Genomic DNA, 98,149 nt, shown 5'->3' with positions numbered 1-98,149 from the left:
ACGGCAACGGGCAAGATCCACGTCGAGGTCGTCGCCCGCCAGCTCTCGCGGCCGTGGGGCATTGCGTTCCTTCCCGACGGGACCACGCTGGTGACCGAGCGCGACGGGCGCCTGCGAGCGATCCGCGACGGCAAGCTCGATCCCGTGGCGGTCGCCGGCCTGCCGCCGCTCAATCCCTCGGGCATCGGCGGGCTCTACGACATCGTCCTCGACCCGAATTTCGCCGCCAACCACTTCCTCTACATGAGCTACGTCAAGCCCTCAGACGAGGACCACGACCAGACCACGCTGGCAGTCATGCGCGCCACCTGGGACGGGTCCGCGACGCTGAAGGACGTGAAGGACATCTTTGTGGCCGACGCATGGTACGGCGCGCAGCCCTGGCCGACGCGCTGCTGCGGGCAGGGCCCGGCGACCGGCAGCTGGGGCGGGCGTATCCTGTTCGGGCGCGACGGCAAGCTCTACATCACCAGCGGCGACCGCAACTACGGCGAGATGGTGCAGAAGCCCGGCAACGATTTCGGCAAGATCATGCGGATCAATCCGGACGGCTCGATCCCCAGGGACAACCCCTTCGTCGGCAAGGCGGGCTGGAAGCCGGAAATCTGGTCCACCGGCCACCGCAATCCGCTGGGCCTGACCATCAACCTGGTCGACGGAACGATGTGGGAAACCGAGTTCGGACCACGCGGCGGCGACGAGTTGAACCTGATCGAGAAGGGCAAGAACTACGGCTGGATCGATGTCACGCAAGGCTTCCACTACAATGGGGAGGAAGCGAAGGGCATCAAGAACGTGCCCGGCATGACCGACCCGGTGCTCGCCTTCGGCCCGCCCTCGCTCAACCCCGGCAACCCGGCGTTCTATTCGGGCGCGATGTTCCCCGCGTGGCAGGGCAACCTGCTGTTGCCGAGCTTCACCAAGGGCGTGCTGCGCTTCGCGATGAAGGACGGCAAGCCGTCGGGCGAACCCGAATACCTGCTCGAAGACCTCAAGCAGCGCCTCCGCGATGCCCATGTCGCGCCCGACGGATCGGTCTACATCCTGACCGACGAGACCGCCGGCGCGGTGCTGCGGATCACCGCGGGCGGATAGCGGCTACTCGGCCCAGACCTGCTCGTCGATACGGCGCTGGGCCAGCGACAGGGTCTGCGCCGCCGGGATGTTGGACTGCGTGCCGTAAAGCGTGCGCAGGAAGATCCGGTCGCTCTCCGTAAGTTCCTTCGGCGCCGCACCGGTCCCGTCGAACAGCGAGAGGATGGTGCCGCCGGGCATGGCGACGTCCATCGCGCCGTCGCCCGCCAGCGCCCGCATCGTCGCGTAGTCGGCGAGCTGGATGATATCGACCTGGGGCACCGCCGCCTTGTCGACGAGCACGGTGCCGGAGATGATGTCGCGCCGGGTCGCGGTGTAAATCTTCGAATGGGCCATCGCCATCGTCGTCTGCGGCGGGACCTCGAGGCTCTCGGCGCGATCGACGACCAGGCCGTCGCGTGTCCGCGTGACCACCCGCACAAAGCTGCGCACCGGACCCTCCTGTTCGAACAGGCGCTGCTTCTGCTCGCGGTCGAGGTTCTCGAACAGGTAGCCACGGCGCTCGCGCAATTCGTTGATGTACCTGCGTCCGTCGCTGAACACCGCGACCAGCAGGTTGGCCCGGCAGGTTTCCGGATCGGCCAGAGGAATATCCAGCGCCTCGGCGTTTTCGCGGATGCGGCCCACGACCATTTCGGCCTGGTCGCGCTGTAGACCGGAGACGCCGGGACACAAGCGGTCCTCGAAGCGCGGCAAAGGCTCGTCGCGCGCAGCGCCGCCATAGACTTCGGCGGCAGCCGGCAGTGCGGCAAGGCAGGCCGCAGCAGCGGCAAGGGTGGCGAGAATGCGGTTCGACACGTTCCTTCTCCCCATGAGAGTCGGCCCCAGAGACAGTATCTGCCTCCAGCGCGGGCGAGACAAGCCCCCCGCCCCGCGGCGTTGACGCGCACGGCCTGTGGCCTATGTCGGGCGGCGCATGAGCGACGCACCGGAACTTCCCCCGCCGCCCACGCTCGAGGCGCTGCTGGCCACCGGGCCGCACGCGCTGTTCCTCGATTTCGACGGGACGCTTGTCGACATAGCGCCGACGCCAGATGGGATCTTGGTGCCCGACCGCCTCGGCGAACGGCTCGTCGCGCTGTCCGAGAAGCTCGATGGGCGGCTGGCCGTGGTCAGCGGGCGAGCGCTCGACAACCTTGAGAAGCACTGCGGCCCGCTCTCCGTCGCCTGCGCCGGATCGCACGGCGCGGCAAGGAGGGCGGCGGACGGCACGATGCTGGGCGAGGCCGCCCTGCCCTTGCCCGCTGAAGCGATCGCCGAGGTCGCGGGCTTCGCCGCCGCAACCGGCGTGCGCCACGAAACCAAGGCCCATGGCACGGCGTTGCATTCGCGCGAGACGCCCGAACGCGAGGAGGCCTGCGCGATGTTCATGGACGAAGTGGCCGAGCGCCACGGCCTTGCAGTCAAGCGCGGCAAGCGCGTTTCCGAGCTCGTCCGGCCCGGCGCCGACAAGGGCGGCGCCGTCCGCGCGTTGATGGCCGAGGCGCCGTTTGCGGGTGCCGTGCCGGTGTTCGTCGGCGACGACGTGACCGACGAGGACGGCTTCGCGGCCTGCGTCGCGCTGGGCGGATTCGCCATCGCGGTCGGCCCGCGCCCGACAAAAAATGCCCGCTTTGGGGTTGCCGATCCTGCTGCAGTGCAGCATTGGTTGGAGCTGTGAAGGGCACAAGGCAATCCAGCCTCGAGCTTTGGCCGATAGGAAATTGCCAGGTTTCCGGCCTGATCGACGAGGCGGCGGGGCTCGTGTGGGGCTGCGTCCCCCGGGTCGACGGCGACCCGGTGTTCTGCGCGCTTCTGAAAGGCGATCGGCAGGACCGGGGCGTCTGGCGCTTCGAGCTCGAAGGGCAGGTTTCCGCCACCCAGCATTACGAGCGCAATACGCCGATCCTCGTCACCCGGCTCGAGGCGAACGACGGCAGCGCGGTCGAGATCAGCGACTTCTGCCCGCGCTTCGAGCGCTCGGGCCGGATGTACCGCCCGGTCGCCTACGTCCGCATCGTGCGGCCCGTGGCAGGATCGCCGCGGCTCAAGGTTACGCTCCAGCCGATGCGCGGTTACGGCGCAGAAGTGGCCCAGACCACCAACGGCACCAATCACATCCGCTACCTCGTCGGCGACCAGGCGATGCGCCTCTCGACCGACGCGCCGGTCGGCTACGTGCTCGAAAGCCGCACCTACCGGGTCGAGAGCGACCAGCACTTCTTCCTCGGGCCGGACGAGCCCTTCAGCGGCAACATCCGCTCCGAACTGCGGCGCATGGAAGCCAATACCCGCAAGTACTGGAAGCTCTGGGTGCGCAGCCTCGCCACGCCGTTCGAATGGCAGGACGAGGTCATGCGCTGCGCCATCACGCTCAAGCTGTGCCAGCACGAGGAGACCGGCGCGATCGTCGCCGCGCTGACCACCTCGATCCCCGAAGCCCCCGGCAGCGAGCGCAACTGGGACTACCGCTACTGCTGGATCCGCGATTCCTACTATACCGTGCAGGCCCTGAACCGGCTCGGCGCGCTCGACGTGCTGGAGAAGTACCTCGCCTACCTGCGCAACATTGTCGATGATGCGGCGGGCGGCCAGATCCAGCCGCTCTATTCGGTGATGGGCGAAGGCGAGCTCAACGAGACCACCGCCGCCCACCTCGCCGGCTATCGCGGCATGGGTCCGGTGCGCGTGGGCAATGCCGCCTACATGCAGGTCCAGCACGACTGCTACGGCCAGATCGTGCTGCCGACGGTGCAGGGCTTTCTCGACCGGCGCCTGCTGCGCATGGCCGACGAAAGGGACTTCGCCAGCCTCGAACAGGTCGGCGAAATGGCCTGGGCGATGCACGACCAGCCCGACGCCGGGCTGTGGGAGTTCCGCACCCGGCAGGAAGTGCACACCTATTCGGCCGTGATGAGCTGGGCCGCCTGCGACCGCCTCGCCACCGTCGCCCGGCACCTCGGCCGGGAAGACCGCGCCGAAGAATGGGCCGAACGCGCCGACGCGATCCGCGCGAAGATCGATACCGAGGCCTGGGTCGAAAACGGGGAAGGCGGCCATTACGGCGCCAGCTTCGAAAGCGACTATCTGGACGCCAGCCTGCTGCAGATGGTCGAACTGCGCTACCTCGCGCCGGACGATCCGCGCTTTCTGTCCACCTTCGGGCAAGTTGAACGGGCTCTGCGCCGCGGCGAACACATGCTGCGCTATGCCCAGGAGGACGACTTCGGCGCGCCGGAAACGGCATTCAACATCTGCACCTTCTGGCTGATCGACGCCCTCGCCCGCAGCGCCCGCCCGGACGAGGCGCGCGAACTGTTCGAGACCATGCTCGACCACTGCACCGCCTCGGGCCTGCTATCGGAGGACATGGACTTCGAGACCGGTGAGCTGTGGGGGAACTTCCCCCAGACCTATTCGCTGGTTGGAGTGATCAACTGCGCCGGGCTGCTGTCCCGGAGCTGGAGCACGATCCGTTGAATCAATTGTGAGCCGTCTCGTCGTCATCTCCAATCGCGTGGCCGTGCCCAAGGCGCGGGGCGCGGCGGGTGCGCAGGGCGGGCTGGCAGGGGCGCTCAATTCTGCGCTCAAGGAAACCGGCGGCCTATGGTTCGGCTGGTCGGGCGAGGAAGCGGAAGTGCCATCCCCCGAACCGACCGTGGCGGAATACGACGGGGTGACGATGGCGACCATCGACCTCGAGCCGCAGGACGTGGACGAATACTACAACGGCTACGCCAACTCGACGCTCTGGCCGCTGTTCCACTACCGCCTCGACCTGACCGAATACGAACGCGAGACCGGGCGTGGCTACGAACGCGTCAACGAGCTGTTCGCCGACAGTGCCGCCCCGCTGATCAGGCCCGACGACCTGGTCTGGGTGCACGACTATCACCTGATGCCGCTCGGCGACGGGCTTCGGCGTCGCGGCGTGAGGAACCGCATGGGCTTCTTCCTGCACATTCCCTGGCCGCCGACCCGGCTGTTCGTCTCGCTGCCCTATCACGAGCGGCTGGTGATGACGCTGCTGGCCTACGACCTGATCGGGTTCCAGTGCGACGAGTGGCTCGAGAGCTTCCTGCACTACTGCCGCAAGGAACTCGGCGCCGAGGTCGACGAGGCGAGCGGGCGGATCGACTTCGAAGGCAAGACAACGGTTGCGCGGGCCTATCCCATCGGCATCGACTTCGACCACTTCAGCGCCGAGGGCCAGACTGGAGAGGCGCGCCAGACCGAGCAACGGGTCAATTCAAGCACCCGCCACCGCACCACCATGATCGGCGTCGACCGGCTCGACTATTCGAAAGGCCTGCCCGAGCGGCTCGACGGCATCGGCCGCTTCTTCGACCGCTATCCCGAGCGGGTGAACGACCTCGTCTTCATCCAGATCGCCCCGCCCAGCCGCGAGGACATTCGCTCGTACCGGAAGATTCGCGCCGAGCTGGAACAGAAGACAGGACAGATCAACGGCGCGCGCAGCCGCATCGATCTGGTACCGATCCGCTACGTCAACCAGGGGCATTCGATGGCCGAGCTCTACGGCGCCTATCGCGCCAGCAAGATCGGTCTTGTCACCCCCTTGCGCGACGGAATGAATTTGGTGGCCAAGGAATACGTCGCCGCGCAGGATCCCAAGGACCCGGGCGTGCTGATCCTCAGCCGATTTGCCGGCGCCGCGCAGCAGCTCGGGGGAGGAGACGCGAGCGAGGGAGCAATTCTGGTCAACCCCCATAGCCCCGACGACATCGCTGCCGGCATCCGCGACGCGCTCGACATGCCGCTCGACGAGCGCAAGGCTCGTTGGCAGCCAATGTTCGAATGCGTACGCGACGAAAGCGTCCAGCGCTGGACCGCAGACTTCACCCGCGACCTGGCGGGCTAGGCCTCACTTCTTCGCAATACCCTCGCTGAGCAGCCGGCTGGCCGCGGCGGCGATATCCTCGGGCTTGTCGCCATCGCTCCAGACGGCGAAGCGCAGGCCGAGGAAGACGTTCATTCCCATGATCGCCCAGGCTTCGGCTTCGCCGAGGTCGTCGCGCAGTTCGCCCGACGCGCTGCCCTGCCTGAGGCGGGCGAGGATGCGGCTGGCGGTGGTTTCGTAATGCTGGCGGAAGCCCTTCGGATCGACGAATTCGGATTCGTCGATGATGCGGTAGATCTCCTGGTGTTCCTGCGCGAAGTGCAGAAAGGCGGCCAGCGCCGCGCGTTCCTTCTCCAGCGCCGCGGTCTCGCCAGCCAGCGCCACGGCGGCACGTGCGCCGACCTGTGCACTGAGGTCGCCGACCAGCGCGCGGAAGATCTCGTCCTTCGAATCGAAGTAGGTATAGAAGGTCCCGAGCGCGGTCCCGGCGCGGCGGGTGATCGAGCTGATCGAGCCGTCGTGAAAGCCCTTCTCGCCGAACTCGGCGGCCGCCGCGTCGAGCAGCTTGCGCATTGTCTTGCGGCCCCGTTCGGTGCGGGGCTGCTTGCCCCCTGCGGTGCTAGCGATCGGCTCAAAATTCCCTGCCATCGCACCCAGCTAACCCGGCTGACGCGCCGTGGCAAAAGATAAAAGTTGAAAGGTGGTTCAGTTTTCAATACTGAGCCCGGCAATAAGACAACCAAGTCGGGAGACGCCTGAATGAACTTCGCCGCGCTGCGGTATTCCACCGCACTCGCCCCCATCGCCGCTGTCATGGTTGCCGCGCTCGCCACCGCGCCGGCCGCCGCACAGGACGATTCGACCGCCGTCACCGAGCAGGCCGACGCCGGCAGCGAGGTGAGCGAGGGTTCGATCACGGTCACCGCCCGCCGGCGCGAAGAGCGCCTGGTCGACGTGCCGATCGCGGTTTCCAGCTTCGGCGAAGCGCAGCTCGCCGAGCGCGGCGCGCAGGACATCACCGATATCGCGCAGATGGCGCCCAACACTACGCTGGAAGCCTCGCGCGGCACCAACTCGACCCTGTCGGCCTTCATTCGCGGCATCGGCCAGCAGGACCCGGTCTCCGGCTTCGAGCAGGGCGTCGGCATCTACCTCGACGACGTCTACCTCAACCGCCCGCAGGGCGCGGTGCTCGACATCTATGACGTCGAGCGCGTCGAAGTGCTGCGTGGCCCGCAGGGCACTCTTTACGGCCGCAACACCATCGGCGGCGCGGTCAAGTACGTGACCCGCGAACTTCCCGATGAGGTCTCGGTCAAGCTCAAGGGCACGCTGGGCACCTACGACCAGGCCGACGGGGTGATCACCGCCTCGGCCCCGATCGGCGGCGACGTGCGCGTCGGCGCCTCGGTCGCGCGTCTCTCGCGCGACGGGTTCGGCAAGAACCTGACCACCGGCGACGAGAACTACAACAAGGACGTCTGGGCCGCGCGCGGCACGATCGAGGTTGGCGGCCACGGCGCTCCCTACTCGGTCCGCCTGTCGGGCGACTACACCAAGGACGATTCGAACCCGCGCGGCGGCCACCGCCTGATCCCGGGGCTGCTCTCGGGCACGCCGATGCTCAAGAACGTCTACGATTCGCAGGGCGGTCTCGACGATCCCAAGCAGAGCGTCGAAGGCTACGGCTTCGGCCTCAACGCCTCGGTCGAAGTGGCCTCGGGCATTACGCTCAAGTCGATCACCGGCTGGCGCAAGGACGACACCGAGACGCCGATCGACTTCGACGCCCTGCCGGCCGCCGACCTCGACGTACCCGGCGCCTACTACAACGAGCAGTTCAGCCAGGAATTCCAGGTCCTGTTCGACAACGGCGGACCGCTGACCGGCCTCGTCGGCGCCTACTACCTGGACGCCAAGGCCGACACGCTGTTCGACGTGCGCCTCGACACCACCTTCGCCGGCTTCACCGCCTTCACCGAAGCCGACGTCGACACCGAGACCTACGCGGTCTTCGCCGACTTCTCGTACGACCTGACCGACCAGGTCAGCCTGTCGGCCGGCGGCCGCTACACCTGGGACAAGCGGTCGGCTTCGATCCTGCGCCAGAACTACCTCGGCGGCGGTTCGCCGGTGTTCGGCGGCGCGGGCATCCCCTTCGGCACCGCGAGCACCGACTTCGACGGTTCGGCGAACTTCGACAAGTTCACCCCGCGCGTCTCGCTCAGCTACCAGCCGACGCCCGACCACAACGTCTACGCGAGCTACTCCAAGGGCTTCAAGGGCGGCGGCTTCGACCCGCGCGGCGTGGGCGTGAATGCTCCCGACCTCGACGGCGATGGCATCCGCAGCGATGCCGAGATCGCCGAGTTCCTGAGCTTCGATCCGGAGACGGTCGACAGCTACGAAGTGGGCTACAAGGGCGACCTGCTCAACGGCGCGCTCTATGTCGCTCTGGCCGGCTTCTATGCTGACTACACCGACGTGCAGATCCCCGGTTCCGAAGCCTGCAACGTTGGCGGCATCGCCACCTTCTGCGGTGTCGTCACCAACGCGGGCAAGGCCCGGTTCAAGGGCTTCGAGTTCGAGACCAACGCGCGCCTGGCGCGCGATATCGGCACCGACGGCGACCGCCTGAACTTTGCCGGTTCGCTCGGCTACATCGATGCCGACTTCAAGGAATACATCACCAATATCGCCAGCACGCCGACCGACGTCGCCGACTACCGCAAGGTGCAGAACACGCCGAAGTGGTCCGCCAGCGGAACGCTCAGCTACACCACCCCGGCCGGCGACGGCGACCTCTATGTCGGCTCGACGCTCTCGTACAAGTCGAAGACCAACCAGTTCGAGGTTCCCAACCCCTACCTCGACCAGAAGGGCTATGCCCTGGTGGACGCCAGCGTGGTCTACACCGCGCCGGGTTCGCGCTGGAGCCTCGGCCTCTACGGCAAGAACCTGACCGACAAGCAGTACAAGACCTCGGGCTACAACTTCATGGCTGCCGACCCGACGACGGGCGCGCTGATCTACGGTGCGAACGGCTACCCGCTGCCCGCGCTGGGCAAGGAAGGCGTGCTCACGGCCTATTACGGCAACCCGCGCCAGGTCTTCGTCACCGGCACCTTCCGGTTCTGACCGGGGACCGGCCGAAAGGCTACGGTGCATGACGTACAGTGACCACCGTTACCCGTCCGCCGACGGGAGGCTGCAGCTCTTCGCCCGCGATTACGGGGGCGAAGGGCCGCCGCTGCTGCTGATGCACGGATTGACCCGCAACAGTGCCGACTTCGAGCCGCTCGCGGCTCACCTCGCCCCGCGTTACCGGCTGGTCGTTCCCGACCAGCGCGGGCGCGGGTTGTCGGACAGCGATCCCGAGCCGGCGAACTATCGCCCCGACCTCTACGCACAGGACATGTTCGCCTTGCTCGGCAGCCTCGGGATCGATCGCTGCGGACTGATCGGCACGTCGATGGGCGGGCTGATGGCGATGATCATGGCCGCGATGCAGCCGGCGCGGGTGAGTGCCGTGGTGCTCAACGACATCGGCCCCGAACTCGACCCGAAGGGGCTGGCGCGCATCGCCGGCTATGTCGGCGGCAGCGACGGGTTCGCCGACTGGGACGCGGCGGCAAAGGCCTGCGCTTCCGTCAACAAGTCGGCGTTCCGCAATTTCGGCCACGACGACTGGCTGGCCTTCGCCCGGCGCACCTGCCGGGAAGGCGCCGACGGCCGGATCGAGTTTGCCTACGACCCGGCGATCTCGAAGGGCTTCGAAGGCGAAGGCGAGATCGCTCCGCCGGACCTCTGGCCGCTGTGGGACGCGCTTGGCCTGATACCGGTGCTGGCGATTCGCGGAGCGGTGTCGGACCTGCTTTCGCCTGCTACACTCAGCGCCATGGCCCTGCGACACGACGGACCCTTCGCCAGCGTGGAAGTGCTCGAACGCGGGCACGCGCCCCTGCTCGACGAGCCCGAGGCGCTGGCGTCGATCGAACACTTCCTCGGCAAGTACTGGCCGGCATGAGCGCTGCAAGCAAATCGCGCCCGGGCGTGGTGCTGGCCATGCTCATGCTGGTCTACGTCTTCAATTTCATCGACCGGCAGATCCTCTCGATCCTCGCCGCGCCGATCCAGGCCGACCTCGGCCTGACCGACGGACAGATGGGCCTGCTCGGCGGGCTCTCGTTCGCGCTGCTCTATTCGACCCTCGCGGTGCCACTGGCGGTGCTCGCCGACCGGACGAGCCGGAGCTGGGTGATTACCGTCTCGCTGGTGCTGTGGAGCGGCTTCACCGCGCTGTGCGGCATGGCGCAGGGGTTCTGGCACATCTTCCTCGCCCGGCTTGGCGTTGGTATCGGCGAGGCCGGCGGCGTCGCCCCGTCCTACGCGGTGATCGGCGACTACTTCCCGAGCGAGCGGCGCGCGATGGCGCTGTCGATCTATTCGCTGGGCATTCCCTTCGGATCGGCCGCCGGGGTGCTGGCGGGCGGATACATTGCCGCAACGGTCGACTGGCGCCTGGCCTTCCTCGCCGTGGGCCTCGCCGGCATCCTCATCGCCCTGCCCTTCAAGCTGCTGGTGCGCGACAAGGCCAAGCCGGCCGAGCGCCCCGCCACCCCCTCGCTCGGCGCGACCGCGGCGGTGCTGGCGAAGAAGCCGACGTTCTGGCTGCTCGCCTTCGGGGCCTCGTTCAGCTCGATGTGCGGATACGGCATCGCCTTCTGGCTGCCGAGCCTGCTGCAGCGCAGCTTCGGGCTCGACCTCGTCGGCGCCTCGCAGTTCTTCGGGGCGCTGCTGCTGATCGGCGGCGTCGCGGGTATCCTCGCCGGCGGCTGGCTGGGCGACAGGATGGGCACGCGCGACCGCGCCGCCTTTGCCTGGCTGCCGGGAGCCGCCTTCCTGCTCGGCGGGCCGCTGTTCGCGCTCGGCATCTCGACCTCGGACGTCACCACCTCGTTCCTGCTGCTGCTGGTGCCGCAGGCACTGGCCTACGTCTGGCTCGGCCCGGTCCTCTCCGCCGTGCAGCACCTCGTCGCAGCCCCGGCGCGTTCGATGGCCTCGGCGCTGTTCCTGCTGATCAACAACCTGATCGGCCTCGGCGCGGGCATTTACGCGCTGGGCGCCCTGTCCGACGTCCTGACGCCGATCTACGGCGCGGAGGCGCTGCGCATGTCGATGCTATTCGCCCTCTCGCTCTACGCCCTCGCCGCCGTACTCATGACTTTCGCCGGCCCCAGCCTCAGGCGCGACTGGGTTGAGGGATAGGTTGATGCAATGCATCCGGCGGCAGGCTCGCCCGGACGGGCCTCCCGCCCCGCGAAGTTTACACGACGTTCACGCCAAGAACGCCGCCCACCATCGGCGTCTTGCCATCCGCCGCCGCGACCGCAGCCTCTGCCTCGCGGAGGGCCCTCCCTTTCTTGCGTATGGCCGGATCTCCTGAATCGTCGGACCCGGCACACCATAAACTTGCCAAACGGGCAGCCTAAGGAACAAGTTGAGGGCTGTAGGAACGTTGTTTCGCTGAACAAGCAAGGCGAACGGCTTGTTAACCCTAAGAAGGTATTAGGCCCTGCTTGGGCACGTAGTGACCTCTTGGATGGGACCGACGACTATGACTACGACTTGCAAAGGAAGGCCGTTCAGTGACTGGAGCAAACTGGTGTTCGGTGCGGCATTCGCCGTTGCTGTTCCTGGTAACCAGGCATTTGCGGCGACTCCGGGCACGCTGGGCGCCACTTCGACCGGCACGGTGACGATCACCGCCTCGGTGCCGAACCGCGCCCGGATCACCGGGCTGGCGGACGTGAGCTTCCTCAACCAAGATCCGAACACGGCTGCAAACAGCGCACAGAACGTCTGTGTGTGGAGCAACACGGCGACCAAGGCCTACACAATCACTGCAACCGGGAGCGGATCTGCCAACGCGTTCACGATCACGAACGGTACCGTCACTGTACCCTATTCGGTGCAATGGGCCTCGTCGACCGGGCAAACCAGCGGCACCTCTCTGAGCACCGGTACCGCCTCCAGTTCGCTGACTTCAACCGCCACGAATCAGACTTGCGCCAGCGGTCCGACCGCCTCGGCCAGCCTGATCGTAGGTATTTCGACGACCGACCTCGGCACGATGACTGCAGGAAGCAGTTACACGGGTACGCTCACACTACTCGTGACCCCGCAGTAAGTCGGCTTCAGGGGCCGCAGCAGGGCCCGTTCCTCTTCCCGCCGGATCGGAACGGGGCAAGCTGCCTGCAAACCAATTATTAACCAAGAATCTATATAACCCGTGAACCATGAAACGGGTGGCGTTCCTTAGCCTTGCCCTGATGGCACTTTTCGGTGCGGCAATCGCTCCGATGCCCGCGCTTGCCGCCGATAAGGTGCGCATCACCGGGTTTTCGGACGTACCCTTCGGGGTCGTATCGGTCACTACCGACCAGACCTTGAGCCAGAGCATCTGTGCCTACAGCTCGGCTTCGACAGGTGGCTACTGGGTCTCGGCCCAGGGAAGCGGCAGCGGCGGGGCCTTCACCCTCGACTCCGGGGCGGCGCAGCTCCCCTACGACGTTTACTGGGCGGATTCGTCCGGCCAGACGGGCGGTCGCCAGCTTACCGCCGGATCGACAGCGACTGGCTTCACCTCCGCCATTTCGCAACAGTTCTGCAATAGCGGCCCTCCCACCTCGGCGAGCCTGACCATTGTCCTGCGCGCCTCCGTGCTTACCGGCGCCATAGCGGGCAGCTACTCCGGCACGCTCGAGATTACGCTCGGGCCGGAATGAATGGCCGAGCAATGGACGTTCGCACATCCACCAGCCGGCGACACAGGCGAGCCCAGCGGCTGATGCTGGGTTGTGCCGTCCTCGGTTCGCTGTGCTACGAAACGGGAGCCGCGGCGCAGGAGCCAAACCACCTGGTGCTGCAGGTTGGCGAACCCGAAGGGTTTGACAACCTGACCGATACGCAGGTCATGCTTGTCGACGTCTACTTCGGAGGCGTCCGCCGGGGCGAAACCCAGGTCAGGGCGACACCCGGCACAGTAAACCTGATCGACGCAGCGTCGGCAGTTTCCCTTCTGCCCGGCGTTAAGGATTCCGCCGTCGTTACGGCGGCACTGGCTTCGGGAGACCTGTCAACCAACGCCCACCTCGCCTGCCGGAAGTCGAGCGATCCCGCCGCTTGCGGTCGGCTTAGTCCCGAAGTGGCAGGAGTGATCTTCGACCGCGAGCGCTTTCGGCTCGACGTATTCGTCAACCCTCGCCTGCTTGCTGTCGATGAGCAGATCGGCCACAGCTACTTGCCGGTGCCGGACGGAACCCTCGCTGTGGTGAACGCATTCGGTGGGGTCATCTCGGGCGAAACCGCCGGCGGAACCTACTACAACCTCCAGGACAGCCTCATTGCCGGGTTCGGAGACAAGCGCCTGCGGGCCGACCTGACATATGCCAACGACCTGGGCTTCGGGGCCGAACGGCTTGCACTCGAATGGGACCGGCCGGACCTGCGCTTCTCCGGCGGAGCATTGTGGGCGCCCGGCAGCGAGATCGCTGGCCGGGCAAAATTGATCGGTCTCGGAGTGGAAAGTCAGATCGACACCCAGTTGGATCGCGACCAGTTGCTCGGCAGCCCGCTGGTCGTCTTTCTCGACCGCCGGGCCCGTGTTGACCTGATCCGCGACGGCCGCGTGATGACCTCGGCGATTTACGAGGCGGGCAATCAGCAGGTGGACACCTCCGGCTTGCCCGACGGCGCCTACGAGATCGTGCTGCGGATCGACGAGCCGGGCCGGCCGGCACGTGAGGAACGCCGGTTCTTTTCCAAGAACCGGCGCGTTCCGTCGGTCGGACGAACCGACTTCTATGCCTTCGGTGGGCTGCGGATCGATGATTTCGGCAGCGGCTCGCTCGAACCTTCGCAGAATCCCTATTTTCAGGGCGGTATCTCCCGGCGGTTGAGTGAACACTGGGCCGTCGGCGGCAGCGTGGAAGCAAGCGATTTCGGCGCATCGGGCGAATTCGGCGCCACACTGGTGACTTCGTTCGCCCTGGTCCACGGTGCGGCCATCGCCGACCTCGACGGTGGCTACGGCGGCCTGCTGCAGATTGCCTCGGCCGGCTCAACCCGGCTCAACTTCAACTTCGACTTGCGTCATATCGAGGCAAATGACAGCGCGGCCCCGCTCAACGGCAGCTTCGGATCGGCATTCGCCGGAAGTTACACACAAGCGGGCGGTATCGTGTCGTACAACCTGGCCGGCCTGCGCCTGCTCGGCACCTTCCATTACCGCGACAGCGCCGGGCAAGAGGCGAGCTACAGCATCGGTCCGGCGTTCGAATGGGACGTGCTGCGCACCGGTCCGCTCACGTTCACCTTGCGCGGAGACCTCACTGCGACCGAGCGCGGCGAGGCCGGGTTCGCCGGAATCTCGCTCCGCTTGCTGGGCAAGCGCGGCTCGGTCACCGCCCTAGGCGGCGGCCGCAGCTCCAACATGCCGGACGATACGCTGGGCCAAGGCGCGGTGGGCGCACTGGCCGCGGCGTGGAGCCCGCAACTGGTGGGTGGCGAGCTCGCGCTTGGCGTGGGCTACGATCACCAGCCCGAGCAGGACACCACCGTGCTCTCGGGCGATTTCCGCCACCGGCTTGGTTCGCTGGCCGGCGACCTGTCGCGCACCGACGGCCCGGATTCCGCGGTCACGCAATATGCCGTGGGCGTGCAGACGACGCTTACCGCCGGCGGCGGCACGATCGAGGTCGCGGGCCGGACCAGCAGCGAGAGCATGGTTGTCGCACAGGTGAAGGGCGCGCGCCCGGGCGATAGCTTCGATGTCGTCGTCAACGAACAAGTCACCGGCCGGATCGAGGGTTCGAGGGTGTTCACGCTCGCCCTGCCGGCCTATCGCGCCTACGATGTGCGTATCAGGCCGACGGGGGTGCGCTTGCTTTCCTATGACAGTTCCGCCCGCAAGATCAGCCTCTACCCCGGTACCGTCGCGCGGCTCGAATGGGTCGCTTCGCCGATCGTCATCAAGTTCGGGCGGCTGGTCGATCCCCGAGGCGCGCCGCTCGGACACGTGACGATTTCCGGCAAGGGCATCTGGAGCGAGACCGACGAGGACGGCAATTTTCAGTTCGAGGCGCCCGACGACGCCGAATTGAGGGTCACCCTGCGTGACGGGAGCACATTCGACCTGCCGCTGGCGTTGACCGCGCCGCGCAACGGGATCGCGCGGCTGGGCGCGGTGGAATGCTGCACAAGAAACGAAAAAATGCTGGGTTCGCTCGATACGACGCGCCTGCCGCATAATGGAGAAGCTCGATGAACTGGAAACGACTGTCCGCCGTCGCTCTCGTCGTGGGTGCGGCAATCGGGCCGTGGGGGCCGGCCAACGCGGAGATGATCCTCAGCCAGGTCATCGTCGACCTCCTGCCGGGCAAGCCCCCGCGCGAGGACATCGAGGTGTGGAACGACAGCGAGGAGCGGATGTACGTCCAGGCCGAGCCGTTCGAAATCCGCAAGCCCGGAACGCCGGACGAGCAGCGCGTGCCCGCCGTCGACCCCGAGGTGTCGGGCATCCTCGTCTCGCCGCAGCGGCTGGTGCTCGAGCCGGGCGAGCGGCGCATCGTGCGCGTTGCGGCGGTCGGTGCTCCCTCGCCGAACGATCGCATCTACCGGGTCGCGATCCGGCCGGTTGCCGGGCCGATTTCCGCGGAAAGCAGCGCGCTCAAGGTCCTGGTCGGCTACGACGCGCTTGTGCTGGTTCGACCGCTGCTGACCGACAGCAACCTCGAAGTCTCGCGCACCGCACACACGCTGGTGCTGCACAACGCCGGCACCACTGCGGAAGAGCTGTTCGACGGGCAGCAGTGCAACCCCGACGGCAAGGACTGCCAAGCCCTGCCCGCCAAGCGGCTCTACGCCGGGGCGACCTGGGCGGTGGAACTGCCGTTCGAAGGACCCGTGACCTACAAGACGGCGATCGGCCCGACCATCCGCCAGCGCCAGTTCTAACCCGCCGCCCGCGCCGCCCGCCGGCGCAGCGCCGAGGAGCCCGGAGCCGAGGCCGAGCCGGCCACCTCCGCGACGACAGCCTGGGCCTCGCGCAGGGCCCTTCCTTTCTTGCGCATGGTCGGATCTCCTGACTGGTCCGACCCCGCCCACCGTGAGCTTGCCGAACGATCAGGCTAAGGCACAAACAGGGGGCTGTAGGAAAATGGTTTTTGGCCCAAGCGGAAGAACTTCACTTCAGCTTTGCGCACTGATCCAAGAGATAAGAGCCCGACTTCTTAGTTCCCGAAAGTGGACATTCTTCGCGGACAAGTTGGCTGGTCGTGGAGGGGCGGGGCAATTCTCCGCTACTATTCCCATGCAGTGAGGCTGTCAGTGGCGACAGGATTTCGGCGCGATTCGTGCAGCCGGCATCGCGATAGCTGCAGGCAGGAGGGTTTGGTCGCGGCATTTCGGGCTTTCGTCGCTTGGTCGCGTGGCTTCCATCGCAGGCAGCGTAAGTCCTGCGCGAAGGTGCAGGTCGTCGCATCATTGCGGCATCCTGAATACCCGAAGGACGACCTGATGCGTTTGCCGATTGCCCTTGCCGCGCCGCTAATGGCTGGTGCCTGCGCTGCCATCCAGCCGGCAGAAATGCGCGTGCCGCAACCGCTGATTGACCAATCCGTCCGTTTGCCCGTGGAGGGTATCGGCGGCTGGAATCACGGCCGCTTCCGCACCGGCGACTATGCCGGTGATTACGAGCGCTCGGAAGAACGGCTGGCCTTTCTCGATGCCGTCGTGCGCAATTCGGGCCATTCGGGCTTCGTGATCAAAGGGCCGGGCATCAGTTCGACTATCGAGGCGGACTGCCGGATGCGCGAGCGCGTGCTTGATTTCGGCGTGGTGGAATTCACCCCGCGCCGGATGTCGTATCGTTGCGAATTCACGGCTGATGGACGGGCCATCCCTGCGCGTTTCGAACTGCAGGAAGTGCGGACCGGCCTTGCCGGTGCCCTGAGCCGCCGCGAACGTCGCGGGGAGATTGCGCTGGGCGGCGAAAAGTTGGAAATCCGCTCGGTCCACAAACTTGCCGGGTCGCCGATCGAAATGGCCACTCCCATTGGTTACGTATTCGAACAGGATGGCCACCCGGTTGGCGCGGTCGAAATCAATGGCCAGCCCGTGATCTACATTAGCGACCTCAGCGACGAAGGCCTTTCGCGCACCATCACTGTCGGAGCGCTGGCACTGGCAGTTTTCCGGGATCCGGCGAACAGTGCCCTCGGAGACTGACGGCAACCTGCTGCAGCTGCTGCGCCAGGGCGAAGGCCGCTTCGCCCTCTGGCTGACGCCTGTAGTTTGGGTGCTGTCGTCCGTGCTGTTCGTGATCCCGATGTTCGTGGCTGGGCAGGAACCTTCGTTGTATTTGTTCCTGTCGATTGCAGCCATTTCGCTGGGGGGCACCGCGATTTCGTATGCCCTGTTCGTCGCGATCTGGCGAGTTTTCCAGCGCGAGATGCGAAGCAAGCTTGTGGTGGCGACGCTGGCGGTGCTCGCCGCCGCCGCGCTGCTGGCGCTGCTCGACCTGGCCGCCGCCGGATTCATCGCATCGTTCCAGCCAGGCAACACGCTATCCACGGACCCGATCTTTCGCCTGACCAACAACTTCGCCGTCTTCATCCCGCATTTCGGCTTGCTCGGCGCGATCTACGCGCTGCTGGCGCACAACCGGCTGGCGCTCGACCGTGACCGGCTGCTGGCCGAGGCCAATACGCTGGCGCAGCAGGCACGGCTTTCGGCGCTGCGCTACCAGTTGAACCCGCATTTCCTCTTCAACACTCTCAACTCGATATCTTCGCTGGTCATCACCAAGCGCAACCGGCAGGCCGAGCACATGCTCGAAGCGCTGAGCGAATTCCTGCGCTCGACCCTGGCACGCGATCCCGACGACCCGCAGACGCTCGACATCGAATTGGAGACCATTGCCGCCTATATCGCCATCGAGCGGATCCGTTTCGGTGAGCGGCTGGCGCTCGACATCGATTGCCCGCCGCACTTGCGCGACGCCGGAATCCCGCCGTTCCTGATCCAGCCGCTGATCGAAAACGCCATCAAGCACGCTGTGGCAGAGACCGATGAGACCGTGAACATCGTGCTGGCGGTACAGCAGGACGGCGAAGACCTGGTGCTAATTGTGGAGAACGATCATTGCCCCGATCCCGCGTTGAGCGAGAAGCGCAGCGGAATCGGCCTGCGCAATATCGAGGCGCGGCTGTCCTCGCTATACGGTGAGCGCGGTCGCATCGAAACGCTACGCCGGCAAGGGACATACCTTGCCATAGCGCGCATGCCGCTGGTGATCGAACAACCGCGATGACGCTGCGTATCCTGCTGGTCGATGACGAAGAGCTGGCGCTCGACCGCCTGGCCGACCTGCTAGGCTATATCGAGGGTGTCGAGATCGTCGGTACGGCGCAGAATACCACCAGGGCCGCAGAATTGATCGAAGCGAACAATCCCGATCTCGTGCTGCTGGATATCCAGATGCCCGGCGGCAGCGGCATGGCGCTGGCGGCAGACCTGCCGCTGGAAAATCGCCCGGAAATCGTTTTCGTGACTGCCTTCGAACATTTCGCGCCCGACGCCTTTGCCGTCGATGCTGCCGATTACCTGCTCAAGCCGGTCCGGTTCGACCGCTTGCGCCAGGCAATCGTCCGTGCCCAGCGACGTATCCGGCTGAACGAAGCGGCCACGCGCGGAGGCGAAACGTTGGCCGAAAGCTCGCGCTATACGCGTGAGTTCTGGGTGGCGCAGCGGGAAGGTCAGGTGCGTCTGGACGTGGACCTGATCGACTGGATCGAGGCCGCAAAGGACTATGTCCTGCTGCATACCTCGACGCGCAGCTATCTCCATCGCATCTCGATGCATGCGCTCGAGGCGCAACTCGATCCGCAGGGCCTGATGCGGGTGCATCGTTCCGCCTTCGTGCGGCCGAACCTGGTGGAAAGGCTGGAGCGTCCCGGCAAAGGCAGCCTCAACCTAGTGCTGCGCGACGGGGCGATCGTCCAGGTCGGACCTACTTACGTCAAGCACGTACTGAAGGCGCTAACCGGCAGGGAAGGTTGAGGGCGCGGCAGCGCGCTGGATCGCCCACCGCTCGCAATTCACTCCGACATGGAAAAATGCCCGCCCGGCACAAGGCCGGGCGGGTGCGCTTCCGATGGACGGGGTTTGGGGGTCGTGCGTTTGTCAGAAGCGCAGACCGGCAGTCACCATGACCTGGTGACGGCTGGTTTCGATATCGGTGGCAGAGAAGGCACCGTAATCGGAGTAACGGTATTCGATGCGGGCGAACGGCTGCCCGAAGTCGAATTCGAGGCCGCCACCGATGCGATAGCCGTCGAGGTTCTCGCCCATGCTCTCGACTTCGTCATCGAGTTCATAGGTCGCGGCGAAGCGCTGGTTGCTGTAGCCCGCCTTGGCGAACAGCAGCATGGTTTCGCTGACAGGCACACCGACACGAATGCCGGCGTAGAGATCGCGACCTGCCGACAGGGTCAGCATGTCGTCGTCCTGCAGCACGTCTGTGGCCGAAGCGCTGACCGAGCTGTCGGCCAGTTCACCCTCGACACCCAGCACCACGCCGCCAAGGTTTACGTCGTAGCCGAGCGCGATGCCGTAGGTGACACCATCTTCGGAATCGTCGGTGTCGTCGCCAGAGGTAAAGGTGTCGTAGCCAACGACCGCGCCGGCCCAGGGCCCGGTGAAGGCTTTGTCGTCCTGGGCATAGGCAGGAGCCGCACCGGAGAAGGTAAAGGCAGCCACAATCGATGCTGCCAGTGCAGTCTTCTTCATTTGAAATATTCCCTCATACGGGCGATCTTGATCGCCCGTCAGACCTGAAGCGCCGGACCATCCGGCGTTCCGTAGCTTCAAGTGGCAGGGTATTTGCGGGAGTGCGCTGCGGCGTAGCTGAACTCGATTGGCCAAGCGACCAGCATGGGGCGGCTGCGATGAAAGGCCGCCTTGCGTCGACGAACTCCGACAACAGGGCCGCCCGTCCGCCGACAGGTCGATCCACGCTCCGCCGTCAGGTCAACATCTGCGTCGGATCTCCTGACTGGTCCGACCCCGCCCACCGCGAGCTTTCCGGAAGCGTAGCTGGGGGCGAAGCCCTCAACGGTCAGGCCAAGGCACAAACAGGGGCCTGTAGGAAAATGGTTTTTTCCTTCGTCGAAGAAAAGGGGGGGGAAATTCCCGATACCCGCGTGATTGCCTCGGCCTAGAATGACCGTCGTCGCATCGTTGCCTCGGGTCAGAAGGATCATCCGCACCGCGGATGTCGATAAGGGGATATGGCTATGAGACTGCTTCTCGCGTGTGGCGCATCAGGACTCATCATCGCACTGGCAGCATTCGCCCCCGCCCAGCAGGCTGTTGTAACCGGGCCGGAACACGAAGTGCTCCCGGCGATTTCGGACGCGGACGTCCCGCAGAACCCGCTAAAGGAAGCCTATTTCGGCGAGACACACCTGCACACGGGCGTTTCCATGGACGCCTTCATCGGCGGCAATCGCCTGACGCCGGATGACGCCTATCGCTTCGCCCAGGGCGAGGAAATCATGGTCAACGGCTCGATGCACAAGATCAAGCGGCCGCTCGATTTCGTCGCGGTGACCGATCACTCCGAATTCATGGGCGAAGCCTACAGCCTGATGAACCCGGGAGCTCCCGGTTACGACGATCCGATCGCCAAGTCCTTCCGCGATGCACCGGACCTCGAAACCGCGCTGGGGCTTTACGGCAAGTATGTCCTGACCCCGCTGGCTGGCGGCGGAGACCCCCACCCATCCTTCTTCCAGGGCCAATCCGCCGTCGAAACGACCTGGCGCAGGAACTACGAGGCCACGGAACGGAACTACAAGCCCGGCAAGTTCACTACGATCCACGCCTACGAGTGGACCTCGGCACCTGGCGGCGGCAACCTCCATCGCAACATCCTGTTCCGGGACACAAACCTGCCGAAAGTCCCGTTCTCCTCGAACGAAGGTGACGATCCGGAAGAGTTGTGGGCATGGATGAAGGCACAGCGCGACGCCGGTGTGAAGGTGTTCGCGATGCCGCACAACCCGAACGAGAGCAAAGGTCTGCTGTTCACCGAGGCCACGCTCAGCGGCAAGCCGATCACACGGGAGTACGCGGCCACGCGGGCGGCCATGGAACCGCTGATCGAGATGATGCAGATCAAGGGCAACTCCGAAGTGGTGCCCGACTTCTGGCCGAACGACGAATTCGCCGATTTCGAGAACGCGCGATCGCTTCAGGACTACAACGATCGCAAGTTCATGAAGCAGAACTTCGTCCGCTACGGTCTTGGTCGCGGTCTCAAGTACAAGACCGACTTGGGCATCAACCCGTTCAAGTACGGCTTCGTCGGTGGGACGGACAGCCACAACGGCGCACCCGGCAATGTCGAAGAAGACAACTGGACCGTGGGCAGCCACGGCCTGGCCGACCAGACGGCAGAAATCCGCGCCGCAGCAATCCTCGAAGGGGAAATGAAGGTCTCCGACCTCAGCCCCGGGGCAATCACCGGGGTTTGGGCTACGTCCAACACACGCGGCGCGATCTGGGATTCCATGGCCGCCAAGGAAACCTTCGCCACCAGCGGCCCCCGCATGAAGGTGCGCGCCTTCGCCGGCCAGGGTTTTGCTTCGAGCTACGCCTCATACGCCGACATGGTTCGTGACGGCTATGCTAAGGGCGTGCCGATGGGCGGGAACTACACCGGCACAAGGGCGCCGCAACTGCTGGTCTGGGCGGTAAAGGATCCGATCGGACCCAACCTCGACCGCATCCAGATCGTCAAGGGCTGGTACGAGAACGGCGAAATCAAGGACAAGGTCTACAACGTCGTCGCTTCGGGCAATCGCCTTCGCGCCGATGGGACGGTCGAGCCGATCAACGCCCCCATCGACCTGAAGACGGGCAAGTTCAACACCACCAAGGGCAGCGCCGAACTGATGGGCGTGTGGACCGATCCGGACTACGATCCGAACCAGAACGCCTATTACTACATTCGCGTGCTGCAACTTCCGACGGCACGCTGGAACCTTTACGACGAACTCAAATTCGGCGTGAAGTTCCAGCCGGACGTCAAGAAGGAGATCGTGGAGCGCGCCTGGGGCTCGCCGATCTGGCATGAGGTGAACTGAGGACGCATGTTAGCCAGACTGGTTCGCGAACCGCTCGTCCATTTCATCGCTCTCGGGGCCCTGATTTTCGCGGCTTGGTACTGGATCAATCCGCCCAGGCCGCCGGTCGATGAGATCGTTATCGACCAGCCTCAGCTCGACCATCTGAAAGCGCTGTGGAAGGCGGAATGGAAACGCGACCCCTCACCTGACGACGTCAAGGCGATCATCGACCGGCATTTGCGGAAGGAAATCTTTTACCTCGAAGCCATGCGCATGAACCTCGACCAGAACGACGAAATCATCAAGCGCAGGCTGGCGCAGAAGATGGAGGCAGTCGCAGGCGATGTCTCGCGGCTGATGAAGCCCGTCACGGACGACGAGCTGCGCATCTACATGAAGAGGCGTCCCGACCTGTTCGCCCAGCCGCAGAGTATCGGATTTCGCCAGGTCCTTTTCCTGACTTCGGAACGGAGCGCGGCCTTAGCCACGCTCGCGGCGCTGCGCGAGGGCAATCCGGTTCCCGAAGCGCAGGAAGACAGGATGGGCGTCCCGAACGATTGGGGCGTCACGGCTGGGCCCGACATTGCCAATGCGTTCGGTGACGATTTCGCAGCGGAATTGGCAAAGGTACCCGTCGGCAAGTGGGAAGGTCCGATCGCTTCCGGCTACGGGCTTCACCTTGTCTATGTCGACAAGCGCGAAGATGCACACCAGCCGAGCTTCGAAAGCGTCAGGCCATACGTGCAGCGAGAGTACGACTACCAGGCACAGCGCGATGCCGAACAGGCGGCATACGACGCGTTGCGCAAGCGCTACACGGTACGGATCACGGCCGAGGGCGTCCCGGCAGACGTCCAGCTGGCGCTCGCCTCGCAATGATCCGCCGCGTGAGGGATCCTGGCCAGGCTTGCGGCGCGTCCATGGCCGTCATGCGGCCGGTGTGGCGCTTCCTTGCCCTGCTCGCCCTATGTTTCCTTGCCGCCGTCCCTGCAGCCCAGGCGCATGAAATCCGCCCCGCCTATCTGCAGGTGCGCGAGATCGGCCCCGACAGCTACGACGTCCTGTGGAAGGTGCCCAGAACAGACGATACGGTCCTCGATATCGCCCCGCGCTTCGGACCGGGCTTCACGCTCAAGGAGACCGACGACGGCGCGCTGATCGAAGGCTTCGTCGTCTTTCACTACCATCTCGATGGAGAGGGGCCGCTCCCCGGCAGCACGCTCACTATCGACGGGCTCGGCAATTCGGCAATCGACGTCCTTGCCGAAATCGAGCTGCGTGACGGCAGCCGCTTCAGCTACCTGCTCCAGCCAACCAAGGCGAGCGTTGAGATAGATACCGAGCCATCGTTCTGGACGGTGGTGCGAAGCTATCTCGTGCTTGGCGTGGAACACATCCTGTTGGGCTTTGACCACTTGCTGTTCGTCTTTGCGCTGATCCTCATCACCAGCGGAGCGATGCGGATCGTGAAGACCATTACTGCGTTCACCGTTGCCCACAGCATTACGCTGAGCGTGGCCGCGCTCGGCTACGTCGACGTGCCCGGCCCGCCGGTCGAAGCAACGATCGCGCTCAGCATCGCCTTCCTCGCGTTGGAACTCTTGCGAAAGGTGGAAGGAAAGCCGACGCTGACCAGCCGCAAGCCCTGGCTTGTCGCGTTCATATTCGGACTGCTGCACGGCCTCGGCTTTGCCGGAGCGCTCGCCCGGATCGGCCTGCCGCAAAGCGCGATCCCGCTGGCGCTCGCCAGCTTCAATGTCGGGGTCGAACTGGGTCAACTGGCTTTCGTGGCCGTGGTCCTCGTCGCATTGCGCCTCGTCGCACTGCGGCCCCAATGGCCAGTTCAGGCACGCAGGCTGGCTCCCTACGCGATCGGATCGATCAGCATGTTCTGGGTGTTCGAGCGGCTAGGCTCGTTCGCCTGACGCGAGTCCTTGCAGTAACTAGGACTAGTGGGCCGCGAGCGGATCGGCAGCGCGAAATGCTGCCAATCGCGCCACGGTTCCACTAAGCCGCCGCGCGCGCCTGCCGCTTGCGCTCGTGCGGGTCGAGGTAGCGCTTCCTCAGCCGGATCGACTGCGGGGTCACCTCCACCAGTTCGTCGTCCTGGATGTAGGCGATCGCCTGTTCCAGCGTCATCTTGCGCGGCGGGGTGAGGCGGATGCCTTCGTCCTTGCCGCTGGCGCGGAAGTTGGTGAGCTGCTTGGACTTGAGCGGGTTGACCTCGAGGTCCTGCGGCTTGGCGTTCTCGCCGATCACCATGCCTTCGTAGAGCTTGTCGCCGGGGCTGACGAACAGCACGCCGCGGTCTTCCAGCGCGTTGAGCGCGTAGGCCACGGCCTCGCCCTGTTCCATGAAGATCAGCACGACCGATTTACCGCAGGACATTCGGGTGCAGTGTGAAATCAACAGCGGGTGCCATCTTTTATGTTCTAAAGCTTTCAGACAATTGACAGTTACAGATGGGCGAAAGAAGGTGCGTCCATAATTTGGAGGGTCGATATGCGTTGCAAACTTGCGCTGGTCGTGGCGCTGAGTGTCTCTCTTTCGGCGTGTGGGGGCGGCGGAAGTGTAAATTCAACCCCGGCCCCGACGCCCACCCCCTCAGCCGTCAACACGACGATGGACAATCTGAAGGCAAACCAGACGTTCGCCAGCGATGCCGGCGCAAACGACCTTTCGTTCGATCTGACATCGAAAACGGTCGCAAGCGGAAGCAAGTCGCTGGGCGACCTCACCATTTCCTACGACGCGACCGACAAGAGCTATACCGTCACGCTGGGAGGCACTAGCGACAAGTTCCTCCCGGCGAACGTAAGCGGCACGACCTCGAACGACACGCAATACTCAATCGCCGTAAGCGGAGGTCATGACTATCTGACCATCGTTTCGAAACCCTACAGCGGCCTCCCGGCGACGCAGTATGTTCGCATGGCCTACCTGCAGCGAAACACCATCAGCGGTTCGGTTCAGGATACCCTGTTTTCAACCTTCACCTTCGGTCTCGACAGCGCAGCCTCCGCTGTCCCCCGGGTCGGGACCGCGGGTTATCAAATCGATGTCTTCGGCCTTGCTTCGTCGCCCGGTCACGAACCGCGAATTTTCCAGGGGTCAGGGCTCTTCTCCACCGACTTCGCGAGCGGGATTTTCACTGCACAGACCACGACCATGACCGATTACAATCTCCTCACCGGCGAGGGGACATATGGCGGCGGCATCGATATGTTCGCCTCAGGGCACCTTTCCGCATCCGACAGCACCTTTGCCGGATATGCGGTCTTCGGCGGTCGGTACGGTCAGATCCCTGGAACCCTGTCCGGCAGCTTTTACGGTCCCCAGGCGCAGGAGATCGGTGCGTCGTTTTCCGGAACCAGCACTACCGGCGCTGCGGTGACCGGATCGTTCACCGGTACGAGCGTCCCGGGGGCAGCTATGCCGAACCTGACGATGACAAATCTCGTTCGCGATCAATTGTTCACTGCGCCCAGCGCGCAGTTCTCGGTAACGCGGAAGGCCGGAGCGATTACCTATGTGCAAACGCTCCTCGGCAGCGGGCAAATCACGTGGCATTCCGACGGGTCGTTTCTGTTCGCACCGTTGTCATCGCAATTTCCGCACGGCCAGATTGACGGAACCGACATTGTCACTTCGAGCAACCCCAACTTCACGAGTTACGAGGCAACGCTCAAAGATGCGTCAGGAGGCCCCCAGGACGTCTCCCTGCAACTCTACAAGCCAGGGAGCGCAAACACTGAACTTGCTTTAACCTACACGAGTTTTGGCCATCTCACCGTTTCGCAAGTGCCGTCACATACGGACGAGGACTTCTTCGTCTATGGGCTCGAGACGCAACAATTCCTCATGCAGGCGAGGACTGGTAGCGCGCAATACCACGGGGTCGTTTACGGTGCAGGTGCAAACCAGCCAACCAGCGACGAGTATGACGTGAGCGGCACGTCGAGCTTCGACGTCAACTTTTCGACACAAGTCATGTCAGGGACTCTCGATCTTACGGGCACTGGACGCAACGGTTCACTCTCGATCGATTTTGGAACGTACGACTTCTCTGGAGCCCTATCGGGAGATTTCATCGATACAACCGTTGATCTGACAAAGGGTGGAACAGGTGCAGGTTCATTGACCACCCGCTTCTATGGTCCCGCGGGCGAAGAGATAGGTGGAAACTTCTCGATCAACGTCCCGGCCGGCAATCCCGGCGCAGGAACGCAGATCTCCGGCATCACGGTAGCCAAGCAGCAATAGAACGCTGGACTAACTAGCCCCCATTTATTGGCGCCGTTATCGGCCCGAACGAATGCGTGCGAAGCGCGCGCGGCGACTTCATGCCGCCGCCCGCGCCTGCCGCTTGCGCTCATGCGGGTCGAGGTACCGCTTGCGTAGCCGGATCGACTGCGGGGTCACCTCCACCAGTTCGTCGTCCTGGATGTAGGCGATGGCCTGTTCCAGCGTCATCTTGCGCGGCGGGGTGAGGCGGATGCCTTCGTCCTTGCCGCTGGCGCGGAAGTTGGTGAGCTGCTTGGACTTGAGCGGGTTGACCTCGAGGTCCTGCGGCTTGGCGTTCTCGCCGATCACCATGCCTTCGTAGAGCTTGTCGCCGGGGCTGACGAACAGCACGCCGCGGTCTTCCAGCGCGTTGAGCGCGTAGGCCACGGCCTCGCCCTGTTCCATCGAGATCAGGGCGCCGTTCTGGCGGCCCTCGATGCGGCCCTTGTAGGGGCCGTACTTCTCGAACAGGCGGTTCATGATGCCGGTGCCGCGGGTGTCGGAGAGGAATTCGCCGTGGTAGCCGATGAGGCCGCGGCTGGGGGCGGAGAAGGTGATGCGCGTCTTGCCCTGGGTGGACGGGCGCATGTCGGTCATCTCGGCCTTGCGCATGGCCATCTTCTCGACGACCGTGCCGGAGAATTCGTCGTCGACGTCGATGACGACGGTTTCGTAGGGCTCCTCGCGGCCGTTCGGGCCATCCTGGAACAGCACGCGCGGGCGGCTGATCGAGAGTTCGAAGCCTTCGCGGCGCATGGTCTCGATGAGCACGCCGAGCTGGAGTTCGCCGCGACCGGCAACCTCGAAGGCGTCGCGGTCGGCGCTCTCGGTAATGCGGATGGCGACGTTGCCTTCGGCCTCGCGCTCGAGCCGGTCGCGGATGACGCGGCTCTGCACCTTGTCGCCCTCGCGCCCGGCATAGGGGCTGTCGTTGACGGCGAAGGTCATGGCGAGGGTCGGCGGGTCGATCGGCTGGGCGTAGATCGGGGCGCTGACCTCGGGCGAGCACAGCGTGTTGGAGACGGTCGCCTCGGTCAGGCCGGCGATGGCGACGATGTCGCCCGCCTTGGCGTGGAGGACGGGTTCGCGATCGAGCCCGTTGTAGGCGAAGACCTTGGTGGCGCGGCCCGCCTCGACGAGGTTGCCGGCGACGTCGAGCGCCTTGATCGGCATGCCGACTTCGAGACGGCCGGATTCGATGCGGCCGGTGAGGATGCGGCCGAGGAAGCTGTCGCGATCGAGCAGGGTGGCGAGCATGGCGAAATCGCCGTCCTCGTCGAGATCGGGCGCGGGGACGTGGCTGACGATGAGCTTGAACAGCGGGGTGAGGTCGCCTTCGCGAGCCTCCGGGTCCTCGCTGGCGAAGCCGCTGCGGCCGCTGGCGTAGAGGACCGGGAAGTCGAGCTGCTCGTCGTCGGCCTCGAGCGCGACGAAGAGGTCGAACACCTCGTCGAGCACTTCGCTGGCGCGGGCGTCGTGGCGGTCGATCTTGTTGACCACGACGATCGGCTTGAGGCCGAGGCCGAGCGCCTTGCCGGTGACGAACTTGGTCTGCGGCATCGGGCCTTCGGCGGCGTCGACGAGGAGAATCACCCCGTCGACCATCGAGAGGATGCGCTCCACCTCGGCGCCGAAGTCGGCGTGGCCGGGGGTGTCGACGATGTTGATGTGGTAGGTTTCGTGCCCGCCCTCGGGAGTCCACTCGACCGACGTCGGCTTGGCCAGGATCGTGATCCCGCGCTCTTTCTCCAAGTCATTGGAATCCATGGCTCTTTCCTCCACGCGCTGGTTGTCGCGGAAGGTGCCGGACTGGCGGAACAGCTGGTCGACGAGCGTCGTCTTGCCATGATCGACGTGGGCAATAATCGCCACGTTGCGGAGCGAGGTCATTATCTGTGCTTTCGGGAGCGGTTTTACGCGGGCGCCCATAGCGCCATTGCTGCGTCGCAACAACCCTCGACCGTATACGAGATTCCGTATGTTGCCGGACCGGGGAACGGGCATTAGCTTCGGCGGGCAATGAGGGGCAGTCCAACGGGGGCGGACATGGCTGACGATGAAGGAACACCGCGAGGGACGCCCGTAACCAACGAAAGCGTGGCTGCCGCGGTCATCGCGCTTTGCGCCCTCGGCGCCGCTGCGGCGGCGATCGCATGGCTTCTTTTCCTGGCGACCACCGACCGGTTCGGGATCTTCCCCGAGGATGCCGAACCGAGCCTCTATTTCTCATGGCGCTTCTTCAACTGGATCGCTGCCGGCAGCGGCTGGATCGGAAAGAGCCTCGCTGCGGTCTTCGCGGTAATCACCTATGGCACGCAGTTCTATGCGGGCCTGTACAAGCGACTGCGCACGATCCTGGCGGTCGCCGCGCTGTGCCTGGTCGGGGTGGCGCTTTCGCTCGTTCTGATGTCCGAGATCGACAACGGCGAGGACCTCAACATCCTGCGCAGCTTCACCTCGCTCACGAACGAACAGATGAGCTTGCAGATCCATGTCCTGCTCGGCGGGGCCGTGGTATGGTTCGGCGCCTTTCTCGCGACGCTCCTCCGCATCAGCTGGAAGAAGCCGGCCGGGGCAATCGCCAAATGGCTGACGGGTGGCGGCGGAGGAGGGGGCAATGGGGAATAGGGCGATGACGGAAATATGCCGGATCACGGTGCTGCTGGCGGCGATCCTGCTGGCGGTGCCCGGCGTCGCAGCTGCCCAGGCCGAAGTCCGTGCGAAGGTCGACTGGGAATCGGAAAAGCCTCGCCGGGTGCAGTTCCAGTCGCCGCTCGGGAATTCGGACTTCACCGATCGGACCAACTATTATCTTGGGGAGGAGTCCTTTGCGGACCGCGTCTACCAAGCGCTCGACATCGTGGTTCGCTATTCCGACGGGACCAGCGTGCCGTTCCGCGTGCGCGGACAGATCGGCGCCGACCTGTTTGCGTTCACGGTGCACAAACCCAGCCCCTCGGTAGCCTGCAATCTCGGCGACGCCGGCAAACTCGAGCGCGCTGCGCAGAGCACCGACCAGACCACGCTCGTCTCGGCCGTCCAGACGGCCTACGCAATGCTTTCCAACGAGGCGAGCCCCTGCCCCGGATATCTCGTGCGGCGCGTGGCGAAGGCCAATTTCGATGCCAACTGCAACCTGGCCAAGCAGACGACCTTTTTTGACATCAGTCCCGATGCGCGCCGCCGCCTGCTCGAGGCGTACGAAGGCCACACCGCGCTTCCCGGCATCCAGCGCCAGATCGAGGCATGTGAGAAACAGGTCCGCGGGCAGGTCGTCGCGCCCGCGGCCAAGGCCATGCGCCGGGCGATCAACACCGGGGACATCGAACGATACCGGTCGCTCGACCGCGAACTTGGCCAATTGCTCGAAGAGGGCGATTGGCAGGAAGGCGCCGCGGCCGTCGACCTCTCGCCCGAACACTTCGAGCAGTTGCGCGTGGAAGCCACGGCGCTCGAGAATAGCGGCAACGACATCGCTTCAACCTCGCTCGAAGCGGCGACTGACGGCAACTAGCCTCCCAGTCGCCTGACCGCGGCGTGCTCGGGAAGTAGCGTTCGGAGATGGACAAAGCGGCATCGCCCCATCATCATCCGTCCCGATTCCGGATCAAGGGGAGAGTATCCAGATGAAGTCCCAGTTTGCCTTTCTTGCCGCTGCCGCCGCACTGTCGCTGACGGCACAGCCCGCTTCCGCCCAGCAGCGCGCCCTGAGCGATCCGGTGGTGCCGCATCCGGACCCGGAATCGCTGTTCACCAGCAAGGACCCCACGCTCAACCGCAACAAGCAAGCGGCGCTGCACATCCAGCGTAACCTGCTCAAGTGCAACGAGTGGAACCGGGCGAGCGAATGGTTGACCGACAAGTACATCCAGCACAACCCTGTCGCCGCGAGCGGGCTGGCCGGCGTCGTCTACTACTTCACCGAGGTCGCCAAGCGTAAGCCGCTCGACCCGTGCCCGGCGCTGTCGGCCAACGACCCGAACGGGGTCGTCATGGTAAGTGCGGAAGGCGACTACGTCACCATCCTGACGCGCCGCATCGTGCCCTACGGCAGCGACCCCAACGACACCTACACGACCACCTGGTTCGACACCTGGCGCTTCGTCGACGGCAAGGCCGACGAGCACTGGGATCCGGCGACCCTGCCCCCTGCCCCGCCGCAGGCCTCGAACACGGTGAAGCCGATGGCGCCCGAAGCCGCCGCGCAACGCGTGGCCGACCGCGAGGCGATCGAGAACCTGATGTGGACCTACGACCGCAGCCTGGACATGTACGACGCCAAGAAATACGCCGCCCACTTCACCGAGGACGGCGCCTTCGGCCAGACCAAGGGCCGCGCGGCGCTCGAGAAGATGATCACCGACCTCGTCAAGGGCCAGGAAGACCGCAAGGCCAAGGGCGAGCCGGCGCTTGGGACGATGCGCCACTTCACGATGAACCAGTACATCGAGTTTACCGGGCCGACGACGGCCAAGTACCACTACTACCACCAGACGGTGTTCGGCAATTTCGGCCGGGGCGACGATCCCGACCGTCCGCAGGTCGTCGCCGCCGGCAATGGGGTGGACGACCTCGTCAAGGTCGATGGCAAGTGGCTGATCAAGTATCGCAACGTCGGAGCGTCGACGGATATCTGACGCGGTGGGCGGGCGCGGTGCCGGCCGCGCCTACTCGTCCCCGCCCAACTGCCGCTTGAGCACCTGCGCCACGCGCTGGACGCTGTTCAACCCGTCGCCATACGGACTGCCCTCGTAGAGCGAGGTCAGGTAGGCGCGGTCGAAGTCGGTCAGGCCGCTCGGCGGCACCACGTCGGGATCGGTGCCGAACAGGCTGAGGATCGAGTCCGGCGCGTTCGACCCCTTGGCGTCCTTGGTCCGGGCGAAGACACGCATCACCGCATAGTCGGCCAGCTGGCGCAGGCTCTTGCCGCCGATGAAATCACTGTCGAACACGACGGTGACCGAGGTGATGTTGCGGCGGATGCCGTTGGAGATCAACGACTGACCGCCTTCCTGCGTGCCGACCGGGATCTGGGTCAGGTTCTGGCGCCGCGGAATGACCTGCCCGTTGCGCATCACGTCCTCAACCAGCGAATAGACCTTAACCGGCTCGTCCTTCTCGGTCAGCTCGCGGCGCTCGGCGGCCGAGAGGTTGTAGGACAACACCCCGGTCTTCTTGTTGAGCGCCTCGAGCCCGGCGCGCGGGTCCTTGCTGAAGGAGATGATGATGTTCGGACGGCAGGTGCCTTCGGGCGCGAGCGGGATGTCGAGCTCTTCCGCGACGAGCCGGAAACGGGCAACGACGGTCTCCGCAAAGCGCACCTGCAGCCCGGCGACGCCGGGGCAAGCGGGTTCCGCGAAGAGCGCGACGGGCTCGTGCCGCAGGTTGGTCTCGCGCGTGATCGAGCGCGCCTGCCTGGTCACCTCGCGCGCATCGACTTCGTTCGGGTTCCGCCCGGTGACGACGATCTCGGTTCCGCCCCAGGTTTCGCCGGACTTCTCGGACGCGGCCTCATCCTGCGCGGCGAGCGGCGCGCCAGCAAACAGCACGAACGGCAGGGCGAGGCGCGGAAGGACGGTTGTCATCGCGCCGGTTCTAGCCGCTCGCCGGTTCCGGGCAAGCCGCCAAGCGGCACTGCGACACTTTGACACGAACGGACGCACAAGCGTAGCTTTCCCCAACCATGGCGGGAAATGGCTGGACCAGACCCGGCCAAGTTGGGCAATGGAGAGGCCATGACACAACATCCGCTCGAAAAGCTCGCCGCCACCAATCCCGAAGCCGAGATCTGGTGGGATTCTTCGCCGCTGATCTATCCCGACTGGGAAGCCAAGACACTCGCCGCCGCTCCCGCGGACAAGCGCGCGGACTGGGAAGGCCAGCTCAACCGCTTCTACAACGCCGATACCGTCGCCAGCGAAGGCACGATGGGTTTCCGCGGCGTGACCACCAATCCGCCGCTGTCTCTGCAGGCCGTCCAGGTCGATCCGGCCGGCTGGACCAAGCGCATCAAGGATATCGCCGCGGCCGATCCCTCGCTCGACGTCGAAGGCGTCTACTGGGCGATGTACCTCGAGCTTGTGCGGCTCGGCGCCGAGGCGATCCGCCCGGTGTTCGACAAGTCGGGCGGCAAGTTCGGATTCCTTTCCGGCCAGGTCGACCCGCGTTTCGTGACCGATGGCGAGGCCATGCTCAAGCAAGGCCTGTCGATTTACGCGCAGGGCCCGAACGTCATGGTCAAGATCCCCGGCTCGAAGGAAGGCTACGAGATCATCGAGGAGCTGACGGCGCGCGGCATCAGCACCAACAACACCACCAGCTTCACCGTGCCGCAGTACCTCGTCTGCATGAACGCGGTCAGCCGCGGCCTCGAACGTGCGAAGTCGAACGGGGTCGACCTGACCAACTGGCGCAGCGTCGTCACCCACATGTCGAGCCGGCTCGGCCAGCTTTCGGACTGGCAGACCGAGGCCAAGGCGCGCGGGATCGACCTCTCGCTGATGGAAATCCGCGATGGCGAGGAAGCCGTGCTCAAGCGCGCATACTGGTGGGGCAAGGAGAACAACCACCCCTCCAAGATGCTGCAATGCTCGATGCGGGTCGAAAAGGACGACGCCGGCAACACGGTCAGCCGCCACATCGCCGACTTCGCCGGCAGCGACATGGTCTACACCTGCCCGCCGGGCTACATCGCCCAGCTGATGGAGGCCGAGGACGAACTCGCCCCGTTCGATCCCAAGGCGATCGAGCGCGAGCCCAATCCCGCCAGCATCGCCAAGCTGATGAAGCTGCCGAGCTTCCGCCAGGCCTACGAATACGACGGCATGAAGCCCGAGGAATTCGCCCACTACGGCAGCTTCCAGGCCACTGCAGGCGAATTCGCCAAGGCGACCCGGCAGACGGTCGATTTCGTGCGGATGACGATCGAGGGCTAGTCCACCCCGAACGAGCCTATCCAGGCCCGGGCCCCGTAGTGGCGGCAGCTTTCTGCCGCCACTACAGCTGCCTTTTCGAGTGCATCAGGGAAGTCCGGCCACTTGGCCAGGTAATGGCAAAACGCCCCATGGAACACGTCGCCCGCCCCCAGCGTGTCGACGGCCTCGACCTGCGGAGGAGTTATGCTTCCGCCGCCATAGCCGTCGTACCAAGAGATCGGCCCCGCGCCGCGCGTCATGGCGAAATGATAGTGATGGTGTACCTCGAAGGAGAATTCCGGCTGAAAGCGATTGGAGACCACGGCATAATCGATGAGCGGCATGAGTTCGGCCGACCAGGGTTTCACCGAACCACCGTCGAGCACCACCGGGATGCCCTGCTCCCGCGCCCCGCGACATAGCGGAATTACGAGAGCCGGCAGCCAACCGTCCGTCAGCACCAACGTCGCTTCGGCCAGCAGGGCATCGATATCGGGTTCGCACTTCAAGGCTTGCGGGGGTTGTTGGTCGACTATCGTGCGGCTGGCATTGCCCGGAACCACGATGATGCTGGAAACCGGAAGGACCTCGGTGTCGGTCGCGAAGTCCTCGAACGGCACGTCATATTGCGCCAGTTCCGTCCGCACTGCATCGGCGAAGGGCCCTGTCCCGAGCAGCGTCAGGAGCTTCACCTCGCTGCCGAGCGCCCTTGCGGTGACGGCGGCATTCAGCGCGCAGCCTCCCGCACCGGCCCAGAAGTGCGTCGCCGAATGCTTGGCGTCCTCCTCCGGATAGTTCGCGCAAACGTAGCCCAGGTCGAAGGTGCTGCGGCCGACGAACAGGATGGTCATTCGGCGGGAGACTTTATGAGCCGGACGATGTCGTCCGGTATCCGCATATAAGCGAGATAGGCATCGAGGTTGCCGGCGATACGCGGATCTTCCCGCGAGAGTTCGGCCATGGCCGCCTTCGCGCCGGCGGTATCGCCCGCCAGGTTGCTGGCCGCCGCCAACAGGAGGCGTGCGTTCGCCGTTCCGTCGCGGTAGTGCAGGCGCGCGTAGTGAAGCGCATCAGTGCCATTGCCGAGCGACAGCGAGCGCAGGGCCGGACCTGCCGAGTACCATGCCGGGTGGCCCGGACTGAGCTCCATGGCCTTGGCCGACAGCGCCATCACTTCCTCGCGATCATCGAGCAGCGCAAACAGCCAGCTGGCATTGGCGAGGATTTCCGCGTTGTTCGGGCCGAGGCGCAGGGCCCGGTCGATCGAGTCCAGAGCTACCTCCCCCTCCCCGGCATAGAACTGGGCGATGGCCAGGTACTCGTAGGCCATTGCGTTGGTGGTGTTGGCCGTCACCGACCTGTTTGCCGCATCGAGCGCGCGCTCGGTCGCTTCCCCGGCACGTTGCGGGTCGAACGAAACGCGCGCCTCGTCGCCGTAGATCCACGACAGCAGCGCCCAGGCGTTGGAGTAGTTGCCGACGTCCTTGACCGCATGTTCGAGGCAGTCGCGCACCTTGCCTAGCTGCTTGGCGGACTTCGCACGCATGTACTGGTATGCCCGGAGCTCGCAGAGATAATTTTCGAATGAAACGCCGCGATGGTTTTCCAGGTCGTTGCGCATTTCCTCGTGGATCACCCCGTAAGGCTGGCCCAATTCGGATGCGACCGACAGCGCGAGATCCGAACGCTTTTCGAGAAGGGTAAGCGTTTCGAGCGGTGCCGTCGGCGTGACCGACGACCAGATGACGACGCGGTCGCGTACCCTGATCAAGTTCGATGAAATACGAAACGTGTCGCCCGAAGTCGCGATTGCCCCGGTCAGGACGAACTCGGCGCCGTGGGCGTCATCGGCTTCCTCCGAACCGGAACCCGGCATGCTGATCACGCCGAGACTGGGCATTTGCGATAGATACGTGATGAGATCGTGGTGCAAGCCTTCACGCAGCGCTGCGGCGGTGGTGTCGTCCACGGCAACCGAATATCGCTCGACGAAGACCGTCGGGCCGTTGGGCTGGAGCAAGGCAATTTGCAGCGCCTCTTCGTGTCGTTCCTTTCCCTGTCCGACAATGAAGGCAGCAAGTGCGACCAGCGCTATGGCGATGGCCGACAGCGCAATCGCCAGCACCTTCCGCGCTGGTTTCGGCTGTGGGTCGGCTTCCGGACCTCCCTGGTCAGCTTCGGCCTCGGCATCGCGAGGCTCGACCAGCGGGCAATAGCCGCCCTTGGGGATGACAAGCCGCCAGTCCTCGTCCTTGCCGCTGCCGGCGTAATACTCGTCGAGCAGCGCCCGGAGACGGACTACCTGTACGCGGACAATCGAATCCCGCGAGGGATCGAAGTTCTCCCCACGTTCGAAGACGTCGACACCGATCGAGTAGCCTTTGATGAAGTCGCCGCGCCCCTCTTCGGCTTCCTTCACGAGATAGGCGAGCAGCTGCGCCATGCGCGGAGCGGCGGCGAACTCAGGCGATCGCAGCGCGTGCTCGAGGGCAACGTTGAGGTGGGAATGCTGCTCGGCCATGGCTCCCCTTCGCTTGGTCTAGCCAAGCCGCCGGGGTGGAGCAAACGGCGAATTCATCGCACCGCGAGCCGTCCCGAGCACTCCAGGAGGATGTCCCTAATCTTCCTTGGAGTACCCGGGACGTCGTGCATACGGCACAAATCCACGTACGGCTGCGTCGGAGCTTGGGATCCGTCGGCACATGTACGGGACGCTTGAAAGGCACCGGACCCGGGATTCGACTTGGCGACCCGAAGGCCTGGGAGCCGGCGCCCGACAGCCCATGACACCAAATTTGGTGCGGCGCACAGCGCTTAACGGTTACACACGGTTAAGTCGGGGAGCAGTTCACCGTGCTGCGGCCAGCCGGGCGTCGACAATCTCCCAATCAAGGTTGGCAAGGAAGGCATCGACATACTTCGCCGCCGCGGTGCCGTAGTCCATGTGGTAGGAATGCTCGTACATATCGAGTGCGATCAGCGGGGCGCCGGTGACCGCTGAATGCATGTGGTCCCACGCCCAGTAGTTGTGCAGCGAGCCGGTCGACTGGTTGTAGCTCAGCACGCACCATCCCGAACCGCCGGCGAGCGACATCGCGGTGCGGCGGAATTCGGCCTCCCACGCCTCGATCGAACCGAACGCCGCGGCGAGTGCCTGAGCCACGCTGCCACTCGGCTTGCCGTCGCCGCCGAGGCCGTCGAAGTACAGCTCGTGCAGTATCACCGAGCCGGTCCGGTGCAGTTCCTCGCGCTTGAGCCCGCCGTAGATCACCGCGGGGAAATCGGTGTCGGCCATGGCAGCGGCCAGCCTTTGCTCGACCATATTGAGCGCCCGCACAGAGCCCTGGTAATTGTTCTGCCAGTGCGAGGTGATGAGCTTTTCGGACAGGCCGGTGAGCCGCGCCGGATCGAAGCGCAGCGGCTTTGGCTGGTGATTGCCGGCGAAGGCCGGGACCGGTGCAGTGGCCTGGCCTGACGCGGCCGAGGGAGCTAGGGCCAGTCCTGCTGCTCCTATCGATGCCGTAGCGATCGCTTCCCTGCGACTAATTCCTGCCATGTCATCTCTCCTCCAGCGTACTGAGACGCCATGCCCGGCATCATACCCCACTCAGGCGGCAGGCCAAGGAAGTTGCATTGGCGCGCGACTAGCGGCCGAAGGTGTAGCTCAGCGCCAAGCCGCCGGAGAACTGGTCACGTGAGCCATACTGCCGGACGATCGGCGAGTCCGCCGCGTCGCCGGTGAGCCGTTCGTACTTGGCGTAGAGCGAGAGGCCCCAGCGTTGAGTGAGAGCCAGTTCACCGCTGGCTGTCGCGCCGTAGGATTCGAGCCCGCCGTTCGCCTCGTAGACCGGCAGACCTGTGGCGAGTGAGGTGGCCGGCGTTACAGAGAAATAAGCGTCGTGGAATTTGTGGTCCGCCCAGGTGACCCTCGGGCCGAGCGAAACAAGCCACTTGTCCCCGTCGCGCCAGACCACGTCGGCACCGCCGTCGACTTCCCAGCCCTCGTGCCCGGTCACGCCCCGGCGGACTTCGCTATGCAGGCGGAAATTCTCGCCGAGCCAGTAATTGGCGAAGGCGCCGACTTCGATGATCCGGTCGACATTGGGCGTCGCGGTCCCGACTTCCTTCGATTTACGCTTGCCGACCAGCGACACCGCTGGTCCAAATTCGAAACCGCCGGAGTTGACCAGGTTGAAACCGAAGCTGTCGTCGGCCGCCTCGAATTCGAAGGGTTCATCGCCGCGCGTGCGGTCGATGTCGAACATCGGCAGGACCGAAACGTCGTCGGCGCCGGGATACTGCGGTTTGACCTGCGCCCCGGCGCCGACGCGATAGCGCCACGGTTCCTTGTCTTCCGCACTGGCCGGTGCGGCGAAAAGCGCGGCGATCGCCGCGGCGACCGGCAGCTGGTAGAATTTCGAAACTATCAGAGTTCTTGCTTCCCTAGCCTTCGTCCTCAGCCCTCGCGGCAGAGTTGTATGTTCAAGGTAACATGCGGGAAGTCCTTGCGTTCCGCCGCACTGAGTTACTTCGCGACGACTGGTCGCTCGAAAACCGTGACATTCATCTGCCGCGCAATACGAAAACCGAGCCGTTCGTAGATGCGGATCGCGGCGCAATTGTCCTGCCAGGCGTGGAGGAACGGAATTTCGCCGCGCGCGAGGATTTCGCGGGCCTTGTAGGCGGACAGGCGGCTCGCCAGTCCCTCGCCGCGCGCATCGGGATGGGTGCACACGCCGCTTACTTCGCAGTAGCCCGGGATGCGCATGCGCTCGCCGGCCATGGCGACGAGCCGGCCTTCGCGGCGCAAGCCGATGAACTGGCCCACGCGGCAGGTCTCGCGGCGGAACGGGCCCGGCTGGGTCAGCTCGGCAAGTTCGAGCATGGCGTCGACATCGTCCTCGCCCAGCAACTCGAAATCGACCTCCGCCTCGAACCCAGCCTCGGACTCCTCGAGTATCATCTGCACGGCGGGCCTGCACAGGACCGTCGTAAGCCCGGGCACATCGGGAATATCCGCCACCTGGACCGCGAATACCCGTTCACCCGGCGCGAGGAGGGCGAACTGGTCGGCGACGGCCTTCGCACCGTCGTCCTCGCAGGCGATGATTGCATTCACGTCGTAGCGAAAGCGCCGGGCGCGGCCGTTGATCTCGGCGAGATGCGCCTGCGGGCCGCTGAGCGCGGCCCATGCGGGACGGGCGAGCGGATCTAGTCCGACCAATAGAGCCGCTCCGGATTGGCAACGAGCAGCTTGTGCTGCAGCTCGGCCGTCGGGGCGACGCGCGGGATCATGTCGACGATATGGCCGTCGTCGGGAATTTCGTCCTGCATGTTGGGATGCGGCCAGTCGGTGCCCCAGATGCAGCGGTCGGGATAGTCGGCCACCAGCGGCGCGACCGAACGGGCGAAATTGTCCCATGGATCGCCGAGGCCGCCCACCTTGATTGCGTCGAGGCGATCGGGGCAGGTCGCCTTGAAATCGATGTCGCTACGGCTGTCGAGCAGCGCACGGAAGGCGCGCATGTCGGGGCCGTCCGGGCCCTGCGTCATATCGGGGCGGCCCATGTGGTCGATCACCAGCGGCACCGGGATCGCATCAAGGAACGGGCGCAGTTCTTCGAGAATGTCGGCCTCGAAGTAGATCACCACGTGCCAGCCGGCGGGCAGGCGACCTGCGACTTCGAGGAACTTGTCCTTGGGCGCATTGTCGACCAGCCGCTTGAGGAAGTTGAAGCGGATGCCACGAATGCCGCCGGCGTGGAGCGCCTGAAGCTCCTCCGCGGAAATCGACGGATCGACCATCGCGACCCCGCGCGCCTTGCCGTTCGACTTCGCGATCGCGTTCAAGGTCGCCGAGTTTTCGGTGCCGTGGCAGCTCGCCTGGACCACGACGTTGCGCGAAAAGCCGAGATGGTCGCGCAGCGCGAACAGCATGTCGGGCCCGGCGTCTTCGGGAAGGTACTTGGCCCTGGCGCTGAACGGGAATTCGGCAGCCGGACCAAAGACGTGGCAATGCGCATCGACCGCACCAGGCGGCGGGACGAAGCGGGGTTTCGAGGGGTTGGCGTGCCAGCTAACGATACGGTCAGGCAAAAACGGTTCCATCCATCAATTTTCGCGCGGTGCGCAGGAGCGCGGCGGATTGCACAGCGCCGGATTCGTCGACTTCGAGCACGCAGCTCAGCTCGCCCGAGGGGTGTTCGATGCTCAGCGTCTTACGCCGCCCTTCAGGAATGACCGCCACTTCGGCGGCCGGCGAGCCGGGGACGAGGCAGGCGGTGGCAGCCGTCACCGCACCAAGCACCCCGATCGAGGCATGGGCGCGGTGCGGAATGAAGACGCGGGTGGTCACCGCACCGCCATTCCGCGGTGGCGCGACCAGGGTCATCTTGGGCACCGACTTGTTGCGCACCTTGCCGAGGTTCATCATCTCTCCGGACGCAAGGCGGATCGCCTCGATCTTCTGCCGGATCGGAGCGAAGGCATCGCTCTCCAGTTCCTCTCGGGATTCATAGCCGGTCGCGCCGACGTCCTCGGCCTTGAAGACGATGCAAGGCATGCCGTTGTCGATCAGCGTGCAGGGTACGCCATTGATGACATCGACGGCATTGCCCGTCGGCAGGAGCGCGCCGCAGGTCGAACCGGCAGTGTCGCGGAATTCGAGCGGGATCGGGGCGTGAGTGCCAGGCACCCCGTCGATCTGCGCATCACCGGCGTAGTTGACGGTGCCGCCGGGTGTCTGGACGGTGGCGACGGCTGCCTGCGCCGTGTTGACCATGAAGATGGCGACCTGCGTCTCGTCGCCGGTTGCCGCAACCAGCCCGCGCTCGATGGCGAAGGGGCCGACGCCCGCGAGCATGTTCCCGCAGTTTTGCTGGTCGGTGACGATGGCCTGGTCGACGAAGACCTGCAAGAACAGGTACTCGACATCGATCCCCTCGTGTTTGGAAGGACTGACCACCGCGACCTTGCTGGTCAGCGGGTCGGCTCCCCCCATCCCGTCGATCTGCCGCACGTCGGGCGAGCCCATAACGCGCAGCAGGAAGGCGTCGCGCTCCTCGATGCTCTCGGGCAGGTCGGATGCAAGGAAGAAGCCGCCTTTCGACGTTCCCCCGCGCATCCACATGACGGGAGCGGAATTCAGACCCACTTCAGCCCCATGTCGGTGAGCTTCTGGCGGAAGCCGTACATGTCGAGGCCGAGCACACCGGAAGCGAGCTTCTGGCGCTTCACTTCCTCGTTGGCTTCGCGCGCCTGGGCTTTCTTGAGCACCGCCTCGGCATCCTCGCGCTTGACCACGCAGACGCCGTCGTCGTCGGCCACGATCACATCGCCCGGCCGGACGTAGGCGCCGGCGCAGACGACATCGACATTAACGCTGCCGAGGCTGGCCTTGATCGTGCCCTGCGCGAAGATGCGCTTGGCCCAGACCGGGAAGTCCATTTCCTTGAGGTCGCGCACGTCGCGGATACCGGCGTCGATAATCAGCCCGCGCACGCCGCGCGCCTGCGCGCTGGTGGCGAGGAGGTCGCCGAAATAGCCGTCTTCGCAAGGGGATGTCGGCGCAATCACGAGCACGTCGCCTTCGCGGCACTGCTCGATCGCGGCGTGGACCATGTAGTTGTCGCCCGGGGGAACCGAGATGGTCACCGCCGTGGCGCCGATCCGAGCGCCGGAATATATCGGGCGCATGTAGCTTGCGAGCAGCCCGGTACGGCCCTGCGCTTCGTGCACCGTGGCCACCCCGCACTTGCCGAGCGCCGTGACGACTTCCAGGTCCGCACGTTCGATGTTCTGGACGACCACGCCTGACATAAGTTCGACTCTCCTCGGGGCAATTTTTGCTGCGGTGGACTGGCCGCCCCCGCTCCGTCAAGGGAGTCTTGGACCAGCCCGCAAACTTGTAAGTAACACATACAGTCTGTAAGGCGAACGCCAAGAGGATGCCAGACTCGAATACGCCCTTTTCGCCCCCGCGGGTGGCGCTTGTCGGCTTCGGCGAAGCCGGGTCGACCTTTGCTCGCTCTGGCGGCTGGCAGGGCCATGCCAGGGGCTGGGACGTGCTGGCCGAACGCCGCGCAGCGATGGCCGATTGCGGGGTCGACGCCGCCGCCGATCCGGCCGCTGCGCTGGCCGGTGCCGACATTGTCCTGAGCCTCGTCACCGCCGATGCCGCACTGCCTGCCGCGCAGGACTATGCCGCACTTCTGCCCGCGGGCGCGCTGTGGTGCGACCTGAACTCGGTCGCCCCACAGACCAAGCGCGCCGCTGCCGAAGCGATCGCAGCGGCGGGAGGGCGTTATGTCGATGTCGCGGTGATGGCTCCGGTCGATCCGGCGGCGCTCGACGTGCCGCTGTTGCTGGCCGGTGAACATGCCGGCGCGGCGGAAACAGCCCTCAAGGCCCTCGGCTTTGGCAAGACCCGCATCGTCGGCGAGGAAATCGGCCGGGCCAGCGCCATCAAGATGATCCGCTCGGTCATGGTCAAGGGGCTCGAAGCGCTGACCAGCGAATGCGCTGCGGCCGCCCAGGCCGCCGGCGTGTTCGACGAGGTCATGGCCTCGCTCGATGCCAGCGAGAAGGCGATCGGCTGGGCCGCGAAGACCGCCTACAACAAGGAACGCATGGACACGCATGGCTTGCGCCGCGCGGCGGAAATGGAAGAAGTGTGCAAGACCCTCGCCGCGCTCGGCATCGAGCCGGTGATGAGCGAAGGCACCGTCAAGTTACAGCGCCGCGCCGGAGAGGGCGCACGGACCCGGAAAGACCAAGCTGCATGAGCCTGATTATCGACTGCCACGGCCACTATACTGTGCTCCCCAAGGGGCATGATGCCTGGCGCGAGGAACAGAAGGCCGCCTTCAAGGCCGGCACCGAATGCCCGCCCTACCCCGAGATCTCGGACGACGAGATTCGCGAGACGATCGAGGCCAATCAGTTGCGCCTGATCAAAGAACGCGGCGCCGACTTCACTATCTTCAGCCCCCGGGCCAGCGCGATGGCGCCGCACGTCGGCGACCAGGCGGTGGCGAGCGAATGGGCGAAGCGGTGCAACGACCTGATCTATCGCGTGACGCAGCTGTTCCCCGATACCTTCATCGGCGGCTGCATGCTGCCGCAGAGCCCGAAGTCGGACATGTCGGAGAGCGTACGCGAGTTGCGCCGCTGCGTCGAGGAACTGAACTTCGTCGTCTGCAACCTCAACCCCGATCCGGGCGGCGGCCACTTCCAGCACCCGCCGCTGACCGACGAATACTGGTTCCCGATCTACGAGGCGATGTGCGAGCTGGAAGTCCCGGCGATGATCCACGTCTCGGGCAGCTGCAACCCGGCGATGCACGCCACCGGCGGATACTATCTCGCCGCCGACACCGTCGCCTTCATGCAACTGCTGCAGGGCGATCTGTTCTCCCGCTTCCCGACGCTCAAATTGATCATCCCGCACGGCGGCGGCGCTGTGCCCTATCACTGGGGCCGCTACCGGGGCCTCGCCGACATGCTCAAGCAGCCTGACCTGCAGGTGCACCTGATGAACAATGTGTTCTTCGACACCTGCGTCTATCACCAGCCGGGCATCGACCTGCTGGCCGACGTGATCGAGAACAAGAACATCCTGTTCGGCAGCGAAATGGTCGGCGCGGTGCGCGGGATCGACCCGACTACCGGCTTCTATTTCGACGATACCAAGCGCTACATCGATGCACTCGATATCTCCGCCGAAGAGAAGCACATGATTTTCGAAGGCAACGCCCGGATCGTCTATCCGCGGCTCGATGCAATCCTCAAGGAACGCGGGCTGTGAGCGCCACCGCAACCGGAATGGCCTATTGCGAGCAGCCCGAGCGCTACATCAAGCAGCTCGTCAGCCACTGGGGCCACAAGATGGCGACCAGCTACGACGACGGCGACGGCATGGGGGTGTTCCCCTTCAGCGAGCACACGAATGCCGTAATGACCGCGCACAAGGACGGGATTGGCATCACCCTGACCACTGCCGACGCGGAAGAGAACGAACGCATGCGCGGCGTGATCGAACGCCACATCGACCGCTTCGCCTTCCGCGAGGCCCCGCTGACCTATGAATGGACGGATCAATGACCGAGAAGAAGAAAGAGCGGATCAACATCCACGAGTACCTCGCGGAGTTCGACGACATCCCGGGTACCCGCGTGTTCACCGCGCAGCGGGCCCGCAAGGGCTACTGGCTCAACCAGTTCGCGATGAGCCTGATGAAGGCGGAGAACCGCGAGCGCTTCAAGGCCGACGAAAGCGCCTATCTCGACGAATGGCACCTGACCCCGGCGGCCAAACAGGCGGTGCTCGATCGCGACTACAACGCGATGATCGACGAAGGCGGGAACGTCTATTTCCTGTCGAAGCTTTTCTCGACGGACGGCAAGAGCTTCCAGTTCGCCGCCGGCTCGATGACCGGCATGACACAGGAAGAATACGCCGAAATGATGCTCAAGGGCGGCCGTTCACCCGAAGGGGTCCGCTCGATCAAGGGGAAGTACTGACATGGCACGCGTAACCACGGGGATCACCTCGAGCCACATTCCGGCGCTCGGCGCTGCGATGCAGACGGGCACCAGCGGCAACGACTATTGGGGCCCGGTGTTCAGCGGCTACCAGCCGATCCGTGACTGGATCCAGCAGCCCGGCAACATGCCCGACGTCGTCGTACTGGTGTACAACGACCACGCTTCGGCGTTCGACATGAACGTCATCCCGACCTTCGCCATCGGCTGCGCGGAAAGTTTCAAGCCGGCCGACGAAGGCTGGGGCCCGCGTCCGGTACCCGACGTGATCGGCCATCCCGATCTCGCCTGGCATATCGCGCAGAGCCTGATCCTTGACGATTTCGACATGACCATCTTCAACCAGATGGACGTCGACCACGGCTGCACCGTGCCGCTGTCGATGATCTTCGGCGAGCCGTCCGAGTGGCCGTGCAAGATCATCCCGTTCCCGGTCAACGTCGTGACCTACCCGCCGCCCTCGGGCGCGCGCTGCTTCGCGCTCGGCGACAGCATCAGGGCCGCGGTGGAGAGCTTCCCCGAAGACCTAAATGTCCACGTCTGGGGTACCGGCGGCATGAGCCACCAGTTGCAGGGCCCGCGCGCCGGCCTGATAAACAAGGAATTCGACCTCAACTTCATCGACAAGCTGATCGAGGACCCCGAGACGCTCGCGAAGATGCCGCACATCCAGTACCTGCGCGAAAGCGGGTCGGAAGGCATCGAGCTGGTGATGTGGCTGATCATGCGCGGCGCGCTGGGAGACAAGGTCAAGGACCTCTACCAGTTCTACCACATTCCCGCCTCGAACACGGCGCTCGGCGCGCTGATCCTCCAGCCGGAGGACACTGCGGGCGAAGCACTCGATCCGCGCGTGGTCCATTCGGGCCACAGCCTGGAACCCGCCGAGTAATCCAGACAGGAGAGTATTTGATGCGTATCGCACTCGCCGGAGCCGGCGCTTTCGGTGAAAAGCACCTCGACGGCCTGAAGAACATCGACGGGGTTTCGATCACCTCGATCATCTCGCGCCGGGCCGAACAGGCGGCGGAAGTCGCCGCCAAGTACGGCGCTCCGCATGCCGGCACCGACCTCGCCGAGGCGCTAGCCCGGGACGACGTCGACGCGGTGATCCTGTGCACCCCGACGCAGATGCACGCCGAACAGGCGATCGCCTGCATGGAGGCGGGCAAGCACGTGCAGGTCGAGATCCCGCTGTCCGACAGCTGGGCCGATGCCGAAGCGGTGCTGAAGAAGCAGCAGGAAACCGGCCTCGTCTGCATGGTCGGGCACACCCGGCGCTTCAATCCGAGCCACCAGTACGTGCACAACAGGATCGTGGCGGGCGACTTCAACGTCCAGCAGATGGACGTGCAGACCTACTTTTTCCGCCGCAAGAACATGAACGCCAAGGGCGAGGCGCGCAGCTGGACCGACCACCTCCTGTGGCACCACGCGGCGCACACCATCGATCTGTTCGCCTATCAGGCCGGCAAGATCGTCACTGCCAACGCCATCCAGGGGCCGAAGCACCCGGATCTCGGCATCGCCATGGACATGTCGATCCAGCTCAAGAGCCAGAGCGGCGCGATCTGCACGCTCTCGCTGTCGTTCAACAACGACGGTCCGCTCGGCACCTTCTTCCGCTACATCGGCGACACTGCGACCTACATCGCGCGTTACGACGACCTCGTGACCGGCAAGGAAGAGCCGATCGACCTCTCAGGCGTGACGGTGAGCAACAACGGAATCGAGCTGCAGGACCGCGAGTTCATCGCCGCAATTCGCGAGGGCCGCGAGCCGAATTCCTCGGTGGCCCAGGTGCTCGATTGCTACCGCGTGATCGGCGAACTCGCAAAGAGCCTTGAGGCGCAAGACGGCTGGTCGTAACCATTTCCCAACTTGATTCCGGCAAAATGGAGGAAGGGAGTCCCCATTTATGGGGTCAAGTTGGGAGAGGGGCCAATGGGCAAGCTGGATTCCACGCTGGCCGACGCCGAAACGATGTATCGCAAGATGCGATCGTTGGCCGATGCCGGCGGCACCGATAGCAAGAACGAGATCGTCAAGCTTCGCAGCCGCTATGCGATGCTGATGCTCGAAATCCTGCAGGACATGAAAACCGACGCGAGGTTGCAGGCCGATACTGCGCTCAGGGACGCGTTTTCCGAGCGCTTCTTTGCCTTGCGCCAGGCCCTGGCCGATCACCAGGCGAAATGGCGCCTGCAGGCGATCGAAGATGACATCCAGGGCTATCTGAAGTCGGCCCAGGGCTTGAACTCGGTACAGGACGACTTCTATCGGTGGGTCGGGACCAGCTTCTCGCTCCACTAACGAAGGACCAACTTGACATGCAGCGTACGATCGCCGGACGACCGCTTCACCCCGTCGGCCTCGGCTGCATGAACCTGTCCTGGGCCTATGGAACGCCCCCGGGCGAGGACGACTGCATCGCTCTGCTCAACCGTGCGCTGGATATCGGCTACAACCACCTCGATACCGCCAACATCTACGGCGGCGGCAAGAACGAGGCGCTGCTGAAGAAGGCGGTGATGCACCGCAGGGCTGAGTTCTTCCTCGCCAGCAAGGTCGGAATCGTCGTCGACGGGCCCAAACGCGGCGTAGATTGCAGTCCGGAAGCGATCACTACTTCGCTCGATGCGAGCCTTGAGCGGCTCGGCACCGATCACATCGACCTGTTCTACATGCACCGCTTCGATCCCAAGGTGCCGGTCGCCGACAGCGTCGGGGCGATGGTGCGGGCGATCGAGGCGGGCAAGATCGGCGCCTACGGGGTCAGCGAGTGGAGCGCGGCGCACTTGCGCGAGGCCCACGCCGTGCACCCCATGGCGGCGGTGCAGCCCGAGTATTCGCTGTGGACCCGCAACGTCGAGATCGGAGTGCTCGAAGCGACCAGGGAACTGGGCACCGCTCTCGTGGCCTTCAGCCCCACCGGGCGCGGCGCCTTTGGCGGGGTGCTCAAGGATCCCTCGACGCTCGAAGAGCAGGACCTGCGCACCAGGATGCCGCGCTTCAACGCCGAAAACTGGCCGCACAACCTGCGGTTGGTGGAACGGCTCGGCGAACTCGCCGCCGACCAAAATGTGACGCCGGCCCAGCTGGCGCTGCGCTGGGTCCTCGAACAAGGCGAAAACTGCCACGTCATCCCGGGCACGACGAGCCTCGCACACCTCGAAGAGAATTGGGCCTCCTCCGAGCTCGCCATCCCGGCCGAAGCGATCGCCGAGGCGGGGCGCATCATCAACCACGACACGGTGCGCGGTCATCGCTATCACGACGCGATAAGGCCGACGATCGATACCGAGGAGTTCGAGGACGCATGAAAGACGTAAGGGCGGCGATCGGATATTCCGAACGCACGGAGAGGCGCCCCTTTTTCTATGCCAACGCGCACGAGAAGGACTTCGTCCCGCTGAAGCCGGCCGAAGTGACGATCCACGACGCGCGCGAAATCGACGCCGATCTCGACCGCGAAGGCTTCATGCTGGTGGGGCACGCGAGCGCGGTCGATGACCTGACCGACCTCGAACAGGTGGCCAAGGTCCACCGCGCAGAGATTTCCGACCTGCTCAAGCGCCTGACCGGGTGCGACGAGGTGATGATGACCCCGTTCGGCATCCTGCGCTTCTCCGAGAAGAGCGGCGCGAACGAGGAGCACGACAATTCGCATCCCGCGCGTTTCGTCCACGTCGACATGGCGAAGGAAGATGCCGCCGCGATGCGAGCCAAGGGTGCTCCGGAGGGCAAGACCGTCGTTCGCAGCGCCCAGTACAACGTCTGGCGCTCGCTTGCCGGGGGGACGCAGGACGTGCCGCTTGGCCTCTGCGCCTACCCCAGCATCGCCGCGGAGGACCTGCTCGACTGCCAGGCGATTTTCGACCCGCTCGACGGGAGCCCGGAGTGGGGCTTTGCCAACTACCTTCTGGCGGCGAATCCGGCGCACCAATGGTTCTATTACTCCGACATGCGGCCCGACGAGGCGATCGTCTTCAAGACCAGCGAGAGCGACCCGGAGCGGGCGCAGCTGATGCCGCACGGGGCCTTCGACAACCCGCTTGCCGGGCCCGATGCGCCACCCCGGGTGAGCCTGGAAATGCGCGGGACCTGTTACTGGTATGGCTGAATCGCGGGGGCGAAGCATGTCGATCAAGCGCTTTATCGGGACTGTTCTGACCCTTTCGCTGGCCGGATGCGCCACAGTTCAACAGTCCGATTTTGAACGCATGCAGGCCGAGGCCGACAAGGTGCCCGATACACAGGGCACCGGCCCCTACCCCGCGCTGACGGAACTCGACCCCAACCTTGAAGGCTACGTCGTCTATCGTCCGCGCGATCTCTCGCCGTTCAGGGAGGGTACGCTTGGGGTGTTCGTTTGGGGCAATGGCGCCTGCGCGGCCGACGCGACGAGCGCGCGCCAGCAGCTCGCCGAGATCGCCAGCCACGGCTATCTCGCGATCGCGCCGGGCCAATGGCGCAGCGGCCCCAACGCCAAGTCTCCGCGCCCGGCAAGCGGTACCGGCAACGGCCCATTCGCCACCGAGACGACGGCAACCGACCTTGCCTACGCGCTCGACTGGGCGATTTCGGAGAACGGCCGCGCGGGAAGCCGCTATGTCGGCATGATCGATCCCAACGCCATCGCCCTCGGCGGCTATTCGTGCGGCGGCGTCCAGGCGCTGCGGCTGGCCGACGATCCGCGCATCGACACGCTGGTGATCCAGAACAGCGGCATCTTCATCGAGAAACCCCCGGGCGAGCCAGGAGGCGAGATGGACATGAGCAAGGACCAGCTGGCGGCGATCCACACCCCGGTGCTCTACCTGCTCGGCGGGCCGAGCGACATCGCCTACGCCAACGGCACCGACGACTTCGCCAAGATTGCCAAGGCCCCGGCGATGCTGGTCAACATCCCGACCGGCCACGGCGGAACCTACAACGATGCTAACGGCGGCAAGGGCGCGGCGATCGTCGTCGACTGGCTGCAATGGCACTTGCGCGGCGATTCGGCGGCCAAGGCGGACTTTGCCTGCCCCGACGGCAAGTGGTGCCGCGATCCCGACGTCACCATCGAACGCAAGAACGGGCTCTAAGACTTTTTTCGCCCGCGACCCGGCTCCAGCCGCGCCACACGATAGGTAACTTCATGGTAACCATGAATCGCAGGACGGTCTTAACCAGCGAGGCGTGATTCTCCACCTGTCACCGGAGGCCCGGGGCCATCAGGTCCCTCGGTTCCGGCCCCTCGGTGGCCGATCGCAGAACTCCTTATCTGGGCGGCCCGCAAGGGCCGCCCACTCCCTTTCAGGGCCGGATTCGTACGCCGGCCCGCTTCCGACGCAGGCTTGGAAAGGCAACGCAGCAGGGTCACAAGGTTCTCAGGTTTGACCCAGGCACCTTTCCACATAACTGTTGTATTTTCAGTAAGTTAGGTGGAAAAAGGTCACAGATCGACCGGGTCACACATGCCCGGCGGGAATAAATTCGTCCCGGCCGCACGTCCCCGCGTGGTCAGCGCAACGACAGGGAGCGCACGAGGAGGCAAAGCGACACGGCATCGGCAGGACACTATGCAGGCCGCCGCCGTGTATGAAAGTGTTTTTGCACTGCTGCGAGAACGAGGCGCGCTAGTCGGCGGGGTAATCGGCACCGTAGAGCGCGGCGCGGATGTCGTGGTGCAGCGTGCCGTCGAACGGCGTCTTCTGCGTCGCGAAGACCACCGCCATGTCGTTGGCTGGATCGACCCAGAACAGCATTGAGGGCAGCCCGTCCCAGAAGAACTCGCCGACCGCGCCGCGGTTTTCCTGCGGCGTCTGCGGCGGCCTGGTCCGCACGAAGAAGTCGAGCCCGAAGCCGCCGGTTCCCTTGCTGGGCAACCAGGCCCGGTCGGCCTCGGTAATCCGCGGGTCGAGCTGGTCGGTCGACATGACCCTGATCGTGGCCGGCTGGAGGATCCGCGCACCGTCGAGCTCGCCGTGTCCGAGCAGCATGCGGGCGAAGCGCATGTAGTCGTCGATCGTAGTGACGATCCCCGCGCCGCCCATGGTCATCGGCTTGCCGCGGAAGTTGGCGTCGAGCCAGGCTTCGGTCGGCATCCGGGTGAGCGAGGGCCCGTCGTAAATCGCCGCCAGGTTCGGAAGCATGGTGTCGGGGCATTTCCAGCACGAATGGGTCATGCCGAGTGGCTGGAAGATATGCTCGGCGACATATTCGTCGAACGGCTGGCCCGAGAGCACCTCGACCAGCCGCGCCTGTACGTCGACCCCGGCGCTGTAGTGCCAGTGGGTGCCCGGGTCATAGAGCAGCGGGACCTGCGCCATGAGGTCGGCGAACTGCGCCAACGTGTGGTCGGACGACAGTGGCTGCAGCTCGTTCCACACCGGATCGCTGGGATGCCCGGCGTTGCCGTAGGTGAACCCGGCGGTGTGCCGCATCACGTCGCGGATTACGATCGGGCGGCTTGGCGGGCGCAGCTTGCCGGGCGCCGCCTCGTCATAGACCTTCACATCGGCGAATTGCGGCAGGTAGCGCGAGAGCGGGTCGTCGAGCCCGAACTTGCCCTGCTCCCACAGCTGCATGAGCGCCACGCCTGTGACCGGCTTGGTCATCGAGAAAAGCTGGAACTGCGTGTCGCGCGTGAATGGCCGCTTGCCCTCGCGGTCGGCCATTCCGGCGCTGGCGTAGTGCTGCTCCTTGCCGTCCTTCCAGATGAGGATTTCGTCGCCGACGGTGCGGCCGTCGGCGACGAAACTTTCGAGCATGCGATCGATGCGCGCGGTGTCGAGCACCAGCGGCTCCTGCGCCGCCCCGGCCTGCGGCAGGGCAAGCGCGGCGGCCGCCAGCGCGGCGCAAAAGGCTTTCATGCAACCCCCGCTCAGAGGAATTTCTTGTAGGTATCCAGCATGTTGGCCCAGGCGCGCTCGGCCTCGGCCTCGTTGTAGACCGGGCTGTCGAGCACCGTCCAGCCGTGGTCCCCTCCGTAGACCTCGACCGAGACCTCGGCCTTGGCCTTGGCGCCCGCTTCCTTAAGCTTGTCCTTGTCGGTCGGCGCACGCTCGTCGTCGTTCTTGCCGATGCAGATGAGCGCCTTGGAATCGGCCGCCATGTCGTCGAGCAGGTTGACGGGCGAGGTGGGAGCATCTCCGACCAGTCCGCCGCCGTGGAAGCTGCACGCCGCCTTGGCGCGGTCCGGATTTGCTGCCGCGGTCATGATGGTCCAGCCGCCGGTCATGCAGTAGCCCTGGCTGCCGACGCCCTTGCTGGTGTCGACCGCATCCTGCGCATCGAGCCAGGCGATGATCGCCTTGGCCGATTCCATCACCGCTTCGGGCGTGTTCTTGGCCATCCACGGGCCAACCTTCTGGAAGCCGCCGTCGTTGCGGAACGCCTCGAAGTCGGCGAACTGCTGGCCGGCGACGCTGCGGTAATAGGGATTGGCGACGAGCACCGCATACCCCGAAGCGGCGAGGCGCCGGCCCATGGCCTTGGGCGCATCGCGCAGGCCGCCGATGTCGGGATAGAGGATAACGGCCGGGTGCTTTCCGGTCGCGGGGTGGACGAAATAGCCGTCCATCGTCCCGCCCGGGGCTTCGAAGGTGACGTCGCTTTCCGTGAGCGAGTCTTGCGCCTTGGCTCCGCCGGTCGGTGCACAAGCCGCCGCGGCCACGCCCGCCGCACCCATCACCGTGAATTGGCGGCGGCTGACCCCGCGCTTGGCCGGGTCCATCGCATCCAGTTGATCGAGTTCACACATCGCCAGTCTCCTCTATCCACGCTTGGCGCGAGGATACCGCAACCCCGGCAGGAGTCTAGGCCGCGCCCTAGGTCAGGTCGTCCATCTTCATGCGGATACCGGCTTCGGCCTGGCGCATGGCCTCGCGGCGCAGTTCCTCGATGCGAAGGCGGCCTTCGGGGGCATCCTCGACCGGGAGGGCGGCCATGAGCTTTTCGTGCAGTTCCTCGAAATCGGGGCCGTGCTCGGGATGGGTCAGGATCAACCCGTCCATGTTGGTCATTCCCGTGAGGATCTTCGAGCCGACGACGTAAGGGTCCATCCCTTCCTCGAACGCGGTGCCGAACTGCCTGAGTTCGCCCTCGCGCGCCTCGGCGAAGCCGGTGTCCTTGAAGCTGTCGGGGCGCTTGAGCGCGCTGGTCCAGGCGTTGGTCCGGGTCAGCGCCGGGCAGCACAGCGAACAGCCGATGCCCTGCGGCGCGAGGTTGTAGCGCAGCGATTCCGTCAGCCCGCGCACGGCGAACTTGCTGGCGGTGTAGATGCCCGCCTGCGGGCCCGGCAGGAAGGCGGCCATGCTGGCGATGTTGGTGACGTGGCGGCGGCCGTGCGCGGCCTTGATCTTGGGCAGGAAGCTGACGAGGCCGTTGACCACGCCGCCGAAATTAACCCCCATGATCCAGTCGAAATCGTCGTAGGTCGCCTCGTCGGTCGGGCCGAAGACGGACACGCCGGCGTTGTTCACCAGCACGTGGACTTCGCCGTAGCGGTCAACCACATCGTCCGCGACTTCGGCGAAGCGGGCGCGGTCCGTGACGTCGAGCTTGCAGTAGAGCGGCTGGTCGTAGCCCTTGCTGTCGAACCACGCCTCGGTCGCCGCCTTGTCGTCCTCGTTGCGATAGCTCAGCGCCAGTTTCATGCCCGCATCGGCGAAGGCCTGCGCCACGCCGAGTCCGATCCCCGTGACTGCTCCGGTGACGAAGGCGACGCGGCCTTTCCATTCCGTGGCCCAACCGCCCGGTTGCTCGCTCATCCCTGACTTTCCTCTACCCAAAATCATATCGATCGTTAGTGTTGCATACAAAGATTATTGGGAGAGTCGAGAATGAGTGACGTGGAAGCCCGCCTCGCGGAGCTGGAGCAGAAGGTCGGCGTCCTGGAGGACATCCAGGCCATCCGCCGCCTGCACTGGGCTTATGGCTACTACATCGATTTCAACCGTCCAGAGGAGGTTGCCGAGCTCTTCGCCGAAGACGGCTGCGTGGTCTTCCTCAGTGGCGAGTACGTCGGCCACGCCGGGGTCAAGCGGCTCTATGGCGACTGGATCCAGGGCCGCTTCACCGGCGGCGTGCCGGGCCCGGTCAACGGGTTGCTGCTCGACCACTTCCAGATGCAGGACATCATCACCGTCGCGCCCGACCGCAAGACCGCCAAGGGCCGCTTCCACGGCATCCTGCTCGGCGGCTGGCACGACGATTTCCAGGACACCCGCGAAGAGATGATGCCGCAGCAGTTCATGGAAGCCGGCATCTACGAAAACGACTACGTCAACGTCGACGGGATCTGGAAGATCAAGCGGCTCGACTACATGATGCAGTGGCAGGGCAACTACGAGGAAGGCTGGGCGCACACCACCGCGCACCTGCAGCCCGCCGAAAAGACCTTCCCGGAAGACCCCCTCGGTCCCGACATCCTGCTTTCCGCCGACCAGCACCGCAAGACCTGGCCCTATCGCCAGGACGTGCCGATGCACTTCGCACACCCGAAGTTCGGGGCGATGCTGGCCGGGCAGGAAAAGTGAAGCCCGCCGAAGGGGCGCTGCCTTGGGACTGGCAGTCGCCCCCCTTCGATCCGCGCGACACCTCGGGACGGGACAAGCTCACCACCCGGCAGGTGGCGGAGCGGTTCATCCAGCTGTTCTACGTCGAGGACAACCCGACCGACGCCTTCACCTGCTGGATGCACCCCGACTACATCCAGCATAATCCCAACGCCCCGACCGGGCGCGACGCAACGCTGGCGATGATGCAGGCGAGCATGGCGCGGCTGCCCGACCTCTCGCACGAAGTGAAGCGCGTGGTGTGGGGAGACGCCGACCTCGTGGCCGTACATTTCCACTTCATGCGCGAGGCCGCAACACGGGGATACGCCATCGTCGACCTGCTGCGCGTGAAGGACGGCTATATCGTCGAGCATTGGGACGTCATGCAGGAAGTGCCCGACCCGGCCACGTGCAAGAACCAAAACGGGATGTTCTGATGGTGGTTCGAGACGGGTCTTCGATACGCTCGCAACGCGAGCTACTCAGCCCCTCCTCACCATGAGCGATTCCGTATTACCCGCTCATCCTGAGGAGCGACTGAGCCCGTCGAAGGCGCGTCTCGAAGGACTTAGCAAGGAGGCAAGATGCCCAAACTCGAAGACGGCAGCGAGTTCGGCCTCAAGGGCCACTTCAAGGAAGACTTCTCGGTGCGCACCCGCGTCGGCCTCGCCCCGCGCGCCGGGCACGTCGACCGCGACGCGCCCTACAAACGCATCGCCACCGAGGAGGCCTGGACCTTCCCGGCGCTGGTCAAGGCGCAGGTCGAATACTTCGAGAGCGGCGACGCGCCGGGCGACGACTCGCTCAAGATGGCGGGCATGTTCTCGAGGATGCCTTCCTTGCAGGAGATGCTGCAGAACCTCGGCGGACTGCGCATCCAGCACATGGACGAATTCGGCATCGCCCGGCAGCTCCTGCTGCTGACCGCGCCGGGTGTGCAGGTGGTCAGGCCGGGCGACGGCACCCCGCTGGCGCGCGAGGCCAACGACATCGCCGCCGAAGCCTGCCGCAACCACCCTGACCGCTTCTCCGCGCTCGCCGCCTTCGACCCGCGCGACGTCGCCGGTTCGGTCAAAGAGATCGATCGGGCAATGGGGACCCTGGGCCTCAACGGCGCGGTGCTCAATTCGCACTGGCAGGGCCACTATATCGACGAGCAGGACTATTGGCCGATCCTCGAGGCGATCGAGGCCAACGACGGCGCGCTCTACATCCACCCGACCGCGCCGTTCAACGCGCCGCACTACGAGACACGCGGCTTCTTCGGCGCGCTCGGCGGCTTCCCGCACGACGTCTGGCTGCACACGATGGGGATCATCTTCTCGGGCGCCTTCGACCGCTTCCCCAAGCTCCGGCTGGTCATCGGCCACCTCGGCGAGTGCCTGCCGCTGCACATCTACCGCTTCGACTGGATGCAGGGGAACGCCGACAACCGCGCCGGCCTGCGCGGCGGGCAGCCGCCAGTGAAGCTCAGGCACCCGGTCAGCTATTACTTCCAGAACAACATCTGGGTCACCACCAGCGGCGTCGGCTGGGAGCCGGCGATCAGGTTCTGCCAGGAGGTGATGGGCCCCGACCGCGTGCTCTACGCGATGGATTACCCCTACCAGCAGTCCTTCGACGAGGTCGCCGCCTACGACCGCATGGCGATGAGCCCCGAGCACAAGAAGATGCTGATGGAGGACAACGCGAGGTCGGTCTTCCGCATCAGGGGTTAGCGGGTGGTGTTTCCCAGCCAGCGCACGCGTTCCGGGGCCGGTTTTGCAAACGCGCAACACTCGGCGCGTTTTCCCTAACATAAGTGATAATTAGTGTTGTCACTTTAACAGATGGTATTATCCAGCCCGCGGTTCGCGGCAGGGCAGCAGGGGCCTGCGGACCTAAATGGGAGAAATAATCATGCATCGCCAATCAGCCTTGCGCCGCGGTTTTGCCGCGGGCGCTTCTCTTGCCGTCATTGCCATGGCGCAACCGGCGTTTGCCCAGGACGACAGCGATCAGGGCACATCGGCTACCGCCTCGAGCGACACCGCTGGCGGCAGCAACGAGATCATCGTCACCGCGCAGTTCCGCGAGCAGAACCTGCAGGACACGCCGCTGGCCATCACCGCGGTCAACTCCGAGACGATGGAAGCCAAGAGCCAGACCAACCTGGTGCAAGTGGCCGACAGCGCGCCGAACGTGACGCTGAAGCCGCAGGGAGCCTCGTTCGGCCCCTCGATCTCCGCGTCGATCCGCGGCATCGGCCAGGCCGACTTCAACCCCGCCTACGAACCGGGCGTCGGCATCTATATCGACGACGTCTACTACCCGCAGCTGATCGGCGCGGTGTTCGACCTGCTCGACCTCGACCGGGTCGAGATCCTGCGCGGCCCGCAGGGCACGCTCTCCGGACGTAACTCGGAAGGCGGCTCGATCAAGATGTTCAGCAAGAGGCCGAGCGGCGACGGCAGCGGCTACGTCGAAGCCACTTACGGCACCGGCAACCGCATCGGCCTGCGCGGCGGCGTCGACTTTGCGCTGACCGACGATCTCTTCGCCCGCGTCTCGGGCGTCTTCAAGCAGCAGGAAGGCTACGTCGACCAGCTGGATTTCGGTTGCGTCTTCCCGGCCGGCGGCTCCGCCACGTTCACCGACAACGACGGCAACACCCGCCAGGTCAATCCGGCCGGCGGCATCCCGGCGCTCCAGCCCGACGGCAACTGCCGCGTCGCCAAGCTCGGCGGCGTCGGCTACCAGGCGGTCCGCGGCGCGCTGCGCTACAACCCCTCGTCCGACATCGATATCAACCTGACGGCCGAGTACACGCACGACGAGCACACCGCGACCGGCGAAGTTCTGATCGCCACCAACCTGATCAACAACGGCAACACCAACATCGGCGGCGTCCCGTACGACAACCGCTTCATGTGCGGTAAGTACTGCTCGTTCTCGAGCTATTCCTCGCCGGCGATCGAGTACATCGGTGTCGCCACGCCGGGCTTCCCGTTCTCGGGCCAGCAACTGCTCGCCACCCAGCGCAGCAACCGCAGCCTCTACAAGGGCTACAACCTCGCGGCGAACGCCCACTTTGCGCTCAACGACACGATGAGCATCGACAACATCCTCGCCTACCAGAGCTGGATTTCCGACTTCGGCGTGGACGACGACATCTCGCCGATCCCGCTGTCGGGCGGCTCCAACCACCTGACGCACTGGAACTGGAGCGAGGAACTGCGCTTCAACGCCGAGCTGACCGACACGGCCACGCTCGTCCTCGGCGGCTACTACTTCAAGCAGCGCACCGACTACTTCTCGTACCAGGACCTGCGCTACATCAACACTAGCGGCGGCACCTACACCACGCCGGGTCTCGGGGTGTTCCCGCTGCAGTTCATCCAGCCGGACGAAACGCCGGCGGAGAGCAAGGCCGGCTTCGCCAACGTCAGCTGGGAAGTCATCCCCGGCCTGACTTTCGACGGCGGCGTGCGCTACACCGACGAGAGCAAGGAGTACCACTACTTCCGGCTCAACCCGGACGGCACGGTCAATCCCTATCTCGACCCGATCGGCGCAGCCAACGGTGCGGGCACCCCGGGCGCCCTGACCGGCGCGGTGGCGACGTACAAGGGCAACCGGTGGGACTACCGCGCGGCGCTGAACTACCGCTTCAACGACGCGCTGATGGTCTACGGTTCGTACTCGACCGGCTTCAAGGGCGGCGGCACCAACCCGCGCCCGTTCTTCGCCAGCCAGGTCATCAGCTTCAATCCGGAGGTGCTGACCAACTGGGAAGCCGGCCTCAAGTCGGACCTGTGGGACCGCCGCCTGCGGTTCAACCTGACCGGCTTCTACGGCAAGCTGAAGAACGCGCAGATCGGCACCTCGATCTGTCCGGACGGGTCGACGCCGTGCGCCGCGCTGGTCAACGGCGGCAACGCCCGCGAATGGGGTGTGGAAGCCGAAACGAGCGTTCGTCCGGTCGACGGATTCTCGATCGACGGCTCGATCAGCTACATCAACTTCAAGTACACCAGCCTGATCGCGGGCTCGACCACTGCGCTGACCGACCCGCGGGCCGGCCTGCCCGAGTGGAAGTGGACCGTGGGCGCACAGTACGAGGTCCCGCTCGACGAGATCGGCTCGATCACGCCGCGCATCGACGTCAGCTACCAGGACAAGGTCTACACCGGCGCCAAGTACCTCGGCGATCCGCAGTACATCCCGGCCTACACGATCGCGAATGCCCGGATCACCTGGCGCAATGCGGACAGGGACCTCTCGGCCTCGCTCGAGGTGACCAACCTGTTCGACAAGTACTACTACCTGACTGTGTTCGACCTGCGCGCCGCCGGCGCCGGGCTCGACAAGGCCCAGCCGGGCCGTCCGCGCGAGTGGGCGTTCACCGTCAAGAAGACGTTCTGAGGAACCTCTTCGAACCCCAAACGAGAAGGGCGGCCCCGCGGGGCCGCCCTTTTTCGTTGCTCACGAGGAAATGCTCAGGCGGCGCGGCGCTTCCACTGGTCGATCACCGCCGGGTGGATCTGGCCGAAGAAGCCTATCGAGGCCCGGTGACCCTTGTGCCAGAGCACGCGGCCATTGATCTCGACGCTGCCGGCGATGGTCAGGTGGAGGAACTCGCCATCCTCGCCCCAGTCGCATTCGGCTTCGCACGAACAGCCGTCCGGCGTGATGTCGGAGATCGCTATCGGGAAGGTGCGCGCATCGACGTCGCAGAGCGCGCCGATCGGCGTCGATCGTCTGGCAGTCTTGCGTGCAGGCATCGGGCACTCCGCAGCTATCAGGCCGTCAGCATACCCAAACCTGGTTAACGGGCCGTGGGTTCCCCGTTCATCTGCGCGCCACCCCGGAACGGCACGTCGAACGTGGTCCGGGTCGCCGCGCGCCAGAGCCATTCGAGCGGGCCGTAGCGGTAGTGGCGGAACCACCAGGCGGCCAGCGCGGCCTGGGCCGCAAAGGCAACCAGCCCGATCAACACGGCCTGCGCGTGCGAAATATCGTCCCACAAGCCGAGACCGTAGCCGTAGAGCAGCGGCACCGCGACGAGCGACTGCCCGATGTACAGCGTCAGCGTCATCCGCCCCGGGGCCGCGAACACCGACAGTACTCCGCGCAAGGCGGTGTGCCACAGCTGCACGAACAGCGCGACCTGGAAGGCCATGGCGAAGAGTGACGTCCACTGTGACGCCAGCCACTCGCGGGCCTGCGCTTGCGCGGGCTGGCCGGCCATTGCGGTCAGGGCGGCGGGAAGGAACCATGTCGCCAAGGCCCAAAGGACCGCTGCGACGACCAGCAGCGTTAGCCAGCCTTTCCAGCGGAAGGAAGAAACGGCAAACCAGCTGCGCCTTTGCGCAACCATCCCGACAAGGAACAGGCCGACGATCTCCATCACTCGCCCCGTCTCGAGGTAATAGGACCATTTGCCGACGGTCCCGGGGCCAAGATTGTCCGCGGCGACCTGCAGCCACGTGCCGTTGACCAGTGTCGGCAGGCTTCCCCAGGTGAAATAGAGCGGGTCCGCGGTTGCCCAGGACTGGCCCTGGCCGGCGGCCCATAGCCGGACAAGCTGAGGCAACTGCAGGAAAGCCAGTGCGGCAATCGCGAGCAGCACGCGGTCGGATTTCACCCGGTCGAACGGGATCAGAAGCAGGCCGATCACCGCCAGCACCTGCAGGATGTCGCCGCGGTAGAAGATCGCGTGAAACGTGCCGAAGGCGAAGAGCAATACCAGCCGCCAGGTGAAGCGCATCGTAAAGTCGCCGCCGCGTGCCCGCTCGTTGCCCATGATGGTGGCAAACGAGAAACCGAATAGCAGCGCGAAGATGGCGAAGGCCTTGCTGCCGAACAGCGCGAACACGCCGTCGAACCAGGCGTCGGGCTGCGGATCGATCCAGATGACCTCGAACCGTTCGACGCAATGGACCAGGAACAGCCCGAGCAGCGCGAAACCGCGCAGTGCGTCTACCAGTTCGATCCGCTTGTTCGTCATCGGCACTCCCCTCGCGGGGCATGTGCAGGCAATTCGCCGCGGGCGCAATCGAATTGCCCCCGCGGCGATCATGCTTGTCAGGCGGTGACGTGGCTCCAGACTTCGTCGGCAACTTCCACGCACAGCCGGATCTTGTCGGCCTGCTGTTCGGTGGTGATGTCGTTGCCGTGCACGGTGCTAGCAAAGCCGCACTGCGGGCTCAGCGCGAGCTGGTCGATGTCGGCGTACTTGGCCGCCTCATCGATGCGCCGCAGGATGTCGTCGCGCGTTTCGAGGTCGCCGAGCTTGGTCGAAACGAGGCCGAGCACCACGGTCTTGCCCTTGGGCAGGAAGCGCAACGGGGCAAAGTCCCCCGAACGGGCATCGTCGTATTCGAGGAAGAAGGCGTCGATGTCGCATTCGTTGAACATGACTTCGGCGACCGGATCGTAACCGCCCTCGGCCGCCCAGCTCGACCGGAAGTTGCCGCGGCAAAGGTGCATGGCCTTGATCATGTCGGCCGGCGCATCGGCGAAGCTGGCGTTGATCAGCTTGGCGTAGTTGTGGGTGATGCTGTCCGGGTCCATCCCGCGGTTCTGGGCATCGGCGCGGTGGCCGGTGTCGCACAGGTAGGCGAGGTTGGTATCGTCGAACTGGATGTAGCGGCAGCCGGCATCGGCGAGGTCGGCGATCTCGTCGCGGTAGGCTGCGGCAACGTCATCGTAGAACATCTGCATCTCGGGATAGACGTCCTCGGGAATGCCTGCCCGGCCGGCGCGGAAGTGCAGCATGGTCGGGCTCGGGATCGCCACCTTCGGCGTCTCCGTCACATGCGCGGCGAGGAACTCGTAATCGCGGCGCTGGATCGGTTTCACGTGCTCGACCTTGCCGGTGATGATCATTTTCGGCGGGGCGAAGTGGACGTCGACGCCCTTGTCGTTCTTGAACGCCTTCTTGATCCCGCCGGTCTCTTCGACGCCGGAGAGTTGCAGCAGGAAGTCGGTGTGGAAGAACAGGCGGCGGTACTCGCCGTCGGTGATCGCCTTGAGGCCCAGCGATTCCTGCCATTTGGCAAGCTCGGCGATGGCTTCGTCCTCGATTTCGCGAAGCTCTTCATAGGAAATGTTTTCCGCCGCGCGGTGCTGGCGCGCCTCGAGGACGGACTTGGGGCGAAGGAACGAGCCAACGTGGTCGGCGCGCGAAGGCAGCTTTGTGCTCATGGGTGTCCTGTCAGACCAGAGTTTCAAGTTAGGCCAGAGTCATGGCGCGGGCTCGCGCTCGGCTGACGGTTGGGCCAGAGTCGTGGCGCGGGCTCGCGCTCTGCTGACACCGCACAAATAGGGCATTCGCGCACACTCTGGCAAGCACTCTTCGCGATCGCAGCAACGCTTGACCGGACTCGCGTCCCTTTTGTAAGCGATACTTACAATAACGGCCGTGACTAATCGGGCCGCGCGGAGAGGACATGGCTGACGTCACGCTCTATCACTGGGAGCCCAACGCGAACTCGGGCAAGCCGATGCTGGCGCTCGCCGAAAAGGGTGTCGCGTTCGACAGCCACTACATTGACATGCTGAAGTTCGACCAGCACCAGCCGGAATACCTCGCGGTCAATCCGCAGGGCACGATCCCGGCGATGACGCATAGCGGGCCTTGGGGCGAGCGGGTGCTGACCGAGAGCACCGCGATCATGGAATATGTCGACGAGGCGTTCGACGGACCCTCTCTGATGCCGGCCGACCCGCAGGACCGCTGGCGGGTGCGCTGGTGGATGAAGTTCATGGACCAGTGGCTCGGCCCGAGCTTCTCGATGATCGGCTGGTGCACGTTCGTCGGCCCCTCGCTGGCCCACAAGTCGGAGGAAGAGCGCGAGGCGATGATTGCGCGCATTCCGCTGCCCGAACGCCGCGCCGCCTGGCGCAAGGCGATGTTTGCCGAGTTCAGCGAAAGCGAGCTGGCCGAAAGCAGCCGCCGCATCGCCAAGGGCGTGGCGCTGCTCGAAGAGGAGCTCGGCAAGCGCGAATACGTCGCCAGCAACCAGTATTCGCTGGCCGACATCAACATCTTCAATTCGACCTACATGCTCCCCGTGGGCAACGCCGACCTGTGCAGCCCCGAGCTGACGCCGAACATCTGGCGCTGGCTCAAGACGGTCTATCGCCGCCCGGCGGTACAGGAGACCTGGGCGATGGGCAGCGGCCGCTTCACCGACCGCTTCAACGCGATCATGGGGGATTTCGTCTGATGAGCGGCGCAGTGCTCTACCATGGCGAGCCCAACGGGCCGTCGCTGTCGGTGCTCGCGGCGCTGGCAGAAAGCGGTCTCGATATCGAGTGCCGCCCGATCGACCTGCTTGCCGGGGAACGTCACACGATTTCCGGCAGCACCGACAGCGTCGCCATGGACTTCGCGGTCGAAGGCGAAGGTCCCGTGCTCGTTGCCAATGGCGAAGCGATGAGCGAAGCGGTGTTTCTCGCCCAGTACTTCGACGAGGCCGCGGGCGGTTGCGGGCTCCAGCCGAACGATCCTTACAAGCGTTGGCAGATGCTTATGTGGTGCCGCCAGGCGACCGAGCGGCTCTCGCCTGCCGTCGCCTATCTCGGGATTTTCGCGACTTCGCAGCGTCGGTTGGCCGAACTCGACGCCGGGACTTTCGATACCCTGCTCGCCTCCATCGCCAGCGAGGACCTCCGCGCACGCTGGCAGGACCTGCGCGACGACCGCGTCGATGCCGCCAAGGTCGCCGACAGCAAGGCCAAGGTCGCGCAGTTCGCCGAGCGGGTCGAGAACCAGCTGGCCGACGGGCGCGCGTGGCTGATGGGCGATTTCTCCATCGCCGACCTCGAAACCTTCGCCTGGCTGCGCCCGATGCGCTCGCTCGAGGCCGACGCCTTTGCCGGCAAGGGCCGATGCAGCGCGTGGATGGACCGTGTCGAGGCGCGTCCGAGCGTGCAAGCCGCGCTGGCCCGCGCTACCACCGATCACCCCGAGCGCGCGTTCGCGCCGGGACCCGAAATCAATCGCTGGGGCTGAACGGCCCCTTGGGAGAGTAAGAGCGATGAAGAACTGGAGCCTCGCCGCCGCCGCGGCGCTGTCGATGGTGCTGGCCGCCTGCAACAACGCGCCCGAGGCATCCGACGCCCCGACCGAAGGCGTCACCGACGCCATGATCGCGGCCGCCGACGGCAACGAGTGGCTGACCTACGGTCGCGACTACGGCGAGCAGCGCTTCAGCCCGCTGACCCAAATCAGCGGCGACAACGTCGGCCAGCTCGGCCTCGCCTGGTTTGCCGACCTCGACACCGCGCGCGGGCAGGAAGCCACGCCGCTGATGCACGACGGCGTGCTCTACATCACTACCGCATGGTCCAAGGTCATGGCCTTCGACGCGAAGACCGGCACGGTGAAGTGGACCTACGACCCCGAAGTTCCACGGTCCACGTTGGCTGTCGCCTGCTGCGACGCGGTCAACCGCGGCGTCGCGCTCTACGGCGACAAGGTCTACGTCGCCACGCTCGACGGCGACCTCGTCGCGCTCAACCAGTCCGACGGCAGCGTCGCGTGGCGCAAGCAGGTCGTGCCCGACAAGGACAACTACACCATCACCGGCGCACCGCGCGTCGCGCACGGCAAGGTCTTCATCGGCAGCGGCGGCGCCGAATACAAGGCGCGCGGCTTCCTCGCCGCCTACGACTGGAAGACCGGCGAGGAGGCATGGCGCTTCCACACCGTGCCCGGCAACCCGGCCGACGGTTTCGAAAACGACGCCATGAAGACCGCCGCCGACACATGGAAGGGCAACTGGTGGGAGCTCGGCGGCGGCGGCACCGTGTGGGATTCGATCACCTACGATCCGGTCAACAACCAGGTGCTGGTCGGCACCGGCAACGCCGAGCCGTGGAACCCCGGCGCCAACGGCCGCCTCGGCAGCGGGGAAGCAGCCGAGGGCAACCTCTACACCAGCTCGATCGTCGCGGTGGACGCCGATACCGGCGCTTACAAGTGGCACTTCCAGGAAACCCCGGAGGACCGCTGGGACTACGATTCCAACGCCCAGATCACGCTTGCAGACTTGACCATAGGCGGAGAGCAGAAGCACGTCGTCCTGCACGCGCCGAAGAACGGCTATTTCTACATGTTCGACGCCGCGACCGGCAAGTTCATCGACGCCAAGGCGTGGACCGACATGAACTGGTCGACCGGCATCGATCCAGCTACCGGACGGCCTGCAATCAACCCTGAGGCCCGCTACGAGCAGACGGGCAAGCCCTGGGTCAACGTTCCCGGCGCAGGCGGCTCGCACAGCTGGCAGGCGATGAGCTTCAGCCCCGCGACCGGCCTCGTGTACATCCCCGCCAACTTCGCCGGGTTCCCCTTCGTGGCGAAGAAGGACTTCAAGCCGAGCGACATCGGCTTCCAGACCGCCATCGATAGCGCGGCAACGGCGATGCCGGCCGACGAAAACGTCCGCGCGGGCGCGATGGCCGGGACCACTGGCGCGCTCGTCGCGTGGGACCCGGTGGCGCAGAAGGAGGCCTGGCGCGTGCCCTACAAGGGCCCGTGGAACGGCGGCACGCTGGCGACCGCTGGCGGCCTCGTCTTCCAGGGCACCGCCACGGAGGAATTCAACGCCTACAGCGCGGCCGACGGCAAGAAGCTGTGGTCGTTCCCGACCCAGTCCGGCGTCATCGCCGCGCCTATGACCTATGCCATCGACGGTGAACAGTACGTCGCCGTTCTGGCCGGCTGGGGCGGCGTGTGGGATATCGCCCCGGGCATTCTCAGCTCTGTCAGCGGACCGCCGCGCAACATCAGCCGCCTGCTGGTCTTCAAGATCGGCGGCACTGCCAAGCTGCCTGACGCGCCGAAGTTCCCCAAGCGCGTGCTCGATCCGCCGCCGGTGACCGGAACCGAGGCGCAGATCGCTCACGGGGCCGACGTATACGGACGCTATTGCAGCGTCTGCCACGGGGATGCCGCCGTCGCCGGGGCGCTCAACCCCGACCTGCGCTATTCGGCGACGCTCAACAGCCCCGACGCGGTCAAGGCGATCGTCATCGACGGCGCGCTGCACGACAACGGCATGGTCTCGTTCAAGGCCGCGCTTTCGGCCGACGATGCCGAGGCCGTCCGGCAGTACGTGATCAAGCGATCCAACGAGGACAAGGCGCTCGAAAAGAAGGGCGGCGGGAGCTCCTGAGAAGGCCCGTTGGCGTAGTCAAAAAGCACCAATCTTGCTAGGAATCGGCTCAAACCGGATTCGAATTACACGAGAGGACATCCAGTCATGAACGAAGTGACCACCATCGACCGCACGCAGCGGGAATATTCCGATGCCGTGAAGAAGGCGCTGGCTCGCAAGCCGCAGCTCTACATCAACGGCGAATGGGTCGACAGCTCGGGCGGAGCGACCATCGACGTCGAGGATCCGTCCTCGGGCAAGGTCATCTCCAGCTTCGTCGAAGCGACCGACAAGGACGTGGACAGGGCCATCGCCGCCGCGCGCACCGCCTTCGACGACCGCCGCTGGCGCGACATGCCGCCGGTTGCTCGCGAGAAGGTCATGCACAAGATCGCCGACCTGATCGAAGATCACGCTGACGAACTGGCGGAGCTCGAAGCCATCGACGTGGGCAAGCCCAAGGGCATGGCCTCGGTCGTCGACGTGCCCGGCGCTGCCGCGCACTTCCGCTACATGGCTGGCTGGGCCGGCAAGATTGGCGGCGAAACTCAGGCGCCCTACGCCATGCCCGGCGGCATGATGTTCGGCTACACCCTGAAGGAGCCGGTCGGCGTCTGCGCGCAGATCGTGCCGTGGAACTTTCCGCTGCTGATGGCCTGCCTCAAGCTCGCCCCGGTGCTCGCGTCGGGCTGCACCAGCGTACTCAAGCCGGCCGAGCAGACCAGCCTCACCGCGCTGCGTCTCGCCGACCTGATCCACGAAGCCGGCGTCCCGGCGGGCGTGATCAACATCATCACCGGCTATGGCCACACCGTGGGCGACCGCATGGTCAAGAGCCCCAGCGTCGACAAGGTGGCCTTCACCGGTTCGACCGAGATCGGCAAGCTGATCAACCGCAACGCCACCGACACGCTCAAGCACGTCACCCTCGAACTGGGCGGCAAGAGCCCGGTCGTGGTCATGCCCGACGTCGATGTCGCCAGCACCGCCCCGGGCGTGGCCGGCGCGATCTTCTTCAACTCGGGACAGGTCTGCGTCGCCGGTTCGCGGCTCTATGCCCACAAGTCGGTGTTCGACAAGGTCGTCGAAGGCATGGCCGAAACCGCCCCGTTCTGGGCCCCGCGCCCCTCGCTCGACCCGGAAGGCCACATGGGCCCGCTGGTCTCGAAGGAACAGCATGAGCGCGTACTCGGCTACATCGAAGCCGGCAAGCGTGACGGTGCCAGCGTGCTGATGGGCGGCGACGTCCCCAGCAACGACGGCGGCTACTACGTCAACCCGACGATCCTCACCGACGTGAACCCGCAGATGAGCGTGGTTCGCGAGGAGATCTTCGGCCCGGTCGTGGTGGCGCAGCGCTTCGAGGACCTCGACGAGGTGGTCAAGGAAGCCAACGACACGCAATACGGCCTCGCCGCGGGTGTCTGGACCAAGGACGTCAGCGCCGCCCACAAGATCGCTGCCCGCCTCCAGGCCGGTACGGTGTGGGTCAACTGCCACGCCATGATCGACCCGGCGCTGCCGTTCGGCGGCTACAAGGAGAGCGGCATCGGCCACGAACAGGGCCGCCTGGGGCTGGAAGCCTACCTGGAGACCAAGTCGGTACTGATGAAGCTGTAACAAATCGGTATGGGGTGGGCTCTTCGGCTCACCCCATCCCGTCATGCTGAACTTGTTTCAGCATCCATTCTGCCTTCCTTTCGGCGGTAGCGAGCAAGGCACGATGGACCCTGAAACTAGTTCAGGGTGACGGCCTGTCGGAACGCAAGGAATCTCTTTTGCCCATCGACCTTTCCAAGATCCGCGCCATCGACGTGCACGTCCACGCCGAAGTCTCGTGCCACGACCCGGAAGACCCGGTGATGGGCAAGTTCTTCGATGCCGCCAGTGCCTATTTCAAGGCCCCGCGCGAGCGGCCGAAGATGCCCGAGATCATCGAACTCTATCGCGAGACGCAGATCGCCTTCTGCATGTTCACGGTCGACTGCGAGAGCGGCATGGGGGCGAAGCGCGTCAGCAACTATGAAGTCGCCGAGATCGCCAACAGGAACGACGACATCTGCATCCCCTTCGCCAGCATCGACCCGCACAAGGGCAAGTACGGTGCCCGCGAGGCGCGCGACCTGGTCGAGAACCACGGGGTCAAGGGCTTCAAGTTCCACGGCATCGCGCAGAACGCGCATCCGGCGGACCGGATGGCCTATCCGATCTACGAGGTGATCAACGAGTACAAGCTGCCGGTCATCTTCCACACCGGACACTCGGGCATGGGCACCGGGATGCGCGGCGGCGGGGGCATGCGGCTGAAGTACGGCGAGCCGATGCTGATCGACGACGTCGCGGTCGATTTCCCCGACATGAAGATCATCCTCGCGCACCCGAGCTGGCCGTGGGTCGACCAGAGCCTGTCGATGGCGCTGCACAAGGACAACGTCTTCATCGACCTCAGTGGCTGGAGTCCGAAGTACTTCCCCAAGCAGGTCATCACCTACGCCAACACCCAGCTCAAGCATAAGATGCTGTTCGGCAGCGATTTCCCGCTGATCCACCCGGACAAGTGGATCAAGGCGGCGCAGGAAGTCGGCTTCCGCGAGGAAGTGATGCCCGGCATCATGAAGGACAACGCGGCGAAGGTCCTGGGCCTGGCGTAACAACCAGTCAGCCCGGTCCCGGATCAAGTCCGGGATGTTCCGGGCCGGTGCTTTTGTTCTTGGGCGTTGCGCCAGAAGGGAAGCACCGCCCCGGAACAGGTCCGGGGTGACAACAAGGGAGAGGCAAGTGACTGATTTCAACGGCATGCACATTGCCGTCACCGGGGCATCGACCGGGCTGGGGCTGGAAAGCGCCAAGCTGCTCGCCTCGCGCGGGGCGCGCGTCTCGATGATCGCCCGACGCCAGGAGGTGCTCGACGAGGAAGCCGCGAAGATCGGCGCCAACGCCGCGGGCTTCGCGGCAGACGTCGGTGACAAGGCGCAGCTCGAAGCCGCGCTGAGTGCCGCCGCCGGACATTTCGGGCCGATCGAAGGGCTGTTCGCCAACGCCGGGCTGACCGGCGGCTTCACTCCCTTCACAGCCTTCGACCCCGACGAGTTCGAGAAGACCATCAAGGTCAACCTGATCTCGGTGTTCTGGGCGATCCAGAAGGTCCTGCCGCCGATGATCGAGGCCAAGAAGGGCGTGATCCTCGTCACCGGATCGATGGCCAGCAAGCGCGGCATGGCGATGAACCCCGCCTACGTATCCTCGAAGCACGGCCTGCTCGGCCTTTCCCGCGCAGTGGCGGTCGAGATGGCGCCGCACAACATCCGCTGCAATTGCGTGATCCCCGGCTTCATCGTCACCGAGGCGATGGACCGTATTCCGGAGCACCAGAAGGGCCTGATCGCCCAGCGCGTGCCGATGAACCGCATGGGCAACCCGCACGAACTGGCCGAAGTCGCCGCCTTCCTGTTGTCCGACGCGGCGAGCCACGTCACCGGGCAGGACTGGGCGGTCGACGGCGGCGTGCTCGAAAGCTTGGAGGTCTGACGATGGCGCTGAAATACTACCACGCCGAACCCATGGCGAACTCGCTCAAGTCGATGATCCCGCTCAAGGAGAAGGGCCTCGCCTACGAGAGCGTCTACGTCGACCTGCACAAGTTCGAGCAGCATTCCGACTGGTTCACCGCGATCAATCCCGAGGGCCAGGTCCCGGTGCTCGACCACGATGGAACGATCATCACCCACACGACGGTGATCAACGAATATCTCGAGGACGTCTTCCCCGACGACCAGCCGGCCAGCGGCCCGTTGCGGCCGAAGGACCCGGTCGGCGCGGCGCGGATGCGGTACTGGAACAAGTTCGTCGACGAGCAGGTGATGAACTACGTCAGCATGCACGGCTGGCATAGGCTGATCCGCCAGATCACCAAGTCGATCGAGGAAGACCGCTTCGAGGAACTGATGAGCCACGTCCCCCTGCCCGACCAGCAGAAAAAGTGGCGCACCGCGCGCTCGGGCTTCGAGCAGAAGGATCTCGATCACGCGCTCGACAAGATCGAGTACGCGCTGAACAAGGTTGAAGCGCAGCTTGGCCAGACCGCCTATCTCGCGGGCGACAGTTACGGCCTCGCCGACATCAATTTCTACGCCCACTGCGGCCTCAGCGTGAACCGCATGTTCCCGAAGTTCGACGTGGATGCGAACTATCCCAACATCGTCCGCTGGCGCGAGGCGATCAGCGACCGGCCGGCGGTTCAGAAGGCGCTCGCCGCCGAGGATCGCACCCAGCCGGGTCTACGCACATGGAGCGGCGACGGCCGCGAGCACAGCTAAGCAGGAGAACGACTCAATGCGCGCATGGATGCTTCCCGCCGGATCGGACGGATTCGACAAGCTCTACCTGGCCGATGACCTCCCCGATCCCGTGCCCGGCCCGGGCGAAGTCCTGATCGCGCCCAAGGCATGGTCGATCAACTACCGCGACTTCGCGGTGGCGAGCGGCCGCTACTTCGGCGGCGTGCTGCAGAAGCCGACCATTCCGCTGTCCGACGGCGCAGGCGAGGTCCTCGCGGTCGGCGCGGGCGTGACGAAGTTCAAGGTAGGCGACCGCGTCGCCGGGGCCTTCTTCACCGACTGGCAGGACGGCCCGCCGAAGATGAGCATGGCGCTCGGCGACGGCATGGGCCCGGGCATGCTGGCCGAAAAGGTCGTGCTGCCCGAAACCGGCGTCGTGCACATGGCCAAGAGCCTCGACTACGCGCAGGCGGCCTGCCTGCCCTGCGCCGGGGTGACGGCGTGGAACGCGCTGTTCGGCGGGCACGAGACCAAGGCCGGCGACAAGGTGCTGGTCCTCGGCTCGGGCGGCGTTTCGATCCTCGCGCTGCAGATCGCCAAGGCCGCCGGGGCCGAGGTCATCGCCACTTCCAGTTCCGACGACAAGCTAAAGGACGTCGTCGCGCTCGGGGCCGACCACACCGTCAACTACAAGACGACGCCCGAATGGGGTCCGGTCGTGAAGCAGGAATTCGGCGGCGCCGATCACGTGGTCGAAGTCGGCGGCACCGGCACGCTCGGCCAGTCGATGGCCGCGCTCGCCCCGGGCGGCGAGATCGCGATGATCGGCGTTCTCGCCCAGGGCGATCCGCCCGATCCGCGCGGGCTGATGATGACCGGCGGCAGCTTGCGCGGCATCTTCGTCGGCAACGTTGCCATGGCCGATGCGCTCAACGCCTTCGTCGACCAGCACGGCATCAAGCCGGTGATCGGCAAGACCTTTGCCTTCGAGGAGACGGACAAGGCCTATGCCCACGCACGGGGGCCGGAGAGCTTCGCCAAGACGGTGATTGCGCTATAAGAAGCTAGCAATTCGTCATTGCGAGCGTAGCGAAGCAATCCAGAGCGATACCGTGCCACACTGGATTGCTTCGTCGCTCCGCTCCTCGCAATGACGAGGTATTGGGAGTAGGATCACTGCCATGTGGGAAGTCCGCGTAACCCCCTGCGGGGAATTCGATAACGCCCCGTTCGAGAGCAGCCATTTCGAAACCCGCCCGCTGACCAGCGCAATGGGGGCCGAGGTGGTCGGCGTGCGCCTGCCCGAACTCAGCGACGAGGGGCTCGAGGACTTCAAGCAGGCGCTCTACCACCACAAGATGCTCTACCTCAAAGGGCAGGACCTCAGCCACGCCGAGCACGAGGCCTTCGCCGCCCGGCTCGGGCCGTTCGCGGTCGACGCCTATACCCAGGGCGTGCCCGGCCACCGCGAGGTCCATCCGATCATCAAGGAAGCCGACCAGAAGGCGGCGAGCCTGTTCGGTGGCGGGTGGCACACCGACAGCCCGTTCCTCGCCGAACCGCCTGCCGTAACCTTCCTGCGCTGCGTCGAGTGCCCGCCCTATGGCGGCGATACGAGCTGGGCCAACTGCGCCCTAGCCCTGCGTCACCTCAGCGAAACCTACCGCGAGATGATCCGCCCGCTGAAGGTCTGGATGAGCGCGGTGAACAACTTCGCGACGCAGGAAAAACTCATGGGCAAGGCGATCCAGTTCGCCGATGCGGAGCGCCACGCCGAAGGCATCCGCGGCCACATCCACCCGCTATTGAAGCGGCACCCCGAGACCGGCGAGGAATCGCTCAACATCTGCGACACTTATGCCGCCGGTATCGAGGGCATGACCACGCACGAGGCCAAGCCGCTGCTCGACTTCCTCGTCCAGCACGCCACCCAGCACGCCTTCACCTGCCGCCTGCGCTGGGAGCCGGGCATGGTGGCGATGTGGGACAACCGCTGCACCATGCATCTCGGCCCCAACGACTACGACGGCTACCGCCGCGAGATGTACCGCACGACGACGGCCAGCACTTCGAGCGTGAAGGAGCGGGCGGCGGCCTGACAGACCCATGGCCGAGCGAGCGATGATCACCGACCCGCAGGACTTCTTCGACAAGGGCTGCGGACGGTGCGACCGGTTCGACACCCCCGATTGCTCGACCAGGCGCTGGCACGAAGGGCTGCTGGCGCTGCGCAAGATCTGCCTCGACGCCGGCCTCGACGAGACGGCCAAGTGGGGCCACCCTTGCTACATGCGCGGCGACCGGAATATCGCGCTCATCGCCGCCTTCCAGGGCGATTTCCGCATGACCTTCATGAACGCGGAGCTGCTCAAGGACCCCGAGGGCATTCTCGAGACCAACGGACCCAACACGCGCGTCGCCAGCATCATGCGCTTCACCGCCAACGAGCAGGTCGCAGAACTCGAACCGATGATCCGCGCCTACCTCGCGGAAGCGATCGGATACGCGGACGCGGGCGTGAAGCCGGAAAAGGAAGTCGCCGAGTTCGAACTGCCGGAGGAACTGATCGATGCCCTCGATGCCGATCCGGAGCTGGCCGAGGCGTTCGAGGACCTGACTCCCGGGCGGCAACGCAGCTACGTCATCAACCTGAACGGGGCGAAGCAGTCCGCGACCCGCATCGCCCGCATCGCCAGGTTCCGCGACAAGATCATCGCCGGCAAGGGGGCGCAGGAATATTGAGTGAGGCTCGCCATTCGCAGCGCGCTGGCCCAAGAGGCCGCGTGGCGGTCTCGCGTCAACATCCGGAAGTCCCCGAGTGCCCGATAACAGCTTCGACGTAATAGTTCTCGGCGCCGGCGCGGCGGGCCTGATGTGCGCGGCGCAGGCCGGCGCGCGCGGGCGGCGCGTGCTGGTGCTCGAGCGGGCCCAGGAACCGGGCAAGAAGATCCTCATCTCGGGCGGCGGGCGCTGCAATTTCACCAATGTCCACACCGCGCCCGACCGCTTCATTTCGGCCAATCCGCACTTCGCCAAGTCGGCACTGAGCCGTTACACGCCGCACGATTTCCTCGGCCTTGTGGTGGCACACGGGATCGCCTGGCACGAGAAGACACTGGGCCAGCTCTTCTGCGACGGCTCGGCGCGGCAGATCGTCGAGATGCTGCTCGATGAGTGCGCGAAATCGGGCGTGATGATAGCCTGCGGCGAAGACGTCGCGAATGTCGAACACCGCGGCGCAGGGTTCACCGTCACGGCTTCCGCGCGCACGGTCGAGGCCGTTTCGCTGGTCATCGCCACTGGCGGCCCCTCGATACCCAAGATGGGCGCGACTGGATTTGCCTACGAACTGGCGCGCCTGTTCGGCCTCAAGGTGGTCGAGCCACGCCCGGCATTGGTCCCGCTGACGCTCGGCGGCGAGGACGTGTTGTTCCGCGACCTGTCGGGTGTGGCCACGCCGGTCGAGGCGCGTTGCGGCAAGGCCTCGTTCCACGAAGCGGCGCTGTTCACCCATCGCGGGCTTTCGGGCCCTGCGATCCTGCAGGTCTCGTCCTACTGGCAGCGCGGCAAGGCAGTGGAGATCGACTTCCTGCCCGGCGAAAGGTTCGGTTGGCTTGTCGCCGCCAAGCAGGCCAATCCGCGAGCCACGCTGCGCAGCGTCTTGCGCAATGCAATGCCCCAGCGCCTCGCCGACGCGTTGGCCGACCGCATAGGGATCGAAGGTCCCCTGGCAAACGCGGCGGATGCAGTGCTTCACCAGGCCGAAAAGCGCCTGGCCGACTGGCAATTTCACCCCAACGGCACCGAAGGCTTCGCAAAAGCGGAAGTGACCGTGGGCGGCATCAGCACCGCGGAACTCTCTTCCAAGACGATGGAGGCCAAACGCGTCCCGGGGCTGTTCGCCGTTGGCGAGGCGGTCGATGTGACCGGCTGGCTGGGCGGCTACAACTTCCAATGGGCCTGGGCCAGCGGCTGGGCGGCGGGCCAGACCGCCTGACTCCGAATCGAGGCCAGTTGCCGTGGGGGCCGGATTTTGAAATAACTCCGACAAATTGGGAATATCGGACTCCGGCGTGCAAAGGTCGGGCTGGCGGGAGAGTATCGAATGAACAGGACCGTTTCGGCGACACTGGCTGCCAGCCTTGCAATGCTGGCGTCTTTTGCCCCGCAGCCGGCTTTCGCGCAAAGCGCGCCGCCGGCTATCGTCAATGACTTCGCGCCATCCTCAACCAATCAACCCGGCCAGGAATTTCCTCAGGTCAATTCGCAGGGCTACGTCCGCTTCAAGGTGACAGCACCGCAGGCACAGGCCGTGAGGGCGACACTCGGGCTCGGAGGACAGGGCGGCACCGTGCTTCACAAGGCGGAGGACGGTACCTGGGTCGGAACCACCAGCGGACCGCTTGACGAAGGCTTCCACTACTACCACCTCGAAATAGACGGCGGTGTGTTCAACGATCCGGGCACGCGCAACTTCTACGGTTCGACCCGCTGGGAAAGCGGCATCGAAGTCCCGGCCCACGACGCCGACTTCTACGCTCTAAAGGACGTCCCCCACGGCAACGTGCAGCAAGTCCTGTTCCCTTCGCCGAGCACCGGGACTCAGCGCCGCGCCTTCGTTTACACCCCGCCAGGGTACGATGACGGCGGAACGACGCGCTATCCGGTCCTCTACCTCCAGCACGGCTGGGGCGAGGACGAAAATGCCTGGCCCACGCAGGGGCACGCAAACCTGATCATGGACAACCTGATCGCCGAGCAGAAGACCCGTCCGTTCATCATCGTGATGACCTACGGCATGACCAACGTCATTCGTCCGGGCGAACCGGGCGGCTTGGCCCGCTTCGACATCAAGCCGTTCCAGACCGTGCTGCTCGACGAACTCATTCCCTACGTCGACAGCCATTTCCGCACGCTCGCCGACCGCGACCACCGCGCCATGGCCGGCCTTTCCATGGGCGGGATGGAGACCCAGACCATCACGACCGCCAACGTCGGCAAGTTCGGTTACATCGGCCTGTTCAGCGGCGGCACCTTCTCGCCCGACGATGTGGCGAAGACGCCCGGCTTCCGCGACAACGTGAAGCTGACTTTCGTCAGCTACGGCAGCCGCGAGCTCGAGCGCCGCAACGTCGCCCCGCCGGGAGCGCCGCAGTTCGACCCGGTGGCGAACCACGAAGCGCTGAAGGCTTCGGGCTTCAACAGCGTGTTCTACGTCTCGCCCAACACCGCGCACGAGTTCCTGTCGTGGCGGCGCAGCCTGCACGAATTTGCGCCACTGCTTTTTCGGGATTGAGGAACCGGCGTTGCGAAGGCCTCAGCGGGCCTTCGCCATTTCTTCTCGCGCCAGGTCCATCTGCGCCCTGAAGGTCGGGTTCGCCTGCAGGCGTGCGAAGGTGGCGGAGGCGGTGACCCGGCCGCCAACCGTGTCGCTCATCCAGTGTGCCCGGCATACGACCCGGCTCTGTCCGAACTCATAGCCGCGCTTGAGGAGCGCATCCTCGCGGTCCGGGGCCAGTTCGGTCAGCACCAGCGCCAGCATCCATCCGATCGCCGTGTGGCCCGAGGGATAGGAACCGTCGGACCGCAGCGCCTCCTCGTCCTTCGGCAAGCAGGTGCCGACGTTGTTCTCCACAAAGGGCCGCACGCGCTGGTAGTTGTTCTTGGCCCGGTAGGTCGACAGCCCGGCATCGGCCATCGCTCGTCGCAGCAGCATTTCGGTGTGCGGCTTGGAACCGTCGGATAGCGAGATACCGAGCACCTGCTCGAACCCGCTCACGACGTGCGGCCAGGTAAGGTCGGCGTCCGAGGCGGCGATCGCCTGCCGTTCGGGCGAGGCGGCGAGCGACTGCTGGTAGGCCTCCTGGTCGGCCGCCTTCGCAGCGCTGCCCTCGGCAGGCGGCGGGGGCAGCAACGCGAGGCTGTCCGGCATGGCGGCCGCTTCGAGATAGCCCTTGGGATAGGGAATTTCGTCGCTGATAGCGCCTACCGCCGCCACCGTGGTCGGTGGGACGGGCCCCGTGCTGGCGCAGCCTGCCATCAGCAGGACCAGCGGCGCCAGGGCGTAGCGGAGCGTCGGTGTCATATCGGCACCACACGTACTGCGGGCGCCGATGCCGGATAATCGGGTCTATTCCCGAGACGTGCCTAGTCGGCGAAGAAGTTAAGTTCGAGCAGCACGTTGTTGGGATCGGGCGTGAATATCTGCCGCAGGTTGATCGCGCTGACGAGGTTCTCCTGGTACTCGGCGCCCATCTCCTCGAGCCGTCCGAGGACTTCCTCGTAGCCTTTGCACTTCAGCGCCACGTGGTGCAGCGCGCCGGTCAGTTCGCCCGGAGTGACTTGGCGATCGTACGCGCGATAGCAGTCGAGCGAATTGATGTGGATGATCGCGCGGTCCTGCTCGTCGAACATCCACGTGGCGGTCTGCGGGGTCAGCGGCGGAGGAGCATCCTTGCGCACAAGGCCGAGCAATTTCCCGTAGAATTCGGCGGTTTCGTCGAGCCTGTCAGTGATGATGTTGACGTGGTCGAGCGCTTCGACGTTCATGGCTTTCGTCCTCTCCGGAATCGCTGCCTTTAGGCCTTGCCTACCATGCCAGATATTGTATGTGCCACATACAAAATTCGCATATATGATTCTTTCACGGATGAGAGGAAAGTTTGATGGCCGATAATCTCGAGCAAGTTCTCGCGCAGGCGAATGGCGACATTGTCGGCCAGCTGCGCAACAACCAGATCGGTGCCTACGTGTACCCGGTAGTCGCCCCGGAATTCTCCAACTGGCGTTCGGAGCAGTGGGCCTGGCAGCACGGCGCGGTCCTGTTCGACCAGTCGCACCACATGTTCGACCTCTACATCAACGGCCCCGACGCGCTCAAGCTGCTGTCGGACACGATGATCAACTCGCCGGCCGGCTTCGAGGTCAACAAGGCCAAGCAGTACGTTCCGACCACTCCCTACGGTCACGTGATCGGTGACGGCATCATCTTCCGCCTCGCCGAAGAGGAATTCGTCTACGTCGGCCGCGCCCCGGCCGCCAACTGGCTGATGTTCCACGCCGAGACCGGCGGCTACAACGTCGAGGTCATCAACGACCCGCGTTCGCCGAGCCGTCCGATGGGCAAGCCGGTGAACCGCATCTCCTGGCGCTTCCAGATCCAGGGCCCGCAGGCCTGGAACGTGATCGAGAAGCTCAACGGCGCGCCGCTCGACAAGCTCAAGTTCTTCAACATGGGCACCATGAAGATCGGCAACAAGACGATCCGCACCCTGCGTCACGGCATGGCCGGCTCGCCGGGCCTCGAAATCTGGGGTCCCTACGACGAGCAGGAATACGTCCGCGAGCACATCCTCGAGGCGGGCAAGGAATTCGGCCTGATCCCGGTTGGTTCGCGCGCCTATCCGTCGAACACGCTTGAATCGGGCTGGATCCCCTCGCCGCTGCCGGCGATCTACACCGGCGACAAGCTGGCCGACTACCGCAAGTGGCTCGGCGCCGACTCCTACGAAGCGACCGGCTCGATCGGCGGCTCGTTCGTCGGCGAGACAATCGAGGACTACTACCTCAATCCGTGGGAGCTGGGTTACGGCCCGTTCGTCAAGTTCGACCACGATTTCCACGGCGCCGACGCGCTCAAGGAAGTCGCCGAGCACAAGGACGTGCAGCGCAAGAAGGTCACCCTCGAGTGGAACGCGGATGACATGAAGACCATCACCGGTTCGCTGTTCAACCCGGGCGGCCCGAACTACAAGTTCTTCGACCTGCCGCTCGCGAACTACGCCAACTCGAACTACGACGCGGTCGTCGATGCCGATGGCAACACGGTCGGCCTGTCGATGTTCACCGGCTACTCGTTCAACGAGAAGAAGGGGCTCTCGCTGGCCACCATCGACCACGAGATCCCGCTCGGCACCGAACTCCACGTCAAGTGGGGCGAGGCTCCGAACACCGCCAAGACGACCGTCGAGCCGCACGACCAGTTCGAAGCGCGCGTCATCGTCTCGCCGGTGCCGTACAGCCAGATGGCCGGCGACACCTACCAGGCCGGCTGGCGCTCGGGCCGCAAGGCCGGCTGAGCCCGCTTGCAGTAACGGCTTGATCGGAGGCCCGCGAAGCACCACGCTTCGCGGGCCTTCTCAGTTTTGGCGGGAGAGAAAAGAATGGCGAATTTCGTGCTGGTGCATGGCGCGTGGGGCGGCAGTCACACTTACGGCGAAGTGCCCGACCGGCTTCGCGCCGCGGGTCACGAAGTTCTGGTCGCGACGCTGACGGGGCTCGGCACGCGGCAGGACGAACTGCATCCGGGTATTACACTCTCCGACCACATAGAAACGGTCGTCGAACAGATTGAACAGGCCGGATTCGAGCGCTTCATTCTCGCCGGGCATTCCTACGGCGGGATGGTCATCACCGGCGTTGCCAGCCGCCTCGGCAAGCGTATGGACGCGATCTGCTACATCGACGCCTTCCTGCCCGAGAGCGACCAGTCGCTGTGGGACATCACCGGCGAATTCGAGCACAACTGGTACATCGACAGCCAGCGGCACCGACCGGCGTGCGTGACGCCAATCGGCTTTCCCGGCGAGTTCAAAGTCATTCCCGGCGTGCTCGGCTACCACCCGCTGCTCACCCTGCTCGAAGCGATCCCCTACAGCGGCGACGAGAAGTCGATCCCGAAGAAGAGCTACATCTTCGCCACCGGATACCAGCCGACGCCCTTCCCGCGCTTTGCGGAAAAGGCGAAGGCGGCAGGTTGGGACTATCACGAAGCGGCCACCGACCACTTCGTGATGCAGAACGATCCCGACCTGACGACGAAGGTGCTGCTCGGCCTCGCGGACTAGGTCGAGGCAGGATCCCAGAAGGTCGCCAGCGCGACCGAGGCGACCATCATCGCCCGGCGCTGGCCGATCTCCGTGCCCGACGGCATGGTCAGGATCGGCTTGCCGTTGAGCTGCAGAGCGCCGATCGCCTTGCCGTCCTGCTCGAAGACGTAGCCGATCGGGTTCTCGACCGGCAGGACCGTCCCGGCCACATCGTGCACCGAACGGAAGCTTACGATATCGCCGGCCAGCGCGATTTCGCCGCGCCGTGCGTTGCGGGTGAGGTTCTCGGCCAGCCCCTTGCGCGATTCCTGCACCTCGAAGCGGGCCGGTATCGGCTGGCCCTCGGCTTCGAGGTCGCAGCGGTAGGCCATCTTGCCCGGCTTGAACTCGAGGCTGTCGAGCGTCAGCGCACGTTCGCGCACCCGGCAGTGGCCCTCGATCGTGCTGGAAATGCCCGGACCCGCAATCGTGAAGCTGGCGCGACCGCTATCCTGCTTGAACAGGTCGAACAAGCTCAGACGATCGAGCGTACGCTCGTAGCCGCCGCTGTAGGAACCGGCGAGGAACCGGCCCTTGTTCCAGACCGACATGTTCTCGAACGAGATGCGTTCGCCGCCCGCGTCGGCAAGGTTCGAGGGCATCTTCATTTCGGCGGTCGTGCAGGCCGCCAACAGCCCCATCGGGGCCAACAGAGCAATGCGAATCATTCTTGGTGAACTTTCGAAGTGGGTCACAGCGTTCATAATTGCGAGCGATTCGATGAACGGAGACTAAATGCACTTCCGCTAATAGTCTGGAGACGGATTCATCGGCCGACATAGGCCGAAACCCCTGGCGCAGCGCCGAGCCGGCTCAGGTGTCCATCGTCAGGCCCGCGACAACCCGGCAGGAACATCGGTTACCGGATAGGGACCGTCCTCGAACACCTCGTCGTGATAGCCCTTGGCGCCGACCGTCTGCGCCAGCTCGCTGCGGAAGTCTTCGCCGCGGGAAACGCAATCGAGCACGAAACGGAAATCGCGGACTGGCTCCCAGCCGAGCGCCTGTTGCGCCGCGCGGTTTACGTAGACCCGGTCGATCGTCTGCGGGAGGCGCCAGCCCGCCGCTGCGAACAGCTCCGCAGCCTCGGGATGGTGCCGGGCGATGACTGCCGGGGCATCGCTCGTCAGCCAGGGAAGGTCGCCTTCCACGAACGGCGATGTGGCCGAGACGATGTAGGTGCCGAAACCGATTTCACTCGCTCGTTCGATCGCGGCGAGATGCGCGGTCGCCATGTCCTCGATGTCAGCGCGGCGGCCGAGCAGCTCGATCGCCTGCAGGTTCTCGGTCGAATACTCCGCCCGGCGCACGCGGTTGTCGTCGTCCTCCGGAAAGAACCGCGAGGTACGGAGGACAACCACCGGTAGGCCGAAATTGCGCGCCACGACCTGGCACAGGTGCTCGGCTGCGAGCTTGGTCGCGCCGTAGATGTTCTTGGGCTGCGGGCGGACATCTTCGGTTATCCACGATGCCGGCTCGCCCTGCAGCGGGGTCAGGGCATCGCCGAAGGCGCTGGTGGTGCTGGTCTGGATGAACGCACGCACTCCGCGCGCCGCCGCGGCGTCGAGCAGCAACTGCGTGCCAAGCACATTGGTCTCGATGAACTGCTGCGGCGTGTGCGTGACGACGTGCGGCTTATGCAGGGTAGCGGTGTGCAGGACCGCGTCGACGCCCTCCATAGCCTGCCCGACCATGTCGCGATCGGCGATCGAGCCGACCAGATCGGTGAAAGCCGACGCCTTGATATCGATCCCGCGCGCTTCCCTTCCCTGCCCGCGCAGCAGGCGCATCAGGGCTTCCCCCAGATGCCCTGCGCTGCCGGTAACAAGGACGGTCATGACATCAGCGGCGCGACAACGCCTCCTCGCTCTCGGCCAGAAGCTGGGCGATGATCTGCGCCACCGGTTCCTCTTCCTTGACCATGCCCACCGACTGCCCGGCCATCAGGCTGCCGTTCTCCACATCGCCATCGATCACTGCGCGGCGCAGCGCACCGGCCCAGAAATGCTCGATGCGCAGCTGCGCCTCGGCCATGTCGACGCTGCCCTGGTCGAGCAGGAGGCCGACCTCGCGCTGCTTGGCTGTGAACTCCTCGGTGCCCTTGTTCTTGAGGGCGCGCACCGGGATGACCGGAAGGCGCGGGTCGAGCTGGACGCTGGCGACGGCATCGCGCGCACCGGCGCGGAAGAAGGCCTTCTTGAAGTCGGGATGGGCGATGCTCTCAGTGGCGCAAGCGAAACGGGTGCCGAGCTGCACGCCGACCGCACCCATTTCGAGATACCCGGCGATCGCCTCGCCGCGGCCGATCCCGCCGGCGACGAAGACGAGATGTTCGTCCTTGAGCGCGGGAAGGAATTCCTGCGCAAGCACGCTGGTCGCCACCGGACCGATGTGGCCGCCGGCCTCCATCCCCTCGATCACCAGCGCGTCGCCGCCGCTGCGCAGCAGCTTCTTGGCCAGCGCCAGCGTCGGAGCGAAGACGATGACTTTGGCGCCGTGTCCCTTGATCGCTTCGACGCTACCCTTGGGCGGGATGCCGCCGGCGAGCACGACGTGACCGACGCCATGCTTTCCGCACACCTCGATCAGCTCCATCAGCTGCGGGTGCATGGTGATGAGGTTTACCCCGAACGGCTTGTCGGTCATCGCCCGCGTCGCGGCGATTTCGGTGTCGAGCAGCTCGGGCGTCATCGCCCCGCAAGCGATCACGCCGAAGCCCCCGGCGTTGCTGATCGCCGAGACGAGGTTGCGTTCGGAAACCCAGCTCATCGCGCCGCACAGGATCGCGTATTCGGTGCCGAGGAAATCGCAGCCGCGGGACATTAGCCGCAGCGTCTTTGGAAAGTCGCTCATGTGAGCGCGATTAGAGGGGCGGGGTTAACCCTGCAAGCGGGCGTAAAACCTTCTTCAACGCCCCTGAGCTATGCGGGCACCGTAAAGGATGAAGCCATCGTCCGCCTCGTCGCGCCCCGGGCGCTCGTGGTGGCGCGCCCTTGCGGGTGTCGCCCTGTTCACGCTCGCCTACGCGTTGGCGAACCGCTTCCAGCTCGTCAACGGCGTGCTCTACCGCTGGGCGGCCAACGATTCGGAAACGGCAATCCGCAATTTCCTGCTGCTGGCCGGACAAGCGCTGGCCCTGCTCGGTGCGCTTTGGCTGCTTCCCCGACGCTGGGCGGGGGTCGCGCTCGGCCTCGCCTTCGCCTCGATCCTCGTCAACCTCGGCTACGGGCAGACCGTCGGCGACGCGCTCAGCACCGGCACACTGGCGTGGATCGGCGAGGAAGCGCGCCAGGCCGGAGAGGCGGCGGGTGAATTAACCGGGCCGCTCGCCTTGGCAGTGGCGCAGGCGCTGATTGCGACGGGCTTGCTCGTCTGGGCGAGAGTATTGCTGCGGCGTGCACTCGGCAGTCCAATCAGCGCCGCAACGACCGTCGTGGGACTCGTCTTGCTCGCCCTGCCCAATCTCGCGCTGCTGAGCGGCTGGCCGACAGCGTTTGCTGCCGAGCGCAACTTCTACACTTTCGGATATTCGGTGCTCGCCGCCGATCCGCCGCCACCCCGCGCCGCGGTCGAGCTGGCGCCCGTCACGGCGGGCACGCCCGACCACATCGTCTGGCTCATCGACGAGAGCGTCGCCTACACGCCGTTCACGCAGATCGTGTTGCCGGAAGCGCAGAAGTTCGAGCCGGTCGACTTCGGCGCCGCAGTGAGCCTCGGCAACTGCAGTGCCCCATCCAACGTCGCGCTGCGCTCGGGCGTCGACGTGCGTCATGCCGCCCCGGGTATGTACCTGCGCACTACCCCCTCAATCTGGGGCTATGCCCGCAAGGCCGGCTATCGGACCATGCTTGTCGACGGACAGACGACCGGCGTTCCGCAGAACGTTTTGCTCGCCCCGGAACGCGCGCTGATCGACGAGGTCGTCTCGATGGCCGACGGGATCGACACAGACCGCACCATCGCCGCGCACCTCAACGCCCAGCTCAAGGGGCCAGAGCGAACCTTCACCTACGTCGTGTTGCGCGGGGTGCATTTCCAGTACCGCGATCACTATCCGCTCGACACTCTGCCCGACGACGCGCCCGGAATCGAACAGTACCGCGCCGCGCTGACCTATTCGAAGCGCGGGTTCTTCACGGCGCTGTTCGACGGCGTGGATCGCGAGAAGGCTGCGGTGATCTACACCTCCGACCACGGGCAGAACCTCATCCCCGGCAAGCTGCCGCACTGCAGCCGCGAGCGGGTTCCGGCGGAATACGACATCCCGCTGCTCGCCTTCTTGCCGCAGGGTCTGGCGTCGAACTATGCCGTGCCGGTCACCGCGCGTCATTCGGCAAGCCAGATCCTGCCGACGACGCTCGAATGGATGGGCTACGATCCAGAGACCGTGCAGACGGCCTACGACATCGACCTCTCAGGCCCGCCCGCCGCCTACGTCCGGTTCGGGCGCACTGTGGTCCCGGTCAGCAAGGGCGACCGCGTCGATGTCGAGGTGAGCACTACCCCGCCTCAGTAACCGAGGATCGCTTTTACCTCGAGGAACTCCTCGATCGCGAAGCGGCCGTATTCGCGGCCGTTGCCCGATTGGCGATAGCCGCCGAACGGGGCGAAGGCGGACCACGCCGGGAAGTTGATGTGCACCTGCCCTGCGCGGATTCGTCTGGCGACACGGCGAGCGGCTTCGTGGTCGGCGGACTGGACGTGGCTCGAGAGCCCGTAGAGCGTGGTGTTGGCGATGCGGATCGCGTCTTCCTCGTCCTCGTAGGGCTGGATGACCAGCACCGGACCGAAGATCTCCTCCTGCGCGATGCGCATCTCGGGCGTGACTTCGGAGAACACTGTGGGCCGCGCGAAGAAACCGTGGTTGAGGCCTGCGGGCAGGCCGGTGCCGCCGGCGATCAGCTTAGCGCCTTCGTCTATGCCGGCCTGGATCAGCGCCTGGACCTTCTCGAACTGCGGCCGGTTGGCGAGCGGGCCGATGAAGCAGCCCTCGTCGTTCGGATCGCCGACCACAATGCCCTCCGCCGCTTCCTTCGCCAGTGCCTCGACTTCGGAAAGCCGGGAGCGCGGCACGACCATGCGGGTCGGCGCGGCGCACGACTGGCCGACGTTGCGCATCGCCCCGAGCACGCCCTTGGGCACCGCCCCGGCGAAATCGGCATCGGGCAGGAAGACGTTGGGCGATTTGCCGCCCAGTTCCTGCACCACGCGCTTGATCGTCGGCGCGGCGTTCTGCGCCACCAGGACGCCCGCACGGGTCGATCCGGTGAAGCTGACCATGTCGACGCCCGGGTGGCCCGACATGGCGTTGCCGACTACTTCGCCGGTGCCGTTGACGAGGTTGAACACGCCGGGAGGAGCGCCTGCATCGTGCATGACCTGTGCGAACAGCAGCGCAGAGAACGGCGACATCTCGCTTGGCTTGAGCACCACGGTGCAGCCCGCGGCGAAGGCCGGGACGAGCTTGGCAGTGATCTGGTAAAGCGGCCAGTTCCACGGGGTGATCGCCGCGACCACCCCGATGGGTTCGCGCTCGATATGGATGCCATCGACCGTTTCGGTGAACTCGAAGTCCCTGAGCACTTCGATCGCTGCGTTGATGTGGGCCACGCCGAACACGACCTGTCCGCCACGCGAGAAGGTGATCGCCGCGCCCATCTCCGCGGTGATCGCCTGGGCAAACGCCTCGCTACGTTCCTCGATCAGGTCGCGCACCCGTTCGAGCAGCGCCAGCCGGTCGGCGACCGACCACTGCGAGAAGGTCTCGAATGCGCGCTGCGCCGCGGCGACCGCGAGATCGACGTCTTCCGCCGTTCCCGCGGCGACATGGCCGATGGTCTCTTCGGTCCATGGGTTGGTCACGGGGATCTTCGCCGCGTTTGGGCGGTCGACCCACTGGCCATCGATGTAGAAGCGCATGTCGTCGGTCATTGGTGCAAGGTACTTTCCTGGATTCGAAGTGAGCCGGCGGTCAGTCGGCGGCGTTCACATTCCCTGCCGTGGCCTCGAGCGCAAGGGGCCCGACCAGCGAGGCGACGATTCCGGGCCGGTCGGGTGCATCGTCGCGGCGGGCGTCCATCCGTAGCTCGTTCATGCCGATGTGCGCGGCGAGGTTGCGAACGAAAGGTACCTTGCTGCCCTCGCCCCAGTCCTGGTGCTGGATGTCGAAGCGCACGATGTCGCCGTCGAATGCAAAGTTGTCGAGCACACCCATGGTGTAGGGATTGTCGCACGGGCCGCATGCCATGCCGAACAGCTCGTCGCCGTCGTTGCGGATGAAGAAGTACTGCTTGGGTTCGCCGTACCCGAAGCCGAGCCAGACCCCGAGCAGGTCCTTCGGCGAGAGTTGCTGCTTCCACGGAGCCGCCTGGACGTAGGGTGCGGGCGGTGGAGGCGCGGCTCCGCCCCTCCGCTCAAGCACCTTCACCGGCGGCGAGCCGGGGGGCAGGATGATCTGCGGGATGGTTGCCGGGGCAGGACCACGCGGGTCCTTGATGGTGACTAAGTCGATCGTCGCGCCATCGGCACCGCGCGTCCCAGTCACCCGGAGCTTCCTGCCCTCAAGCTTGCCCGTCAGCCGGTCCTGCGAGACGAGATTGCCTGCGAGGTCGAGGTGCCGGACGGTGAAGGCGATCCCATCGTCCTCGACAAAGGACCCCTCGATCCGCGCCAGTGTCGTCCCGTCCGAGCAGTAGGTGCAGTATACGCCGTGGACCTGCGCGCCGACGATGACGAACTCGAACACCTGCGGCGGTCCATCCGCCGCGCGCCAACCGCCGCGATAGTAGTCGGCGTCTTCAGCCCAAGCCGCCGGCGCGACCAGCAGCGCGGCCAGAGTCGCGATCCAGCGAACCATGCGGAGTGGCAACAAGCCGCTTATCCGAAATCGACCGGATAGGGCTTGAGCTCGCCCGAGGCGTAGCGCTTCTCCAGCCCCGGCGTGCCGTTCTCCAGGACCATGAGCATCGAGCGCTTGGGGGCGAAGCCCTGGTGGCGGATGTCGGCCGGCATGGCGCAGACGTCGCCCGCCTTCATCACCACCCGCCCGCGCGGTGCACCGGTGTTCTTGTCGGCGATGTTCCAGTGGATCTCGTCGGTCAGCTGGATGAACCACTCGTTGCGGTCGTTGCCGTGGATCACCGGGAGCATGTGCTCCTCGCTGGTTACGCAGCAGATGTTGCCGCGGGTGACGGCGCTGATCGACGGGTTCCAGGTGATGTCGGAGCGGGCGATGTGGTCGAACAGGTTGATCGCGTGGAGCTGGCCCTCGAAGCCCGGCTCGCACTCGATCTCGGGCTGGTCGAAGTCCATGTCGGCGAAGGCGCGATTGATCGAGAAGCCGTCGGCCTCGGTGCGCACGACCTTGTCGCCCGGCAGGCCGAGCATGCGGTCGGCGGCGATGAAGCTGCGCAGCAGTTCGCCTTCCTTCTCCTTGCCCTTGGGCCCGATCGGAGTGCCGGTTTCGAGCGGGGCGTTGAGCGGGTCGTAGCCTTCGGAGATCCAGTTCTTGCTGATGGTGGTGAAGGCTTCGGCGACAACCTCGGCCGGGAAGGTTTCGAGGTGGTCGATACCCTGCGCCTTGTAGCCAGCGTCGTACGAGCCGGCGAAAATGTCGACCGTGCCGTAGTGGTTGGTGGTCCCGAAGATGTCGTCGAAGAAGATCCAGCCGTAGAAGAAGCCCCAGCCGATATCGCGCACCATGGCGCGCAGGAAGCGGTCGATCTCGATGATGTGGCTGCCCTTGGGCCAGCCGATGTGGGCGAAATATTCGTCGCGGGCGAAGGTGAAGCCGCCGAGGCGGAAGCTGTCGTAGCCGGTCGACTCGTCGGTGCCGGTGGCGACGATTTTCTGTGCGGGTGCGTCCATCGGTGCCTCTCCTTCAGTTCGTTTCGCAGATTTCGGTCCAGCGCTTGACCGTCACCGGCCCGTCGACCGTCTGGACCAGCGCGACCGCGGGGCTGGCGGCGCTGAGCTGGTAGGCCGCGCCGTGCGGCAGCAGGACCTGGTGGCCCTTGCGCGCGACGACCTTGCCCATGCGCGGACCGTTGGGCTCGCCTCCGAGCTGCACCGCGCCGCCCTCATGGCCCGGCACCTGGTCGTCGGCCAGCTTGATGAAGCGGAAGGTCACCTCGCCGTCCATGACGATGGCGAACTCGTCGTGAGGCGCGGCGTACCACGGTCCGTCACCCTCGACGCGCACCGCCTCGGCGACGTATTCGAGGTTCTGCACCACCGCCACACGCTCGAACGGCGCGCTCTTTCCGGCCACCTCGTAGATGTTCGAGAAGGCGTATTTCCTGAGATCGTCGTTCAGCTCGATCACGCCCTTTTCGTAGGACTCGAGCGAGCCGGTCTTGGTCTTGTAGGCCATAATTGCACTCTCCCCGCCAGCGACTCCTGCCGTCCGGCCTTGGCGCGATGGTAACATCGCGTTTGATAGAGGCAAATTGGAAGTTGTGCGGGCCTAATCCGCCGCAGCGATCCGTACCCGGGCGTCGCGGGCGTAGGGGTCGTCGAGGAAGACGAGGTTGTCGCCCTTCGGCTGGACCGTCAGGTAGGTGATGTAGATCGGCACCGGCTCGGGCAGCGGCACGACCTGTTCGGGCGGCGCGTTTTTTGCCGCCGCCGGGATCGGCGTGCCCATCAGCCAGCGGTACATTGTCGCGGCATCCTCAAGCCGGACGCAGCCGTGGCTGAGCTGTCGGTCGGTCTTCTTGAGCAGGTCCTTGGCCGGGGTATCGTGGAGGTAGATGCCCTGCGGATTGGGGAACTCGAACTTCACCCGGCCCATGAAATTGGAGCCGCCCGGTAGCTGGCGCATGTGCACCGAGACAGTCCCGTCGCGAACGCCCTGCCAGTCGACCGTCTTTGGATCGAGGACCTCTGCGTCCGGTTCCCAGCTATCGAGCACCTCATAGCGGCGATCTGCGACCCAGCCGGGACCGTATTCGAGGATATAGTCGGCGAACTCGTTCTGGACGATGTCGTCGGGCACCAGCCAGTAGGGGTTCTCGACCGCCTGGCTGAGGAAGCCGGCCATGATCGGCGTCTGCCCGGCATCGTTGCCGACCACCACACGCATGTCGTCGACCGGTTCGCCGCCCTCGTACATCCACAGGTGTGCCGAGGCAGTGTCGACCAGCACGTAGCGACCCATCGGCATCGCCGGGATGGCGCGCAGCCGCGCCATGTTCATCCAGATCTGGCGCCGCTGCGTCTCGCTGTAAGCCGGATCCTGCATCGCCTTGCGTAGCGGTGCGTAGAGCGGATGCATCCACTCCATCCCGTCGACGTAGCTTTCGAGCGATGGCGCCTGTGCGGCCGTCTCCAGCACCGAACGAGGGGCCGGTATCACCGGTTCGAGCGCCGGGCTGCCGTAGATCATTGGCAGACGCGGGCCATCGCGCATTGCCCGCACATATTCGGCGAAGGTATCCGACAGCGCCACTTCGAAGCGGGCGACGTCCTTGATTTCCCCACGTTGCGCCCGTTCGGCCAGGTCGACCAGCTTGTCGATGCCGAGCTTGTCCGGATCGACCCCGTCGAACTGCGCGGTTTGCATCCGGTAAAGCAGCAGCGTCGCCGCACCCGAGGGCCGTGCGTACTTGTTGAGCCACATGGGTGCATTGTCGCGCGCGGTGTAGAAGCCGCGAACCGTCTTGCCTGCGCGCTCCCCAATTTCCTCGCGCAACTCGGCGCGAACGTGTTTGCCCGGTTCCCCGCGCCAGCTGGCCTGCGCCGCCGCCTGCGGCAGCGGCACGACCAGCGCCGCTGCCAGCAGGGCGGCGATGACCGGGAATCGCATCATCGGCGAGTTATGCGGTCAGCCGCGCTCGCCGGTGTAGGACACCGGCGCCGTCTGGATCACCGGCGCGCCCGAGTAATACAGGCCTTCGCGCACATAGCCGTCGATGCAGCCGTCGTTGTTGGCATCGGCCCAGGTCGCTCCGGCGAGGCCCGGAACCGATCCGCCGACCGAGGCCGCGCCGCTCCATGTGCCGCCGATCGGCGGGCACGGCGCAGTCGTAACCGGGGTGGGCAGCGGTTCCTGGTACGGGGGCGGTGGCGGAACCGACTCGGTGTAGTAATCGTCTTGCGAGCTGGTGCACGCTGCCAGCGGAAGCGCCGCTGCGAGGACGAAAAGGAAACCCTTGTTCATCGAAAACCTCCTTGCCGTTGCTCCCCTCGAACGCACTCTGATAGCGCGCCAGACTCTGGTTAACGAGAGTTAAGGCAGCAAGTTCCGACTTGGCGGTGCCCGGTAGCGGGACGGTTCGGCGCGCCCCAAGGCCCGGTCAGGCGGCGACGTCGGGGGCGTCGAGACCATAAGCGGTGTGCAGGACGCGAACAGCGAGCTCGGTTTCGTCCTCGTCGATCAGCACGCTGACCTTGATCTCGCTGGTCGAAATCGCCTGCACGTTGATGCCGCGCTCGGCCAGCGCCCGGAACATCGTCGCCGCAACACCGGCATGGCTCTTCATGCCGACGCCGACGACGCTGATCTTGGCGACCTTGCTGTCGGTGATCACGCGGTTGAAGCCTATCTCGTCGCGCTTCGCCTCTAGCAGCGCCTGGGTCCGGGCAAGGTCGGCCTGCGGGACGGTGAAGGTCACGTCGGTCTCGCCCTTCTCTCGGCCGACGTTCTGGATGATCATGTCGACATTGATCGAGGCGTCGGCCAGCGGCGTGAAGATGTGCGCCACCGCGCCGGGCTTGTCAGGCACCCGGGTGAGGATCACCTTCGCCTCGTTCTTGTCGTGGGCGATGCCGGTGACGAGTTGCCGTTCCATTTCCAAACCTTCCATTTCCTCGTCCGAGACGATCATCGTGCCGGGCAGGTTGTCCGCCGGCGGGGCATCGTCGTCGATGAAGCTTGAGAGAACCTGCACGCGCACGCCTTCCTTCATGGCGAGCGAAACCGAGCGGGTCTGAAGAACCTTCGCCCCGACCGAGGCGAGTTCGAGCATTTCCTCGTAGGTGACGTATTTCTGCTTGCGCGCGCGGGCGACGATGCGCGGGTCGGTGGTGTAGACCCCGTCGACGTCGGTGTAGATGTCACAGCGGTCGGCGTGGATTGCCGCAGCCACCGCAACCGCCGACGTATCCGACCCGCCGCGCCCGAGCGTGGTCACGCGGCCATCGTCCGACAGGCCCTGGAAGCCCGGGATGACCGCGATCTTGCCCTCGGCCATCGAGGCCAGCAGTGCGTTTGATTCGATATCGCGCACCCGCGCCTTGGCGTGGGCGCCCTCGGTGTGGACCGGCAGCTGCCAGCCGAGCCACGAGCGCGCCTTGCAGCCCATGGCCTGCAGGGTGAGCGCCAGCAGGCCGCTGGTGACCTGCTCACCGCTGGCGACGACGACGTCGTATTCCGCCGGGTCGTAGAGCGGGTTGGCCTCGCGGCAGAAGGTCACCAGCCGGTCGGTCTCGCCGGCCATGGCTGAAACGACCACCGCGACCTCGTGCCCCGCAGCCTGCTGCTTGCGCACGATGTTGGCCACGCGCCGGATGCGCTCGGTCCCGGCCATCGATGTGCCGCCGAATTTCATCACTATGCGGGCCACGCGGTATTCTTCCCCTGCTGGCGGTGAACTGTGCGCGCTGTTAGGAGCGGGGAATGTCCGATGCAACTGTAACGCGTGCAACCAAACCCGGGGCAACCATCCGGCCGCACGAAGCCGCCCATTTCGGCAAGCTGGCGCGCGACTGGTGGGACCCCAAGGGCTCCTCGGCGATGCTGCACAAGCTCAACCCGGTGCGGCTGGGCTTCATCCGCGAGGCCGTGGACCGGCATTGGGACATCGATTCCGACGCGTTGCGCCCCCTCAATGGCAAGCGCGCGCTCGACGTCGGCTGCGGCGCCGGGCTGCTATGCGAACCGCTCACACGGCTCGGCGCTGATGTGACTGGGGTCGATGCCGCCGCGGAAAACATCGCCGCCGCCAAGGCGCATGCCGACGGCGTTGGCCTTGCGATCACGTATCAAGCTGGCGAGCTCGGCACTCTGGGCCTCGGCCAGTTCGACCTCGTCACCGCGATGGAAGTGATCGAGCATGTCGCCGACAAGCCTGCGTTCCTCGCCGAACTGGCGCGCCACCTCGCGCCGGGCGGGCTGATGGTGCTCTCGACGCCGAATCGCACGGCGCAGTCTCGACTGCTGCTGGTCGCCGCCGCCGAGGCCGTCGGCATGGTGCCCAGGGGCACGCATGACTGGAACGATTTCGTCACCCCGGACGAACTTCGCAACCTGCTCGCGGAGGCAGGCCTTGCGATGGACGAACCGCGCGGCATAGCCTTTTCGCCGATGAAGGGCCTCCACCTCTCGGGCGAGCTCGCTCTCAACTACATCGTCACGGCGCGCGCGGCATGAGCGCCGAGCAGGCCCGGGCGCGGCTGCGCGCCGATCTCAAGGATGCCATGCGTGCGGGCCGCAAGGACGAGGTGAGCCTGTTGCGTTCGCTCGCCGCGGCGATCGACAATGCCGAAGCGGTCCCGGTCGAAGGCTTGAACGACAATATCAGCCCGCTGCGCGCCAGCGCCGGCATGGGCGAGGTCGCGCGGCTCGACCTGTGCGACGAGGACATTGCCGCGATCTTCTCGCGCGAGCAGGCCGAACGCATCGCCGCCGCGGCCATGCTCGAGAAAGCCGGGCAGGCGGGCCCTGCCGAACGCCTGCGCGGCGAAGCCGGACTGATTGGCCGCTACCTGTGACGTCAGAGGTCGATTACATCGTCGTCGGAGCCGGCAGCGCCGGGTGCGTGGTGGCCGCGCGGCTCAGCGAGGACGACAAGGTACAGGTCGCGCTGCTCGAAGCAGGCGGCGATGTCGATTCGGCGATGATCCGCATGCCGCTGGCGTGGATGCCGGTCAGCGCCGACCCCCGCTACGGCTGGAACCTGATGAGCGAGCCCGATCCGCACATGGGCGGCCGTGCACAACCGATCCCCCGCGGCAAGCTTCTTGGCGGGTCGAGCGCGATCAACGGCACGATGTATATCCGCGGCCACAAGGCAGACTACGACGGCTGGGCGGCGATGGGCCTTCCGGGATGGGGCTACGACGACGTCCTGCCCTACTTCCGCAAGTCCGAGACCAACTGGCGCGGGGCGAGCGAGATCCACGGCGGCGACGGGCCTCTCTCGGTCACGCCGATGCTGCCGCATTCCGAACTGACCCCGGTGATGTACGCTGCGGGAGCGGAGCTGGGATATCGCGAGGAGCCCGACTTCGCCGTGCCCGAGCCCGAAGGTTTCGGCATGCCCGACTGCACGATTCGCAACGGCCATCGCGACAGCACCGCGCGGGCCTATCTCGATCCCGCCCGCCAGCGCCGCAACCTGACGATCGTCACCGAGGCCGCCGCGACGCGCGTGCTGGTCGAAGATGGTCGCGCGGTCGGGGTCGAATACCGGCAGGGCGGCGATACGAAGACCCTGCGCGCGCGACGCGAGGTCATCGTCTGCGGCGGAGCGCTGCATTCGCCGCACCTGCTGATGCTTTCGGGCATAGGCCCGGCGGCGCACCTCAGGGAGCATGGCATCGAGGTGCTGCACGACCTGCCGGGGGTCGGGCAGAACCTGCAGGACCACCCCATCGCGGTGACCGTATGGGCCGCCGCGAAGCCCAACACCTTCGACCGCGAGCTGCGGCTCGACCGGCTGGCACTCAACGTCATCCGCTGGACGCTGACCGGCAAGGGCACACCGGCGCAAAGCCCGATGACCGCGCAGGGCTTCATCCGCTCGGGCCCGGAGCAGGAGCGGCCCGACCTGCAGTTCCAGGTCAGTCACACCAGCTACATGGCGCGGGTCTGGTTCCCCGGTTGGCGAGCAGGCGCGGGCCACCAGCTGACCGCCGGCTGCGTGCTGCTCAACCCCGAGAGCAGAGGCGCGGTGACGCTAGGCAGTGCCGACCCCGCCGCCCTGCCAAAGGTCCTGCTCAATTTCCTCGCCGAGCCGGGCGACCGGCTGCGGCTGCGTGCGGCCATGCGGCTGATGCGCGAGTTTTTCGCCACCCCCGCCGCCGCCGCGACGGTCGCCGCCGAGATCGCTCCGGGTGCAGCGGCGGATGACGATGAAGCGCTTGATGCCTGGCTTGAACAGACGATTATCAGCGGCGGACACCCGACGAGCACCTGCGCGATGGGCACCGGGCCTGAAGCTGTGCTCGATGGCGAGTTGCGCGTTCGCGGAATCCGGGCCTTGCGCGTTGCCGATGCCAGCTCGATGCCGCAGCTGATCCGCGGCAACACCAACGCCCCGACGATCATGGTCGCCGAAAAGGCCGCCGACCTCGTTCACCTCGCAAACAGGTAACATTTGCAAACGTTCTCTCACGCCCTAGGGTGCGCGCCGGGGTTATCATGAGAGGGACCAAGTATGGCTGAACCTGCCGCGGGATCGATGATCCTTTCCGAAAACAAGATCCTGCGCATCTTCAGCTTCTTCCTTTTCTACCTGGGTCAAGGCCTCCCCCTCGGCGTTTCACAGGTCGCCCTGCCCGCCTGGCTGGTGATGAACGGGGCCGAGGAATCGGCAGTGGCGGCGATCATCGCCACCGCTTTCCTTCCCTGGAGCTTCAAGTTCATCCCCGCCGCGCTCATGGATCGCTACGCCTATCTGGCGATGGGTCGCCGTCGGTTGTGGCTCATCTGCGCGCAAATGCTGATGGTGATCGGCTTCGCGATTGCCGCCATCGTGGCCCCCGGGCCCGACAACCTCGAGGTCATCCTCTCGATCGTGATTCTGATCGGCACCGGCTCGGCGATCCAGGATGTTGCTGTGGACGGCATGGCGGTCGACATCCTCAGCGACGAAGAGCAAGGCACGGCGAGCGCCTTCATGTTCGGCGGCCAGACCGTCGGCCGCGCGCTATCCGGCGCCATCGCCGGTTTCAGCCTGCAACATTACGGCAGTGCGACGACCTTCTGGATCTTCCTCCCGATCATCCTCCTCATCACTCTTTACGTGGTGGTTATTCGCGAACGGCCGGGCGAGAAGCGTTTCCCGTGGAGCGAGGGCGCCGCTTCGCCGGTCAACCTCGAACGGCACGTCGGCGCCTGGTGGCCGATGGCACGCGCCGCGTTCAAGTCGCTGATCAAGTTCGACAGCCTGAAGCTGGTGACGGGTTCGGTCGCCGCCCGGATGGGCAGCGGCATGTTCTCGCCGATGTGGCCGATCATCGGCGGCATCGGGTTCGTCGGCTTCACCACGGCAGGATATTCCAGCATGGTCTCGTCGGTCGACCTGGTCATGGCGGTGGTCTCGATCGGGGTCGGCAGCTTCCTGACGCTGCGGCTCGGCGCGCGCGTTGCCTCGTCGCTGGTCTATTCGACCTACTTCCTGTTGGCCATATTCGTGCTTTACGGCCAGGCCTACTGGAGCGCGATGACGCCGTTCATCATCATGTCCTGCGTGTGGTCGATGCACGATACGCTGACCAGCATCTGCACCAACCCGCTGCGCATGCAGCTCTCTGACCCGACGGTCGCTGCAACGCAGTTCACCATCTACAATTCGCTCAGCAACTTGCCGGTGACTTTCGGCGCCACGCTGTTCGCCGTTCTCGGCGGCACAAAGGAACTGGGCACGGTCATGTGGACGTCCGGCGGCCTGATGCTCCTGGGCGCGCTGATCTTTTCGACCCTGAAAGCCGGCTCGCGCCACGAAGCGGCCGAGCCCGTGCCGGAGTTCAACTAGGCTCTCAGCACAAGGCCGCGTCCCACTGGTCGGTGTCGAAGCCGACCAGCAGGCCGTTGTCGTAGATCACCACGGGGCGCTTGATGAGGCTCGGGTGCGCGGCCATCAACGCCACGGCCTTGGCCTTGTCGATCCCCTCCCTGTCCGCTTCGGGCAGCCCGCGAAACGTCGTGCCACGGCGGTTGAGCAGCGCCTCCCAGCCGACCGCACCGGCCCAGTGGCGGAGCATATTCGGATCGGCGCCTTCCTTCTTGTAGTCGTGGAAGTCGTAGGCGACGCCCTGCTCCTCGAGCCACTTGCGCGCCTTCTTCACGGTGTCGCAGTTGGGAATGCCGTAGAACTGGATGCTCATGCCTCGTCCTTGCGAGTGAAGCGGTGGATGCGCGGGTCGGCGCAGGCGAACAGGGTATAGTCCTCGTAGTAATCAGCGCGGCCGCGCTGCTGGACGACGCGATGCTCGGCCAGCCGGCCCCAGGCGCGCGCGCTGGCTTCGTCGGCCCATTCGCTGAGGGCTATAACCTCGCCATCGTCGGCGGTGTACGATTTGAACGCGATGTAACCCGGCTGCTGCCGGGCCAGCGCGAGCATGGCGTCGGCATCGGTGCCGTAGGCCTCGCCATCGAGGTCGGCGCGCTTGCGGTTGCGGAATACGACGAGGAACATGCTTTCTCCTCTAGCTCGTCATCGCTAGGAGGCGAAGCCGACGAAGCAAGCCAGGACGGCACGGTGACGCACTGGATTGCTTCGCTAAGCTCGCAATGACGATCATCGGGGGGTCAGGTGGGCGTCGGCGATGGCGACTGCGAGGGCATCGGCGGCATCCGCGCCTTCGATCTTCGCGCCCGGAAGCAGGACCTTCAGCATGGCCTGCACCTGCGCCTTCTCCGCCCCGCCCGTGCCGACCACCGCCTTCTTCACCAGCCGCGCGGCATGTTCGGAGACCGGGAGCTCGGCGCGCCCACAAGCGGCAAGCACCGCGCCGCGCGCCTGCGCCAACTTGAGCGTCGATTGCGGATTCTTGTTGAGGAACACCTCCTCCACCGCCGCCCGGTCAGGTTCGTAGGCGGCGATCACGGCCGCTATCGCGTCGTACAAATGGTTCAATCGATCGGCCATCGGCACCTTGGCGTCGGTCGCCACCTGGCCGTTGGCGATGTGGGTCAGGCGCAAGCCTTCGACCCGCACGATGCCCCAGCCTGTGCAACTTAGCGATGGGTCAAGCCCGAGGACGAGCATCACAAGGTCATCCGTGAAAGCTGTCCATCTGCTCGACAATTAGCCATGTCGATAGCAGGACCAGTGAGAGTAAGGTGATCAGCGCTCCACAAGCGACCATCAATATTTCGCGACCCCTCATAGCCTAAGCCCGAACTTCGGACCCACGTTCATCATCAGCAGGTAGAGCCCGACGGTCAGCACGCACCCGGCAGCGAGCGCGACCCAGAAGTTGGCGCCCGCGCGCAGCATCACCGGGATGAGCAGGAACATGGGCAGGCTCGGCAGGACGTACCAGAAGGTCGCCTCGGCATGGACGGCCATGTTCTCGGCGTCTGGCCGCGCGTGCCACAGGAAGATCATGCCGAGCACCGAGACCAGCGGCAGCGAGGCGACGATGGCGGCCGTCGCGGGCAGGCGGCGGCCGATCTCGGCAATGGCGGCAATCATCGCCCCGGCGAGCAGCGCCTTGGCGACGACCGTCCACATCAGCCCAGCTTGTCCATGATCTCGTCGGAAATCTCGTAGTTGCCCCACACGGTCTGCACGTCGTCGTCATCGTCCAGCGTGTCGACCAGCTTGAGCAGGGTGCCGGCGGCGCCTTCGTCCATCGCCACGGTGATGGTCGGCTTCCACGCCAGCTTGACGCTTTCCGCCTCGCCGAGGGCCTTTTCGAGGTTCCCGGCAACTTCGTGAAGGGCGTCCGATGCGGTCCAGATGGCGTGGCCGTCGTCCGAGCTTTCGACGTCGTCGGCACCCGCCTCGATCGCGGCTTCGAGAACCTTGTCCTCGTCACCCGCGCTGGCCGGGTATTCGATCAGGCCGAGCCGCTCGAAGCCGTGGCTGACCGAGCCTTCGGAGCCCATGTTGCCGCCGTTCTTGCTGAACGCGGTGCGCACGTTGGTGGCGGTGCGATTGCGGTTGTCGGTCAGCGCCTCGACGATCAGCGCGACGCCGCCCGGCCCATAGCCCTCGTAGCGCACTTCCTCGTAGTCCTCGCCGCCGGCCATGCTCGCCTTGTCGATGGCGCGCTGGATGTTGTCCTTCGGCATCGATTGCGCCTTGGCCGCGTTGACCGCGAGGCGCAGGCGCGGGTTCATGTCCGGATCGGGCATGCCCATCTTGGCCGCGACGGTTATCTCGCGGGAAAGCTTGGAAAACAGGTTGGAGCGCTTCTTGTCCTGCGCCCCCTTGCGATGCATGATGTTCTTGAACTTGGAATGGCCGGCCATGACGTCGGGTCTCTTCTGGAATCTAGAATTGGCGAATTGAGGGGGCCATTAGCCGCATGACCGGTCAAGCGACAAGCCTAGAGCGGGCCGGCGTGTGGCGACGCTTCGGCGGATTCGTCTGCAGGCCCGACCTTCCGCCGCGCGCCAGCGGCATTTCCGGGGCCGCTTTCGCCGTGCTCGGCAAGCTGTTCGTGCTCGACCTGCTGCTGATGGCGACGCTGATCGGACTTGCCGCGCTGGCCGAGGCGTTGGGGGCGAAATTCCCCGGCCACCTGCTGACCGGCCTTGAGATGTCGCCGCCCATCATTGCGCTCATCGTGCTCGGCGCACCGATTGCCGAGGAGACGGTGTTCCGCGGCTGGCTGTCGGGTCGTCCCGGCCATGTCCTCGCAGTGCTGTTGCTGTTGGGCGGAGGGATTGCCTTCACCGTCCTTTCCGGCGGCGGACGGGAGGTCGCAGCACTGGCGGCTCCGGTTATCGCCTTCGTGCTGGCCATCGCGGCGATCTGGTGGAAACGGCGCAGCGACGCCATGGGCTTCTTCCAGCGCCACTTCCGCTGGTTCTACTGGGGCAGCGCGCTCGCCTTCGGCAGCGTGCACCTGACCAACTTCACCAGCGGCAACGCGCTGATCCTGCTGCCTCTGACCCTGCCGCAACTGCTTCTCGGCCTGATCCTCGGCTACGCCCGCACGCGCTTCGGCCTGTGGTCGAGCATGCTGATGCACGCGGCGCACAACACGCTGTTCATCTCGCTGGTGCTGTTCGGCGGCGGCTAGAGACCGGATATCTTGACCTACCGCACGAGAGCGGCCGCTTTCAGGAGGCTGCCCCAGTCGAATTCTCGGCGGCAATTGGGTGGAAAGCAGCCATTTGGTCTGATTTCATGCGGCTATACTAGGATTGCCATGCACGCTTGTGACTTGCCGTTCACGATTGGACGGCGGCCTCGGTATCAGGCGGATCGCGATAGCGTCTGCGATCGACGATGTTCGAGGCCGCCGCATGCCCGGTCGCGTTGACCATCGTCCCAAAAACATCGGAAAACATCTCTACCACAATAACGACCCCGAGGAAGGCGAGTGGAAACCCGACCAGCGCGACGATAGGGGCCACCGTCGCCACCAACACTGCAGCGCCGGGCATGCCGACCACGCTCATTTCGAGCAAGACGGCCAGAAGGGCTATTGTAATCATCAGCCCTAGGCCCATCGGCAGCCCGTAGACCTGCGCTGCATAGGCGGCCAGCATTAGGGTCGCGCCCGGCGCGCAGATGCGAAACAGGATCGCCGCCAGCGGCACGGTGCTGTCTGCCGCTTCGTCGCTGATCCCCATGTGGCGGCACGCCTTGAGCGTCAATGGCATGCATCCGGTGCTGCTCTGGGTGCCGAAGGCCACAGCTTGCACCGGCAGCATGGTCCGCGAGAAACGGCCGACCGGGACGCGACCGAACACTGCGGTCACCAGATAAAGAGCCGCGCCGACGACGAACACGATCGCAGTCTTCAACGCGACGAAATGCGCCAGCCCGTTGAAAATCGTGGCTCCGAAATGGAAAGTGGTCGGCAGGATGAGTAGCGCGACGCCGATCGGCGCGAGTTGTAGAACCCAGTCGACGATTATGAACATCGTCTCGGAAATCGCGGTCAGCCCCGCCACGATCACGCGGCGCGGCTCGCCGTCTTCCAGCCGCGATAGCGCCGCGCTGAACAGCATCGTGAAGAACAGGACAGGAAGAAGTGTATCGCCTCCCATCGCGGCGACTATGTTGGTCGGAATGATCGACAAGATGGCATCGGCCCACGGCAAGGGCGCCCCGGCGATTTCCTCGCCCGTCATTGCCCGCATCGCCTGCGCGATCGCCTCAGAAACAGGAAAGAACTCGAGCAGGACGATCGTCCCGATCACCGCAGCGACCACGCCGACGAAGTAGAGACCCATGATCGTGGCCATCGCGCGGCGCGTCGTCCGACCGCCACCCGCCAGACCTTGCGATCGGACGAACAGCGTTGCAATCAGCGAGAAGACGAGTGGCAAAATGGTCATCTGCAGGGCCTGCAACCACAGCCCGCCGCCAAGCCCGACGGTCGCGACTGCCTGATCGATCCGCGGATCGACGCCGGGTTCAGGCAGCGCGAGACCGATCCCCGCTCCAATCACAAGCCCGACCAAGATCCTGGCGGCGAGCGGCAACTTCGTCACGCGTTGGAACATACCCACGACACCCCGCCTTATATTTCCGGCGCTTGCTCCAGAAATGCAGCACAAGCAAGCGGTCCAATCTACTGGCCGAGATTA

The 98,149-nt window shown here is 65.3% G+C and carries 94 protein-coding genes and 1 pseudogene; 57 read left to right on the top strand and 38 right to left on the bottom strand.

From position 1 onward, the window contains the following. Positions 1-1,095, top strand: a 1,095-nt coding sequence (locus GRI89_RS17155) for a PQQ-dependent sugar dehydrogenase (protein ID WP_159798182.1), incomplete at its 5' end; no start/stop codon positions are given. 3 nt (positions 1,096-1,098) lie between these two features. Here the strand turns inward: GRI89_RS17155 and GRI89_RS17150 are convergent. Further along, complete coding sequence (locus GRI89_RS17150) at positions 1,099-1,893, bottom strand: hypothetical protein (protein WP_159798180.1); 795 nt, start codon at positions 1,891-1,893, stop codon at positions 1,099-1,101. 118 nt (positions 1,894-2,011) lie between these two features. Between GRI89_RS17150 and otsB the strand changes: the two genes are divergently transcribed. From otsB to GRI89_RS17135, 3 genes are read left to right on the top strand one after another with little or no spacing between them, the layout of a single operon-like run. Then, positions 2,012-2,755: a trehalose-phosphatase gene (otsB, locus tag GRI89_RS17145; RefSeq protein ID WP_159798178.1), complete on the top strand. Its 744-nt coding sequence runs from the start codon at positions 2,012-2,014 to the stop codon at positions 2,753-2,755. Beyond that, positions 2,752-4,554, top strand: coding sequence for a glycoside hydrolase family 15 protein (locus GRI89_RS17140; RefSeq protein WP_328598326.1), 1,803 nt, complete (start codon positions 2,752-2,754; stop codon positions 4,552-4,554). The genes otsB and GRI89_RS17140 overlap by 4 nt, the downstream gene beginning before the upstream one ends. 7 nt (positions 4,555-4,561) lie before the next feature. Continuing rightward, a complete protein-coding gene (locus GRI89_RS17135) occupies positions 4,562-5,956 on the top strand; it encodes an alpha,alpha-trehalose-phosphate synthase (UDP-forming) (RefSeq protein ID WP_328598325.1) in 1,395 nt (464 codons plus the stop codon). Positions 5,957-5,959: 3 nt separating this feature from the next. On the opposite strand, the gene GRI89_RS17130 is transcribed toward GRI89_RS17135, so the two are convergent. Next, the gene (locus tag GRI89_RS17130; protein ID WP_159798176.1) at positions 5,960-6,583 is read right to left on the bottom strand and encodes a TetR/AcrR family transcriptional regulator; all 624 of its coding nucleotides are present in this window, start codon (positions 6,581-6,583) and stop codon (positions 5,960-5,962) included. 111 nt (positions 6,584-6,694) lie between these two features. Between GRI89_RS17130 and GRI89_RS17125 the strand changes: the two genes are divergently transcribed. The 10 genes from GRI89_RS17125 (at position 6,695) to GRI89_RS17080 (ending at position 19,057) form a co-directional block, all read left to right on the top strand. Continuing rightward, on the top strand, positions 6,695-9,073 hold the full coding sequence (locus GRI89_RS17125) for a TonB-dependent receptor (protein ID WP_235913489.1): 2,379 nt from the start codon (positions 6,695-6,697) through the stop codon (positions 9,071-9,073). Positions 9,074-9,101: 28 nt separating this feature from the next. Further along, on the top strand, positions 9,102-9,962 hold the full coding sequence (locus tag GRI89_RS17120) for an alpha/beta fold hydrolase (protein ID WP_159798173.1): 861 nt from the start codon (positions 9,102-9,104) through the stop codon (positions 9,960-9,962). Beyond that, on the top strand, positions 9,959-11,203 hold the full coding sequence (locus tag GRI89_RS17115; RefSeq protein ID WP_159798170.1) for a spinster family MFS transporter: 1,245 nt from the start codon (positions 9,959-9,961) through the stop codon (positions 11,201-11,203). Before GRI89_RS17120 ends, GRI89_RS17115 begins: the two co-directional genes overlap by 4 nt. A 397-nt stretch (positions 11,204-11,600) precedes the next feature. After that, on the top strand, positions 11,601-12,125 hold the full coding sequence (locus GRI89_RS17110) for a hypothetical protein (protein WP_159798168.1): 525 nt from the start codon (positions 11,601-11,603) through the stop codon (positions 12,123-12,125). Positions 12,126-12,267: 142 nt separating this feature from the next. Further along, positions 12,268-12,723 carry a hypothetical protein gene (locus GRI89_RS17105; RefSeq protein ID WP_235913488.1) on the top strand — a complete coding sequence of 152 codons (456 nt, stop codon included), beginning with the start codon at positions 12,268-12,270 and terminating at the stop codon, positions 12,721-12,723. 62 nt (positions 12,724-12,785) lie between these two features. Beyond that, positions 12,786-15,263 (top strand): TcfC E-set like domain-containing protein, encoded by a 2,478-nt coding sequence (locus GRI89_RS17100; RefSeq protein ID WP_159798163.1) that lies wholly within the window; start codon positions 12,786-12,788, stop codon positions 15,261-15,263. Continuing rightward, a complete protein-coding gene (locus GRI89_RS17095; protein ID WP_159798161.1) occupies positions 15,260-15,952 on the top strand; it encodes a fimbrial biogenesis chaperone in 693 nt (230 codons plus the stop codon). Before GRI89_RS17100 ends, GRI89_RS17095 begins: the two co-directional genes overlap by 4 nt. Positions 15,953-16,462: 510 nt before the next feature. Then, positions 16,463-17,224 carry a VV20781 family protein gene (locus GRI89_RS17090; RefSeq protein WP_159798159.1) on the top strand — a complete coding sequence of 254 codons (762 nt, stop codon included), beginning with the start codon at positions 16,463-16,465 and terminating at the stop codon, positions 17,222-17,224. Further along, positions 17,208-18,308, top strand: coding sequence for a sensor histidine kinase (locus GRI89_RS17085; protein ID WP_159798157.1), 1,101 nt, complete (start codon positions 17,208-17,210; stop codon positions 18,306-18,308). Before GRI89_RS17090 ends, GRI89_RS17085 begins: the two co-directional genes overlap by 17 nt. Continuing rightward, complete coding sequence (locus GRI89_RS17080) at positions 18,305-19,057, top strand: LytR/AlgR family response regulator transcription factor (protein ID WP_235913487.1); 753 nt, start codon at positions 18,305-18,307, stop codon at positions 19,055-19,057. Before GRI89_RS17085 ends, GRI89_RS17080 begins: the two co-directional genes overlap by 4 nt. Positions 19,058-19,180: 123 nt before the next feature. Here GRI89_RS17080 and GRI89_RS17075 read toward each other — a convergent pair whose 3' ends face one another. Next, a complete protein-coding gene (locus tag GRI89_RS17075) occupies positions 19,181-19,786 on the bottom strand; it encodes an outer membrane protein (protein WP_159798155.1) in 606 nt (201 codons plus the stop codon). Positions 19,787-19,944: 158 nt separating this feature from the next. Between GRI89_RS17075 and GRI89_RS17070 the strand changes: the two genes are divergently transcribed. The 4 genes from GRI89_RS17070 (at position 19,945) to GRI89_RS17055 (ending at position 24,053) form a co-directional block, all read left to right on the top strand. Next, positions 19,945-20,217 (top strand): hypothetical protein, encoded by a 273-nt coding sequence (locus tag GRI89_RS17070; RefSeq protein WP_159798153.1) that lies wholly within the window; start codon positions 19,945-19,947, stop codon positions 20,215-20,217. A gap of 75 nt (positions 20,218-20,292) precedes the next feature. Then, positions 20,293-22,146, top strand: a complete 1,854-nt coding sequence (locus tag GRI89_RS17065; protein ID WP_159798151.1) for a DUF3604 domain-containing protein — start codon at positions 20,293-20,295, stop codon at positions 22,144-22,146. A 6-nt stretch (positions 22,147-22,152) separates the two neighbouring features. Then, positions 22,153-23,007 carry a peptidyl-prolyl cis-trans isomerase gene (locus GRI89_RS17060; RefSeq protein WP_159798149.1) on the top strand — a complete coding sequence of 285 codons (855 nt, stop codon included), beginning with the start codon at positions 22,153-22,155 and terminating at the stop codon, positions 23,005-23,007. 41 nt (positions 23,008-23,048) lie between these two features. After that, the gene (locus tag GRI89_RS17055; RefSeq protein WP_201290966.1) at positions 23,049-24,053 is read left to right on the top strand and encodes a HupE/UreJ family protein; all 1,005 of its coding nucleotides are present in this window, start codon (positions 23,049-23,051) and stop codon (positions 24,051-24,053) included. An 82-nt stretch (positions 24,054-24,135) separates the two neighbouring features. On the opposite strand, the pseudogene GRI89_RS17050 reads toward GRI89_RS17055, so the two are convergent. Further along, positions 24,136-24,495, bottom strand: a pseudogene (locus tag GRI89_RS17050) (translational GTPase TypA); the annotation flags it as partial. Positions 24,496-24,750: 255 nt separating this feature from the next. On the opposite strand from GRI89_RS17050, the gene GRI89_RS17045 reads away from it, so the two are divergent. Then, on the top strand, positions 24,751-26,391 hold the full coding sequence (locus GRI89_RS17045; protein ID WP_159798147.1) for a transferrin-binding protein-like solute binding protein: 1,641 nt from the start codon (positions 24,751-24,753) through the stop codon (positions 26,389-26,391). A 78-nt stretch (positions 26,392-26,469) separates the two neighbouring features. Here GRI89_RS17045 and typA read toward each other — a convergent pair whose 3' ends face one another. Then, a complete protein-coding gene (gene typA, locus GRI89_RS17040) occupies positions 26,470-28,302 on the bottom strand; it encodes a translational GTPase TypA (protein ID WP_159798145.1) in 1,833 nt (610 codons plus the stop codon). Between the two features lie 156 nt (positions 28,303-28,458). Here typA and GRI89_RS17035 point away from each other — a divergent pair, with 156 nt between their 5' ends. The 3 genes from GRI89_RS17035 to GRI89_RS17025 all read left to right on the top strand — a co-directional run bounded on the left by GRI89_RS17035 (position 28,459) and on the right by GRI89_RS17025 (position 31,049). Continuing rightward, complete coding sequence (locus GRI89_RS17035) at positions 28,459-29,040, top strand: hypothetical protein (RefSeq protein ID WP_159798143.1); 582 nt, start codon at positions 28,459-28,461, stop codon at positions 29,038-29,040. A 4-nt stretch (positions 29,041-29,044) separates the two neighbouring features. Beyond that, positions 29,045-29,926 carry a hypothetical protein gene (locus tag GRI89_RS17030; protein ID WP_159798141.1) on the top strand — a complete coding sequence of 294 codons (882 nt, stop codon included), beginning with the start codon at positions 29,045-29,047 and terminating at the stop codon, positions 29,924-29,926. A gap of 112 nt (positions 29,927-30,038) precedes the next feature. Then, positions 30,039-31,049: a nuclear transport factor 2 family protein gene (locus tag GRI89_RS17025; RefSeq protein ID WP_159798139.1), complete on the top strand. Its 1,011-nt coding sequence runs from the start codon at positions 30,039-30,041 to the stop codon at positions 31,047-31,049. 30 nt (positions 31,050-31,079) lie between these two features. Here the strand turns inward: GRI89_RS17025 and GRI89_RS17020 are convergent, their stop codons facing one another. Next, positions 31,080-31,997: a hypothetical protein gene (locus GRI89_RS17020; protein ID WP_159798137.1), complete on the bottom strand. Its 918-nt coding sequence runs from the start codon at positions 31,995-31,997 to the stop codon at positions 31,080-31,082. A 150-nt stretch (positions 31,998-32,147) separates the two neighbouring features. Between GRI89_RS17020 and GRI89_RS17015 the strand changes: the two genes are divergently transcribed. Continuing rightward, positions 32,148-33,347, top strand: coding sequence for a transaldolase family protein (locus tag GRI89_RS17015; RefSeq protein WP_159798135.1), 1,200 nt, complete (start codon positions 32,148-32,150; stop codon positions 33,345-33,347). Here the strand turns inward: GRI89_RS17015 and GRI89_RS17010 are convergent. The 8 genes from GRI89_RS17010 to GRI89_RS16980 form a co-directional block, all read right to left on the bottom strand. Continuing rightward, complete coding sequence (locus tag GRI89_RS17010; RefSeq protein ID WP_159798133.1) at positions 33,344-34,177, bottom strand: PfkB family carbohydrate kinase; 834 nt, start codon at positions 34,175-34,177, stop codon at positions 33,344-33,346. The two genes, GRI89_RS17015 and GRI89_RS17010, sit on opposite strands and share 4 nt — an antisense overlap. Next, positions 34,174-35,847, bottom strand: a complete 1,674-nt coding sequence (locus tag GRI89_RS17005) for a tetratricopeptide repeat protein (protein ID WP_159798131.1) — start codon at positions 35,845-35,847, stop codon at positions 34,174-34,176. The genes GRI89_RS17010 and GRI89_RS17005 overlap by 4 nt, the downstream gene beginning before the upstream one ends. 327 nt (positions 35,848-36,174) lie before the next feature. Beyond that, the gene (locus GRI89_RS17000) at positions 36,175-36,882 is read right to left on the bottom strand and encodes a superoxide dismutase (protein ID WP_159798129.1); all 708 of its coding nucleotides are present in this window, start codon (positions 36,880-36,882) and stop codon (positions 36,175-36,177) included. Between the two features lie 88 nt (positions 36,883-36,970). After that, positions 36,971-37,945, bottom strand: coding sequence for a MipA/OmpV family protein (locus GRI89_RS16995; protein WP_159798127.1), 975 nt, complete (start codon positions 37,943-37,945; stop codon positions 36,971-36,973). Further along, on the bottom strand, positions 37,852-38,550 hold the full coding sequence (locus GRI89_RS16990; protein ID WP_201290965.1) for a GNAT family N-acetyltransferase: 699 nt from the start codon (positions 38,548-38,550) through the stop codon (positions 37,852-37,854). Before GRI89_RS16990 ends, GRI89_RS16995 begins: the two co-directional genes overlap by 94 nt. After that, positions 38,538-39,422, bottom strand: a complete 885-nt coding sequence (locus tag GRI89_RS17860) for an amidohydrolase family protein (protein ID WP_235913486.1) — start codon at positions 39,420-39,422, stop codon at positions 38,538-38,540. The genes GRI89_RS16990 and GRI89_RS17860 overlap by 13 nt, the downstream gene beginning before the upstream one ends. Beyond that, positions 39,415-40,455, bottom strand: coding sequence for a 4-oxalomesaconate tautomerase (locus GRI89_RS16985; RefSeq protein ID WP_159798221.1), 1,041 nt, complete (start codon positions 40,453-40,455; stop codon positions 39,415-39,417). The genes GRI89_RS17860 and GRI89_RS16985 overlap by 8 nt, the downstream gene beginning before the upstream one ends. A 14-nt stretch (positions 40,456-40,469) precedes the next feature. After that, complete coding sequence (locus GRI89_RS16980) at positions 40,470-41,144, bottom strand: 4-carboxy-4-hydroxy-2-oxoadipate aldolase/oxaloacetate decarboxylase (protein WP_159798123.1); 675 nt, start codon at positions 41,142-41,144, stop codon at positions 40,470-40,472. A gap of 128 nt (positions 41,145-41,272) precedes the next feature. Between GRI89_RS16980 and GRI89_RS16975 the strand changes: the two genes are divergently transcribed. From GRI89_RS16975 to GRI89_RS16930, 10 genes are all read left to right on the top strand, one after another. Then, positions 41,273-42,109, top strand: coding sequence for an NAD(P)-dependent oxidoreductase (locus GRI89_RS16975; RefSeq protein WP_159798121.1), 837 nt, complete (start codon positions 41,273-41,275; stop codon positions 42,107-42,109). Next, on the top strand, positions 42,106-43,131 hold the full coding sequence (locus GRI89_RS16970) for an amidohydrolase family protein (protein WP_159798119.1): 1,026 nt from the start codon (positions 42,106-42,108) through the stop codon (positions 43,129-43,131). The genes GRI89_RS16975 and GRI89_RS16970 overlap by 4 nt, the downstream gene beginning before the upstream one ends. Next, entirely contained in the window at positions 43,128-43,427 is a 300-nt protein-coding gene (locus GRI89_RS16965; protein WP_328598324.1) for a DUF2218 domain-containing protein, read from the top strand. Before GRI89_RS16970 ends, GRI89_RS16965 begins: the two co-directional genes overlap by 4 nt. Next, positions 43,424-43,846 (top strand): protocatechuate 4,5-dioxygenase subunit alpha, encoded by a 423-nt coding sequence (ligA, locus tag GRI89_RS16960; protein ID WP_159798117.1) that lies wholly within the window; start codon positions 43,424-43,426, stop codon positions 43,844-43,846. The genes GRI89_RS16965 and ligA overlap by 4 nt, the downstream gene beginning before the upstream one ends. A 1-nt stretch (position 43,847) precedes the next feature. After that, complete coding sequence (locus GRI89_RS16955) at positions 43,848-44,759, top strand: class III extradiol dioxygenase subunit beta (protein WP_159798115.1); 912 nt, start codon at positions 43,848-43,850, stop codon at positions 44,757-44,759. Between the two features lie 20 nt (positions 44,760-44,779). Then, the gene (locus tag GRI89_RS16950) at positions 44,780-45,736 is read left to right on the top strand and encodes a Gfo/Idh/MocA family oxidoreductase (RefSeq protein WP_159798113.1); all 957 of its coding nucleotides are present in this window, start codon (positions 44,780-44,782) and stop codon (positions 45,734-45,736) included. Positions 45,737-45,811: 75 nt separating this feature from the next. Continuing rightward, the gene (locus tag GRI89_RS16945) at positions 45,812-46,180 is read left to right on the top strand and encodes a hypothetical protein (protein WP_159798111.1); all 369 of its coding nucleotides are present in this window, start codon (positions 45,812-45,814) and stop codon (positions 46,178-46,180) included. A gap of 17 nt (positions 46,181-46,197) precedes the next feature. Beyond that, entirely contained in the window at positions 46,198-47,190 is a 993-nt protein-coding gene (locus GRI89_RS16940; RefSeq protein ID WP_159798109.1) for an aldo/keto reductase, read from the top strand. Continuing rightward, positions 47,187-47,990 (top strand): CmcJ/NvfI family oxidoreductase, encoded by an 804-nt coding sequence (locus GRI89_RS16935; RefSeq protein ID WP_159798107.1) that lies wholly within the window; start codon positions 47,187-47,189, stop codon positions 47,988-47,990. The genes GRI89_RS16940 and GRI89_RS16935 overlap by 4 nt, the downstream gene beginning before the upstream one ends. A gap of 16 nt (positions 47,991-48,006) precedes the next feature. Continuing rightward, a complete protein-coding gene (locus GRI89_RS16930; protein ID WP_159798105.1) occupies positions 48,007-48,957 on the top strand; it encodes an alpha/beta hydrolase in 951 nt (316 codons plus the stop codon). A gap of 534 nt (positions 48,958-49,491) precedes the next feature. Here GRI89_RS16930 and GRI89_RS16925 read toward each other — a convergent pair. From GRI89_RS16925 to GRI89_RS16915, 3 genes are all read right to left on the bottom strand, one after another. Next, a complete protein-coding gene (locus tag GRI89_RS16925) occupies positions 49,492-50,727 on the bottom strand; it encodes a serine hydrolase domain-containing protein (protein WP_159798103.1) in 1,236 nt (411 codons plus the stop codon). A gap of 11 nt (positions 50,728-50,738) precedes the next feature. Further along, positions 50,739-51,617, bottom strand: a complete 879-nt coding sequence (locus GRI89_RS16920; RefSeq protein ID WP_159798101.1) for a dienelactone hydrolase family protein — start codon at positions 51,615-51,617, stop codon at positions 50,739-50,741. Positions 51,618-51,684: 67 nt separating this feature from the next. Continuing rightward, on the bottom strand, positions 51,685-52,626 hold the full coding sequence (locus GRI89_RS16915) for an SDR family oxidoreductase (RefSeq protein WP_159798099.1): 942 nt from the start codon (positions 52,624-52,626) through the stop codon (positions 51,685-51,687). A 72-nt stretch (positions 52,627-52,698) separates the two neighbouring features. On the opposite strand from GRI89_RS16915, the gene GRI89_RS16910 reads away from it, so the two are divergent. The 4 genes from GRI89_RS16910 (at position 52,699) to GRI89_RS16895 (ending at position 57,819) form a co-directional block, all read left to right on the top strand. Continuing rightward, positions 52,699-53,394 (top strand): nuclear transport factor 2 family protein, encoded by a 696-nt coding sequence (locus tag GRI89_RS16910; RefSeq protein ID WP_159798097.1) that lies wholly within the window; start codon positions 52,699-52,701, stop codon positions 53,392-53,394. After that, the gene (locus tag GRI89_RS18110; protein ID WP_159798095.1) at positions 53,391-53,852 is read left to right on the top strand and encodes a nuclear transport factor 2 family protein; all 462 of its coding nucleotides are present in this window, start codon (positions 53,391-53,393) and stop codon (positions 53,850-53,852) included. The genes GRI89_RS16910 and GRI89_RS18110 overlap by 4 nt, the downstream gene beginning before the upstream one ends. 147 nt (positions 53,853-53,999) lie before the next feature. Next, positions 54,000-55,133: an amidohydrolase family protein gene (locus tag GRI89_RS16900; RefSeq protein WP_159798092.1), complete on the top strand. Its 1,134-nt coding sequence runs from the start codon at positions 54,000-54,002 to the stop codon at positions 55,131-55,133. A gap of 181 nt (positions 55,134-55,314) precedes the next feature. Further along, positions 55,315-57,819 carry a TonB-dependent receptor gene (locus tag GRI89_RS16895; RefSeq protein WP_159798090.1) on the top strand — a complete coding sequence of 835 codons (2,505 nt, stop codon included), beginning with the start codon at positions 55,315-55,317 and terminating at the stop codon, positions 57,817-57,819. Between the two features lie 74 nt (positions 57,820-57,893). Here GRI89_RS16895 and GRI89_RS16890 read toward each other — a convergent pair whose 3' ends face one another. The 3 genes from GRI89_RS16890 to GRI89_RS16880 all read right to left on the bottom strand — a co-directional run bounded on the left by GRI89_RS16890 (position 57,894) and on the right by GRI89_RS16880 (position 60,603). Next, positions 57,894-58,178 carry a hypothetical protein gene (locus GRI89_RS16890; protein ID WP_159798088.1) on the bottom strand — a complete coding sequence of 95 codons (285 nt, stop codon included), beginning with the start codon at positions 58,176-58,178 and terminating at the stop codon, positions 57,894-57,896. A gap of 44 nt (positions 58,179-58,222) precedes the next feature. Next, the gene (locus tag GRI89_RS16885) at positions 58,223-59,404 is read right to left on the bottom strand and encodes a DUF418 domain-containing protein (RefSeq protein ID WP_159798086.1); all 1,182 of its coding nucleotides are present in this window, start codon (positions 59,402-59,404) and stop codon (positions 58,223-58,225) included. Between the two features lie 77 nt (positions 59,405-59,481). Next, complete coding sequence (locus GRI89_RS16880; RefSeq protein WP_159798084.1) at positions 59,482-60,603, bottom strand: 5-methyltetrahydropteroyltriglutamate--homocysteine S-methyltransferase; 1,122 nt, start codon at positions 60,601-60,603, stop codon at positions 59,482-59,484. A gap of 245 nt (positions 60,604-60,848) precedes the next feature. Here GRI89_RS16880 and GRI89_RS16875 point away from each other — a divergent pair, with 245 nt between their 5' ends. The 12 genes from GRI89_RS16875 (at position 60,849) to GRI89_RS16820 (ending at position 74,138) form a co-directional block, all read left to right on the top strand. Further along, on the top strand, positions 60,849-61,628 hold the full coding sequence (locus GRI89_RS16875; protein ID WP_159798082.1) for a glutathione S-transferase family protein: 780 nt from the start codon (positions 60,849-60,851) through the stop codon (positions 61,626-61,628). Next, positions 61,628-62,416: a glutathione S-transferase family protein gene (locus tag GRI89_RS16870; protein WP_159798080.1), complete on the top strand. Its 789-nt coding sequence runs from the start codon at positions 61,628-61,630 to the stop codon at positions 62,414-62,416. The genes GRI89_RS16875 and GRI89_RS16870 overlap by 1 nt, the downstream gene beginning before the upstream one ends. A 25-nt stretch (positions 62,417-62,441) precedes the next feature. Further along, positions 62,442-64,583, top strand: a complete 2,142-nt coding sequence (locus tag GRI89_RS16865; RefSeq protein WP_159798078.1) for a PQQ-dependent dehydrogenase, methanol/ethanol family — start codon at positions 62,442-62,444, stop codon at positions 64,581-64,583. A gap of 87 nt (positions 64,584-64,670) precedes the next feature. Then, positions 64,671-66,185, top strand: coding sequence for an aldehyde dehydrogenase family protein (locus tag GRI89_RS16860; RefSeq protein WP_159798076.1), 1,515 nt, complete (start codon positions 64,671-64,673; stop codon positions 66,183-66,185). Between the two features lie 158 nt (positions 66,186-66,343). Next, complete coding sequence (locus GRI89_RS16855) at positions 66,344-67,216, top strand: amidohydrolase family protein (RefSeq protein WP_159798074.1); 873 nt, start codon at positions 66,344-66,346, stop codon at positions 67,214-67,216. 127 nt (positions 67,217-67,343) lie between these two features. Then, complete coding sequence (locus GRI89_RS16850) at positions 67,344-68,093, top strand: SDR family NAD(P)-dependent oxidoreductase (RefSeq protein WP_328598323.1); 750 nt, start codon at positions 67,344-67,346, stop codon at positions 68,091-68,093. 2 nt (positions 68,094-68,095) lie between these two features. Beyond that, on the top strand, positions 68,096-68,881 hold the full coding sequence (locus tag GRI89_RS16845) for a glutathione S-transferase family protein (RefSeq protein ID WP_159798070.1): 786 nt from the start codon (positions 68,096-68,098) through the stop codon (positions 68,879-68,881). A gap of 16 nt (positions 68,882-68,897) precedes the next feature. Further along, positions 68,898-69,902: a zinc-dependent alcohol dehydrogenase family protein gene (locus GRI89_RS16840; protein WP_159798068.1), complete on the top strand. Its 1,005-nt coding sequence runs from the start codon at positions 68,898-68,900 to the stop codon at positions 69,900-69,902. Positions 69,903-70,023: 121 nt separating this feature from the next. After that, positions 70,024-70,941, top strand: a complete 918-nt coding sequence (locus GRI89_RS16835) for a TauD/TfdA dioxygenase family protein (RefSeq protein ID WP_159798066.1) — start codon at positions 70,024-70,026, stop codon at positions 70,939-70,941. A 7-nt stretch (positions 70,942-70,948) separates the two neighbouring features. Further along, entirely contained in the window at positions 70,949-71,584 is a 636-nt protein-coding gene (locus tag GRI89_RS16830; protein WP_235913485.1) for a YdeI/OmpD-associated family protein, read from the top strand. Between the two features lie 76 nt (positions 71,585-71,660). Next, on the top strand, positions 71,661-72,839 hold the full coding sequence (locus tag GRI89_RS16825; RefSeq protein ID WP_328598322.1) for a BaiN/RdsA family NAD(P)/FAD-dependent oxidoreductase: 1,179 nt from the start codon (positions 71,661-71,663) through the stop codon (positions 72,837-72,839). Between the two features lie 108 nt (positions 72,840-72,947). After that, positions 72,948-74,138, top strand: a complete 1,191-nt coding sequence (locus GRI89_RS16820) for an alpha/beta hydrolase (protein ID WP_159798064.1) — start codon at positions 72,948-72,950, stop codon at positions 74,136-74,138. Between the two features lie 21 nt (positions 74,139-74,159). Here the strand turns inward: GRI89_RS16820 and GRI89_RS16815 are convergent, their stop codons facing one another. Both GRI89_RS16815 and GRI89_RS16810 read right to left on the bottom strand, forming a co-directional pair. Next, entirely contained in the window at positions 74,160-74,927 is a 768-nt protein-coding gene (locus tag GRI89_RS16815; RefSeq protein ID WP_159798062.1) for an acid phosphatase, read from the bottom strand. A gap of 62 nt (positions 74,928-74,989) precedes the next feature. Beyond that, positions 74,990-75,391 carry a VOC family protein gene (locus tag GRI89_RS16810; RefSeq protein ID WP_159798060.1) on the bottom strand — a complete coding sequence of 134 codons (402 nt, stop codon included), beginning with the start codon at positions 75,389-75,391 and terminating at the stop codon, positions 74,990-74,992. Between the two features lie 116 nt (positions 75,392-75,507). On the opposite strand from GRI89_RS16810, the gene ligM reads away from it, so the two are divergent. Beyond that, positions 75,508-76,920: a vanillate/3-O-methylgallate O-demethylase gene (ligM, locus tag GRI89_RS16805; RefSeq protein ID WP_159798058.1), complete on the top strand. Its 1,413-nt coding sequence runs from the start codon at positions 75,508-75,510 to the stop codon at positions 76,918-76,920. An 84-nt stretch (positions 76,921-77,004) separates the two neighbouring features. Then, positions 77,005-77,688, top strand: coding sequence for an alpha/beta fold hydrolase (locus GRI89_RS16800; protein ID WP_159798056.1), 684 nt, complete (start codon positions 77,005-77,007; stop codon positions 77,686-77,688). On the opposite strand, the gene GRI89_RS16795 is transcribed toward GRI89_RS16800, so the two are convergent. From GRI89_RS16795 to GRI89_RS16785, 3 genes are all read right to left on the bottom strand, one after another. Further along, complete coding sequence (locus tag GRI89_RS16795; RefSeq protein WP_159798054.1) at positions 77,685-78,377, bottom strand: VV20781 family protein; 693 nt, start codon at positions 78,375-78,377, stop codon at positions 77,685-77,687. The two genes, GRI89_RS16800 and GRI89_RS16795, sit on opposite strands and share 4 nt — an antisense overlap. A gap of 159 nt (positions 78,378-78,536) precedes the next feature. Further along, positions 78,537-79,547, bottom strand: a complete 1,011-nt coding sequence (locus tag GRI89_RS16790; protein WP_159798052.1) for an NAD-dependent epimerase/dehydratase family protein — start codon at positions 79,545-79,547, stop codon at positions 78,537-78,539. A 4-nt stretch (positions 79,548-79,551) separates the two neighbouring features. After that, complete coding sequence (locus GRI89_RS16785; RefSeq protein ID WP_159798050.1) at positions 79,552-80,562, bottom strand: NAD(P)H-dependent flavin oxidoreductase; 1,011 nt, start codon at positions 80,560-80,562, stop codon at positions 79,552-79,554. Between the two features lie 88 nt (positions 80,563-80,650). On the opposite strand from GRI89_RS16785, the gene GRI89_RS16780 reads away from it, so the two are divergent. After that, entirely contained in the window at positions 80,651-82,225 is a 1,575-nt protein-coding gene (locus GRI89_RS16780; RefSeq protein ID WP_159798048.1) for a sulfatase-like hydrolase/transferase, read from the top strand. Here GRI89_RS16780 and GRI89_RS16775 read toward each other — a convergent pair. From GRI89_RS16775 to GRI89_RS16745, 7 genes are all read right to left on the bottom strand, one after another. Beyond that, positions 82,219-83,640 carry an aldehyde dehydrogenase family protein gene (locus GRI89_RS16775; protein ID WP_159798046.1) on the bottom strand — a complete coding sequence of 474 codons (1,422 nt, stop codon included), beginning with the start codon at positions 83,638-83,640 and terminating at the stop codon, positions 82,219-82,221. The genes GRI89_RS16780 and GRI89_RS16775 overlap by 7 nt on opposite strands. Positions 83,641-83,680: 40 nt before the next feature. Next, on the bottom strand, positions 83,681-84,565 hold the full coding sequence (locus GRI89_RS16770) for a hypothetical protein (protein WP_159798044.1): 885 nt from the start codon (positions 84,563-84,565) through the stop codon (positions 83,681-83,683). A gap of 20 nt (positions 84,566-84,585) precedes the next feature. Next, a complete protein-coding gene (locus GRI89_RS16765) occupies positions 84,586-85,575 on the bottom strand; it encodes a hydroxyquinol 1,2-dioxygenase (protein ID WP_159798042.1) in 990 nt (329 codons plus the stop codon). Positions 85,576-85,588: 13 nt separating this feature from the next. Continuing rightward, positions 85,589-86,080 (bottom strand): cupin domain-containing protein, encoded by a 492-nt coding sequence (locus GRI89_RS16760; RefSeq protein ID WP_159798040.1) that lies wholly within the window; start codon positions 86,078-86,080, stop codon positions 85,589-85,591. Between the two features lie 93 nt (positions 86,081-86,173). Continuing rightward, a complete protein-coding gene (locus tag GRI89_RS16755; protein ID WP_159798038.1) occupies positions 86,174-87,517 on the bottom strand; it encodes a L,D-transpeptidase family protein in 1,344 nt (447 codons plus the stop codon). 15 nt (positions 87,518-87,532) lie between these two features. Continuing rightward, positions 87,533-87,868 (bottom strand): hypothetical protein, encoded by a 336-nt coding sequence (locus GRI89_RS16750; RefSeq protein ID WP_159798036.1) that lies wholly within the window; start codon positions 87,866-87,868, stop codon positions 87,533-87,535. Between the two features lie 136 nt (positions 87,869-88,004). After that, on the bottom strand, positions 88,005-89,273 hold the full coding sequence (locus GRI89_RS16745) for an aspartate kinase (protein WP_328598321.1): 1,269 nt from the start codon (positions 89,271-89,273) through the stop codon (positions 88,005-88,007). A gap of 53 nt (positions 89,274-89,326) precedes the next feature. Here GRI89_RS16745 and ubiG point away from each other — a divergent pair, with 53 nt between their 5' ends. The 4 genes from ubiG (at position 89,327) to GRI89_RS16725 (ending at position 93,407) form a co-directional block, all read left to right on the top strand. Beyond that, positions 89,327-90,079 (top strand): bifunctional 2-polyprenyl-6-hydroxyphenol methylase/3-demethylubiquinol 3-O-methyltransferase UbiG, encoded by a 753-nt coding sequence (ubiG, locus tag GRI89_RS16740; RefSeq protein WP_159798034.1) that lies wholly within the window; start codon positions 89,327-89,329, stop codon positions 90,077-90,079. Next, entirely contained in the window at positions 90,076-90,420 is a 345-nt protein-coding gene (locus GRI89_RS16735; RefSeq protein ID WP_159798032.1) for a GatB/YqeY domain-containing protein, read from the top strand. The genes ubiG and GRI89_RS16735 overlap by 4 nt, the downstream gene beginning before the upstream one ends. After that, positions 90,417-92,024: a GMC family oxidoreductase gene (locus GRI89_RS18320; protein ID WP_201290963.1), complete on the top strand. Its 1,608-nt coding sequence runs from the start codon at positions 90,417-90,419 to the stop codon at positions 92,022-92,024. The genes GRI89_RS16735 and GRI89_RS18320 overlap by 4 nt, the downstream gene beginning before the upstream one ends. A gap of 63 nt (positions 92,025-92,087) precedes the next feature. Then, positions 92,088-93,407: an MFS transporter gene (locus GRI89_RS16725; RefSeq protein ID WP_159798029.1), complete on the top strand. Its 1,320-nt coding sequence runs from the start codon at positions 92,088-92,090 to the stop codon at positions 93,405-93,407. 4 nt (positions 93,408-93,411) lie between these two features. Here GRI89_RS16725 and GRI89_RS16720 read toward each other — a convergent pair whose 3' ends face one another. From GRI89_RS16720 to GRI89_RS16700, 5 genes are all read right to left on the bottom strand, one after another. Next, complete coding sequence (locus GRI89_RS16720) at positions 93,412-93,759, bottom strand: ArsC family reductase (protein ID WP_159798026.1); 348 nt, start codon at positions 93,757-93,759, stop codon at positions 93,412-93,414. Further along, positions 93,756-94,070, bottom strand: coding sequence for an antibiotic biosynthesis monooxygenase family protein (locus tag GRI89_RS16715; RefSeq protein ID WP_159798024.1), 315 nt, complete (start codon positions 94,068-94,070; stop codon positions 93,756-93,758). The genes GRI89_RS16720 and GRI89_RS16715 overlap by 4 nt, the downstream gene beginning before the upstream one ends. 102 nt (positions 94,071-94,172) lie before the next feature. Then, on the bottom strand, positions 94,173-94,643 hold the full coding sequence (gene ruvC, locus GRI89_RS16710; protein ID WP_159798211.1) for a crossover junction endodeoxyribonuclease RuvC: 471 nt from the start codon (positions 94,641-94,643) through the stop codon (positions 94,173-94,175). A 117-nt stretch (positions 94,644-94,760) separates the two neighbouring features. Beyond that, positions 94,761-95,111, bottom strand: coding sequence for a DUF3147 family protein (locus GRI89_RS16705; RefSeq protein ID WP_159798022.1), 351 nt, complete (start codon positions 95,109-95,111; stop codon positions 94,761-94,763). Beyond that, on the bottom strand, positions 95,111-95,854 hold the full coding sequence (locus GRI89_RS16700) for a YebC/PmpR family DNA-binding transcriptional regulator (RefSeq protein ID WP_159798020.1): 744 nt from the start codon (positions 95,852-95,854) through the stop codon (positions 95,111-95,113). The genes GRI89_RS16705 and GRI89_RS16700 overlap by 1 nt, the downstream gene beginning before the upstream one ends. A gap of 56 nt (positions 95,855-95,910) precedes the next feature. On the opposite strand from GRI89_RS16700, the gene GRI89_RS16695 reads away from it, so the two are divergent. Continuing rightward, complete coding sequence (locus tag GRI89_RS16695; RefSeq protein ID WP_159798018.1) at positions 95,911-96,630, top strand: CPBP family glutamic-type intramembrane protease; 720 nt, start codon at positions 95,911-95,913, stop codon at positions 96,628-96,630. Between the two features lie 151 nt (positions 96,631-96,781). On the opposite strand, the gene GRI89_RS16690 is transcribed toward GRI89_RS16695, so the two are convergent. Further along, positions 96,782-98,044, bottom strand: a complete 1,263-nt coding sequence (locus GRI89_RS16690; RefSeq protein ID WP_159798016.1) for a dicarboxylate/amino acid:cation symporter — start codon at positions 98,042-98,044, stop codon at positions 96,782-96,784. Between the last annotated feature and the right edge of the window lie 105 nt (positions 98,045-98,149).

Source organism: Croceibacterium salegens (assembly GCF_009827435.1).
Lineage (GTDB): Bacteria > Pseudomonadota > Alphaproteobacteria > Sphingomonadales > Sphingomonadaceae > Croceibacterium_B > Croceibacterium_B salegens.
The sequence above is the reverse complement of the archived record's forward strand: the minus strand, read 5'-3'. Positions and strand labels throughout refer to the sequence as shown.

Bases quoted from the DNA above. Each gene is read 5' to 3' on its own strand.
- GRI89_RS17105 (WP_235913488.1), top strand. From the start codon at position 12,268: ATGGCACTTTTCGGTGCGGCAATCGCTCCGATGCCCGCGCTTGCCGCC.
- GRI89_RS16935 (WP_159798107.1), top strand. From the start codon at position 47,187: ATGAAAGACGTAAGGGCGGCGATCGGATATTCCGAACGCACGGAGAGG.
- GRI89_RS17025 (WP_159798139.1), top strand. From the start codon at position 30,039: ATGAAGTCCCAGTTTGCCTTTCTTGCCGCTGCCGCCGCACTGTCGCTG.
- GRI89_RS17010 (WP_159798133.1), bottom strand. From the start codon at position 34,177: ATGACCATCCTGTTCGTCGGCCGCAGCACCTTCGACCTGGGCTACGTT.
- GRI89_RS16920 (WP_159798101.1), bottom strand. From the start codon at position 51,617: ATGTGTGAACTCGATCAACTGGATGCGATGGACCCGGCCAAGCGCGGG.
- GRI89_RS17130 (WP_159798176.1), bottom strand. From the start codon at position 6,583: ATGGCAGGGAATTTTGAGCCGATCGCTAGCACCGCAGGGGGCAAGCAG.
- GRI89_RS16980 (WP_159798123.1), bottom strand. From the start codon at position 41,144: ATGTCAGGCGTGGTCGTCCAGAACATCGAACGTGCGGACCTGGAAGTC.
- GRI89_RS16775 (WP_159798046.1), bottom strand. From the start codon at position 83,640: ATGACCGACGACATGCGCTTCTACATCGATGGCCAGTGGGTCGACCGC.
- GRI89_RS16820 (WP_159798064.1), top strand. From the start codon at position 72,948: ATGAACAGGACCGTTTCGGCGACACTGGCTGCCAGCCTTGCAATGCTG.
- GRI89_RS17080 (WP_235913487.1), top strand. From the start codon at position 18,305: ATGACGCTGCGTATCCTGCTGGTCGATGACGAAGAGCTGGCGCTCGAC.
- GRI89_RS17095 (WP_159798161.1), top strand. From the start codon at position 15,260: ATGAACTGGAAACGACTGTCCGCCGTCGCTCTCGTCGTGGGTGCGGCA.
- otsB (WP_159798178.1), top strand. From the start codon at position 2,012: ATGAGCGACGCACCGGAACTTCCCCCGCCGCCCACGCTCGAGGCGCTG.
- GRI89_RS16705 (WP_159798022.1), bottom strand. From the start codon at position 95,111: ATGTGGACGGTCGTCGCCAAGGCGCTGCTCGCCGGGGCGATGATTGCC.
- GRI89_RS16975 (WP_159798121.1), top strand. From the start codon at position 41,273: ATGCCAGACTCGAATACGCCCTTTTCGCCCCCGCGGGTGGCGCTTGTC.
- GRI89_RS17065 (WP_159798151.1), top strand. From the start codon at position 20,293: ATGAGACTGCTTCTCGCGTGTGGCGCATCAGGACTCATCATCGCACTG.
- GRI89_RS17120 (WP_159798173.1), top strand. From the start codon at position 9,102: ATGACGTACAGTGACCACCGTTACCCGTCCGCCGACGGGAGGCTGCAG.
- GRI89_RS17055 (WP_201290966.1), top strand. From the start codon at position 23,049: ATGGCCGTCATGCGGCCGGTGTGGCGCTTCCTTGCCCTGCTCGCCCTA.
- GRI89_RS16715 (WP_159798024.1), bottom strand. From the start codon at position 94,070: ATGTTCCTCGTCGTATTCCGCAACCGCAAGCGCGCCGACCTCGATGGC.
- GRI89_RS16790 (WP_159798052.1), bottom strand. From the start codon at position 79,547: ATGACCGTCCTTGTTACCGGCAGCGCAGGGCATCTGGGGGAAGCCCTG.
- GRI89_RS16900 (WP_159798092.1), top strand. From the start codon at position 54,000: ATGCCCAAACTCGAAGACGGCAGCGAGTTCGGCCTCAAGGGCCACTTC.
- GRI89_RS16875 (WP_159798082.1), top strand. From the start codon at position 60,849: ATGGCTGACGTCACGCTCTATCACTGGGAGCCCAACGCGAACTCGGGC.
- GRI89_RS16925 (WP_159798103.1), bottom strand. From the start codon at position 50,727: ATGAAAGCCTTTTGCGCCGCGCTGGCGGCCGCCGCGCTTGCCCTGCCG.
- ligA (WP_159798117.1), top strand. From the start codon at position 43,424: ATGACCGAGAAGAAGAAAGAGCGGATCAACATCCACGAGTACCTCGCG.
- GRI89_RS16950 (WP_159798113.1), top strand. From the start codon at position 44,780: ATGCGTATCGCACTCGCCGGAGCCGGCGCTTTCGGTGAAAAGCACCTC.
- GRI89_RS17015 (WP_159798135.1), top strand. From the start codon at position 32,148: ATGACACAACATCCGCTCGAAAAGCTCGCCGCCACCAATCCCGAAGCC.
- GRI89_RS16810 (WP_159798060.1), bottom strand. From the start codon at position 75,391: ATGAACGTCGAAGCGCTCGACCACGTCAACATCATCACTGACAGGCTC.
- GRI89_RS16815 (WP_159798062.1), bottom strand. From the start codon at position 74,927: ATGACACCGACGCTCCGCTACGCCCTGGCGCCGCTGGTCCTGCTGATG.
- GRI89_RS17075 (WP_159798155.1), bottom strand. From the start codon at position 19,786: ATGAAGAAGACTGCACTGGCAGCATCGATTGTGGCTGCCTTTACCTTC.
- GRI89_RS16885 (WP_159798086.1), bottom strand. From the start codon at position 59,404: ATGACGAACAAGCGGATCGAACTGGTAGACGCACTGCGCGGTTTCGCG.
- GRI89_RS16985 (WP_159798221.1), bottom strand. From the start codon at position 40,455: ATGTGGATGCGCGGGGGAACGTCGAAAGGCGGCTTCTTCCTTGCATCC.
- ligM (WP_159798058.1), top strand. From the start codon at position 75,508: ATGGCCGATAATCTCGAGCAAGTTCTCGCGCAGGCGAATGGCGACATT.
- GRI89_RS17115 (WP_159798170.1), top strand. From the start codon at position 9,959: ATGAGCGCTGCAAGCAAATCGCGCCCGGGCGTGGTGCTGGCCATGCTC.
- GRI89_RS16835 (WP_159798066.1), top strand. From the start codon at position 70,024: ATGTGGGAAGTCCGCGTAACCCCCTGCGGGGAATTCGATAACGCCCCG.
- GRI89_RS16695 (WP_159798018.1), top strand. From the start codon at position 95,911: ATGACCGGTCAAGCGACAAGCCTAGAGCGGGCCGGCGTGTGGCGACGC.
- GRI89_RS17020 (WP_159798137.1), bottom strand. From the start codon at position 31,997: ATGACAACCGTCCTTCCGCGCCTCGCCCTGCCGTTCGTGCTGTTTGCT.
- GRI89_RS16780 (WP_159798048.1), top strand. From the start codon at position 80,651: ATGAAGCCATCGTCCGCCTCGTCGCGCCCCGGGCGCTCGTGGTGGCGC.
- GRI89_RS17125 (WP_235913489.1), top strand. From the start codon at position 6,695: ATGAACTTCGCCGCGCTGCGGTATTCCACCGCACTCGCCCCCATCGCC.
- GRI89_RS17045 (WP_159798147.1), top strand. From the start codon at position 24,751: ATGGACAATCTGAAGGCAAACCAGACGTTCGCCAGCGATGCCGGCGCA.
- GRI89_RS16750 (WP_159798036.1), bottom strand. From the start codon at position 87,868: ATGAACAAGGGTTTCCTTTTCGTCCTCGCAGCGGCGCTTCCGCTGGCA.
- GRI89_RS16970 (WP_159798119.1), top strand. From the start codon at position 42,106: ATGAGCCTGATTATCGACTGCCACGGCCACTATACTGTGCTCCCCAAG.
- GRI89_RS17035 (WP_159798143.1), top strand. From the start codon at position 28,459: ATGGCTGACGATGAAGGAACACCGCGAGGGACGCCCGTAACCAACGAA.
- ruvC (WP_159798211.1), bottom strand. From the start codon at position 94,643: ATGCTCGTCCTCGGGCTTGACCCATCGCTAAGTTGCACAGGCTGGGGC.
- typA (WP_159798145.1), bottom strand. From the start codon at position 28,302: ATGACCTCGCTCCGCAACGTGGCGATTATTGCCCACGTCGATCATGGC.
- GRI89_RS16755 (WP_159798038.1), bottom strand. From the start codon at position 87,517: ATGATGCGATTCCCGGTCATCGCCGCCCTGCTGGCAGCGGCGCTGGTC.
- GRI89_RS16940 (WP_159798109.1), top strand. From the start codon at position 46,198: ATGCAGCGTACGATCGCCGGACGACCGCTTCACCCCGTCGGCCTCGGC.
- GRI89_RS17005 (WP_159798131.1), bottom strand. From the start codon at position 35,847: ATGGCCGAGCAGCATTCCCACCTCAACGTTGCCCTCGAGCACGCGCTG.
- GRI89_RS16895 (WP_159798090.1), top strand. From the start codon at position 55,315: ATGCATCGCCAATCAGCCTTGCGCCGCGGTTTTGCCGCGGGCGCTTCT.
- GRI89_RS16840 (WP_159798068.1), top strand. From the start codon at position 68,898: ATGCGCGCATGGATGCTTCCCGCCGGATCGGACGGATTCGACAAGCTC.
- GRI89_RS17000 (WP_159798129.1), bottom strand. From the start codon at position 36,882: ATGGCAGGAATTAGTCGCAGGGAAGCGATCGCTACGGCATCGATAGGA.
- GRI89_RS17070 (WP_159798153.1), top strand. From the start codon at position 19,945: ATGAAAGGCCGCCTTGCGTCGACGAACTCCGACAACAGGGCCGCCCGT.
- GRI89_RS17030 (WP_159798141.1), top strand. From the start codon at position 29,045: ATGACGGAAATATGCCGGATCACGGTGCTGCTGGCGGCGATCCTGCTG.
- GRI89_RS16870 (WP_159798080.1), top strand. From the start codon at position 61,628: ATGAGCGGCGCAGTGCTCTACCATGGCGAGCCCAACGGGCCGTCGCTG.
- GRI89_RS16725 (WP_159798029.1), top strand. From the start codon at position 92,088: ATGGCTGAACCTGCCGCGGGATCGATGATCCTTTCCGAAAACAAGATC.
- GRI89_RS16760 (WP_159798040.1), bottom strand. From the start codon at position 86,080: ATGGCCTACAAGACCAAGACCGGCTCGCTCGAGTCCTACGAAAAGGGC.
- GRI89_RS17060 (WP_159798149.1), top strand. From the start codon at position 22,153: ATGTTAGCCAGACTGGTTCGCGAACCGCTCGTCCATTTCATCGCTCTC.
- GRI89_RS16795 (WP_159798054.1), bottom strand. From the start codon at position 78,377: ATGATTCGCATTGCTCTGTTGGCCCCGATGGGGCTGTTGGCGGCCTGC.
- GRI89_RS16930 (WP_159798105.1), top strand. From the start codon at position 48,007: ATGTCGATCAAGCGCTTTATCGGGACTGTTCTGACCCTTTCGCTGGCC.
- GRI89_RS17100 (WP_159798163.1), top strand. From the start codon at position 12,786: ATGCTGGGTTGTGCCGTCCTCGGTTCGCTGTGCTACGAAACGGGAGCC.
- GRI89_RS16890 (WP_159798088.1), bottom strand. From the start codon at position 58,178: ATGCCTGCACGCAAGACTGCCAGACGATCGACGCCGATCGGCGCGCTC.
- GRI89_RS16700 (WP_159798020.1), bottom strand. From the start codon at position 95,854: ATGGCCGGCCATTCCAAGTTCAAGAACATCATGCATCGCAAGGGGGCG.
- GRI89_RS16945 (WP_159798111.1), top strand. From the start codon at position 45,812: ATGGGCAAGCTGGATTCCACGCTGGCCGACGCCGAAACGATGTATCGC.
- GRI89_RS16785 (WP_159798050.1), bottom strand. From the start codon at position 80,562: ATGAGCGACTTTCCAAAGACGCTGCGGCTAATGTCCCGCGGCTGCGAT.
- GRI89_RS16765 (WP_159798042.1), bottom strand. From the start codon at position 85,575: ATGGACGCACCCGCACAGAAAATCGTCGCCACCGGCACCGACGAGTCG.
- GRI89_RS16915 (WP_159798099.1), bottom strand. From the start codon at position 52,626: ATGAGCGAGCAACCGGGCGGTTGGGCCACGGAATGGAAAGGCCGCGTC.
- GRI89_RS16770 (WP_159798044.1), bottom strand. From the start codon at position 84,565: ATGGTTCGCTGGATCGCGACTCTGGCCGCGCTGCTGGTCGCGCCGGCG.
- GRI89_RS16720 (WP_159798026.1), bottom strand. From the start codon at position 93,759: ATGAGCATCCAGTTCTACGGCATTCCCAACTGCGACACCGTGAAGAAG.
- GRI89_RS16830 (WP_235913485.1), top strand. From the start codon at position 70,949: ATGGCCGAGCGAGCGATGATCACCGACCCGCAGGACTTCTTCGACAAG.
- GRI89_RS16735 (WP_159798032.1), top strand. From the start codon at position 90,076: ATGAGCGCCGAGCAGGCCCGGGCGCGGCTGCGCGCCGATCTCAAGGAT.
- GRI89_RS16910 (WP_159798097.1), top strand. From the start codon at position 52,699: ATGAGTGACGTGGAAGCCCGCCTCGCGGAGCTGGAGCAGAAGGTCGGC.
- GRI89_RS16860 (WP_159798076.1), top strand. From the start codon at position 64,671: ATGAACGAAGTGACCACCATCGACCGCACGCAGCGGGAATATTCCGAT.
- GRI89_RS16865 (WP_159798078.1), top strand. From the start codon at position 62,442: ATGAAGAACTGGAGCCTCGCCGCCGCCGCGGCGCTGTCGATGGTGCTG.
- ubiG (WP_159798034.1), top strand. From the start codon at position 89,327: ATGTCCGATGCAACTGTAACGCGTGCAACCAAACCCGGGGCAACCATC.
- GRI89_RS16845 (WP_159798070.1), top strand. From the start codon at position 68,096: ATGGCGCTGAAATACTACCACGCCGAACCCATGGCGAACTCGCTCAAG.
- GRI89_RS16880 (WP_159798084.1), bottom strand. From the start codon at position 60,603: ATGAGCACAAAGCTGCCTTCGCGCGCCGACCACGTTGGCTCGTTCCTT.
- GRI89_RS16800 (WP_159798056.1), top strand. From the start codon at position 77,005: ATGGCGAATTTCGTGCTGGTGCATGGCGCGTGGGGCGGCAGTCACACT.
- GRI89_RS16955 (WP_159798115.1), top strand. From the start codon at position 43,848: ATGGCACGCGTAACCACGGGGATCACCTCGAGCCACATTCCGGCGCTC.